A 115,343-nucleotide genomic window follows, 5' to 3' on the forward strand; every position below is an offset into this window, starting at 1 on the left:
GCGGGAGGCCGGTTGTGTGAGAGCCGGGTCACCCCTTCTATTATCGTAGAACTCTATATGAGAATTCAGTGTTCCATTATCGAACACAACTCGTCCCATGGAGTGAGGAGATTCCGTGCAGTTCCATCACCACGGCTACGTGTCCGGTGACCCGCGCATCCAGCCACCCGCCAGTTCTGGCATCGATCGCCCCGCCGGGCTCCCCGGCGAGGTGGACGTGCTCATCGTCGGCTCGGGCCCGGCGGGCATGATCGCCGCGGCCCAGCTGGCGCAGTTCCCGACTATCAACACCCGCATCGTCGAGCGCCGTGCCGGTCGGCTCGAGGTCGGGCAGGCCGACGGGATCCAGGCGCGCAGCGTGGAGACCTTTCAGGCGTTCGGCTTCGCCGAGCGCGTCATCGCGGAGGCCTACCGCATCACCGAGATGGCGTTCTGGAAACCCGATCCGCAGAATCCGCGCAACATCGTCCGCGCCGCGCGCACCCCCGACGACGCGACCGGGATCAGCGAGTTCCCGCACCTCATCGTCAACCAGGCGCGCGTGCTCGACTACTTTGCCGAGGTGGCGCGGAACGCGCCGACGCGCCTCGAGCCGGACTACGGCTACGAGTTCGTCACCCTCGACATCGCCGAGGAGGACGAGTACCCGGTCACTGTGACCCTGCGGCACACGGCGGGCAGCCAGGACGGCCAGGAGCGCACAGTCAAGGCCAAGTACGTGATCGGCTGCGACGGTGCGCGCAGCAAGGTGCGCGAGTCCATCGGGCGCCGGTTCATCGGCGGGCAGGCCAACCACGCGTGGGGTGTGATGGACGTGCTCGCCGAGACGGACTTCCCGGACATCCGCACCAAGTGCGCCATCCAGTCGCACGACGGCGGCAGCATCCTGCACATCCCGCGCGAGGGCAACTTCCTGTTCCGCATGTACGTGGACCTCGGCGAGGTGCCCGAGGACGACAACGGCAAAGTGCGCGAGACGTCGCAAGAGGAGGTCGAGGAGCGCGCGAACCGGATCATGCATCCCTACACGCTGCAGGTGAAGCACGTCGCGTGGCGCAGCGTGTACGAGGTCGGCCACCGCGTGACCGACAAGTTCGACGACGTGCACCCCGAGCAGTGCGGAACCCGCACCCCGCGGGTGTTCATTACCGGCGATGCCTGCCACACCCATTCCGCCAAGGCGGGACAGGGCATGAACGTGTCGATGCAGGACGGGTGGAACATCGCCTGGAAGCTGGCGCACGTGCTGGACGGCCGCGCCCCTGAGGCGATTCTCGACACCTACTCGGCCGAGCGTCAGGTCATCGCGCAGAACCTCATCGACTTCGACCGGCAATGGTCGACCCTGATGGCGGCGAAACCCGAAGAACTGGAGGATCCCACCCAGCTCGAGGAGTTCTACGTCAAGACCGCGGAGTTCCCCGCGGGCTTCATGACGCAGTACGCGCCGTCGATGCTCGTCGCCGCGGCCGCACACCAGGAGATCGCGACAGGGTTCCCGGTCGGCAAGCGCTTCAAGTCGAACGTCGTGACACGCGTGTGCGACGCGAACCCGAAGCACCTCGGCCACCATGCGACCGCCGATGGACGTTGGCGCCTCTATGTCTTCGCCGACGCGCCCGCCGCCGGCGAGCCGTCGAGGACGACCGAGCTGGCCGAATGGCTGCGCACCGCACCGGCGTCGCCCCTGCTTGCCCACACTCCCGAAGATGCCGACATCGACAGCTGGTTCGACGTGAAGGTGATCTACCAGCAGGACCACACCGGCGTCGATCTCGGCACCGTGCCCGCGGTGTTCCTGCCGAAGGTCGGCCCCTTCCAGGTCACTGACTACGAGAAGGTGTACGCCGCCGACCCTGCCGACGACATCTTCGTCGCGCGGGGCGTCTCCCGCGACGGTGCGGTGGTCGTGGTGCGCCCCGACCAGTACGTCGCCAACGTGCTGCCGCTCGACGCGATGGACGAACTCGCCGCCTTCTTCGGTGGGATCTTCGTGCGGCGGCTGAGCGCCGTCTGAACGGGTCGGCGCACAGCGGGACCTCACCCACGGCGGGCCGCTGTGCGCCGACCGCTCTAGCCGCCCAGCGTCCGGGCGACGGCTTCAGCCACCGCAGTGAGGCGCTCGGCGATCTCGGCCTCGGGCCGGGGGAGCGACACGTGGATGGCTGCGATCGACGCGGCGGGCTGACCGGGCACCACGAGTGGGACGGCCACCGAACGCAGCGACGGCACCACTTCGTCATGACTGACGGCGAACCCACGCGCCCGACTGCGGGTCAGCTCCTCGTGCAGCTCTTGCGGCCACTGTTGTTGCGGCAGTTCGAGCAGGATCGCCTTGCCGGGTCCGCCGCGGGTCAGCGGGTGCCGATGGCCGGGGCGGTAGGTGACGGCCACGCTGTGCTCCGGCGCCGCGCTGGTGAGAGTGACGGCCTCGTCTCGGTCGAGCCGCACCACTAGCAGACAGGTCATGCCCAGTTCGTCCGCGGCCGCGCGCAATTCCGGCAGCGCCGCCTGCTGCATGTCGCGCGAGACACCGGAGGCAAGCGCGGCCAGGCCCGCGCCGAGCGCGATGCGGCCCGACGGGTCACGAGCGATCAGGCCGTGATCCTCGAGCGTGCGCAGCAGCCGGTAGGCGACCGATCGGTGCACGCCGAGGGATTCGGCGAGCTCGTCGATCGTCATGCCGCGGCCTGCCGCGGCGAGGATCTCGAGCAGGCGGATGCCGCGGCTCAGGGTCTGCGAACCGGCGGAGCCTCTTGATTTCTCGAGCACGAGAGCCGCACCTTCCTTTTCGTTGCGCGTGCCCTCGCACGCACGGCCCTGCTCGATAATAGATTTCAGAATTCACTATGCGATCATCGCTGCAGCATTGATGTCGGTATTGTCTCGCACGATCCTGGTCCGGAGCCGACATCAGTGCCCCGAATGCTCTGGGGTGCTCCAGTCGGCCAACCGATAGAAGCCTGAATCGGCGTCGAGCATGAAACCGGCAGGGTCGGTGAACTCGGCCAGCTCTCGGTGCTCGGTGAGGTGCATGAAAATGCCTTCGAACTCGGCATCCACTGTCGTGTGGATCTGGTCGGTCTCGAGCATCTCGCCATGCGGAAGCGTGACGCTGAACGACTCGTCGGCTTCGGCAAGCACGAACCGTGCCATGGTGCCGACCTGACGAAGGACCTGGATACGTCCGTACTCGAACTCGAAGGTGCAGCCGCCGTCGTACAGCCATGCGTAGATCGGCTCACCGAGTTCGGTGGATTCGACCGCTATGCCTTCGATTTCGCGCCACGAAGGCACATTCGCAGGGATCCCTTCGACGGTCACGATCTCTTCGGCGCGAAAGCAATTGGCCGAATTCCGTCCCGGCGACCAGCCCCCGCCATGGCGGTTAACCGGGCCGGCATCATGTTCGAGTTCACTTCGCCGGTCGTCCGCTGCACGCGAGATGGCCCGGTCCGAATTGACTTCGCGCAGGACGTAACCGGATTCTCGCCAACCCCTTGACGGGATATCGAAACGTGACTATTCAGAGGTCGGCGTAGATCCCTTCGAGCATGCCGGTGGCTTGGCCGATTTCGATGAGATAGCCGTCCGGGTCACGCATGTAGCAGCGAATTTCGGCTTTGCGGTCGAGAGGCTCGGTGAGAAACTCGGCGCCCTTGCGGCGCGCGTCGGAATAGAAGGCAGCGATGTCAGCTACGCGAACGTTCAAAAACGCCGAAACGATATCGGTCGCCTCGGGCGGGCGCAGGACAACATCGGGTTTGTCCGGGGTGGGTCCGCCGCCGGGGTTCATGATGATCCAGCTGTTGGCGACCTTGACGATGCAAGGGTTTTCGTTGAGCACCACCCGGCCACCGAAGATGTCGGCGTAGAAGGTTCGGGAGCGGGCCACGTCGGACACAGTGAGAAAATGCGTCACCAGCAGTCCTTGTTCAGGGGCGGGCAAGTCGGCAGTGTTCGTCACCGCTGCCTCCTTTCGTGGTTGGTCGGTCAGATGCGGGGTGTCGGCGTCGAGGTGGTCTTCGACGGCGTCGCAATCCCGCCGAACGTTGTCAATGGCGGCCGCGAAGTCGGTCCGCACCTCGAGCATCGTGCTTTTCGGGTTCATCGGCGGTGCAGCCCGCCTTGTGAGGCAGGACGAGCTCACTGGGATGAGTGCTGTACACAACCGTCTTCGGTCGTACCGGATGCTCGCCAGAGCCGGGCGGGTCCAGGGCTGGAGTAGCGCTTGTCCTCGCCGCCACCAGGCCAGAGCCCCACCTGGCCATTCTCTGGTCTGAGCCGGCCCCATCACGAGGTGGTGGACGTCCCGACCGTCGGCCGACGATAGCGGGGTAGCGCGGTGAGGTGAGTTGTCAGGTCGTAGAACATCGGTGAGTCAGCGGCCGTCGCGGCGGCCCACAACCGTGTGCGGGCGGCGGCGCAGATCGGCAGGTTCTCCGCCCCGCCAGCATCGATCAGTACGTCGAAGTCGGCGGCGGAGGCGCGCACCGGTCTCGGATTGCCGCGGTCGAGTGCGCGGTTCACGACCGCGGCCATCGGACCGCGAGCCAGCAGGTCCAAAGCTGTTGTGTAGGTGCCACCGAGTAGGTCGGTGAGGTCCAGCGCTTCGCGTAACCCGGCTTCGGCAGCCATGACCACCACGTTGGTGATCAGTTTGTAGGCGACCCCTGAGCCGAGCGGTCCGACGCGGACTACCTCCCCGAACGACGACAGGATCGGCTCGCTGGCGGCGGCGGGCTCCTCGTCGCCGCCGAGCAGGACGGTCAGCGTGCCCTCGGCGGCGTAGCGGACTCCGCCGACAAGCGCGGCGTCCAGCAGATGGGTCCGCGGCGGCATCGCGGAGGCGATCGAGTTGAGAATCGCGGGTGTGGTGGTCGAGGTCACCGCCAGCACAGCGCCTGGCCGCAGTCCCGCCAGGATGCCGTCGGCGGCCAGATGTGCGGTGGGGATATCCGCCGACATGACCGAGCTGATCACAAGGTCGGCGTCTCGCGCCGCAGCTGCCGGGGTGGTGGCGGCCTCCGCACCAACGGCCACCATATCTGCGACGCGTTGGGGCGCGATATCAAATACGGTGACCTGGTGGCCCACGCTCAATAGTCGCGCCGCCATCCGTGATCCCATATCCCCGACGCCGATGAAACCGATTCGCGTCATGGTGGCTCAGTCTAACGACACCCGACCCGCTAGCTAATGTGTAGCGAACAGACTGTATCGAGTTCGAGACCTGCGTTCGGCCGGTTCTGGGCCGAGGGTGACGGCGGCTGTCGCAACCCAATGGTGAGCAGATCTGCGGCACTGTCGGCCAGGAGTTGGGAGTGGTCGGCGTTCTCGTCGGACATCCACCGCAACGGAGACAACTCAGGCGCCCGGATCGGCGACAACTTGTCGCGGCCGGCTCGCCCACATGCTGACTACAGTTTGCGGAAGTACTCGATAATGCCGCTTATCGAGCGGTTCTCTGCTGGCGAGTCGACAACCTAGTGAATCCGTCTGGTCGAGCCGATCCGGCTCAGCCGGGGCGATGCGGTGAATCGGCTGCATGGGCAACCGAGGTCGTGGTTCCGGTACACCCAGTCGTCGTCGATGCCGGTGCCGAATTTGCTGCGGCACCATCCGTCGGTCGAGTCGTGCACATAATTCGAGTGGCCGCATGTCGAGCATCGCGAGCGCGGTAGTCGTCTGGCCACAATGACCAGCCAGAGCAATACGGCTAATGCGGCAGCCATTGCAATCAGGGACACATCAGCCTGCTGCTCGACGTTGTCTGTGCTGTCCGTACGGAACCGCCTGTATCAATCGCACCTTCATGGTGGCTCCGTTCGGAACGCGGTAAGAGCGGGCTTCCCCTTGACGTGCACCTGCCAGGGCCTGCCCCAGCGGCGACTCGGGCGAATAGACCTCCAATTCATCCCCATCGAAACCGTCCGGCACTCCTAGTAGGAAGGTCTCGGTCCCGTCCTCGTGATCGAATCGGACAGTGAGCACCATGCCCGGCTCGGCTATTCCGTCGTCCGGCGGTGTTTCGCCGACCACGGCCCGGAGGAGCAGGTCCTCGAGTTCGCGTATGCGCGCCTGCCGCCACTGGATGTCCGGCGCCCCTTCGTCGTTGGGCCCCTCGCTCTTTTCGACCGATCGCCGTTCGTGCCCTGCCGCGCGCAACTCGCGTAGCTCTCCGTGCAGTCGGTTGTGAGCCTCTTGCGTCAACCAGACCAGTGCCGTTCCTGTCATCTCGTTCCCTCTGTTCCTACTGCGCCCCACCCGGTGCACCGTTCCACGACGACGCATCGGTCCCAACACCTCTCTCCGAAGCATGGCTCAGCCAGATGTCTCATGGTTTGTTCCAAGCCGACTAACTTGGAAGCCTGGATTGTAGAAATATGACAATGTCGTAGAGTGCAACCTTGTGTGTAGCAACCGAGGCAGGCAACGATGGTCAAGCTGGATCGGTTGATCAACATTCTCGGGCGGTACGGCACGCATCTGTACGGATGCACGTCCACCCGCGATCGCGAGTTGCACAGTGTGGCAGTACATGACCCGGTTCGCCCGCACGCGTCGCTCGGCGATGTTTTCCTCGCGGTAGGGGTGGCGAATCTGGAAGAAGGTGTCACGCTGGCCGCGGAGGCGCGAGCAATACTCGCGGTGGTTCGGACCACCGAGACGATGAGCCGAGCACTTGTCGATGCACTGCACAGTACCGACAGCGCGCTTCTACTGGTCGATCCGAGCGTTTCCTGGAGTCAGATCGCCTCGGTCGTCTACGGGTTGGTGCTCGAAGGACGAGAAACAGAGTCCGGCAGGGGCCCCAGTGACCTTTTCGCACTTGCGGACACGATCGCGGCAACGATCAGCGCCCCGGTCACCATCGAGGACCAGTTGTCCCGAGTAATGGCGTATTCGAGTGCCCATGACGATACCGACCCCGCTCGATTGAGCACGATCCTCGGGCGCCGAACCCCCGATCATGTCCGTGCGTTTTTCGACCAGCGGGAGGTCTTCACACACTTCGCCCGCTCCGATACGCCAATTTACGTTCCCCCCTCTGTCGACCATGGTCTGCGCGGGCGCACCGCAGCCGCTGTGCGAGCAGGGCGGGAATTACTCGGCTCCGTATGGGTCTCGGCTGAAGAGCCGTTGGACGAAGTGCGGGCGCAAATCCTGAAGGATGGCGCCCACACCGTCGGACTGCATCTGCTACGCTCCCGCGTCAGCGCAGACTTGGAACGTCAAGTCGAGTCGGAACTCGTCATTCAACTGATCGACGGCACCGCGAACGCCGAGGCGGTTGCCCACAAACTGGGAATCCCCTCGCACAACCTTCGAGTCATCGCACTCCAAGCAGATACCGCCGACGAACGGAACGCGGGTATCTTGCTCGCCTTCGAACGCGCCACAACAGGCTTCGGCTGGTCCCGCATCGGCCGCAGCACTCTCTTCGGAAATATCGTGTACACCGTCATTCCTGCCGGCGACGACCCTGGGCCTGCACTGCGCTGGATCGAATCCCTTGCCGCCGAACTACCCTCGCACATCAACGTAGTCGCAGGCATCGGAGGCACCGCCGATGCCCGAGACCTGCCCGCCAGCCGACAGGAGGCGGACGAGAGCATGGCGTTGCATGCCGGCGCCGGCGCCGCTACTCCGGTCTGCTACGACGATTCATGGGACCGGATTCTGATACAGCGGCTGAAAGCAGTCGCTGCCAACGGCAGGATCCCGGGGCGCGGGCCGGTAGCGCGATTGGCCGAGTACGACGCCCAGAACGCCACTCAACACATCCCCACACTGAAGGCTTGGCTGGCGGCACAAGGCGACCTGAACGCGACGGCGGAGACGCTGAAGGTTCACCCCAATACGGTGCGCTATCGGATCAGGAAAATGAGACAGATCACCGATTTGGATATGGATGACCCGGGTAAACGGATCGCGATGCTGATCGCATTGTCGATTCGATCGGAGTAGCGTGCCGTGCCCCGATGGCAGGTACAACCAATACGGCCACAACCGCTCACACACCGATACGACATATCTCAGGGCACTGCTCCGCAGTGGTATGGGTCTGGACGGCATTGCAGTCCAAAGGTTCAGCTTCGCGGGACATCAGGTCACGGTTCGCGTGAACGACCTTGAAATAACCTCTGCCCCTGCTTGATTCGCCCGAAGATGCCGATAAAACAGCGGTAACGCCATACTCCGACATCATTTGGCCGATCCGGATGGGGACTACGGTTTCGCTCAGCGCCTGTCGATGTGGACCTCACTCCAGGGCGGCGGGGCATCGAGTAGCGCTGAATGATTGCCAGCCAAGAATCGGTCGAAGAAGGCCACGGAGTACGCGGCGACGATCTCGTGGCCGAGCTTTCCACCAATCGGTCCTGAGATCGCGAGTATCTCCGCTATCGGCGTCCAGCTCGGGGCGTCAGTGAAGTTCACATGGAACATGCCGGGGATCTCGACGTAGTAACCGTATCCCGGAGGGCTTTCTGTAAACACTTTTCGCTGTGTCGTGAGGGTTTCGTCGATATCACGGTCCGGCCAGCCGCCGCTTCGGCTTCGTTCCAGCAGCATGGAATCGGCATCGCGGGTCAGCCACATGTTCGGCCGCTGCAGGCCATCGCGCACGACATCCGCGGGCATCGCAGCATCCATCATCAAGCATGCCCACAGCCGCGGGTCGGCGTGGCATGCCGCACCGACCACCATAGCTCCGAGTGAGACACCGAACGCGCCGACCTGATCCAGGTCCAGTCGATGGGTAAGCAACCCGTGCGGATCCGCGGTATTCACCCGGGCCAGTTGATCCAGGGCAAAGCTGACATCCTGTGCAAGGTAGGGGATTAGACCGTTCGGTAACTCGACATCGCCGAGTGGGGGTGCGGGTGTGATCGGTGTGATGCTCTGCTCGACAGCGGGATACACCCGGTCCTTGGTCCATCCCGCAACCGTGCGTCCGTCAGGAAAAACGGTCACAGCGGATGTGTATGGCTGATCGAGACCGACAACGACGAAGCCACGCGATACCAATTGCTCGACCTGAAACATGTTGGACTGACGGAAAGCATTCAATCCTGATGCGAAAACCAGCACTGGGTATTTGGGGCGAGTCGATGCCATCGGCGGCATCTGGAGAGCGTGGGTGGGAACCATGTCCCAGAAGTCGAAGGCGAATTCCGGGATATGAAGGAGCTGACCCGCCGCAGCCGACAGTGTCCTTGCGTCCGAGACGTAGGGCGCTGTAGGGGCTTTGGCCCCGGGCTCGGCTGGATACCAGACCTGTGCCATCAGCTCGCGGCGGGCAGCTGGATCAGTGCTGAAGATTTCTCGTCGATCGGCGTCGCGCCAATGGTAGGTCACTGTGCCGATCGAGTATGGCCCACCAGGTTGTGGAAACCGGAAAACCGGAACAACAACCGGCGCCGTCACGGAGACAACGAACACGACGATCCCGATACTCATCCCAACATAGCGAGTCCATCGCGACCGCCGCGCGGGGCGGGCGACCCGAAGCGACCACGACACGCCGACTGCCGCGCACAGCGCGTACGCCGGAATCATCTGCCAGCGGTATCCTTCGACGATCACCTGGGCAACCGCTGCAATTGGCGGGATCGCGGCGAGATGCCGAACCTGGCGCGCCCGACCGCGCAACGGGGCAGTCAGCGCAGCCAATCCCATCGCATTCGCAACACAAAACAAGAACTCCGCCAACCTCACCTATCCGATTCTGCCGGTCCGGGAAATCGACCGCAGTCTGAGCTTGTCTTTCAACCTCTGACGGCGGGCCGGTGTTGCGGCGTTGTCCGAGAATCTGAGCGTTGTTTCCGAGTGATGCTGCGGTAGTGCGGCTTTCGCGGGTTGGGGCGGCGTGTCGCCGTGAAACCGCGATCTCCTACCGAGGCATGCGGCTCCGCTGATGCGTTGATCCTCCCGGTTCCCTCCATCGGGGGAGGTCGAATTCCACCTCGCGGCCGACGTGGGCGGGCGCGACCATCCGTAGCGTCGAAGCCCCTGGGCAGGGCCAATCACCCCGTCCGACACACACATTCACCAGGAGGATCTGTGCTTTCCGCCTTCGTACCGGCTGTGCGGACCCCGGACTTGCGGCGGAAGATCCTGTTCACGCTGGGCCTGCTGGCGCTGTATCGCCTGGGCGCGGCGCTGCCGTCGCCCGGCGTCGACTACAAGTCGGTCCGCAGCTGTATCGGGCTCGTCTCCGGTGGTGAATCGGCCGGTATCTACCAGCTGATCGACCTCTTCTCCGGCGGCGCGATGCTGCAACTGTCGGTGTTCGCGATCGGCATAGTGCCTTTCATCACCGCCAGCATCATCACTCAGTTGCTGACCGTCGTGATCCCGCGATTCGAGGAGCTGCGCACCGAGGGGCAATCCGGCCAAGCCAGAATCACCCAGTACACCCGCTATGTCGCGATGGCGTTGGCAGTCCTGCAGGCAACGACATTGGTGGCACTGGCCGCACGGCGGCAACTGCTGCGCGGATGCCCCAAGAACATCCTGGCCGACACCTCCCTCTTCGGCATGCTCATCATCGTCCTGGTCATGACCGCGGGCGCGGCCCTGGTCATGTGGTTCGGCGAGCAGATCACCGAGCGCGGCGTCGGCAACGGGATGTCGCTGCTGATCTTCACCGGTATCGCCGTCCGAATCCCGAACCAGGGCAAGTCGATTGTCGACAGCAGGGGTGGGCTGACCTTCGCTGTCGTGTGCGGGACGATATTCCTGCTGATCGTCGCCGTCATCTTCATCGAGCAGGGCCAGCGCCGGATTCCGGTGCAGTACGCCAAGCGCGTGGTCGGCCGCAAGATGTACGGCGGGTCCTCGACCTATCTGCCGCTGAAGGTGAATCAGGCGAGTGTCATCCCGGTCATCTTCGCGTCCTCGTTGCTGTATCTGCCGAACCTGTTGGCGCAGTTGACCCAGAAGAGTTCCGGTAACCCCGCCAAGTGGCAGGGGCTGATCCAGAAGTACCTGGTCAACCCGAGTAGCCCGGTCTACGTGGGTATCTACTTCGCGCTGATCGTGTTCTTCACCTACTTCTATGTGGCGATCACCTTCAATCCGGAGCAGCGCGCGGACGAGATGAAGAAGTTCGGCGGTTTCATCCCTGGCTACCGTCCAGGCAAGCCGACCGCCGACTACTTGAACTTTGTCTCGAGCCGGATCACCCTCCCCGGCTCCATCTACCTCGGTGCTGTGGCTGTGCTGCCGAACCTGCTGCTGCACTTCAGCTCCGGCAGCCCGGCCCAGGACCTCGCGTTCGGCGGTACCTCGGTGCTGATCGTGGTAAGCGTCGGCATCGACACGATCAAACAACTCGAGAGCCAACTGATGAACAAGAACTACACGGGGTTCCTGCGCTGAAGCAGACTGTGCACATGGCCACGACCACCTCGACACACCCCCTGCTGCTGCGGCTGGTGTCCACGCTTGTGCTCGCGATCAGCGCCACCGTACTGTCGGCGGGCAGCGCGCACGCCGTCACCCCGATCGCCGGCCGCAGCACCACGATGGGCCTCGACCCGCGCGACGCGGATCCACCCGTCGACATCGTGACCGCGCCACGGGATTCGATGATATCGGTGTTGCTCGCAAACGATCAGATCGTATTCCGTTCGGGCCTTCGGGCAGTCATCGATAGCCAGCCGGACCTCCGATGCGTCGCGGAGGTCGGCGACGGCGCTGCCGCCATCCGGGAGATGCGACGGCTGCGACCCAATATCGCCATCCTCGATCTCGACATGCCCGGTCTCGGTGACCCGGCCGCCTTCGAGACGGTCGCGGCACTCGGCGGCACCAGCCGAATCCTCACCCTCGCCGCCGAGGACACCGACGAAAACCTCTACCGCGCACTACGTCTCGGCACCAGCGGGTTCCTCACCAAAACAATGCCGGCTCGCGACCTGGTCTCCGCCATCCGGACCGCGGCACAACGTGACGCACTGATCGATCCACGCCTGACCCGCCGCCTGATCACGCGCCTGACCCACGGCATCGAGCCGTTCCCCGCCGCACCGGAAGTCGCCGCACTGACTCCTCGCGAACATGAGGTCCTGCTCCTGATGGCTGAGGCCTACACCAATCCCGAGATCGCCGACGCCCTCGGCGTCGGTGAACAGACGGTCAAGACCCACGTGTCCAACGTGCTCGCAAAGCTCGGCGTCCGCGACCGCGTACACGCCGTCGTCTACGCCCACACACGCCGCATCGTTCCCGGCGGCCCGTACCCGCAGTCGCTATAGAACTGGGAGAGCCGGTCACATGGCGAAGGACAGCAGCGGTTTTCGCGAAGGGATCACAGAAGAGAGGTGACTGTAATGCCGAAAGACGCGCCACCGAATGGTGACGCCGTGTCCGAGCCAACCCTGGAATGCGCGGTCGGGCGAGTATCGAGTATGCAGGCCACTGCCGCAGTACTGTTCGATCCGACTACGCACCGGATGGCGGTCAGCGCCCCTTCGGAGCGAGAGTTGTTCGAGACCGAAGGGGCACCGCGAGTGCCGGATCTCAGGCCCTTCGTCCGTCAGGGTGTTCGGGTTGTGGAGCGTTAGGCCCAATCAAATTGCAGGTCGGTGCCGCTTTTCTTGTCGAGCAAGATCAGGAAGAGCGGCCGAACTTTTAAACCAAGTCCCAACTAATTGTTGCTGGCCGGGACGTTCGTGACGGCCTAGGGTCCGTGGTCGAGAATCAAGCGGGCGAGGGCGTCGTGGTCCTCGAGCATCGCGATATGCCCGACTCCGCGAAGGTACTCCAGCTTGGCGCCCGGCACCGCCTCGTACTGGTGCGCCGATGCCGGGTCCCAACGAGGGTCGGAGTCCCTGAAGATCACGAGGAGGGGCCTTCCGGTGGGCGTATGAGGACCGGAGTGAGCACCACTCGTCCCGCGAGGTCAGCCCGCGGTCCCGCCAGATCTGCTGGGATCACGACTCCCGTTGCGGGCCGGTCTGCTTCGTTCAGATTGCGCTTCGTGCCGACAACGCTCCAAGTACACACATGGCCTCCGCGGTCTCCCGCTGGGCTTCCGCCTGTGCGAGGACAGCATGTGCCTGCGCGATCACGTTTCGCCACTCCGCTTCGCTTCAGTTCGGCGTCGAGGTTCGGGCGCGGGTGCGAGTGGCGGTGGGGGATTCGCCGGTGTGGCGGCGGTAGATGCGGCGGAAGGCAGAGGGGTCGGCGTAGCCAGCGGCGGCAGCGATGGCATCTATGGGGTCGTCGGTAGTGGCCAGCAGGGCTGCGGCATGGCTGACGCGGAGGCGGTGGACGTATTCGGTGGGGGACATGCCCAGGTGGGTGTGAGTGCGGCGGGCGAGGGTGCGGGGAGAGACGGATGCGGCGCTAGCCAATTCGGCGAGGCTTAGCTGGCGGCTGAGATTGGTGGTGATGTGGTGTTCAAGGGCTCGCAGGGCGGGGTCGGTGGAGCGGAGGTGTTCGAGGATCATGTAACGGGATTGGGACATGCGGGAATCGAGGACGAGGTAGCGGGCTACGCGGTCGGCCAGCGCCGCACTGTGGAGGCGGGCAACGAGGGTAAGCATGAGGTCGGCGTGGGCAAAGGCGGCGCCGGCGGTGATGACCGGGCCGGTGTCGATGACCATGCGATCGACCAGGACGGTGATGTCGGGGAAGCGGCGGGTGAAAAGAGGGGCGAGCCACCAGGTTGTGGTGGCGGTGCGGCCGGAGAGCAGGCCGGAGGCGGCGAGGATGAAGGTTGCCGAGCAGCAAGCGGCAACGGTTGCGCCGTTGGCGGCGGCCTGTCGGATCAGCTCAATTGCCTGCGCAGTGTCGGGGCGAGACAGAAGTTCGTGAATTTGTCCTTCGGTCGCGGCAGACGGACCCGGAAGAACCAAGATATCGCTTGAACCGAATTTCACAGCGGCGGACGGGCTTTCGGTTGTTACCGGAATTGATCGTCCGCTTCCGGATCGCACTGGTTTGCCATCGACCGAGATGACGCGTTGGCGCAGCAGATGCTCGCGGTGCGTGGGTGTGCGGGCCTGGGCGAGTCCGGCAGCGGTGTCGACGATGTCGATGCCCATGCCAAGCGCTCCTTCGAGCACACCCTCGAGGATCAGATGAGTGATCATTGGCAAGATTGGACCGAAAAGTGGCGATTCAGTCAATGGTGATGCCAGCCTGCGACCGGCATGGTGTGAATGTGCAGCAACCCTCCTTTGATAATGTCCGCGATGATCGACTCGACGACTTCCACCGCCGGACGGTTACGTTCCACGACGCCACACGCGCGGTGTACGTGTCGGGAACCGGACCGGCGGTCATCGTGATGGCCGAAATGCCCGGTATCAGTCCCGATGTAGCCCGCTTCGCCCGCTGGGTCCGGGACGCCGGGCTCACGGTGTACATGCCGTCGCTGTTCGGCCGCGATGGCGCCTACCCGGAGGCCGAAGCGGGGCGCGCGGTGTTCAAACGTGCCTGTGTCAGTGCCGAATTCCGTGCATTCGGCGGCGGCGCTGAGAGTCCGGTCGCCGACTGGTTGCGTGCCCTGGCGGCCCTCGCCCACCGGGAATGCGGTGGCCCTGGAGTCGGCGCGGTGGGAATGTGTTTTACCGGGAACTTCGCGCTGACAATGATGCTGGAACCGTCGATGCTCGCCCCCGTGCTCTGCCAGCCTTCCCTGCCGCTGGATAATCCTGCTGGACTGGAGATTTCACCCGAGGACCTGGCGTCTGTGCGCGAAGTTCTGGATCGCGAGAACCTGGTCGTGCGCGCCTACCGCTTCGAGGGCGACCGCTTCTGCACCGCAGCGCGTTTCGCCGCCTATGCCGAGGCCCTCGGCCCTCGTTTCGAGCCTCGTGTCCTTTCCGCTGCCGCGGCGAATCCCGCCCCGCCGCCGTTCTTCGAGCAGTTCGTCGGCTGCGCTCACAGCGTTGTGACGGCTCATTTGATCGATGCCGAAGGCGAACCCACCGCAGCGGTCCGCGACGAGATCATCGCATTTCTGGTTGAGAGACTCGCCGATCAGGGCGCGGGCCATCAGGGTTCTGGCGGTACCGACAATAACTCGGCTGGACGTAGGTAAGCGGCACTTCGAGAAGGCCGGGACAGCGCCGCCGGTCGGCACTGCCAGCAATCCGGCTGGACGTATGCAACTGGCATTGAACTGCGGGAAATGTAGTACACCGCGAGATGGTTGGCAGGTAGGTTGCCCAACGTGGGCAAGCAGCCACCTTGGAGCCACCGCGCCGACGGCCTCGAGCCGCGATGCCTGTACCGCGTCCTCGGCGCCTCCTGAGTCACCGGTGCGCCGTTCAGTGATCAGTGGTCAGCGCCTGGTGCGGACGGATTGTGTTGTACAGAAAGCGGAACCGGTGGACCTCCATGTCCGAGGCGTCGCCATCGGGGATCAGACCGAGGAACAAATGCTCATACTTCAAAGTTCCGAGGAACCGCTCGATAACACCGTTTCAGCGCAGGTGTGTATTCAAGAAAGCCAACGCATCCGGCAGTGATGCCAGGAATGCGCCGCTATGGTCTTTATCGGGGTAACTATCGACCGTCACCTGTATGCCGGGATTCAACTCTTGGAGACTTTTCCCGTAACTCTCCGTGTTTGTGGGAGGAACATCGATGTCGGCGGTGCCATAGCCGATCATGACGTCACTGGTGAAGTGGTCTTCCGGGTAACCGGCGAGCGCGGTGATGTCCGCTTCGAATGTCGGCGTCGGTTCGTCCGGGTTGGCGACCAGCGCCGCGGGCCGCCGGCCCCCCGCGCGCGCAACCAGATCCGCAAGGCATTCCGAAGTTGCCTTCTCCACGAATTCCTTTCCGAAGTCGGAAAGGAATGGGGTCACACTGCCGGGGTTCAACTCCTCCAACGAGGCCAGGAAGTACCCTGCGTACCCGACTTGGTTCTCGGAGCCGGTCGAGGCTCGCTCGAACATCTTCGGCAGGCTCGCACTCGGGTTGGTGCGCAGGCCGGTGGCTATCACCCCGCTCAGCCCCGTCGCCGGACCGCCGCTGCGCTCGGCGTACAGGCTGGCCGCACTCATCGCGGCGTGCGCCCCTTCCGACTGGCCGATGACAACCCATTTGCTCGACAACGGAATGGGGGTGGTGCGAATCGCCGCGACCGCGTCCAGTATCGACAGTCCTTCGACATTCCTGTTGTAGTAACTGAACTGTCCCGCAGTGCCCAGCCCCTGGTAGTCGGGTGCCAGGACGGCATACCCGCTGTCCAGGATCTGGTTGAAGTAGGCGCTGTTTCGCTGCGTTTGCGGCCGATGCGATGGTGCGCAGGAATCTCCGATGCCCGCGGTGCCGTGCGCCCACACGACCAGCGGCCACCCGCCCAGCGGTGGCACACCGGACGGCAGATACAACGCACCCGACCCCTCGGCGGGCGCGTCATGCTGATCCTTCGTCGAGTAGACGACCTCGAACGATACCGCGGCCTTGGCGAACGACCATGCGGGATCGAGCAGTCCGATCCTGCTCAGCTCTCCGCTATCCGAAAGCTTCGCCGTCGCAGGCGGACTTGCGAGAGCAAGCGAGGCACACACGATCGCGGCTACCACCAGCGCCACTCGCCGAAAGGACACTACGGACATGCCACACAACCGTACCGGCACAATCCGCACATCCTCCCCACCGCTGGTGAGGTACACCCTCGAAGATGGCTGACTCAGTGGCCTGCACCATAATTCAACAGCGGCGATGGCGCCGACCGCGCCAGTTGGTCAACCGATCCGGCAGCCGGCGCCGGCCGTCCTCGACGCGGACCAGATCCCCGCATGCGACCTCCAGTTCGGCCAACCGGGTCCACGCGGCGTGCATTCTCAGACTCACTGAGCTGAGACTGACCCTGCCCAACAAGCCGACGACGTCGCTCAGGCACCCCTCATGTCCGAGCGTCAAGGTGGCGTAAGCCGCCCGTGCTCGCGCTCGCCGCTCTCCTCAATGGCGTCGGCAAAACCGTTCCGCGGCGGCAAAACCCGATCACTACCTGGAACTGACAGCTCCGAGGGGTCGGGATACCAATCCGGCCGTACAGTACTGAGTTCCCATCGCGTCGGTGCGTGACGCCTTCCCGCCGACACGCTGGTAGTCGGCGCCGATGACCGCAAGAATCAAATCCGGGTCGGGCAAGAGCACGTGCAACGCCGCTACCGCCAGCACCGACCACACACCGAAGCCGAGGAAGACCGACGATGAAAGTCTATGCGGGCCTTGATCCGCGCTTGCCGCTGTCCGATGTCCCGCGCGTGGCCGCATGCCTGGAGAAGCTGGGGTTCGACGGGATCCACATCCCCGAAACGATCCACGACTCGTTCGCCGTTGCCCTCCTGGCCGCCGAGCACACCACGACAATCGTCGTGCGCACTGCGATCACGCTGGCCTTCGTCCGAAGTCCCACGCTGTTGGCCTACAACGCGTGGGACCTCGCGAAGTTTTCGGGCGGACGGTTCGAACTCGGCCTCGGCACGCAGATCCGGCAGAACATCGAGCAACGCTTCGGGATGCCCTGGTCCGAACCGGTCGCCCGGATCGAGGACTATGTAGCGACGCTGAAGAAACTGTTCGCCGCGTTCACCTCGGGCGAGTCAATCCACCATGAGGGCCCCATGTATCGGCTGACCCGACTGCAACCGTACTTCAATCCCGGTCCCGACGACCCGATCGCCCCGCCACTGTTCCTCGGCGCGGTGAACGCCCGAATGTGCAGGCTCGCAGGAGGAATCGCCGACGGCGTGATCACCCACTCCACCAACTCCGATCCAGGCTATTTGCGCGATGTCGTCCTGCCCGCCATGCGGAAAGGCGCCGAGGAACACTCGCGGAACCCGCCGGAAGTCATCGCCGCCGCCGCGATCGCCACCGGCGGCGATGCGGTCGCCGTCGAACGCGAACGCGAACGGTTACGTCGCCTGCTCGCTTTTCTTTACTCCACGCCGTCCTACCGGCCCACGCTCGAGCGTCTCGGCCTGCCCGAGCTCGGGGACCGCCTGCGCCAACTGGTTAAGGCCGAACGCTGGGATCGCCTCGCCGACGTCATGACTGACAGCGTTCTCGACGTACTGCTGATCAGCGGACCCTACGATGCACTGCCGAACCTCATCCGCGCACGGTACGAGGGCCTGGCCGACGGCATCGTCATGCCCGCGCCCTCTGGCGATGTCGTGGATACCCGTTTGCAGCTCGCCCTCGAATCACTCCGCAGCCACGCCGCGGAGTGATTCCCGGGTACTCAGCGCTGCTCACGGAAATCGTCGCCATGGCGTTGCTGATGAATCCTCCGGCGGGCGAGTTCTGGCCGGGCAGATGTGCCGGCACGCCAGGGAGTAATAGCTGCCTGTCTTATCGATCGAGCGAGCACTCTGGTTGTGGCGGCCAGAGTGCTCGCGTTTGCGATGTGGGCGTTGCTGTCTATCCGCTGACAGGTCTTCTCTTTTCGGTCACTTCGCCGGTGTCGGCATCGGCGAGTTGATCGTGGTGAAGTACTGGACGGCCGCCATGATCGCGACCGGCGCGGTCACCAGGATCTGCCCGGCCAGGGTGCGCAGCGCACCGACGGCCACGATCTCGGGTTGCCCGGACTCGGTGGGGTTCCCCGAAAGAGTGGACGCGGTTAGCTTGCTTCGGGGGAACCCCAAGCTTCACCAAGATTCTCGCGATCGAACTGGGCAAGTTCGGTGTCACCGCCAACGCCATCGCGCCGGGCTTCATCGTCATCGACATGACCACCGCGACCGCGGCGCGGGTCAGAGTCGGCTTCGAGGACTTCCAGAAGGCCGCTGCCGCACAGATTCCCGTGCAGCGGGTCAGCCGCCCCAAAGACATCGCGCACACGGCCTCGTTACTCGTCAGCGAGGGCGCGGCTTCGTCTCCGGCCAGGTCCATTTACGTGCCCGGAGGGCCCACCAACTGATCCGTGCCCAGGGTGCGGCCGCCTCGGACGAATCCGGCGGCCGCCCCCGTCGTCCGGGATCGCCCTGTAATCTGCGGCACCTTCCGTGGGGACGTGCCGCACCGAAATCGGCTGCCCAGGTAGGTTCGCACAGCATGAAACGACGTGCACTTCGTCGTGCCCTGACCAGTTATGCACTGTTGCTCCCGAGCCTGGTGGGAGTCGGCTGTTTTCTGCTGCTTCCGATTGCGGTGGTGGCCTGGCTGAGCGTGTACAGCTGGAACCTGCTGGGGCCCATGCACTTCGTTGGCCTGCGGAACTGGCGCTCGGTGCTGACGGACCCGGTGTTCGGGCACGCGCTGCTGGTGACGCTGGTGCTGGCGGTGATCGTGGTCCCGGCCCAGACGGTGCTCGGTTTCGCGGTCGCCGCGCCGCTGGCCCGGCGCGGCGGCGGGACGGCGCTGCGGATGATCTACGCGCTGCCGTGGATGTGCGCGCCGGTCGCGGTGGGTGTGGTGTGGCAGTGGCTGTTCGCGCCAACCGGCGGCGCGATCAACGCCGTGCTCGGGCACCGCATCGAGTGGCTCGCCGATCCGGTGCTTGCGCTGCCTTCCGTTGCGGTGGTGAGTATCTGGTCGAACTTCGGGTATGTCGCGCTGTTCTTCGTCGCAGGTCTGCGGGCGATTCCGCAGGAGATCCTGGACGCAGGTGCGCTCGACGGGGCGAGCGGGTGGCGGCGCACGCGCTGGCTGCTGCTGCCGATGCTGCGCCCCACCATGTTCTTCGTGCTCGCCACCGGGATCATTACCGCGTTCCAGACCTTCGACACGGTGTACGCACTGACCAGGGGCGGGCCCGGCAATCGCACGGATGTCGTTGCGATGCGGATCTTTTCCGAGGCGTTCGTTGCGGCCAGGCCCGGCCGCGCGGCGGCGATGGCGATGACAATGTTCGCAGTGATGCTCGTGATAACGCTCGTGCAGCACCGCTACTTCCGGAACCGGACGGCCTATGAGTACTGATACCGCATACCGCGGCACCGCGGCGGATTTCGTACGGAGACCGCGACACGCCACCGCCCTGCTGCGCGGGGGCATCGTCTATCTGCTGCTCGTCGCAGGGGCGCTGCTGACCGTGGCACCGCTGGTGCTCAGCGCCCTGACCTCGATCAAGACACCCGAACAGTTCGCGAGCGGATCACCACTAGCGCTGCCGAATCCGGTGACGGGCCAGAACTTCGACACCGTGCTACACCAGGGCCTGGGCCGGGCGGTGCTGGTGACTGCGCTGATGACGGCGTTCATCACCGGCGGCCAGCTGATCACCTCCATCCTCGCCGCCTACGCGTTCGCCCGCACCGAATTCCCCGGTCGCGACGTGCTGTTCTGGATCTACCTGGGGACCATGATGGTGCCCTCGATGGTCACGCTGATACCGCTGTATCTGATGTTCGCGAAGCTGGGGTGGCTGAATACCTTCTGGGCGTTGATACTCCCGTTCGTGTTCGCCTCTCCGTACGCGATCTTCCTTCTGCGCCAGTACTTCCGGTCGATACCAAGCGAATTGCTCGGGGCGGCACGACTGGACGGCGCGAATACACTCGACATCCTGGTCCACGTGGTGGTGCCGATGAGTCGACCGATCCTGGCTACCCTGACGCTGATCACAGTCGTCACCCAGTGGAACAACTTCATGTGGCCGCTGGTGGCCAGCAGTGGCCGGACCTGGCAGGTACTGACCGTGTCGACCGCGACGCTACAGACCGAATACAATGCGCAGTGGACCCTGGTGATGGCCGCGACAACCTTGGCGATCGTGCCGCTAGTGCTGCTGTTCATCGTGTTCCAGCGTCAGGTGCTGCGGTCGATCGCCTGGACCGGTCTCAAATGAGGCCCGCGCAACGGCGTTTCCCCGCCCCGAATACTTCCACCTCGGTGATGCTGGCCATCGTGCTCAGCGTCGTGTTGCTGATCGCGGCGGCGCTGTGGCTTGGCCGCACTGGCGACGAATCGGGCCGCACCGTGCTGCATATGCGTATCTGGGACCAGAGTTTCGTCCCGGCCTATCGGGCCTCGCTCGACGCGTTCGAGCGGGCGAACCCCGATCTCGAAGTGCGGATCACGGTGGTGCCGTGGGCCTCCTACCAGCAGAAACTGCGGCTGGACGTGGCCGGCGGCACCGCGGACGACGTATTCTGGACAAACCTGTACGAGGACTACGCCGACACGGACCGGCTACTGGACATCGGCCGGCTCCTTGGATTCGACGCCGCGCGAGCCTGGGATCCCTCGGCGGTGTCGCAGTACACACGCCATGGGCATCTGTGGGCGGTACCGCAATTCGTCGACGGCGGTACGGCCGTGTACTACAACCGGGATCTACTCTCCGCCGCACACGTCGATCCGGCCGAGCTGTCCACGGCGCGGTGGGGACCGGGCGCGGATACCTTCGAACCACTGCTGCGCCGGCTCGCCGCGGTCTCGCCGTGGGCATTCAACGCCGGCAACGATTTCCAATCGATCGAGTTACCATTCCTCGGATCGGCCGGCGGGCGGCTGCAAGGCCCGGACGAACGGTTCGTCTTCGACAGCCCACAGGGCGCCGAGGCGTTCGGCTATCTCGTGCGCCTGATCACGGACCGGCTTGCTCCGTCGGCGGCAGATACCAACGGCAACACCGACTTCGCCCGAAACGCCTTCCTGCAGGGGAAGCTGGCGCTGTTTCAGTCGGGCACCTTCAACCTCGCCACGATCGCGCAGCAGGCGAAGTTTCGGTGGGGCGTGGCGATGATCCCGCAGGGCCCGGCGGGGCGGGTCAGCACCGACAACGCGATCGGTGTGGCCGCCAGCGCGGCCACCCGGCATCCGGACGCGGTGCGCCGACTGCTGGGCTGGCTCGGCAGCGCCGTGGGCAACCGCTACCTCGCGCAGGACGGCGCGAGCATTCCGGCTGTCGTTACCGAGCAGCAGGAATACCGGGACTTCTGGTCCCACAGAGGAATCGACGTCGCCGCGTTCTTCGATGTGCTGCGCGGACCCCGCATCGCCAGCGGCGGCGGGTCCGGATTCCCCGCGGCCCTCGACGCCATCAATCCCATACTGTCCGAGATGTACCTGGGCCGTACTCCGGTTCTCGCGGCCCTGTCCGGAGCGGTTGCCGCGGGTAACGCCGCCATGAGCACCCAGTAATGTCCGGACGCAGACCGTGACCGCTGAAGTTACTGCGGCACAGAATGATTCGGATACACATCCGCGGCAGGCGGCGCCGAAGGCAAGGACTATCTCGGCCGCTGATTCCGCTGTTCGCGGTCGGGGTGTTTCTAGCCTTCACCATGTCTCAGGCTGGGATGGTCGTGCACTGGTGGCGCAAGCGTGGCCCGCGATGGCGCCGCAGCCTGGCTTTCAACGCGGTCGGTGCGGCGCTGTCCGGCACGGTCTTCATCACGGCTGGTATCACCAAGTTCACCTCGGGCGCATGGGTTGCCGTGATCACGGTTGGGCTGTTCATCCTGCTCGCGCTCCTAGTCCGGCGCCACTACGATGTGGTCGGTCCTGCTACCAAGCTGGAGCTCCACACGATCGAGGTGCCGAAACAGTCGCTTGCCCAGCGGATCAGGGAACGCGGAGAGGAACTGTCCCGCGCCCCGGCCAGCGAGCAGGAGGCTGTAGGGGAGGTAGAGCAGATACCGGAGGAGGTCCATCATCTGGTGGTCGTCCCTGTCGCGGTCCTGGATGTGACCGCGATGCGGGCGCTCGCCTACGCTGCGTCGCTGGAGCAGCCCGTCCTCGCGCTGCACGTCAGCCCGACTGAGAAGGAAGCAGAGCGATTCCGTGACTACTGGCGACTGTGGGGTGCCCATCTGCCCCTGGAAGTCGTGGTCTCTCCCTATCGCGCGATCGTCGCGCCGCTGATCGACTACCTCGAGGCGCTCCACCGACAACGTCGAGATCTCACACTGACGGTGATCCTGCCTGAGATCGTGGTATGCCACTGGTGGTATGGCATTCTGCACAACCGTGTCGCTCCCCGCCTGCGCCGCGCACTGCGTCACCTGCCGAAGATCGTCATCACCACAATCCCGTTCCACGTGGCGGGTTGACATCGGTGCATGCAGCGCTCACCGCGTACCCGGCGCGCTGATTCACCCCGAGATGTCTGGGTATACGCCGTGTGTGAGATGACTGCATCGTGAGCGAGAACACAGTGAAATCGACGATGGGCCATCTGCCTGGTGCGTCGACCGTCAAGGGGGTGTACGACATTGTCCCGGACACGGTCGGCGCCGTTTTGTCACGCTCGCGCCGGACGGCGGTGTACGCCGGGGCCAGTCTGCTCGGCGCAGGGGGTGTGATCGACCGGCCGGCGGCCGCCGCGGAAGCCGCCATGGTCCGGCTGATCCAGTTGCGGCAGCGAGGCTCCGATGGAAGCGGAGCTTCGACGTCCGAGGCTGGTCAGGCCCAGCGTTCCACACCGCGAGCGTCGGTTGAGCGTCAAGCGACGATGAAGTCGCCTCAGGTTGTGGTGGTTGCTTGCAGAAGTCGGCGTCGCGAAGCCAGGCTGATTATGAGAGATGTTGCCGGGCAAGGATTTTGCGCGCGTTCCCGCGTGACTGCGGGGCGAGGGTGCCGTAGATCGAGGGTGTGAGCAATGATATCGACACCCTCGCCACTGCACTGTATGTCACTACCGACGACCTGTTGACCGCCCGCCCGGATCTGCGGCCGTGGCGACCGTCGACCGGGTTTGCCCCACGGTTGACCGACGCCGAGCTGGTGACCCTGGCGGTGATGCAGGCCCTACTCGGGTTCACCTCCGAAGCCCGCTGGCTACGTTGTGCCCGCACCCATCTGCGACACCTGTTCCGGTACCTGCCTCAGCAGCCCGGCTACAACAAGCGGCTCCGCAACGCCGCCGGGTCTCCGGGCGACGTGCTACCCGAGGGCCCGTTCGCGGAGTATCCCGGGTACCTGGTGTCGGATCCGGCACCGGCCCCAGTCGTCCGAGTCACCGCCATCACCTACCGCAACCGCGCGATTCTGCCGACGTGCAGCATGGGCATCCCGATGGACATAGTGTTCCCGCAGATCCAGATGGCGGCGAACTTCAAACGCGCTCTCGTGCAGGCCAGGCTGCCCTGGCCGACGTCCTCGTCAAGCTGGGACCCTGTATCTCGGCCAACGAGGACGACGAGACCTTCGATCTCGCGCCGGAGGCCGCGGCGCGCTTCTTCTTCAACGACTGCGACCCCACCGATATCGCGCTCGCGCTCCGGCTGCTGACCCCCGAACCGAATGCACCCGCGACGTGGGAGCGGGCCGTATCTGGTCGTTGACTAGTGCGGTGACGACGAACGTTCACGGTGTTCGTTGGAAGATAGGCTCGGCGTGATGGCCGAGGATGATTTGACGATTGAGCTGACGCGGGACCAGGCGTTGGTGTTGTCCGAGTGGCTTTCTCGCGTGATTGGTACAGCGGTCTTCGATGGTCTGGTGGAGCGGGACCGGGCGGTCTGGTCGCCGCTGTACATGATCGCTGGGACGTTGGAGACCTCGTTGGTGGAGGTCTTCGCGCCGGACTACGCCACCCGGGTGGAGGCGGCGCGGGAACGGCTGCTGGAAATGCTCTCCAGCGGCGCGCATTTCGAGAACAAGCCCGAGAAGTGATCGATGCCATCTGGCACAACGACACGATCGGCGCAACGATCCTTCGCAGCCTCACCAACTACGACCACTAACCTTGGAATCAGCCGTCTAGCGTGGCTTCGGATCAGGCGAGTTGCCGGTCGACCGCCGAGGGCTCCAGGATCTCCTGGATCACCATGACAGCGGCGCCGATGACGCCCGCCTGATCTCCGGTTTGCGAGTGGACGATTCGCAGATTCTCGGTAGCCAGGGGCAGTGATCGCCGGTAAATGGATTCGCGGATGCCCGCGAGCAGCAGCTCGCCCGCCTGCGCCAGGCTGCCGCTGATCACGATCAGTGCCGGATTGAACATGTTGACGCATGTCGCCAGCACGTCGCCGATAGTGCGGCCCGCCGCGCGCAGGATCTGGCCCGCAACGACATTGCCGCTGCGGACGATGTCGACGATTTCGGCGTTGGTTTCGACGGGGAACCCTTTTTCTCGGAGGAGGGCGGCGATCGCGCCGCCGCCGGCGATCGCTTCGAGACAGCCGGTATTGCCGCAGCGGCACGGGACGTCGGGGGAGTTGTGCCCAGGGATGTGGCCGATGTCGCCCGCCGCGCCGGCTGTGCCACGATGCAGCCGGTAGTTGCTGATCAGGCCCGCGCCGATGCCCGTGGCGATCTTGACCAGGATCAGATGGTCCACGCCAGGGTAGGCGGTGCTGTGCTCGCCGAGCGCCATGAGGTTGACCTCGTTGTCGACGAGCACAGGGACGTCGAAGTCGGCGCGCACGCGACCGGGCACGTCGAACCCGTTCCAGCCCGGCATTATCGGAGGATTGGTCGGGCGGCCGGTGGCATGTTCGACCGGACCGGGCAGCCCGATGCCGACGCCCGCGACCTGCGATACGGGGATCTCCAGCTCGGCGAGCAGAGCCTGCCACTGCTCGACCAGGCTGGCCAGGACGGTATCGGGGCCGTCGGAGATATTGAGCGTCAGCCTGTGCACGGCCAGCGGTGCGCCCGTGAGATCGTTGACGGCGACCACAGCGTGGGTCGCGCCGACCTCGGTGGTGAGCACCACGCGCGCGCGGGTGTTGAAGACGAACAGGTCGGCCGGTCGCCCACCCGTTGATATGCCGCTGTCCGCTTCGGCCACGAGGCCGGCATGCAGGAGCATGTCCAAGCGGGTGCGCACGGTGGAGCGGGACAACCCGGTCGCGGAGGACAGTTCGGCGCGTGTGCGCGGTCTCCCGTCCCGCAGGAGTTGCAGCAGGTGTCCCGGTGAGGCTGCGTTGGTAGCGAGTGCTTCGGCCACCTATCAAGTTAATCAGACCGTAAGAACTATGTGGGATTGGCGACCATCTTGTATCCAATCACTAGCCAATAGATCTGATCTGCCAACAATAATGGGCCGCCGGAAGACGCTTTTGCAAAAAAGAATCAGACTTCTGCGTTGACCCTGTCATAAGTGACCATCTACGGTCTGTGCATGTGGGACATAGGAATCAATACCTGGGTGTGGACCTCGCCGCTGACCGATCGTGACGTGGCCGAGTTGGCTCCGAGGATCCGCGATTGGGGCTTCGATGTCGTGGAGTTGCCCATGGAATCTCCCGGCGACTGGGACCCGCACCGGATGGCGGATCTTTTCGCGGAGATCGGTCTGAAGGCATCGCTGTGCCTGGTCATGCCGCCGGGCAGAGACCTTCTCGACCCCGACTTGGTCGAGGAGACGCAGGATTACCTGCGGCGGGTCGTGGACGCGGCGCACATCGTCGGCAGTCCGGTGGCGGCCGGCCCGGCATACAGCTCGGTCGGCCGCACCTGGTGGATCGCGGACAGGCCGTCGCTGTACGCGAAGTTGCGGGCCGGTCTCGCCCCCGTCGTCGAGTACGCGGCGTCGAAGGATGTCCGCATCGCGGTGGAGCCGCTGAACCGGTACGAGACCAGCGTGCTCAACACGGTCGAGCAGGCGCTGGAGGCGCTGGACGGGCTGCCCGAGCGGGGGTGGGGTCTCGCGCTGGACACCTATCACATGAATATCGAGCAATCCTCTTCTGCCGCAGCGGTTTCGGCTGCGGGCGCGCACATCGCCCATGTGCAGGTAGCCGGGAACGACCGGGGTGCGCCAGGCCGGGATGGTCAGGACTGGGCCGGGTTCCTGCGCGTGCTGGCCGACACGGGCTATCGAGGTCCGCTGTGTGTCGAATCGTTCACGCCGGAGATTCCCGCGATCGCCACCGCCGCCCGCGCGTGGCGACCGGTGGCAGCGTCGCAAGACGCTCTCGCCATCGACAGCCTGCGGTTTCTACGCTCTACCATCGCCCGGCTCGACGGCTGAGTGCCCGTTCCGCCGAGCCCAGGCACACGAATTGTCGCCGAGATTCATACTTTTGATTGACAGTCGACAAAACTGCCCATACCGTTCGCCATATGAATGTGACGCACAGAACAGTGGTAGCCGGCAGTGGCAGCGTCGGTTCCCCCACGGTGCGAGCGGCGGTGGTGGGCGCGGGATTCATGGGCCGGGTGCACGCCGAGTCCGTGCGGCGCGCGGGCGGTGCAGTCGTCGCGGTCGCATCGAGCAGCCCGTTCACCGTCGAAGCGGCTGCCGAGACACTGGGCGCCGACCAGGGCTACCCCAGCGTGGAGGCGCTGCTGTCCGCTGCGGAGATCGATGTGCTCCATGTCTGTGCGCCGAATGCCGTGCACGCCAGCGTGACTCGCGCCGCGCTGGCCGCCGGTGTGCACGTGATCTGCGAGAAGCCGCTCGCGACCGGAGAAGACGATGCGGCCGCTCTGGTCGCGGCAGCGGCCGGAAAGGTCGCCACCGTGCCCTTCGTCTACCGGTTCCATCCGATGATCCGCGAGATGCGGGAGCGGCTGGCCGCCGGCGAGGCGGGGTTCCTGTCAACGATCAGCGGCGGCTACCTGCAGGACTGGCTGTCCGAATCGACCGATGACGACTGGCGGGTCGACGCCGAATTGGGCGGCCCGTCACGGGCCTTCGCCGATATCGGCTCGCACTGGTGCGATCTGATGGAATTCGTCACCGGTGATCGCATCGCGCGGTTGTCTGCGCAGACCGTGGTGGTCCACGAGCGGCGCGCCACGACTACGGAAGACGTTGCGACGGTGCACTTCACGACCGTCTCCGGCGTAGTCGGCACCGTCCTCGTATCGCAGGTCGCCGCGGGCCGCAAGAATCGCCTGCACATCGAGGTGTCGGGCACGGAAACGAGTTTCGGCTTCGACCAGGAAGACCCGGAACGGCTGTGGGTGGGACGGCGGAAGGGCAATCTCGTGCTGCTGCGCGATCCGGACACGCTCTCCGCCCCGGCCGCCCGGTACTCGCGGCTGCCCGCCGGACACTCGCAGGGGTATCAGGACTGCTTCGACGCCTTCGTCGCCGACACCTATCGCGCGATCCGCGGAGAGGAGTGTGCGGACGGGCTGCCCACCTTCGCGGACGGGCTGCGCGCTGTCCGCATTACCGATGCCGTACTGCGATCGGCCGCCGACGGCGGCGAGTGGACCGAGGTGGTCCCATGAGCGAGGTGTTGGTCCGGTTGGAGGGAATCGCCAAGAGCTTCCTGGGCGTCCCGGTATTGCGCGGCGTGGACCTGGACCTGCGCGCGGGTGAGGTGCACGCGCTGATGGGGGAGAACGGCGCGGGCAAGTCGACACTGCTGAAAGTACTGGCGGGCGTGCACCGGCCGGACTCCGGCCGGATTCTGATGGGGGACAACGAAGTCGCCTTCTCCGCACCCCGCGACGCGCAGGCGGCCGGCATCGCGATCATCCATCAGGAACTGAACCTGCTGCCCCACCGGACCGTTGCGCAGAACGTCTTCCTGGGGCGCGAACCTGTGAAGCGCGGCAGGGTCGACAGGCGAGCGATGGAGGCCGAGGCTCGGCGGCTGCTCGAGTGGCTGGGGGAGGAAGACATCGAACCGGCAGCCGAGGTGGCCGGACTGTCCGTGGCGCAGCGGCAGGTCGTGGAGATCGTGAAGGCGCTGTCTACCGACGCGACGGTGCTCGCGATGGACGAGCCGACCGCGGCGCTGGCCGAGCAGGAGGTCAAGCTGCTGTACGACCTGGTGGCCCGGCTGCGGGAGCGCGGGATGGCGATCCTGTACGTGTCGCACCGGATGCGCGAGGTGTTCGACCTCAGCCAGCGCGTCACCGTGCTGAAAGACGGTGCGTTCGTGGCGTGTTCACCGACCGGCGAGCTGACCTCGGACCAGCTCGTTCGGCAGATGGTCGGCCGCCCACTCGCAACGCTCTATCCGGAGCGGGCGGCCGAACTGGGGCATGTCCGCATCGCCCTGTGCGGCGCGGGCAACAGGCGGGTTCGCGACCTGACCTTCGAGGTGCGTGCGGGGGAGATCGTCGGCCTGGCCGGGTTGCAGGGATCGGGGCGGTCGGCCATCGCGCGGGCGATCTGGGGTCTGGAGCCGTTCACGAGCGGCGTCCTCGAGGTGGACGGCAAGCCGACGCGAATCTCGAACCCGCGCAGCGCGGTTCGCAATGGAATCGGATTCGTCACCGAGGACCGCAAGGGCGACGGGCTGGCGTTGCGGCAGTCGGTGCGCGACAACGCGCTGCTCGTGCGCCGCGCTGCGCTGAGGGGGGCGGCGGCGCGGCGGACGTCGGACCTGACGGAGCTGCTGAGTTCGGTCGCGGTCGCGGCGCGCGGCCCGCATCAGGAGGTGCGATACCTGTCCGGTGGCAATCAGCAGAAGATCGTACTCGGCAAATGGCTCGCGGTGCGGCCGCACATCCTGATCGTGGATGAGCCGACGCGAGGTATCGATGTCGGCGCCAAACAGGCTGTCTACCAACTACTTCGCGACTTGGCGGGTGACGGTGTGGCTGTCCTGATGATCTCCTCCGAACTGCCCGAGCTGATCGGCATGAGTGATCGGATCCTCGTCATGCATGAAGGGGCCCTGGTGGGCGAGTTGCCCGCCGGTGCGTCCGAAGAGGCCGTCATGGGACTGGCCACCGGCCACGGGATCGGAGAGGTCGCATGAGCACGGTGGCGGAGAAGATCCCGGTCGTGCGCCGCGCCTTCGTGCCACGGCGAAGATTCGTGTTCACGCCGACGGTATCGGTGTATCTGGCGCTGGCGGCGCTGCTCGTGATCGGCAGCATCCTGGTGGGCATGCGGGGAGGGGTGCTGCTGGATGAGGGCGGCATCTTCAACATCCTCACGCGCAGTACGGTATTGGGCCTGGTCGCCGTCGGACAGACGATGGTCGTGATCACCGGATCACTGGACCTGTCGGTGGCCTACCTGATCGGACTGTGTTCGCTGGTGGCCGCGCAGACCATGGCGGGCCGGCCCTCGATGGTCGTGCCCGGCGTGGCGGCAGCCCTCGCGGTCGCGGCATCCGTTGGGCTGCTCAACGGATTGGTCATCACGGTGCTACGGGCGAACGCCTTCATCGCCACCCTGGGTGTCGCGCTGATTCTGCGCGGATATCTGCAGGAGAATTACACCGGCCCCGCGGGCAGCGTCCCACGCGCTTTCGAACACCTCGGATACGACCGGATCGGCCCCATCCCGCTCGCAGCATTGCTGATGCTGCTGAGCGCGGCCGGTGCGTGGTGGTACATGCGACGCACCCGGACCGGCTACCACATGTACGCCGTGGGTGGCGATATCGAGGTCGCCCGGATGTCCGGTGTTCGGGCGTTCCGCACCATCATCACCGCACATGTGTTGTGCGCGTTGATGGCCGGGCTGGCGGGGGTGTTCCTGGCCTCGCGCCTCGGCTCGGGTGCACCGTGGGTCGGCACCGACGCGGGCTACGACCTGGAGTCCATCGCCGCCACGGTGCTGGGTGGTGCGGCGCTGAGCGGCGGCCGCGGTGGTGTCATCGGCACTGTCGGCGGTGTGCTCATCCTCGCGACCCTGGACACCGTCTTCGATGACCTCGCCGTCGACCCCTTTTTCAAGAACGTTGTGCGCGGTGTCGTGCTGATCATGGCGGTGGCGCTGTACGCCCGCCGCATGCTTTCGAGGAAGGCATCATGAGCGTGAAGTGGCGCCCAAGACTCGCCGAAGGCACCGCGCCGGTGCTGACGATCCTCGTAATCCTGCTGGTGGCACTGGCATTCGCCGGCACCGCGTACACCGAAGCGGCCGGTTATCTGGCATTGCTGAAACGGGCTGCGCCCCTGGTGATTCTGGCGATCGGACAGTATTTCGTCGTCGTATCCGGCGGCTTCGATCTCTCGGTTGGGTCGCTGGTGACCGCCGAGGTCGTGATCGCGGCCCGGCTGATCAACGGCGACGACGGCAACACCGCCCGGGTGATCGTGTTGTTGCTCGGTTTCGGCGTCCTCGTCGGCCTGGTGAACGGGCTCATCATAACCAGGCTGCTCGTACCGTCGTTCATCGTGACTCTCGGAATGCTGCTGATCCTAGATGGCGCGGTATTCCTGTGGACCGGTGGCGCTCCGCGCGGTGACCTGTCGCCGTCGTTCCGGACACTTGGTCGTGGCAGCTTCGATTTCCCGCTGCTCGGGCAGGTGCCCTGGTCGGTGTTCATCCTGATCCTGGTGCTCGCCGGCGCGGTCGTGTTCATGCGCAGCGGCACCGGGCGAACGCTGGTGGCGGTGGGCGACAACGAGCAGACGGTCCGGCTCGCGGGTGGCCGAGTCGACCGCCTACGCCGGCTGGCGTTCGTACTGTCCGGATTGCTCGCCGCGCTGGCGGCGATCCTCCTGGGCGGATTCGCCGGAGTATCAGCGCAAATCGGGCGCGGTCTGGAGTTTCGGGCCATCACCGCCGTCGTGCTCGGCGGCGTGCTCCTCGGAGGAGGCCGCGGCTCGGTCGTCGCTGCTGCGGCGGGCGGGGTGTCGCTGGAAGCGATGTTCTCGCTGTTGCATCTGCTCGGTGTATCCGGCGGGCTCGAATCGGCCGTGCAAGGCGTGATCATCATCGCGGCCATCGCCTACGCCGCGCACGGCGCGAGCCTGCGACGCCTACTGCGATTCCGCAAACCGGAACCGGCCCTCACCTAGACCGATCTCACGCAGTATCAAGGAGAAACATCAATGAGAACCACTTGGGCCATCGTGGCAGCGGCCGCCGTACTCGCACTGGCCGGGTGCTCCAGCGACCTACCCGACAAAGGCACGGGGAACACCTCCGAATCCGCGGCGAAGTCCGAGTTCTTCGACCGTGGCGAGTTCGATCGCCAGCTGGCCTTCCGCACCGCCCAGCCGGTCGGACTGGACGGCGGCGACTCGCACGACAAGCCCTGGGAGCAGATGCTCGATCCCGCGATGGTCGACACCGCGAAATACGCCAAGCCGGGCGGCGATTACAACCTGTGCTTCTCCAATGCCTCGGTGAACAACCCCTGGCGGCAGGTGGGTTTCAAAACCATGCGTGAAGAAGCCAAGCTCCACCCCGAGATCGGGAAACTCACTGTGTTGGACGCGGGAGCCAAGGACGACAAACAGATCAGCGATATCCAGTCGTTCGCGACCCAGGGGTGCAGCGCGCTGATCATCTCACCCAATACCACCGCGACGCTGACCCCGGCCGTGGAGGCGGCGTGCAACACCGGCGTTCCGGTCATCGTCTTCGACCGCGGCGTGAAGACCAATTGCCCGGTGACGTTCATCCATCCCATCGGCGGCTACGCCTTCGGTGCGGACGGCGCGGAGTTCCTGAAGCAGAAGGTGCCTTCTGGCGGAAAGATCCTCGCGCTGCGGATCCTTCCGGGCGTGGACGTGCTGGAGCAGCGGTGGGCCGCAGCCGATCAGGTCTTCGCGGGCAGCGGGCTCGACATCGTCGGCGTGGAGTTCACCGACGGTGACGCGGCCAAGACCAAGAGCATCGTCTCCAGCTATCTGCAGCGCCAGGGCAAGATCGACGGCATCTGGATGGACGCGGGCCAAACCGCGGTCGCCGCCGTCGAGGCGTTCCAGGACGCGGGCGTCGCGCTGCCCGCGATCGTCGGCGAGGACCAGCAGGACTTCCTGCGCATGTGGAACAAGGAGAAGCTGACCGCCGTCGCCCCCACCTATCCGGCCTACCAGTGGCGCACGCCCGTGATCGCGGCGCTGCGGATTCTGGAGGGCAAACAGGTTCCGCGGGAATGGGTGCTGCCGCAATTGAAGATCACCAAGGACACGCTGCCCAACTACATCAAGGCGGATATGCCCCCGCTGCACTACGCCATGTGCGGTTGCGAGGCCATGCCGGGCTATCCGGCTCCGTGGAAGTGACACAGGTAATCCCGGAGGAGTTGGACCTATGAGCCGGCCAGTCACCTTGTTCACCGGGCAATGGGCGGATCTGCCGTTCGAGGAAGTGTGCCGCCTCGCTGCCGACTGGGGCTACGACGGACTGGAGATCGCATGCTCGGGCGACCATTTCGATGTCGGCCGGGCGATGACGGAGAGCGGATACATCAAAGAGAAGCTCGCTCAGCTGGAACGCTACGGGCTGAACGTGTACGCGATCTCCAATCACCTTGTGGGGCAGGCCGTCTGCGACGACCCGATCGACTTCCGGCACCGAGCGATTCTGCCGCACCGGATCTGGGGCGAGGGCGAACCCGAACGCGTCCGGCGACGCGCCGCGTCGGAAATGGCCGACACGGCGCGCGCCGCCGCGATGCTGGGGGTGGACACCGTTGTCGGATTCACGGGCTCGAAGATCTGGAAGTACGTGGCGATGTTTCCACCGGTCCCGGGGGAGGTGATCGATGACGGCTACACCGACTTCGCGCGGCGCTGGAACCCGATCCTCGACGCCTTCGACGACGTGGGCGTGCGCTTCGCCCACGAAGTGCACCCGTCCGAGATCGCCTACGACTACTGGACGACCACGCGCACCCTGGAGGCGGTCGACCACCGTCCCGCGTTCGGACTCAACTGGGATCCCTCGCATTTCGTCTGGCAGGACCTCGATCCCGTCGCCTTCATCCTGGACTTCGCCGACCGCATTTACCACGTCGACTGCAAGGACACGACGAAGCGATTCGACGGCCGCAACAGCCGCCTCGGCTCGCACCTGCCGTGGGCGCACCCCAGGCGCGGATGGGATTTCGTATCGACCGGCCACGGCGACGTGCCGTGGGAGCAATGCTTCCGGGCACTGAAGGCCATCGGATATTCCGGCCCCATCTCGGTGGAGTGGGAGGACGCCGGAATGGATCGCCTACGGGGCGCCCAAGAAGCCGTCGGGTTCGTGCGGAGTTTGCTGTTCGAGCCGCCGGAGTCGACGTTCGACGCAGCGTTCGCCCGTACCGACGGAGCTTGATGAGGGGCGGTCGAACAGTCCACCCATCAGACTGCACAGGTGGACTGTTCGATCGAAACCTATAGGGCCACTATGAGATTCATACTATGGCCCCATAGCTCATGCACACCGAACGTCGCCACGGAGCCTCCGCCGACCGAATTTCTGAACAGCTTGCTGTTGATGATCTGACTGACCGGTGCGTGCTCGCGAGCTGATCGAACTCCACATACGTCGGCCCCAGCCGTACGATGATCCGCCGCGCCACAAGGGAATACGGTCCGGCGAGCCCGTCGTGAACGGGCAACCAGGCGAAGTGCATTGGCGCGAGAGCCAGCAGACGTGCGGCTCCATCCATCGCGATCATATTGCCGCCGCCGAGGCGGCTCTTACCATGAAATCGCAAAGCTGGTCAATCCGATTCCGGCAGTGGTCATTAGTGTGTAACGCGCCGATGAGTGTGCCCATATTTGGGTGCTCGATGTCATCGAATCATCCTGTGCCATAGGTAATCTCGGCTTCATGGTGTCCTATTCGACGCGTCTCGATATGCAGCGGTATGCCAGTCTCCGTATGGCTCGCTACGCTCCGCGGACGTATTGCAGTTGGGCGGTCGCCAACTGGCGGTCTCGACTCGAACGGCAGTTCAGGCGCGGCCCCGTCGCCGAGGACACGCAATCGCCGGGGAGGGCGAATCTGTGCCCGGTGCTGCCGATCTCGGAGCGGGCAGTGACGCGGTTGGGTAACCACGGGGTGGACTACGAGGCCGTGGCCGCGTCCCTGGCCGAAGGCGATCCGCTGGTCGAGGAGATCGTCCGGGCGGTTGCCGACCGGGATGAGGCCGACGACCTGTATGCCGAGACCGCAGTGACCTTCCTGGCCGTGCACCTGCTCGTCCGCCGGACCCGACTGTCGGCCGATCGCACACCCGCGCAAGAGAATTCGCACGTGCGTGCGGCTGTCGCGATCATGCGTGAGCGGTTCGCCGATCCGCTCACCTTGGCCGACATCGCGGGCGAGGTGCACCTCAGCGTCTACCACCTGGTGCGGGTCTTCAAGGAGGCAACCGGGGAGACACCGCACCGATACCTCACCCGATTACGGATCGCTGAGGCGAAGCGACTCTTACATGACACGGATCTGACGATCGCCCAGATCGCGGCGCGGTGTGGTTTCGCCAGCCCCGGCGCGCTGTCGACCGCGTTCCTACGGCACACCGGGGCGCGTCCCTCCGCGTATCGCAATTCTTGACCGTTACACCGCAATCTCGAGCATTGGGTGACGGAGGTACTGATTGTACCGTTCATCCGAGGTAGAGATCGAACTCGGCGAATACCAGGTCAATTCGTGGAGCCATGAACATCGAACAGCTCCCCGAATCCGCGCTGGGAGGCGGTAGCGTTGAAACCAACGGTAATGCGTGGGAAATCCAGTACACCCCCGGGGTGGCGCCGAATCGGTTACAGTGCCGGTGATTTCGTGGTGCTGGCCATCGACTTCGAGCTGACCAGCCGAGTGGAGGCGGGGTTTCGCGATCTCATCGCACTGTTCCCCGAGCCGTTGACGGTGTGGCAGGCCGTCCAGCCTCCAGCCGGGTCGCCCACCGGCGATTACATCAGCTGGTGGAGTAATCGGCTCGATACTGCGAACGCCGATATCGTCGCCGTGATGGGATATTGCGCGGGCAGCATCTTCGCCTCGGCGATGGCCGATGAGATCGAGCGCCTGCGCGGGCGACGACCACGCACCGTGGTATTCAATCCCGGGCGGCCGAGCAGGGATTCGGTGGATCGCGATTTCCGCGCGGTCATCGGGTCGCTGTCGCCACTGTCGATCGCCGAGCGAGCGGAGGTGATCGACCAGGCTGAGGCCATTCTCACGGACTGGGATCGAGACGTGGGCGCCGCGCTCGACCGATTGCTCGCCCTCTATTGCGCGCAGGCCGGGATCGCCTTCGACCGAGCGGGCGTGGCAGCGGACGTCGGGCAGCAACTGGTCGACGTATTCCGGTCTTACACCGCCTATTTGCGTGCCGCGCACCTGATTACGCCACGTTCGTCCTGGTCCGCCGCGACGGCGGTCTGTTCGGTCGAAGGCGACGGGGAGCCGGGTTTCGCCGAGCGGACGATTCCGATCATGGAGCGCAGACAGGATCTGCTGCGTTCCGCGACGGCCGCACAGACGGTGTTCGAACTGCTCTCGGAGGTGTCGGAGTGGTGACCGGGACCGCACCCGCGGTACCGAACCACCTGACCGTCGCCGAGCTGTTCCAGCAGCGCGTGGCGCGGTCGCCCGAGGCGATTGCGGTCGTTCACAAGGGAATTCGCCTTACCTACGGTGCCCTCGACGAGCGCTCGATGCGGCTCGCGCATCGCCTGCGCGCGCACGGGGTGCGCCGCGGGGAGCTGGTGGCGGTACTGCTGGACAGTTCGATCGATCTGATCGTCGCGGCGCTGGCCGTCGTTCGATCCGGTGCGGGCTATATCCCGCTGAGCGTTCGTGATCCGCTGCCGCGGATCGAATCGATTCTCCGCGACGCGGGTGCCGGGTTCGTGCTCACCGATGATCAGGTGCCCGACGCCGGCCGGGCGCGCATCCTCCGTATCGGTGACGAGGCCGACAACCCCAGAGGGACACCGGGAGCGGCGTCGCCGCCGACACCGCACGACATCGCCTACGTTATCTTTACCTCCGGTTCGACGGGGCGCCCGAAGGGCGTCGTCATCGAACATGCCGCGCTCGCCACCTATCTGAGCCGGGCCATCGAGACGTATCCGGGCCTCGCGGGGCGGGTGCTGCTGCATACCTCACCCTCCTTCGATCTGGCGGTGACCAGCATGTTCGGGCCGCTCGTCACTGGCGGCACAATCGAGATCACGACATTGGACACTGCGGCTGGCGGGCCGGGCCCGTCGTTGCTGAAGGGCACGCCCGCCCATATGACGTTGCTGCGCACCGAATTTCCACACTGTTCGCCCACTGCGGACCTCGTCGTCGGCGGTGAAGCGCTACTGGCGTCGACGGTGGACGCCTGGCGCCGCGACAATCCCGGGGTCACGGTCTACAACGAATACGGCCCGACCGAGGCAACGGTCGGCTGCTGCCTGCACCGGATACCGCCGGACACCGTGCTGGAGCCGGGAGCGGTTCCGATCGGCCGCGCCTTCGACGGCACTGAGCTCCGGACGCTCGATCCCGAGCTGCGTCCGGTCACCGTCGGCGAGTTGTACATCGCCGGTGCTCAGCTAGCGCGCGGCTACCTCGACATGCCGGGCCGGACGGCACTGGCCTTCGTGGCCGATCCGTTCGGGCCATCCGGATCGCGGATGTATCGCACCGGCGACCGGGTGCGCCGCCGTGGCGACGATCTGCTCGAGTTCGTGGAACGCATCGATGATCAGGTCAAGATCAACGGAATTCGCGTCGAACCGGCGGAGGTCGCCGATGCGCTTGCCCGCGCCGACCAGGTGGCGGCGGTGGCGGTCACCGCGAGAGCGCAGGCCGGCGCGCGCCGACTCGTCGCCTATGTTGTTCCCGCCGCGGGCGCGGCCCTCGACACCACCGCGCTGCGCGGATATCTCCTGGAGCGGGTGCCGACGCATCTGGTGCCCGCATCGATCGTCGTCGTGGACACGCTGCCACTGAACACCAACGGCAAGGTCGATTTCCCGGCCCTGCCCGACCCCGGCGACCCGTACTCCGAATCCAACGCCGACGCACGGACCGCACCGGAAACGGTGCTGTGCCGATTGATCGCCGACCTCGTCGGCGTCGAGACCGTTGGCATCGATGACGACTTCTTCGCGCTCGGCGGTACCAGCCTGGATGCCGCGCGACTGGTCACCCGCGCACGCCGGGACGGGCTCGCGCTCACCCTCACCGATGTTCTCGACAAACGAACCGTGCGCCGGTTGGTCGAGCCGTAATCGGCCCGCCGGCGTCCAAGGAGGACTGGATGATTCCGATACCGCCGATCGACGTGACCGACCTCGATCCGATCTCCGGATACCTCGAGGACAACGGGTCGACCACCGCGATGATCTATCCGCTCGCCGACAGTGTCGCCGATCCGCTGTCCTGGCTGCGGCGGCACCGTGATCGCATCGAATCCGCACTGCATCGGTACGGCGCGGTGCTGCTGCGCGGTCTGCCCACCGACATGCGGCTGTTCGAGGAGACGGTCGCGCTGATCGGGGGCACCGCGCTGTCCTACACCGACCGCTCCACGCCGCGGACCCGGATCGGCACGAATATCTACACCTCCACCGAATATCCACCCGATCAACGCATTCTGATGCACAACGAGAACTCCTATGCCGACACCTGGCCGGGGCTGCTGTTCTTCCTGTGCGAGACACCGGCCGACGAGGGTGGTCATACGCCCATCGCGGACAGTCGAGCGGTGTTCCGGCGCCTTCCCCAGGATCTGCTGGACCGATTCGCCGATGGCGTGCGCTACACCCGGACCTACCGTGACGAGCTCGGCCTGGGTTGGCAGGAGGCCTTCCAGACCGATTCCCGCGCGCAGGTCGAACGCTACTGCTCCGACCACGATATCGACTACGACTGGGACGGGTCGTTGCTGCACACCAAAACAACGCGGCCCGCGTGGCGCGACGACCCATGGGACGGCGTCCCGGTTTGGTTCAATCAGGCCAACCTGTTTCACGTTTCCGCGCTGGAGGAGGAGATCCGCGAGGCGTTGCTGGCCGCCTTCCCGGAAAAGGAGCTGCCGCGCAATGCCTACCTCGGCGATGGCAGTCCGATCTCCGAGGCGGATCTGGCGCACATCGAGCAGGCCTACAGCGACTGTGTGCTGACCCTGCCGTGGCACCGCGGCGATCTGCTCATCGTCGCCAATATGATTGCGGCCCACGGTCGTACGGCCTATCGCGGTACGCGGCGCATCTGGGTGGCGATGGCATGATCGACGAACTGACCGGCAGCGCCGATAACAGCCCGCAGGACGAGCTGGAGCGGTCGATCGCCGAAATCTGGTCGCAACTGCTTGGCGAAGCCCCGGGGAACCACGACGGATTCTTCGACAGCGGCGGCGATTCACTGCTCGCCATCCGGCTGCTGAGCCGGGTCGAAGCACGTACCGGCCGTGCCGTCGAACTTCCGGAATTCCTTCGTCGACCGACCGTATCCGGTTTGGCCGCCGCACTGCGCGCGGCCGCGAACACCGATGTCCCCGCGATCGAGGCTCGCGGTCTGGCTTCAGCGCGAGTGTCGTTCGGTCAGTACCGGCTGTGGTTCATGCAGCAGCTGGAGCCGGACAGCACGACCTACAACGTACTGTGGGCGGCCCGGATCATCGGTGCGCTGGATCTGCCGAGATTACAAGCCGCCCTGGATATCGTGGTCAGCCGGCACGAAGCCCTGCGCACCTGTTTCGTCGATCGCGCAGGCGTGCCCGAGCAGATCGCGACGGCCGATTGCCGGGTCCGGATCGAGGTCGATGATGTCGCGCCGGAGGATATCTCGGAGCACATCGACCGATTCGCCGCGCAGCAGTTCGATCTGACGCGAGCGCCGCTGCTGCGCCTGGCCATCGCCCGGCTGGCCGCCACCCACCATCTGCTCGTGGTGAACATGCACCACGCGGTGACCGATGGCCGCTCGATGGAGATCTTCGCACGGGAATTGTCGCTGTGCTATAACGCGTTCGCCGTGGGCAGTACACCGAACCTGCCGGATCTGCCGGTGCGGTACGGCGACTACGCCGAATGGCAGCGCGACCAGATGGCCGCGGGTCGCTGGAACGATCACATCGCGTTCTGGCGCACCGAATTGGCCGACTGGCCACTGGTACTGGACCTGCCCGCCGACCGTCCGCATCCGGAGATCCGCAGATCACACGGTGCCACGATGCCTTTCGTGATTCCGAATGCCGCTGGAATCAGAGCCACCGCCCGCCGGCTCGGCGGCACCGCGCATATGATCTTGATGACTGCCTTCCAGGCGGCACTGGCCCGGATCAGCGGTCGGGAACGATTCGTCGTCGGGACCGCGGTCGCCGGTCGGCCGGTCGTCGCTGTCGAGAATGTGATCGGCTTCTTCGTCAATACCATTCCGGTCAAAGCCGATTGCTCCGGAACGCCATCGCTGCCGGAATTATTCGACCGCGTGCGTCACCAGCTGCTGCGCGCGTACGAGCATCAGGATCTGCCGCTGGATCAGATCGTCGACGCCGTTCGGCCGCCTCGCGATCCGGCCCGCACACCGCTGTTCCAGACCGTTCTCACCTACGTTCCCGATGCCATCGCCCACCTGCGCCTCGGCTCCGCCGAGGCCACGACCCACGTGGTGCTCCCTCGGGTATCTCGCGTGGATCTGCTGATCGAAGTCATCGACACCACAGGCACTTTCGACGCGGTGCTCGAATACAACACCGATCTGTTCGACCGCAGCACGGTCGAGAAGTATCTCGCCACGTTTCTCGAGGAGCTCGACGCATGGACTCGCTAGCAGGTAACGACACCAAGGCCCTGGTCGACCGGGTCGCGCGCGTGTGGTGCGAGGTGCTCGACATCCCGGAGGTCGACATCTGCGACAACTTCTTCGATCTCGGCGGTACCTCGTTCCAACTGCTGCTGTTGAAGGCCCGGTTGGACATCGAATTGGCCACCGCCAGCGAATTGGTCGACTTCTTCCGCCACCCGACGGTGGCGGAGCTGGCCGAACATGTCTACCGAAAGGCACACTGATGCGCGGCGACGATATCGCGATCGTCGGTATGGCGGGCCGGTTCCCCGGCGCCGCCGATATCGCCGAATTCTGGCGGAATCTCGTGGACGAGCGAGAGTCCATCGTCATGTCGAGCGACGGGTCGGGTGCCTACGGTGTGCTGGCCGATATCGATATGTTCGATGCCGAGTTCTTCGGATTTCCGCCCGCCGAGGCCGAACTGCTCGATCCGCAGCACCGGCTGTTTCTCGAATGCGCCTGGCATGCACTGGAGAACGCGGGCTGCCCGCCCGACCGTTTCGGCACCGAGACCGGCGTCTTCGCCTCGGCGAGTCCGAGCACCTATCTCCTGCACACGCTGTTATCGCGATACCGCGATGCCGGGCCCACCGAGCAGCATCGCATCCTGCTGGCCACCGATAAGGACTATCTGGCGACGCGTACATCGTACAAATTGGATCTGCAGGGGCCCAGTATCGGTGTACAGACCGCGTGTTCGTCGTCGCTGGTCGCCGTGCATCTAGCCTGCCAGAGCCTGCTGGCGGGCGACTGCGGGGTGGCCCTGGTCGGTGCGTCGGCGATCGATCTGCCGCAGGCCGCCGTCGGGGAGCATGTCGACGGCGCCATCGTGTCCGCCGACGGCCGGTGCCGTCCGTTCGACGCGGCCGCCTCGGGCACGGTCCGCGGGAACGGGGTGGCCGCGGTGGTCCTGCGTCGAGTGAGTGACGCTGTGCGCGACGGTAATCGGATTCGCGCGGTGATCCTGGGCTCGGCGGTCGTCAACGACGGTCGGCGCAAGATCGGATATGCCGCGCCCGGATGGGACGGGCAGGTGCGTGCGGTATCGCAGGCCCTCGCCCGAGCCGGCTTGGCCAGCACCGAGATCGGATTCGTCGAGGCACACGGGACCGGAACGCCGATCGGCGATCCCATCGAGCTGTCGGCTCTCGCCGAGGCCTTCCGCCTGCGTCGCGACGGCGACGCCGTCGGGTCGTCCCTGCTGGGGTCGGTGAAATCGAATATCGGGCACCTGGACGCCGCGGCCGGTATCACCGGACTGATCAAATCGGTTCTGGCGGTCGAGACCGGAACGGTGCCCGCCACCCTGCATTTCACCGAGCCGAACCCCGAGTTCGATTGGGAAACAGCACCGTTCACCGTGAATCCGAAGACCGTCGAATGGCTCGCGAACCGGGCCGAGCGCCGGTGCGGCGTCAGTAGTCTCGGCATTGGCGGTACCAATGCGCATGTGGTGCTGGGGGGTTGGGATGAGCCGCCACGCCGATCGGCGCATCGGAGTTCCCATGTGGTGACCCTCTCGGCGCAGTCGGCCGCGGCCCTCGACACCGGTCTGCGTGACCTGCACCGCCACCTCGACCAGCATCGCGACCTGAATCCGGCGGATGTCGCCTACACCACGCAGATGGGCCGCAGCGCGCTGCGCCACCGGGCCTTCGCCCTCGTCGACCCCGCGTCGAATCCGGCTGACGTCGTGGGCGCTTCGACCCCGGTCGACCGCGGCGGACCGATCGGGCTGGCACCGAAGATCTCATTCCTGTTCCCGGGCCAGGGGGCCCAGTACCAGGGGCTGGGGCGGGAGCTGTGGCCCGATTTCGAGATCTTCCGCGAGGAACACGACCGGTGCTTGGATCTGCTGGCCCTCGCGACCGGAATCCCGTTGCGGGAACAGCTTTTCGGTTCGGAGCCGGCCGAGTTCGGCAATACGGTGCTGACCCAGTCCGCCGTGTTCGCCGCCGAATTCGCGCTGGCCCGGACCTGGCAGCGGCTGGGCGTCGGCCCGGACACCATGATCGGGCACAGTCTCGGCGAGATCGTAGCCGCGACGATCGCCGGGGTGCTGTCGGTCGAGGACGCCGTCGTCCTGGTTGCCACCCGGGCCGAGCTGATGCACCACATGCCGGCCGGGGCGATGCTCGCGGTCGGGCTGTCCGAGGCGGCCGTCGCGCCGCTGTGCGCCATGGGAGCCGATCTCGCCGCGGTGAATTCGGCGGAATCCTGCGTGCTGTCCGGGCCGATCGAAGTGCTTGCCGCCGTCGAGAAGGCAGTGATGAATGGGGGTTCGGCCTATCGCAGGCTCGATGTCGCTCGCGCCTTCCACAGCCGGATGACCGACGAGTGCCTCGAGGATCTGCATGCGGCCCTGTCCCGCATCGAATTACGCCCGCCCACAATACCGTTCGTCTCGAATGTGACGGGTGACTGGATCACCGACGAACAGGCGACCAGCCCGGACTACTGGGTCGAGCAGACCAGGCGAACGGTCCGGTTCGCGGACGGGTTGGCCACAGTATTCGCCTCGGCGCCGGATGTGGTCGCCGAAATCGGTCCTGGCCGGGTGCTGAGCAAACTCGCACTGCGGCATCCGAACCGGCCGTCCGGGCTGCCGGTGATCGCTACTCTCCCGAACGCCCAGGGCGACGAATCCGAGGCCGTGTGCCTGCAGCGGGCGTTGGCCCGGGTCTGGACCCTCGGTGGTGACGTCGACTGGGCGGTGCTGTGGAACGGGGATGCGCAGCTGGTCGACCTGCCCGGCTATCCCTTCCAACGCAACAGATATTGGCCGAGCGAGGAGCCACTGGTGAGCGATACGACCCGGGTGATCGCGCCCGCCGCGCAGCAGTCGGCGATGTCGAACGGGTATGCGCCCGACGAGCTGCGGGCACAGGTGCGGGCCGCCTATACCAAGTCGCTCGGCACGGAACTCGACGATACGACGAATTTTTTCGATATCGGTGATTCACTGGTCGCGGTGCAAATCGTGCTGGATCTGCGCGCCACGACGGGCAGGGAACTGTCGCTGCGGGAGTTCGTGAATCACCCGACGGTCGAAGAGCTCGCGACCCTGTTGTCCATCCGCACAACCGAATCGGCATCCGACAGTGCCTCGGCCGCGGTCTGCGAGCGGGTGTCGCCGACGGTCGCGCCGCCGGTGACGGTCGGCCGGCGGGATTCATCGGATCCCCAGTTCAGCATCTTCTTCTTCTCGGCCGCCTCGACCGAAGGCAACCGGTACGGACTCGTCCAGGCCTGCGCCCGGCGGGCCGACGAGCTCGGGTACACCGCCATCTGGACGCCGGAGCGGCATTTCCACCAATTCGGGGATCTGTTCCCGAATTCGGCCGTGCTGTCCGCCGGGCTGGCGACCATTACCGAGCGCATCCATTTGCGTGCGGGCAGCGTCGTCGCACCGCTGCATCATCCGGCGCGGGTGGCCGAGGAATGGGCGATCGTCGACAATCTCTCCGGCGGCCGGGTCGGCCTGGGCTTCGCACCCGGCTTCCTGCCACTGGATTTCGTCTTCGGTCAGGCGAGTTATCAACGTAAGCAACAGGTCACCCTGGATCGGATCGAGCAGATCAGGACGCTGTGGCGCGGCGACACGATCGAGGATGTAAACGGTCTTGGCGAACGAGTGCGGTTGCAGACCTTCCCGCGCCCGGTACAGCCGGAGTTGCCGGTCTGGCTGACGGTCTCCGCCAATCCCGAAACATTCGCCACCGCAGGACGTTCCGGATTCAACGTACTGACCGCGTTGATCAACCTCGACCCGGCCGACCTCGAATCACGCATCGCGGCCTATCGGAAGGGCCGGGCCGAGGCGGGCCTCGATCCGGCCGCGGGGACGGTCACGCTGATGGTGCACGCCTTTCTCGGCGAAGGCGACGACGACGCCGTGCGCGCGGTGGTCGAGGGGCCGTTCCGCGAGTATCTCTGGGCCAATTCCGAGATCCTGAAATCGGCGGCCAAGGCCTTGCTCGACAACCTCGATTTCGACAAACTCACCGCCGATGATCGGGAAACGTTGAAGGACTTCGCCTTCCGCCGATACTGGGAGTCGAGCGCGCTACTCGGCGGTGCGTCGACCTTCGCGGCCCGGGCCCGGCACCTCGCCGATCTGGGCGTGGATGAGATCGCCTGCCTGATCGACTTCGGTTTCGACGAACAGACCGTGCTCGGCGGTCTGGAGCGTATCGCCGAGACGATGGCATTACGGAGCAGGACGGGGGCGTGATCCAGCTCGCACCCGTGCGACCGTGGCCGCCGCTGATCTGGGTCTTTCTCGGCGGCCAGTCGGTCTCACTACTGGGTGATGCGCTGTCGTTGTTCGCGATTCCGCTGCTCACACTGGAACTGACCCGCAGCCCCCTGGTTTCTGGACTGTCGGCGGCCTCGGTCACCATCGGTTACATCTGTGTCGGGCTGCCGGCCGGGGTGATCGTCGACCGCAGTGATCCCTGGCGGGTAATGGTCGCGATGGATGCGGTGCGCGCCGCGGTGTTCACCGCCTTGGTCGTCCTGTCGGCCTGCGGCGCGCTGACGGTATGGCTGCTGATCACGCTGGCGCTGCTGGCGGGTTCGGCGCAGGTTTTCTTCGCGACCGCGTTCATGGTGGCGGTCCGCGACATGTTCGCCGACGCCGACCTCATGCGGGCCAACACGATGACCGAAGCCGCGAATCAGCTGGCATTGGTACTCGGTCCGGTCACTGTCGGTGCGCTTGCAGCCACCGTCGGCCTGCGCGGGGCGCTGCTGGTCGATGCCGCCACGTTCGTGATCTCGTTGGCAACGCTGCTCTCGGCCCGGCGTTGCATCCGTGGTCCCGAGTTGTCGCGGTCCGCGCCGTGGCCGTTGGCGATGTTCGGCGAATTTCGCGACGGACTGCGCTATCTCCTGTCGGTCCGGGTGCTCGTCGTGTTGACCGCCACTCAGATGGCGGTGAATTTCGCTCTGGCGGTGGAGAATCTGCTCATCTTCTTCGCGAAGGATACCCTCGCACTGACCACTACCTCGGTCGCTGTGGTGATGGCCGGCGGCGGGGTCGGCGGGGTGCTCGGTGCGCTGTGCGCGCCGTGGGCCGCCCGGCGCTTCGGGCATATGCGGGTAATGGTGGGCGGTCTCGTACTTGCGGGAATCGCCATCGGTTCGATGTGTGTGACCGATTCGCTCGCGACGCTGTTGATCGCCAACGCGACGTACCTGTGGGCGGTGGTGTTGGCGAGTCTGGTGAACCGCACCGAGCGTCAGCGGATCGTGCGCCGCGACATGCTCGGGCGGGTGACCGGCACGGTGAAATTCATGTTCCTGGCGGTGGGGCCGCTGGGTGTGGTGGTGATGGGCAGCGCGACAACGGCACTCGGCAACGATCCGCGGCCGGTGTTCCTCGGCGCCGGGCTGCTCGCCGCGAGTGCGGCGGTGGTGGCGTGGTTCGCCGGTCTGCGTGCAGTGCGTATCTAGTTGATTCGACTCTCCGACAGTGAGGACCTCATGGCTGCCCAACTATTCTCCTACGGGCTGATCCAGCACCGCTTCGCCGAGTGGGCCGACCGTCAACCCGACGCGGTCGCACTGGAATTCGGTGACCGGCGCCTGACCTATGCCGAGCTGGCAGTCGAGGCGAACCGTATCGCGGCGGTCCTGCGCGAGAGAGGCATCGGTCCCAACGATCCGGTGGGCGTATATCTGCCCCGTAGCGACCGATTCGTCATCGCCATCCTCGGGGTACTCGCGGCCGACGGCGCCTACGTCCCCCTGGATCCCACGCAGCCGGACCGATGGATCGCCGATCAACTACGGATCGCTGCCGTCCGGGTCGTCCTCACCTCCGCCGCGCTACAGCATGAATTGCCCGGCGGAACACCGATTGTCGTTCTGGAGGACGCAGCAAAGGTACGGGAGACTGCACTGGTCGCGGCGCGCGCCGACGCGGACAATCTCGCTTACATCATGTTCACCTCGGGCTCGACAGGGCGGCCCAAGGCCGTCGCGATTCCGCACCGGGGAGTGCTGAATCTGACCGTCGACCCCGACTGGCTGGCGGTGGGACCAGGACACTGTCACCTGTTCAACTCGCCACACACTTTCGACCAGTCCGTCTTCGACATCTGGGGCGCACTACTCAACGGGGGCCGACTCGTGATCGCCCCGCACGGCCCGGCCGCCGCCAGCACTCTGGCCCGTCTGATCCGTGACAAAGGCGTGACGACAGCAGGTTTGACGACATCGCTGTTCCAGGTGATCCTGGAGGAACAGCCGCAGGCGTTGCGCCCGCTGCGACAGCTGGTCGTCGGCGGTGAGACCGTATATCCGGCCTCGATGGCACGAGCCGCCCAGGACCTGCCAGATACCACCTTGATCATCGGCTACGGCCCGACGGAAGTGACCGTCTACGGCATTACTCACACCCGGCGCGCGGTCGATCCGGTGCCGGCCGTGCCGGTGATCGGCCGGGCCGTCGGCGGAGCCCGAGCCCATGTTCTCGACGAGCGACTGAACCCGGTGTCGCCGGGCGCATCCGGCGAACTGTGTATGGGCGGGGCCGGCCTGGCGTGGGGCTACCTCGACGCACCCGACCAGACCGCCGAACGGTTCGTGCCCGATCCCTACGGGCCGCCCGGTGATCGCCTGTACCGCACCGGCGATCGGGTGCGCGAGATCGAGCCGGGCGTCTTCGAGTTCATCGGGCGTATCGACGGCCAGCTCAAGGTGCGCGGTCACCGCATCGAACCGAGCGAAGTCGAACTGGCACTGCTTGCGCATCCGAAGGTCACCACGGCGCGGGTGGCGGTGGAACAGAATCCCCAGCGCGGCAAATATCTGGCGGCCTACGTGATCTCCGATGCGCAGCCACCCGTCGTGGCGGCCGAATTGCGCACGCACATGGCCGCATTCGTCCCGGATCATCTGCGGCCGGATGTGTACGAGATCGACTCGACCGCGGTGTTGACCGCAAACGGCAAGCTCGATCGGCGTCGTCCTCTCGCCGGCGACCACACACCCGACGACCACACACCCGATGACGCCGACCGGGACGAGCTGCCGTTCATTGTCGTCGTCAATGCGCGCGGGCAATACGCGCTGTGGCCCGCGGAGCACGAGACGCCTGCGGGCTGGGTGCCGCGTGGCGCGGTCGGTTCCGCCGACGACTGCAAGGCGCGGGTCCGCGCGGTCTGGCGTGATATCCGGCCCGCCGCGGCACCGCTGAACACGTCCGGTGCCAACGGAGTTCGGTGAGAGGCGCGACATGAACGAACCAGCCACGCTGGTGAGCCTGTTCGAAGCGCAAGTGGCCCGGACGCCGGAGGCGATCGCACTGGTCCAGGCCGAGACCGCGCTGACCTACCGGGAACTCGACAGCCGGGCCGCTGTGCTCGCCGACGAACTGATCCGTCGGGGAGCCGGGCCCGAGGAGGTCGTGGCGGTGGCGGTGCCGCGGTCGCCCGAACTGGTGGTGGCGCTGCTGGGCGTGCTGAAAACCGGGGCCGCCTACCTACCGATCGACCCGTCCTATCCCCCGGAGCGGCTGGCTTTCATGCTCACCGATGCCGTGCCGGTGGTCGTCGTGACCAACCGCATCACCGCGGCCATGCTCCCGGAGACGATCGCACCACTGCTGCCGATCGACGATCCGGCACTCGAAACCCGAACCGGCACAGGGAATCCAGCCGCTACCGATCGGCGTACCGCGCTCCGCCCCGACCATCCGGCCTATCTCATCTACACCTCCGGCTCGACCGGGAGGCCCAAGGGAGTCGCAGTCACCCACCGGGCGATCGTCAACCGGTTGGTGTGGATGCAGTCCACCTACGGCATCGATGCCGCCGATGCGGTGCTGCAGAAGACCTCGTCGTCCTTCGACGTATCGGTGTGGGAGTTCTTCTGGCCCTTACAGACCGGCGCGCGGCTCGTCCTCGCCGATCCCCAGGGGCACGGCGATCCGGCCCATCTGTCCGATCTGATCGAAGCGCAGGCGATCACGGTCGTCCATTTCGTGCCATCGATGCTGGCGGCCTTCCTGGGCCAGATCGACCGCGCTCGGCTGACCTCGCTGCGATACGTATTCACTTCCGGAGAGGGGTTACCGGCGGACAGTGCCCGGCGTCTTCGAGCGTCGACCGCTGCCGCAATTCACAATCTGTACGGACCGACCGAAGCGGCCGTGGACGTCACCTTCCACGAAATTGGCGACGATCTGCCGGAGCAGGGCCTGGTGCCGATCGGGTTGCCGGTGGCCAACACTCGGGTGTACGTGCTGGACGAACGGTTGCGGCCGGTGCCCGTGGGGGTGGTGGGCGAACTGTATCTGGCCGGAGTGCAATTGGCGCGCGGGTATCGGGGGCGGCCAGGATTGACCGCGTCGCGGTTCGTGGTCGACCCGTTCGATACGGGCGGGCGGTTGTATCGGACCGGAGATCTGGTGCGGTCGAGGCCGACGGGTGTGCTCGAGTTCGTCGCCCGCTCCGACGATCAGGTGAAGATTCGCGGGTTCCGGGTCGAGCCGGGCGAAATCGAGGCTGTCCTGGCGGCGTACTCCACGGTCGCGGGAGCTGTGGTGATCGCCCGTGAGTCGGCCACCGGGGTCGGCAAGCAGTTGATCGGCTACGTGACCGGCGATCGGGTGGACGCGGATGCGCTACGGCGCTTCGCTGGTACCCGATTGCCCGAGTACATGGTGCCGGCGGCGATCGTCGTGCTCGACGAATTTCCGCTGTCGCTCAACGGGAAATTGGATCGACGGGCACTACCCGAACCCCGGTTCGCCCCCGCGGGGGACTATCAGACGCCACGTACCGAACGGGAACAGATCTTCGCGGCACTGTTCGCGGATGTACTCCGCCTACCGCGGGTGGGTGCCGACGACAGCTTCTTCGCTCTGGGCGGGGACAGTATCTCGGCGATCCAGGTGGTGAGCCGGGCCCGGCGGGCCAGGCTGCTGATCACCCCGCAGGATGTGCTGATCCACCGGACACCCGTAGCCTTGGCGGCGGTCGCCGGGGACATTGTCGAGGCGACCAGGGCACGCGACCTCGACGATGTCGGCGTCGGTCCGGTAGCGGCCACGCCGATCGTCGAATGGCTGCGCGAACGTGGCGGCGGCACCGAGGGTTTCTGTCAGGTGATGATGGTCTCGACCCCGCCCGGACTGCGGTTGGCGGAGGCGAACAGCTTGTTGCGGGCACTGATCGACCATCACGACGTACTGCGAATGCGGATCGTCGGCGACACCGAAGGCTGGTCACTGGCCGTGAGGTCGGTCGAGTCGGTGCCCGTCGCCGGCATCGAGCGAATCGACTGCTCCGACAAGTCTGTCGACCAGACCGAGCAACTGATCGCCGATAGGTACGCGTCGGCCGGACACGGGCTCGGACCCGCATCGGATTCGATGGTGCGGGCGGTGTGGTTCGATGCCGGGCCGGAGCGGGCGGGGACGGTGGTGCTGGCAATCCATCACCTGGCGGTCGACGGTGTCTCGTGGCGCATTCTGTTGTCGGACTTGGCAATCGGGTGGAACGCCATCCGTGCTGGTGCCCCGATCGAGCTACCGGTACCGGGCACGTCGTTCCGCCGGTGGTCGACAGTGCTTGCTGCGGAGGCAGTTTCGCCGTCGCGAGTGGCAGAGTTGCCGGTGTGGAGGGGCATTGTGGCCGATACCGAATCGGTGCTCGGTCGCGGGGAGTTCGATCCGAGCCGGGATACCTACGGCCGCGCCGGTCACCTGACACTGACCTTGCCGGTGGCGCAGACCGCCCCGCTATTGGGTGCGGTCCCGGCGGCCTTCCATGCCGGGGTGCAGGACATCCTGTTGGCCGCCTTCGCGATCGCGATGATCGAGTGGGCCGCTCGCCGTGGTCGCGGCCGTGTCCCGGTCGTCGTCGACGTCGAGGGACATGGGCGGGACGAGACGATCGCCGACGGTATCGATCTGTCCCGCACGGTGGGCTGGTTCACCAGCATGTACCCGGTTCGCCTCGACCCGGGGCCGATCGATTGGACCGATGTGCTCGTCGGTGACGCGGTGCTGGCCGCTCGGGTCAAAGGCGTCAAGGAACAGTTGCGCGCGATTCCCGGTGGCGGCCTCGGGTTCGGCTTGCTGCGGTATCTCAACCGCGAGACCCGAGCGGAACTGAGCGGCGGGAGGCGATCGGAGGTCGGATTCAACTATCTCGGACGGATCTCTTCGGCGCGCCACGGCGCGCCGTGGGGTCCGGCCGGGGGATACGGAACGCTGCTCGACAGTGCCGCGGCCACAATGCCTTTGCCACATGCACTGGAGTTGAATGCGGTCACCCATGACGATGCGGGCGGGCCGCGACTGGTCGCGACCTGGACGTGGGCCGAGGCTCTGCTGACCGAGGACGAGATCGGTGAGTTGGGGCGGTTGTGGTTCGCGGCACTGGGCGCGATGGTCACGTGCGCCGAGCGGACCGGCGGCGGCCGCACTCCCTCCGACCTGGCACTGGTATCGCTGACCCAGCAGCAGATCGACCGCCTCGAGGCCGAGTATCCGGGCCTCGAGGACGTGCTGCCGATAACCCCTGTCCAGGAGGGGATGTTGTACCACGCCCTCTACGCCGAACGGGTGCACGATCCCTATGTGGTGCAGGTCCTGGTGGATCTGCAGGGCTCGGTCGACACCGCACGGTTGCGCGCATCGCTGGAGGCGATGATCGACCGGCATCCGGGGTTGCGAGCCAGATTCGTGCACAGTCGTCTGGATCAGCCGGTGCAGGTCATCACACGTCAGGCCGGGCTGTCCTGGGGGCAGCTCGATCTGACCGGTGCGGACGAGGTGGCCGGCGACGAGGCGCTGGCGGCGGACCGCTTGCGTGGGTTTGCCCTCGCCACCGAGCCTTTGTTCCGGGCGACGCTGATACGCCTGTCCCCCAACAGGATTCGACTGTCGCTGACCCACCACCACATCGTCTGCGACGGCTGGTCGATCCCGGTGCTCCTGCGCGAGCTGTTCGACATCTATCTCGCGGGCGGAAAGGCCGACAGACTGCCGCCGGTGACCCCGTACCGCGCCTTCTTCGAGTGGCGCAGCACTCGGGATCGTACCGCGGCAGAGGCGGTGTGGCGTGACGTCCTGGCCGGAGTGACCGGCCCCACGCTTCTGGCGCCGATGGCGACAGGAGCGAAGACCGCTGTCGAGCGCGATGTCGTGGAATGCGCAGTGCCACAGGCTCTCACGTCGGCGGTGATCGGGACGGCACGCCGCCATGGGACAACGCTCGGCATCGTGCTGCAGGTGGCGTGGGGAATTCTCCTGGCCCGGACCACCGGCCGCGACGATGTGATTTTCGGGACACCGGTGTCGGGCCGTCCGGCGGAACTGCCGGGCATCGAATCCATGGTCGGCCCGTTCATCAACACCGTGCCCGTCCGGATGCGCCTTCGCCCCGCGATGCCGATGTCGGAACTGCTGAACCGAGTGCAGCGGGACCAGATCCGTCTGCTCGACCACCAGCACGTCGGACTGAGTGATATTCACCGATGGACCCGGCATCCCGAACTCTTCGACACGCTGTTCGTCGTGCAGAACTACCCGGAGGACCCGCGAGATGTCAACTGCCCCGCCGACGATATCTCGGTTACCGGCGTCCAGATGAACGACACCACGCACTATCCGCTCGAAATAAGCGTCCTGCCCGGACCCTCCCTCACGTTGCGCACGGGTTTCCAGACCGATGTATTCGACCGAGAGACCGTCGACTCACTGATCTCTCAGTGGCAGCGAGTGCTGGAGGTGATGGCCGCCGACATCTTCGACAGCCAGAATCTTGCCGCGCCGGAACAAGTAGAAACAGACCGACTGGATGACCTCCGGTAAACACCGCGGCTGGGTTCTGGAGTCCCGCGGGCAAGGGCGCGAATGGGTCCGTCCGATCCGCGACGAGATCAAGACGCGCGTCGAAGCCCTGGTCGCCGAATCAATGCCGATTGGCACGCATACCGCCTCCCAGGTCAGGTTCCGGACCGGGAAACAGTCGGCGGCTTGCGGCAGTGGCGGGTGACGCGTCACCTGTTCGTGCCCGCACCACACATCTCGCTGGGTGAGTACCGGGGGATGAGCCCGCGTCAGCGGCAGTTGCACGACCTCTACCGGGCGGCCACGCACGCGAACCTGCCCTTGCAGGACACCCCGATGAGCATCGAACTGGCGAAGGTGATGGGGGCGCGGTTACAGAACAACGCCCTCAAACGGCGGCCGACCACCCGGGCCGGGCTGATGCTCACCGGCGGCGGTTACCAGGGCAAAACCGAAACCGCCTGCGAGATCGCGGCCGCGTTCGAGGACTCCTGGCTCGACCTTCGCTTCCGCACTGGTCTGGGGCAACGTCACATCCGGGGAGCGCAGATACTCGCCAGCCATGATGGACAAGCTCAACTCCGAGTGGCGTCGCGGCCGATACTCACAGCCACCGACCTGGACAAACCGACACTCGCCAGCCCCTCACCATGGCCGCCTACGCCAAGCCCTGGCGGCACTTGCCGACGAACTCACCGAACAGACCGATGCTGAGCGCCCTCTCGCCCCGCTACTGCTGATGCGACCCCCAGCCATAGATGGCGGCTGAGGGGAGGTTGAGCTTGTAAGTCTCGACGATCCCAACTTTCCGTTGGCGGGGCAGCCCCGGGTTTACTTGGCGGATTCGTACACGATCACGTGCCGTGAACTCGATAGGAGATGTGTTGCTCTCGGACTATCAGCAACAGTTGCGCGACCGCTTTCTGGCCGCTCCCGTTCTACCGACCCCGGCGCCCTGGCAACAAGTGCTGGACAGCAGAACGCCTATCGGCGGGCTGCTGGGCATCGGCTTCGCCGTCCATCCCGACAACGGACACGACCTGGTCATGGTCGTGTCCCACAACGGCCATGGACTCTTCGACGCAGTCACCGGAGAGAAGATCGCTCGGGACCGCGAGCCCGATCCCGATACCAGCACACCCGAGGACTCCCCGGATCTGACCTGCCCCGGGCTCGGGCCGATCATCGGCACCCGAGTGCACATCGCCAGCCTCTTCGGCGGCGGCCTCCACCACACCACCACCGACGGCTGGGCCCTGGATATCGTCGCTCCTGAATGGCCCAACGACCGCGTCCTGCTCTCAGCACACGGCGACATCTACAAGGACCCACCAGGCCGGGGCTGGTGGCACATCTTCCATGCCAACTACTCCACCTTCCGCGCCGCCGGATTCTCCCCCTCCGGACTCACCCTCGCAATCGCCACCAGCAGCGACCTCACCCTCTGGAACCGACCAAACCTCGACATCCACACGTGACCTTGCAGCTCGGACCGAGGGCCGATAGCCCTTGCCACCAAGCTCCGCCATCAACAGCTGGGAACCGCCATCCATAGCTGGGAGTCGCATGCTGCGACCAAAGCATCTTGATCATGGTGACAGATAGCTCGAACAAGTGACAGATATGGTGAACAGCCACAGTCAGTAGCTGACCTGCGGATTCGTCATCCGATGTCAGCAGGTGTCGTCACCGCGATGTCAGTGGTCCCAGCTGGGGTTCGTCGCTGGTGGCGCCGGGGCCCGCGCCGCCGCCCCGGAACGCCTAGTTGAATCGGCCGATTTTCGTCGCCGAACAGGGGGTTGAGGAACAACTGGCTTTCCCGGTGAATCTCGGCGTGGTTTCCCGCGCGGGTGAGGCCGCTCGGGCGGATCTGTTCCCCGACCTCCGAGCCGATGAACCTCTGTGGTGCACCATCACCACCGACGGCCAGAACTTGAACTCTGACAGGGAATTGGGGTCCCGGACTGGTGAGATCTCGTATTCAACTGTCGCATGTTGGCCCGTCCAGCTCTGGAATTGCTACTGATTGTGATGTCTGGCAAGGGCGCGGCTGTTGTCAGAGGGATCCGGTTGGATGAGCCCGTGACTGTCTATGACGTAGCCCGCCAGCTTCCGACCATCGTCGGCCTGCGGGACCTGTGCCGCTCGCTTGCGATGCTCGACGCGATCCTGAGCCCGGACTGGGAAAGCCGGTATTACTCCTTCGATGCCGCTTGGGCTGAAGGCGAGGAGGTGGCCTCGATGCGCAACGGGTCGGGAGACGAGTACTCCATCGTGTTCTCGGTGGCCGGGGTCTATGTCCGCGGCTTCAGCCACGAATCGCCGATGAGCCCGTATGGCCATGACTGCGAGCCCTGGCCGGGAGTGATCGACGATGTTCCCGATGTCTTCAAACCGTTCGTCGAGGAGCCGGCGTTCACCGACGAAGACGGCGTGCCCGTGGTGACAGCCTGCTTGTGGCGGGAGGCGACGGATGATCAGTGGCACCACGGCACGGTCGAGTTCCCGTCGGACCGTTCCGACCCTGATGGGGCGACAGGTCTGTTCCAACTACTGGTCGACCGCTCACCCGAAGCGTTCCAGCGCTTCGCCGAGGACTATTACGAGGTCTCTGTGGACCTAGCAGCGGTGAGTGACGTGTATGCGTTGCGGCCGCTGGACCAGGAACTCGTGTCGTCGTTGAACGCGGAGGTTACCCTGGCGGACCTGGCCCAAGACATCTCCGAAATCGGCTATCCGCAGGCCCGCTGAGAGCCGACCGGTCTGTCCACCAGCACGTTTTCACTGGTGGGCTCGCGTAATCAACTGTCGGGTTGTTGACGGTTTCCAACCGGCGGGTGACCGGAACCTGGGGGCGGTGATGTAGCGGCTCCAGGTGGTCGCTGCTTCGGTGGCGAGCTTGGTCGTGGTGACAGGGTGGTAGCCGAGGGCGTCGGCGACGACCGGGGCCGGCATCTGCTGAACGTGCTGGCGCATGGCGGAGGTTCGGGCCGGTGTCAAGGCCGAGTTGAACCGGCACGCCTTCGAAACTGTGCTCGACGCCGCGCGGAACAAGGCGCTGGATCTGGCCTTGGAGTTGGAGGGTGTGGCCCCGGACGTCGGTGAGGCGGGGGTGCCGGACGAGGTGAATATGGCGGCGCGGCAGGTTACGTACAACATCTTCTTGGGCACGTCCCTGGCGGGGGCGAACAACACCTTCGGCGGCACCGACGTCATGCAGACGATCACCGCCATCGACGGCGGGTCGGGCGAGTAGGCGGATCCCCGGCCGGGCACGATCAGCCCGGCCGAATGGTGATCCGCCTCGACGAGATCGCGGAAGACCTCCTGCTCCGGCGCCAGCGCGCCGAAACCGCAGGCTGGCAAGGCGAAATCGAAGGACTCGATCTGAGCCTGACATTACTTCGCGACAAACGCGAACAAGCCCGCAAGCTCGGTCGGATCGCTCCGGTCAGTCTCGGCATGCCCAGCCCGGGAGGACGACCAGAATGAATTCCTCAGCCCGCCGCACGCCATTCGTCGGTGACACAGCCTTCCTCGTAATGCCACCGACCATCCTCCGCGCCTTCAATCACCAACTGCTTCACCGCCTGCATGTCAGCACTGGCCGGCACATGCAGGGCGACCAAGTTGAACCGGGCGAGACCCTCTCCTTCAACCCCCAACGGCGCGAACGCATCCAACACCGCCTGTCTCGCCGCAACCTCACCGCCGCCATCGATCGGAACGATGCGGATCACGCAGTTGTCGGAGCACTCCACGGCCTCCTTGACCCACAACACGCCCTCCTCGTCGGCGGCGACCCGGACAACATCCCCGGATGCGAACCCGCGAACGAAGAACGGAATGTTGTTCAGCTCAACGCAGTCACCGTTGCGTCGAATCGCCCACATGCTCTCGGTCCTGGCGGGAGGCCACCCGTCCCCGTCTTGCGGCAGCTCGAAAACCACCTTCACCGAATCAACCTCACCGGACACCGACGCCTCCTGACCTGCCATCACCCCGACAGCATGCCAGGGGTCCTCCACAAACTTCACCGATGCATCGCCTGATTGACAAGTGCAGAGAAGCGATCGACACGACCAGGCCAACCACCCGACGACTGAGCACCGGTTGGCGAATCTGTCGGAGACCAATTTCCGGTTCTTCCCGCGCACGAACATCGCGTGGATCTCCCCGAGCTGCGTGTGGCATGCCCGAAAGTTCCAGTAGCTCGCACCGCGCGCTCGTAATCCGCCCACTCTTGATATTGTCAAGAGTTGAGGATATCAATAGTGGGGTGAACGATCCGGCGCACGAAGAGGAGTTCTTCCGCGCGCTCGCCACAGCCTCCGGGGAGTTGCGGCAGGCCTTCGCCGCGCAGATCGGGATGAGCCCGCAGCGGCTGCACCTGTTGATGCGCCTGCTGTGGCGCGGCGAGAGCACCCACAGCGATCTGCGGCAGACGCTGGGCATCGATGCCGCGACCGTCACCCGCATGGTCAAGGAATTCGAGGCCGAGGGACTACTCACCCGCCGTGTCGATCCCGCCAACAACCGCTACACCCTGACGACGCTGACCCCGACTGGTAAACGGCTGGCCCGCCGGCTCGAACGCGACCACCACGCCTATCAGCACCGCCTGCTCGACGGCATCACTGCCGAACAGACCCGGACCGTCCTCGACGTGCTCGGGCACATCCGCGCCAATATCACCACCGCGAAAGCACGGCCATGACCGACGATCCCCGCGCCACCGCGCACTGTATGTACGACGCATTCAACACGCGCGACTACCCCGCAGCACACGACATCTTCGCCCCCGACTTCTACAGCCACCCGCTACAGGCCACCGGCCCGCAGAGCGTCATCGACGCATGGCAGCGACTCCACCGAGCCTTTCCCGACGCTCACGTCGTCATCGAGCGCATGATCGCCGAAACAGACTGCATCGCAGTGCATTCCACCGTGCACTGCATACCTGGCCAGCAACCACCCACCATGCTGGAGATGTTCACCGTCCGCAATGGCCGCATCACCGAACTGTGGGGCCTGTCCAACCTCCGCCGCCACACCTGAGCCACGGGCAACACACGCACATCGGCTGCTTACAGGGTGTTTGCAAACGGTGTTGCCGCTGTAGAGGTTTCGACGCCGAACGCAGCCGCTCCAGCAAACCCGCCGGAGATGACCCGTGTAGCCAGTGTCGTAGAGGTTGGCGGTCGGCTGGGCCAGTGCTGTGTCGTCCCGGGTGCTTGGCTGCTGGCAAGGGTTGATCGGCAGCGTGGAGGTTGGGGTTCATGGCGATCCGGGTGTTCCTACCCGGAAAGCTCGACCCGGCGCACGTGCTCGCCGATCTCCGCTGGCGTTACCCCCCGCCGAAAGTTCGGCGTCTATTACTACGCCGGATTCGACCACGACATCAACGACCGACTCGGAATTCGCTACACCGGCAACGACCCCCACGACGCGATCCGGCGGTGGTGTTTCAAACGCCAGGACCTCGCCCGATCACAACCCCGCCGAAAACGACATTGCTAACAACCGTCGGAAACCGTGTCCAGCAAGGCCCGAAGTTTCATGGTGGTATTCCAACTGCGGATCGTCATGGACCTGTATTCCGATGTTCCCACGATCTGGCCGAGTCGGCTCTTCGTGCGCTGCGAGCTGAGTCGCTGTGAATAGATCACCCCGTCGCCCGGCCAGACTTTGTCAACGCCGTCACGCGGACTGAATACGGACATCGCCCGGGCAGAGTCGATGCCCATCAGGAAGATCGCGTCGTTATGGTATGTCTCCGGATGCTCGCCGAAACCTGTCGGCTTGTTGTCGACCACGGCGTGGAATTGGTCGCGGCTCAACACCCTGACCTTGATGAGGGCATCCTCGAAGCTGAAGCTCTCGGGCAAGCCATCTTCGATCCGAGCCGCGATCTCGTCGGGGTGAAGGTCGGCCCTCAAAACGACGTTGCCGCTGGCGATCAGCGTCGAGACGTCGGTAAATCCGAGCGTTTCCAGGCATCTGCGCAGATCCGCCATCGGCACCCTGTTCTTGCCGCCCACATTGATGCCGCGCAGCAATACCGCGTAGGTATTCACAGCACTGCGGTAGCTTCGATGCTGAGCAGCGCCTCCGAACCAGGGAAGCCCGGCACAGACACAACCGTGTTCAGCGGTGGCTCGGTCCTGCCAGCGAGCCACCGCATCGCTTCCTCGACTGCGGGCATGATGTCGTGTCCGGGCACGACATAGATTGTCCAGTGGATCACATGTTCTATACCTGCGCCACACGCTTCCAGCACTGCCTTCAGGTTCGCCAGCACCTGAACCGTCTGCGCCCGCATGTCACCCTTCCCGACGAGCGCTCCGGTGCTGTCCTGCGGCATCTGCGCACCGACATAGATCGTCTTCGTCGGATTGCTCACCACCACCGCTTGACTGAAGGCTCTACTCACGAGCATGCCCTCGGGGTTCACGTATTCAACGCCCATGCCGACCACCGTAGCGGTCGCCTCTGACATCGCCCGCTCTCTGATCGCGGCGGCAATCGACGAATGCGGGATATTCGATGATCTGCCTCAGATCGGCAAGACAACGACCTGGCCGATACCGTCTCACGAACATGAGGCACCGCAGATCACAGAAATGCGCTACCTCAACTTCAATGAGACGGGACAACGAGGCAACCCCTCGGCTCCGCCCACTCTGCCCGTTCTACCTGGGAAGTTATACGCCCGTTGGGCAATCGGAGCACTCGCTCCCGGCGTCGCAGATCGATCGTCACCCCAGTGTCGGTTCAATCGCTGTACTGCGCTTACCGCCGTCGCCGGGCGGCGGGGTCGGTCTGGGCCTGCCAGGCCAGCAGCGCGTCCTTGCCCGGCCGCTCGTACTTCGCCAGCGACCGCACCGAGGTATGCCCGGACAGCGTCATCAGCATCGGCGTGGACGCGCCGTCCTTCGCAGCATGGGTCAACCGGCTGTGTCGCAGCTGATGCAGCGTGAACGGGCCACCGGTGAACTCGGTGGTTTTCTGCTCGAACGGCTCCGCTGCACGCCGGTACGACAACCGGGCCCGCCCGCTGTCCGGATCGGTATCGGACACCGCCACATGCGGTTTCGCTCGGCGGTCGGTCAGGAACGTGGGCCGGTGCGGCGGCCGGCGAGCATGCGCGGTAACAGCCGGGCGGTGCCGGTCTGCCACGCCATCACGTCCACTGTGCCGCTTTTGCGGGTCACCCGGGCGCACCGGTTCGCGGTGTCCAGATCCGGGACGTCCAGCTCCAGCAATTCCTCTGCGCGAGCGGCGGTCTCGTACAGCATCGTCCACAGCACCCGCTCCCGCAGGCCGACGTCGAGCCCGAGGATCGCGGTCACCTCCACCCTGGTGATCGCCCGGGACCGGTCCGCCGGCACCGGCCGGGGCCGCAACCGCTGCAGCGGATCGCCGACCAGCCAGCCCTGCTCAGCCCAATAAGTGCGCGCGGCCCGCAACGACGCGAGCCGGACGTTGAACGTCTGCGCCCCACCGGAACCGAAACCAGCCGTCGACCCGGTCCGGATCGAGCGACCCGACATCGGAGTCCGCGCCGAACCCGAAGAACATGCGGGCATGGCCACTAAGTCGGGTCGTGCCGGTTCAGGCACTCCCCGAGTGCCCGAGCGTTCGAGCATGTGGGCCGACCGGGCTCGCCGAGAGAGCTGCGGGCGTCAGCGCGAACCGGATGGCCAAAAGACCGAAGGGCGTCTATGCCCGGAATGTGGTGTTACAGTCCGTGCACGACAAGGGCGATCGAGGCGTGGTGGGCGGCCGAGGCGTGGTGGCGGTCGCGGTGCGCTGAAGCGCACCGGAGACGACTGAAGGGTGGCATTCGGCCGGAATCGGCCGGGTGCCACCCTTTTTCGTCCGCCTGTTATGCAGGCAGATTCTTATTGCCCAACTTTGCCGCGAACTCCTGCACGGCGGCGCAGGGCTCGAGCGTCGGCGACTGGCCGTTATGCTTGCGCGTCGTGAACAAGACGGATCCTGTCGAGGTCTGGACGCCCATCAGGCAACCGATGTGATTGCTGTCCTGGACCGAGTTGAAGACGACCACTTGACGGCCGTAGTATTCGGTTCGCCTGAGATCCTGGTAAGCACCAGGCTTGAGCAACTGGTCGACTGTCTCGTTGAGGGATTCGATGAGCAGCTCGTACTTCCCATCGGAGGCCAGCCACTGGCATCCCCGTACGTCGGGGTGTTGGAGGTCTTTCCGCTCCCTCGTGCCCGAGTCCAACCCCGCGGCGGCGAGGTCGGCAGAGGGAATTCCGCAGGGATCCCAAGGACCGTCCGAGACTGGCGCGGCCATCTTGGTGGTGGTGGGTGTGTCGCCACCGGAGTCGGTGCGCGTGGTCTCCGGGGCGGATCCGCTGTCAGCTTTTGCCGTGGTGGGCGCGTTCGCCGCGGCGCTCGTCGAACCGGCCGAGCCTGCAGTCCCCTTTGTGGGTGTGACATCCTCGCTGCACGCGCTGAGCAAAAGCGCCGCGCCGCAGATCACCGCGGTGATCAAGTGCCTGGATGCGCTGATCTTCATTTATCGGATTCCCTTACCTGTCAGGTTTTTTCACAACAGATGGACGAACCTTGCGGCTCGGGTGCTCGACGAGGTCGGGTCAGAACCCATGTCCGGTCAGCAGTTGGAACGGCATACTGAGGAACATCATGGCCACATACAGGGATAGCGGATCGGGTCGCCACTGAGGTAGCCCTCAGACAGCCAGTTCATCAAGTCAGTGGAACCCATGACACGTCTCCCTCGGTTGTGAACATTTCTGTCCGGAAGCGAACGTTTCTGCCGGACATGTCGATCGCGTGGGTCCGGTTGTTACGGATGAATTTTCGTCGGCAACCCGACAGCACTTGATCACCGTAATCGGATGCGAACGTTGGCATGTTCCCGCCGACGGTGAGTTGGCCTCGGTGCGGGCCCGCACTCTGTGTTAGCCACGATCCGTGGACGTGCTCGATATGGGGAGGGTGTGCTGAAATTAGGAAAGTGCCTTCCGAGCTGGGATGATTGATGTTCTTGACGCAACAATCAGCAGCGGATCGGGAAGACACTTTCAGTGCGATCGTTCCACACCTTCGCCGGGGACTCGGCGCGGTTCGATGACGACCACCTCGTTTCGGTGGCCGGGCTGGTCCCGGTGATGAGATTGGCCGAGCAAACCGGCCTGACCAGCATGTTGGCCAACAAGGTCGCGATCGCGTCGCCGCGGATCAAGGCCGGGTCGGCCAACCCGGCGCCGAAGCTGGCGACACTGATCGCGGGCATGTGCGCCGGCGGGGACAGTATCGACGACATCGACCTGCTGCGCAGTGGTGGAATGAAGAATCTGTTCGACGGCGTGTACGCGCCGTCGACGGTAGGGATCTTATTGCGGGAGTTCACCTTCGGACACGCAAAGCAGCTGGAGTCGGTGATGCGCGAGCATCTGCTCGAGCTGGCCGCGCGAGCGGATCTGCTGCCCGGCGCGGCGACGCGCCGCTTCGTGGACATCGACTCGTTGTTGCGCCCGGTCTACGGCCATGCCAAGCAGGGCGCCTCCTACGGGCACACCAAGATCGCCGGGAAACAGGTTCTCCGCAAAGGGCTTTCACCGTTGGCCGCGACGCTGTCCACCGATCTGGCCACGCCGGTGATCGCGGGGATGCGGTTGCGGGCCGGGAAGACCGGGTCCGGCAAGGGCGCCGCGTCGATGGTCACCGCCGCGATCGGCACCGCACGGGCGGCCGGAGCGACCGGTGAGATCCTGGTGCGCGGCGATTCGGCCTACGGCACCCGCAAGGTCGTGCGCGCCGCACTGCGTGCCGGTGCCCGGTTCTCGCTGGTACTGACCCGCAACACCGCCGTCGCCAAGGCCATCGCCGTGATCGGCGAGGATGCATGGACCCCGGTGAAATACCCTGGCGCGGTGCGTGATCCCGACACCGGGGAATGGATCTCCGACGCCGAGGTCGCCGAAATCGGTTACACCACTTTCGCTTCCACCAAAGACCGCACCACCGCCCGGCTGATCGTGCGCCGCGTCAAAGACGCCCGCTACCCCAACGCGTTGTTCCCGGTCTGGCGATACCACCCGTTCTTCACCAACTCCACCGAGTCCACCGCCGACGCCGACGCCGACATCACCCACCGCAAACACGCCGTCATCGAGACCGTGTTCGCAGACCTCATCGACGGCCCCCTCGCTCACATGCCTTCCGGGCGCTTCGGCGCCGATTCCGCCTGGGTCTTGTGCGCCGCGATCGCCCACAACCTGCTACGGGCCGCCGGAACCCTCGCCGGTGGGCCACACGCCCGCGCTCGCGGCGCCACTCTCCGCCGCAAGATCGTCAACATTCCCGCCCGCCTCGCCCGTCCCGGCCGCCGCCCCGTCCTGCACCTGCCCACCCACTGGCCCTGGTCCCAACCCTGGCTCACGTTGTGGCACAACACGATCGGCTACACCTCATCACAAACCATGGGCTCGAGCCGACACCCACGTGGAAAAGCTGGGCAGACCAGCGACTACCCCCTACCCATCATCCGGTGGTCCCCGCGCCACAGGCGCGCGGACCACCAACAACCCCCGTCCACGGATCGAGGCTAAGTGAGCGTCCGGGAACTTCGGTCATGTTCGGGTGAGTCGGCGTGACATTGTCATGATGGTGGCTATGTAGACCATGGCTTCGTGGTGGTCGGGGCGGGTTTCGTAGTCGCGGACGCAGCGGCGGTGTTTGCTGATCCAGGCCAGTGTTCGTTCTACGACCCAGCGGCGCGGTAGCACGACGAAGCCGGGGTCGGTGCGTTTGACGATCGTCACGGCCAGGTTCAGGACCTGCTGCGCCCATACCACCAGCCTGCCCGTGTAGCCGGAATCGGCCCAGGTCAGCGTGATGGTAGAGAACCGTTCCCGCAGCCTGGCCAGCAGCGGTACCGCGCCGTCGCGGTCCTGGGTGCTGGCGGCGGTGATCGCGACCGCCAGTAGCAGGCCCATGGTGTCAACGGCGATGTGGCGTTTGCGGCCGCCGACTTTCTTGCCGTTGTCCCAGCCGCGTGATCCGGCGGGCACGGTGTCGGCACCCCGCACCGACTGAGAGTCGATGATCGCCGCCGTCGGGTTGGGCTCACGACCGGAGCGGACTCGGATCCGGTCGCGCAGTACATCGGTAATCCGTTGCCACACACCGGCTTTGGTCCATCGACAGAAGATGTCGTAGACCGTCGCGGGGGGCGGGAAATCGGTGGGCAGCGCCCGCCAGGCGACCCCGCCACGTACCAGGTAGAAGATCGCGTCCAGCACCAGGCGGCGGGGATGTTTCTCACCGCGCCCACCCTTGCCTGCGGTGTTGCCCGGCGCGGGCAGCAATGGTTCGAGCAGCTCCCACTGCTCGTCGCTGCACAAGGACGGATACCCCGGGCACGGCGTCGGCGACTCGCCGTGGGCCGGGCATGACGAACACAGACAACTCAGCGATACTGGCAAACGAACTCCTGGCAGAACATGGTCTCGACAACCGCTGATCTACCAGGAGTTCTTCATGTTCCGGCCACACCACGCCAGACCGAACATCATTCGCCTGCAACCACATCCACCGAACCGGCACCACCGAACCCAACGCGGCCGAACTCGCCGACAACTCACCGCAGCCGAAGCCCCGAATTTCGCTACCTATCCCAAAGACGATGCGGGGAATGTTCGCAAATATCACCTGGTTCGGCTGGAACACGGCTGTCATGATGAGGCGGTGACCAGAATCGACACGGCCGCCGCGCTGGAGCAGTGGCTGGAACAGCGAGGGTGGTTCGAGGACTCACCCGCCCCGCTGATCGATACGACCGAACTCCGGTCCCTCGGCCGCATCACCCTGCGATTGGAGGAGCACTTCAGGTCCGGCTGGACGCCTGGCTCCGCAGAGGTCGTGGAGCCATACCTGGTGATCGCTCGGAATGTGATGCGGTACAACTCGATCCCGGCGTGGTCGCCGGACCACATCGTTGAAAGGGTCGATGGGGGCGGAACCAACGAAGGGCTATTCCTCGAAATCGACTTCCCCGGTCTCGCGCGAATCGAGTGCACCGAGATCGACGTGGAGCGACTTCCCGCCGAACATCGCATGGTTCCACCGTGGACGAGCGGCGTGGATTTCACCCTCACCACGACGGAAGGGAAACTGCCGCCTGCCGAATTTTGGAGCGACCAAGCGGAAGAACGAATCGGCAACTCGGTCGTCTGGCGAACACTGGGTGGCCCCGCGGGTTCGCCCCGGGACTACGTGGGCTGGTTCCTGGAACTGAGCGAACTCGTGGCGGACACCGAGCATGGCGTCTTCTGCTTCCACGCCAGCGCCGAAGCGCAGGGCTGGCGAGTTCATTTCCATCGGACCACAGCGGACGACGCGCTGTGGCAAGCGGTTCAAGCGACCGCCGCGATTTTCACCGGCACAGTCAAGTCCGGAAACTGCACCTTCACCACCCCCGAGTGGGAACGCTATCTCCGCACCGGTGAATTCCCACAACCGTGACCACACGCCGCTCAACCGCGCGGTCCCGGATGGCTGGCTCTGTTCGAGAGATGAACTCGCCGCCAACTCACCACCAGTCACAGATGACGAGAGTTCCCGGACGCTCACTAAGGTTGTTCGCCGGGAACGGCGTCGGTCAGATCGGTACCTTTCGCGCGCAGCTCTTGACGAACGGCACCATGATCGCCAGACCACCGACCAGGCTGATCGCTGCGAACCAACGGCTCAGCAGCCCGTCGCGGAGCAAAACGAAGTACGTCACCAGCCCGTAGGCGAAGACGAAGGCGAACGCGGTGAACCGCGTTAGGCAGCTACGGAAACTAAGGGAACAGAGATCGGCCAGCGCTATGAACTGCGGCAGGAGTCAACCCTCGAGATCCCAAGGGACGATGCATATGTGATCGCGCATGCCGTCGAAGGAAGAGTGATGGCAGGGTGCGCGACCCCGACTTTCCGAGACGAGGCCGCGACTTGGAACGCCGTTACGGCGTGCAGCTTCGCTGACTATGGACCAGATCGATCGATGATCGGTGGAAGTCGGATCGCCACACGTCGATCACCTCACCGTGGTCATTGGTGACGAGGTATTCGGGCCAACGGTCGAATGCCGAACACGGATGCGAGATTCCGAACTCGACCACATCGGTCACGTCGAGATTCGACGCGTCGGACAGGACGGTGTGGTGGTCGTACAACGTGCGCACGCGTCCGCGGACGTCGCGCTCGACCTGCCCGTCCGCGGTGCGTGCGGACAGCAGGATCGGCACGTCGGCGTCGTAGGGCAGGTCCCGCTTCCCGGCTCCGATGACGACGGTGCCCTCGTCGGGGGCGGACACTACGACCGCGCGCACCGCCAGGGCGGCGACGAGCCCGGGAATCGGGCTCACGCGGGCGTAGGTGCCGTGATCGTGCGTGACATAGCAGCCCGATCGCAACAATCGAATGGTGCCCGCAACGTCGTCGTCGGTGGGAAGGAACTCGACAACCCGGTCGGGAAAGGCTGATCCGCCCATCGAATACACCGGATAGTCGGTCTCGAAGAGATCGGCGACATCGAGGTAGACGTCGCGGACACGCCGGCAGTGGTCGTCCACCGCGTCGATCGTCTCGCCGCTCCGGACGTTGGGGACGACGCCTTCGTACCCGGCGACTCCAACCAGGCGTAACCCGGGAGCGGCTCGGATCAGCTCCCCGACGTGGCGGGCGAGTCGGGGATCACGAATTCCGGTGCGGCCGCCCGGCGTGCCGATGTCCAGGAGCACCTCGAGCGCGGGCCCGTCCGCGCCGAACACGTGACCCGCTGCGGCAACCCCTGCCGCGGAGTCGACGAAGCACCGAATCTGCCGCTCGGGGTTGGCGGCGAGCCAGCCCCGCAGCCGGGCCAGCCCGGCGGGGTCGACGACCTGGTTCGCGATGAGAACGGTGTCGTGGCCCCAGCCCAGTACCGTCGCGGCCTGGTCAACCGTCGCGACTGTGACACCGGCGGCGCCCGCGGCGATCTGGCGCTCGATGATGGGAGCGGACATCGTCGTCTTGACGTGGGGGGCAAGCTGGATGGCACGCGCTTCGCACCAGTCGGCCATGACTCGGATGTTGTGCTCGAGGGCATTGACGTCGAGACGCAGATGGGGGTATGCGGGTATCACGACTTCTCCCTACGGAATGTGCGGTTCGGAGCTCACGGCGTGCCGACCGACGGTGCTGAGTCGGTCGTCGCAGATGCTACGCAGTTTTCGGGAACGGCAAAGGGCAGGTCATTGGGGGTCTCCGGAACCTTCCGGAACAACGCGACCGCTCCGAGCAAACTGATCGAGCAGAGCGCGATCAGATACCACGTGACTCCGGACGAGGATCCCGTCGAGTTGAGCAGCGCGGTCGAGACCGTCGGCGCCAGGCCGCCGCCGAAAATCGCGCCCAGTTGCAGGATCAGCGAAGTGCCCGAGTAACGCACGTGAGCGGGAAAAGTGTCCGCGATAATGCCGCCCTGAACGCAGTGCGTTATCGGCACGGCCAGTCCCATGCCGACGAAGGCCAGTACTGCGAGTGTCCTGTTACCGGTGTTCAGCAGCGGCAGAAACACCGCGCACCATGCCAGTAGCGCCACCGATCCGCCGATGAACATATTTCGCCGGCCGTATCGATCGGCGACGGCGGTCCAGAACGGAATCATCGCGAACCACAGTGCGGCCGCCACCATCACGCACACAATCAGGAACTGCTTGTCGTAGTCCAGTTTCTGGGTGCCGTAGGACAGTGTGAAAACCATGAACACGTAGGCGACGGCGGAATTCGCAACTACCGCGCACAATGTCAGCGCCAGCCGTACGGTCCCCACCCGCAGCGACTCCACCAGCGGAAACCGAGCAACCTCGCCACGCACGACGACGTCGGTGAACGAAGGCGATTCGGTGATCCCCAGTCGGACGATCAGCCCGATGGCGACCAGCACGATGCTGAGCAGGAACGGAATTCGCCATCCCCATGCCGTGAATGCCGCGTCCGGCAATACCGCGCTTGTCGTGAGGAATATGGTGTTCGCGAGTATCAGCCCCGCCGGCGTGCCCATCTGCGGAAAGCCCGCGTAGAGGTTGCGCTTCCCGTCCGGTGCGTGCTCCATCGACAGCAGGGTGGCCCCGGCGCCTTCACCGCCGAGCCCGATGCCCTGGATAATGCGCATCACGATCAGCAGTACCGGTGCCCAGATGCCGATCGCGGCGTAGTTCGGGATCAATCCGATCAGCGTTGAGCCGAGGCCCATCAGTACCAGTGAGACCACCAGGGTCGCTTTGCGGCCGATGCGGTCACCGAAGTGCCCGAACACCAACCCGCCCAGCGGGCGCGCGATGAATCCGACCGCGAAGGTGCCGAATGCCGCGAGCGTGCCCGCCGAGGGGCTCAGCGAAGGGAAGAACTGCTTGTTGAAGATCAGCGCCGCGGCAGTGCCATAGAGGAAGAAGTCATACCACTCGAGAGTGGTGCCGGCGAGTGTGGCGAGGGCGATTCTGCGGCGGGCTGTTGCGTTGTGCTCGGAGCGAATCGAGCTGTCTGTCATGGCGGTCCCATCGGATCGGTGCGGAGTCGTGGTGTGACCCGGTGGGGTCTGCGGTCCAACAACCTTCGCGCTGATGCGCTGCCGTGAAGTCTGGCGCTGTGTGCCATAACACACCAATGCTGAATCGGGGCAGAGCTATAGCTGATCTGCAATATCGCAAGCCATGCCCTGCGCGTATGCCGCAGCCCTGGAATGAGCATTGGCCCTGACCGTCCTACTACGGCACTGTGAACGGCAGACATCGATCGAGGAGGTTCCCGTGTCCGACGAGACGATCGCCCAGCCCCCGCAGGGGCCGATCGCCGGATGCCGTAGCGCGGACGGGCTGCTGCGATTTCGCGGAATCTCCTACGCGAGCGCGCGCCGGTTCGCCCGTCCGATCCCTGTCTCGCCGCACCGCGATGTCCTGCCCGCCATGGCGCCCGGGCCCATCTGCCCGCAACTACCGTCCCGCCTCGAGGCCGTCATGGGTCCGCCGCCGGACGAACCAGCGCATAGCGAGGACTGCCTCAACCTGACCATCACCACCCCAGGCCGCACCGGGCGCCGCCCGGTCATGGTCTGGTTCCACGGCGGCGGTTACACCAGCGGTGGCGGGTCTCTCGAGTGGTACGACGGTGGTCGCTTGGCTTTGGCCGGTGACGTGGTCGTGGTGAGCGTCAACTACCGCCTGGGAGCGTTCGGCTGGCTCGTGCTCGACGGCGTCAGCGAGGGCAATCTCGGGGCAGCGGACCAGCGGGTGGCGCTGGAATGGGTACAGGCCAATATTGCCGCGTTCGGCGGGGACCCGGAGAATGTCACTGCCTTCGGTCAATCCGCGGGCGCTCAGTCGATCGTCAACTTGCTCGGTCGCAAGGATTCCCGTCATTTGGCCCGGCGCGCGATCCTGCAGAGTACGCCCGGCGCGGCATTGAACTACACCCACGCCCAGGCCCTCCGCCACGGCGAGCTGTTCGCGACGTTCCTGCGCGACGATCCGATCTCCGCCCCAGCGGACCGGATTCTCGCGGCCCATCGGGCGACGGCCCACGCCGTGGCCGCGGCCACCGGTAACCCGGTCCTGCCGCCGTTCGCGCCGGTGGTGGGTGTTCCTCCGCTGGACGGGCCACCCGCGGACGGGTATCCCGATCTGCTCGTCGGCCATACCCGGGACGAGGCGACCGCATTCATCCCCCGTGACAACCCGGCGCGCCCCACGACCGAGGAGAGCGACCTGACCGACTCGCTGTTCGCCGCCACCAGCCGCGGGCTCGCCGCCGCGGCCGCCGAGTCCGGCAGTGCCGTCTTCACCTACCGCTTCGACTGGGCCCCTCCGGATTCCCGATTCGGCGCGGCGCATTGCGTCGAGCTTCCCTTCCTCCTCGGAACCCCGGCTTCCTGGCGTAATAGCCCGATGCTCGGTGCCGCGACGTGGGCCGAGATCGAGTCGCTCGGCGCGACGATGCGCCGCGCCTGGACAGGCTTCGCGGCAACCGGGCACCCCGGCAAGGATTGGCCCGCATATTCCCCCGAGCACGGGATCGGGATGGTGTTTCGTCGTTAACCGCAGCGCTGCGAGCTGATTCCGGTCCGGGCCGTCCTAGACTCGGCCCGTGAAGGCGCCCCGATTGCTAGACGGCCGACTGAAGTTGCGGCATCTTGTCCTCATCGATGCCCTATCGCGGCAGGGCAGCGTGGTCGGGGCCGCCGCCGAATTGCACGTCACCCAGCCGGTGGCCACCCGTGGACTGCAGGAACTCGAAGACATCCTGGGCGTGCCACTGTTCGATCGTGGCCCTCGGGGCATCACCGCGACAGTCTTCGGCGAGGCATTCACCACGCACGCCCGCTCCGTGCTCGCCCAGCTCACCCAGGCCGGGCGACACGTCGTCGAGCTCGCCGACGCCGACCGCGGTTCCGTCGTCGTCGGCACCCACTTGGCCGGCTCGAATGTCCTGTTGCCCCGGGCGATCGCCGCGCTCAAGACCGAGCATCCACTATTGACCGTGATCGTCCGCGAGGGGTCACCCGATGCGCTGCTGCTCGATCTCGAGGCCGGCCGCATCGACATGATCGTCGGGCGCCTCACCGCGCCCTCGACCGCGACGCTACAGCGGCGCAAGCTCTACGAGGAGTCGATCGATCTGGTGGTCAGCACGACGCATCCGCTCGCCCATGCCAGCGATGTCGATCGGGTTGCGCTGTCGCGATTTCCGTGGATCCTGCCCGGCGCGGAAACCGCACTCCGCCGTGAGCTCGAGGAGTTTTTCGCCCGGAACGGCATTGCACTGCCGGGCAATCGCATCGAGGCAACGTCGTTTCTCACCGTGCGCCAGTTACTGCTGGAGACCGATGTCATCGCTGCTCTGCCGAGCCTGATCGCCCGGGACGACGCCCGGCTCACCACGCTGCCGATCTCGCTCGAGCCAATCGGACACAGCGTCGGGATCACGCTGTCCGCCGAACGGACGATGAGCCCGTCGGCGGACGCGTTGGTCCGTTTCTTGTCCGAAACCGCAGCGCGGATGGTGCCCTGAGGGATCGAGGGCCTGATATTCCGGCCGTGGGCCGCATCGGGTCGTGGGACGCGGCGCTATGTGGTTCTGACATAGCATTCGCCGGTTTTCGCATTTGTTCGGCATGATGCTGCCTGCCACGGTGAATGCATGACCGAAGAGAGTCTTCGATGGATCCGCAATTTCGTGGATGGCCAGTTCGTCGAACCCGAGGAGGCCCATAGCTTCGCCACAATCGATCCCGCGACCGGTGCCGCGTTCGCGTCGGTGCACGAGGCAGACCGGACGCTGGTCGATCGGGCGGTGGTCGCGGCGCGCCGGGCGCTTGATGCCGGCTGGGCGCGGACACCGGTGCGGGAACGGACGGCGCTGCTGCGCCGCGCGGCGGACCGGATCGAGGAGCGGTTCGAGGAGTTCGTCGCCGCGGAGATCGCCGACACCGGAAAGCCGGTGCGCCAGGCTCGCGAGCTGGATGTGGCGCGCGCGCTGGCGAACTTTCGCACCTTCGCCGACGTGGTGGCCGCGGCGGGGCAGGAATCGTTCCTGACCGAACTCCCCGGCGGTCGGCGGGCACTGAACTATGCGGTCCGCAAGCCGCTGGGCGTGGTCGCGGTGATCGTCCCGTGGAACCTGCCGCTGCTGCTGCTGACCTGGAAGGTCGCGCCGGCCCTAGCGTGCGGCAATGCGGTGGTGGTCAAGCCCAGCGAGGAGACCCCCGCCACCGCCACGCTGTTGGCGGAGGTGTTCGCGGAAGTGGGCCTGCCCGCCGGCGTGTACAACGTGGTCCACGGATTCGGCGCGGATTCGGCGGGGGAGTTCTTGACCACCCACCCGGGCATCGACGGGGTGACGTTCACCGGTTCCTCGGCGACCGGCTCGCACGTGATGAAAACCGTTGCGCCGCGGGTGCGTCCGGTGTCGTTCGAGCTGGGCGGCAAGAACGCGGCGGTGGTGTTCGACGACGTCGACCTGGACGAGGCGTTGGATGGCCTGAGCCGGTCGGTATTCACCAATACCGGCCAGGTGTGCCTGTGTACCGAACGGGTGTATGTGCAGCGTGGCATCTTCGACGAGATCGCCGACGGCTTGGTGGCGCGTGCACAGAACCTGAGGCTGGGCAGTCCGATGGACGAGGCGACCACAACCGGCCCGCTGATCTCGCAAGCGCATCGAAGAAAGGTGCTCGGCTACTTCGAGTCGGTCGCCGAATCCGGTGGCGAGGTCCTGACCGGCGGCGGCATCCCCGAACTGGGCGCGGACCTGGATGGCGGGTCGTGGATCGAGCCGACGCTGTGGACCGGACTGACCAACGCGGACCGGGCCGTGCGGGAGGAGATCTTCGGGCCGGTGGCCGCGCTGATCCCCTTCGACACCGAGAACGAGGCGATCGCGCTCGCGAACGATACCGAGTACGGCCTGGCCGCGTCGGTGTGGACCAACGATCTGCGCCGAGGGCATCGGGTGGCGCACGCGATGAATGTCGGGATGTCGTGGGTGAATACCTGGTTCCTGCGGGATCTGCGCTCCCCGTTCGGCGGCATGGGGCTGTCGGGCATCGGCCGCGAGGGCGGCGAGTCGTCGCTGCACTTCTACACCGAGCCGACGAATGTGTGCGTGCAGCTATGACCGGCGTGATCGATGAGACCGCGGCGAAGCGGTTGCTGCGGCTCGATGGGCTCGACGATGTCGAGACGGTAATTGTGAAGGAGGGTTGATGACCATGGATGCAATGATTTCGACTACCGAGATCGACGACATCGCGGCCCGGCTCGATGCCGCGCAGACCGGGGTGGCCGATATCCCGAGCCTTGCCGACAATCAGGTGATCCCCATCGACGCCGCCTACGCGATCCAATCCGCGCTCATCGCACGGCGCGAAGCGCGCGGCGAGCGGGTGACCGGGGTCAAGCTCGGGTTCACCAGTAAGGCCAAGATGGCGCAGATGGGCGTTTCCGACGTCATCGTCGGAAGGCTCACCGATGCCATGCGCATCTCGGACGGGGGCGAGGTGGCCCTGACCCGCTTCATCCACCCGAAGGTCGAGCCGGAGGTCGCCTACCGGTTGAGCCGGGACGTCGACCTCGACGACCCGACTGTCGACATCGAATCGTGCGTGGATGCCGTGGCCCCCGCGCTGGAGATCATCGACTCGCGCTACCGCGACTTCCGGTTCACCTACACCGATGTGGTCGCCGACAACACTTCCGCGGCCGGGTTCGTCGTCGGACCGTGGCGTCCGCTGCGGGACGTGGGGAATCGAGCGGTACGGCTGCGGGTGGGTGGGAACGAGGTGGTCGGCTCGACCGCGGCGATCCTCGGCGATCCGGTCCGCGCGCTGCACGCCCTGCTGGATATGTGCCGACGCCACCGGATCTCGTTGGGTGCCGGGCAGATCGTGCTCGCCGGGGCCGCGACCGCCGCCGTGCCGCTGGTGTCGGGCGTCGCCGAATGCGAAGTGGCGGAGCTGGGAACGGTTTCGGTGACGGGAGTTCGCGAATGACCAACGGCAGCAAGCTCATCGGGGGCCTGGCCGTGCCGCGCGGGCGGTTCCCGCACGTGCGGGTCGTCGGTGACCTGATCTTCGTGTCTGGTACCAGTTCTCGTCGGCCGGACAATACGTTCGTCGGAGTCGACGTCGACGAGATGGGCACCACCAACCTCGACATCCGGGCCCAAACCCGCGCGGTGATCGAGAACATCCGCGAAATCCTGCGAGAGGTGGGCGCGGATCTGTCCGACATCGCCCAGATCACCGCGTATCTGGTGTCCATGAACGATTTCGGCGGCTACAACGAGGTCTATGGCGAGTACTTCGACGAGACCGGCCCGACTCGTACGACGGTCGCTGTACACCAATTGCCGCACCCGCACCTACTCATCGAGATTCAGGCCATTGCCCATCGGCCGAATACAACGACATTTCAGACGTTGGAGGCACAGTCATGACGGTCATTCCGGAGCCCATCGATTTCCAGGGCTGGATCGACGAACACGCGCATCTACTCCGGCCGCCGGTGAACAACCGCACCATGGCGCTCGGCGAGGACTTCATCGTGCAGATCATCGGTGGCCCGAACCAGCGCACCGATTACCATCACGATCCCTATGAAGAGTGGTTCTACCAGGTCAAAGGGGATATTCAGGTCAAGTTGATGACTGACGACGGGCCCCGGACGGTGCATATCGGGGAGGGCCAGGCATGGTTGCTGCCCCGCGACATTCCGCACTCGCCGCAACGACCGGACCCGGATTCGATCGGGCTCGTCATCGAGCGGGTGCGTGCGGAGGGCACGCTAGAGACATTCCAGTGGTACTGCCTGGACTGCGACACCCTGATCCACGCGATCGAGCTACAGGTCCGTGACATCGTCGCCGACCTGCCGCCGGTGTTCAACTCGTTCTACGCGGACGAGGCCGCGCGCACATGCGGTAACTGCGGCGCTCTGCACCCGGGGAAGGGGTGAGCATGAGCGGAATCATCGACGTCCACACCCACTACGTGCCGAAGGGCTGGCCGGACGTCAGTGCGGACGCCGGATCTCAGGCGCCCTGGTTGCGTATCGAATCCGAGACCGACGCGATGATCATGATGGGAACCCGGGAGTTCCGCAGGATCCAGGCGGATTGCTGGGACGCCGAGGTACGCCTGCGGGATATGGACACCGACGGTGTGCGCAAACAGGTAATTTCACCGACCCCGGGGTTCTTCAACTATGGGCGCACCGGCGAACAGGCTGCGAAGATCGCCCGGATCTTCAACGACCTGGCGCTGGAAATTGTTGCCCCAGAACCTGATCGACTGATCCCGTTTTGTCAGGTGCCGCTCCAGGACGCCGACCTGGCGTGCCGGGAGCTCGATCGGTGCTTGGCGAACGGGCACCGCGGTGTCGAGATCGGAAACCATGTAGGCGATCACGACCTCGACAGCGAGGGAGTGGTGACCTTTCTCCAACACTGCGCCGACCGGGGTGTCCCGGTATTCGTGCACCCGTGGGACATGGCCAGCTCGCCGCGGCTGGATCGGTGGATGGCGCAGTGGCTGACCGCGATGCCGGCCGAGACGCACCTGTCGATCCTCGCGCTGATCCTCGGCGGAGTGTTCGACCGGATCGACAAGCGACTGAAGATCGGGTTCGCGCACGGCGGAGGCTCGTTCGCGTTCTGGCTCGGCCGGATGGAAAACGCTTGGCACCGCCGCAACGATGTCATCGGCACCTCCGAGTATCCGCCGTCGCACTACCTCGGCCGGTTCTACGTGGACTCGGTGGTCTTCGACGACCGCGCGCTCCGCTTGTTGGTGGACACCCTCGGTGCGGACCGGGTGATGGTGGGCAGTGACTACCCCTATCCGTTGGGCGAGCGCCCGGTGGGGGAAGTGGTGCGCAAGAGCGAATTCCTCGACGACGCGACGCGGGAACTGATCAGGCACGGAAACGCCGAACGGTTCCTGGGATTGTCATAGTCGGTTACGACGGCATCCCCGTTTGCGGCCGTCAGCGCCTTGGACAACTCCGAATCGTGCGTGATCTTTATTGTGGTGGAAGGCTTCTCGCGCTTCGCAGAGGTGTCCACTGGGCGGTGACATGATCTGATGGATCAGCGTCCAACAAGGCCACATGAACCAGTTGCCGATGCTGTCCACTGTCCAGATCACCGCGGAGCGGGTCCTGCTGCGCAAGGCGCGCGCCGCTGATCGGGAAGGGCTCATCGAGCTACAGACCGACCCGGAGGTCTGGGCCTACATCGGAGTCCCGCGGCTGCGCGAGGACGTCGAGCAGCGCCTCAACGCGATCGGTGGCACAGCCAACGCGACCGCCACTCCCGGCCACTTCATCATCGCAGACAAGGCCACCGACAACCTGATCGGAAGATTCGAGCTCAAACGGCGCGCCGCCAACGAGCCCGGCCATGTCACCGACGACGGCGAGGAACTGGAACTGGGCTACCTGATGCGGCGCGAGGCCTGGGGCGCAGGACTGGCGTTCGAGGCCGCCAGCGCGGCGTTACGCGCAGCCGCAGACGAGCTCCCAGACCAGCCGGTCCTCATTGCGACCCAGACGGCCAACAAACGCTCGCTCAGACTCGCGGCCCGCCTAGGATTCCAGCCGGTCAGCACGTTCGAATGGTTCGACGCCGGGCAGACCCTGTGCCTGGCCAGCCTGCACTCGTTCAAAGCCTGAATGGCAGGTGACGCCACCAAGCCCCGTTCTGCGACACGCCGTGCAGGTGACGTCACTTTCCGCCGACACAACGCGAGCCCGAAGCCGCTCAATGACACCAGAATTCACCGACAAACAACGTCGACGACATTCACCGCCCTAACCGCGCATTCCAACCTTCCACCCGCACAAGCAGATTCGTGCCCTTTGCCAGTTGATCTGACGTATTGCCAGCGTTCTGGCGCAAATGCAGGTGTTCTGCCACCGATCTCCCACTGGGCTTCCCGCCCAGCGGGTTGACGGGCGTCTGGCTGTGGGACGTTCGCCGCCTGGTCTGACTCGAGAGCACTGTGCCGCTGCTCAATCGGGCGGTGTGTCCTCGTTCTCAGTGCTGGGGAAGAGGTGGTCGAAGCCGATGGCAAAGAGTTATCGGCGGGGCCGACCATCAAGTTGAAGGTATGACCGACGGTCATGCCCGAATGATGTTCCAGGCGCCACAGGTTCCGACTTGTAACAGCTGCCATTATCGGTGAGTACTCGTTTAACAGTTATTCCGTTGGTAGTGAAGAACTTTCGAGCGCGCATCCAGAACGCGACGGCGGTCTCCTTCTTCTCGTCGGCGAGGATTTCGCTGTAGGCGAGGCGGGAATGGTCATCGACGGCGTTATGCAGGTAGCTGTAGCCGACGTGGCTGTTGCCGTTGCGGTCCAACGTTTTACCCGGCGTGCGGGTGCGGTGGCGTTGGCCGGCTAAGCCGCCCGAGGACCCGATGCCCACCGCCGTCGGGGATATTGCCCAGTTTCTAGATGTCGACGTGTACCAGATCACCCGGAGCGTCGTGTTCGTAGCGTCGGATCACCCGTCCGGTGGCCCGGTCCAGATGCGTCAGCCGTGCCAGCTTGTAGCGGCGCAGTACCCGGTGCACCGTCGAGGGATTCAACCCCAGCAGGTACGCGATCCTCGCCGCTCCCCATCGGCGCAGCACACGAACCTTGATGATGCGGCGTTCGGTCCGGGGCGGTGTCCGGTCCGGGCTGCGGTGCGGGCGTGAGGACCGATCCGCCATCCCCGCCGGCCCGAGCGACCGGTAGCGGCGGGCCCACCGCGACGCGGTGGTGGCCGAGACCTGAAATCGTTCGGCGGCTCGTCGCAACGGCCACTTGTCATCGACGACATAACGAGCAAGACGCAAACGACCCAACTCCGTCAGCGGGGCATTACGGTGGGACACGAAGACCTCCGATCGGTGAGTGCGTTCCTGGACAGCTCGCATCTCACTCGGAGGTCTTCGTCATTTCAGCTCGCCACGCCGTCACCAACGTCCGTGGTCAGTACACCTAGCCTTCGGTGGAGAGGAATTAATATGCGCGCCATCCAGATGGAACAGTTCGGCGACCCCGCGCAGGTGCTCCGCGTCGTCGACATCGAGGAGCCGCCGCCACCGGGTCCGCATGAGGTTCTGTTGAGCGTTGAGGTCTCGCCGTTGAACAAACACGACCTACTGGTTGTCACCGGCATGCTGGCGCGACCACCCCTGCCCCACATACCAGGCGCAGAGGGGGTCGCGCGCGTGCTTGCCGCTGGCGCCGAGGTCGATGGACTTCAAGTCGGCGATCTGGTCGTGCTACCGCTGTATGCCGGTGCGTGGCGTGAGCGGCTCGTCGTGCCCGCCGACGGCCTGTTCGCACTCCCCGCCGGCGGCAACATCGAGCAGTACTCGATGTTGGGCAGCAACCCCCCGGCGGCAGGTTTGATGCTCAGTGAATGCACCACCCTGCAGCCCGGTGACTGGGTGGTTCAGAACGCCGCGAACTCCGGTGTGGGACGGTCATTGATCGCGCTGGCCAAACTTCGGGGACTGAAGACGATCAACCTGGCCCGTGACGATTCAACGTTCGCCGAGCTCACAGCAGCCGGGGCCGACGTGGTCCACGTCGACGACCCCGATGCGGTCGGCGATGTTCGAGCAGTGATCGGCGACGCGCGAGTGGCGCTGGCAGTGGAAGCCGTCGGTGGTCCGGGGGTGGCGCGGCTGCTCGAATTGCTGTCCGACGGTGGATGGTTGGTCAGCTATTCCTGGGCCAGGGACGAACCCATGTGGGTCGACACCTCGACACTGGTCGGCAAGCACCTCACCGTCCGCGGATTCTTTGTCGGCGACTTCGACTACCGCGATAAGGTGCTGCCTGTCATTCGTGAAGCGGCACCGCTGGTGGCCGACGGAGCCCTTGTTGTCCCCGTGGCGGGCGTGTACCCCCTCGAGCATATCCAGGACGCGGTGCAACATCTCCTCCGTGGCGGCAAGATCCTCCTGAAAGTGGCGTAACACTCCAGGCTGTCTGGGGCTCTGTGTGTCCTGCTGCTGGTCTCAGCTTGTCTTTTAACCCCCATCAGCTGTGCGTGGTGGGGTTAAAAGACGAGCTAAGTCGTGTGGTCGATGGCGTGTTCGAGCCAGTCCAGCAACGCGATGGTGGCGTCGCCGTTGGCGTGGACCCCGGTGGCGACGCTCGGCACCTTGGCCGTTGCGCTGAACCTCATCTGAGACTCGGCTCCGTCGCCAGCAGGAGCCGCACGCCATCTCGGCGATCGTGAACCGGCAACCACCTCGCCGTCGGCGGCGACTGGACCAGTGGGCCGACCACCAAGGCACCGTTACGGTTGGCTGGATCCTACTCTTCGGGTGCACCGTAACCCTGCCCTTGGTACTCATCTCCGCAGCGGCACAGGACAACCCGGTGCCGAGGGTCTGACCTCGTAAAAGTCGCTGAGCCGCAACAACTTCGCGTCAAACGGGCCGCAGCCGAGAGCAACGGCCGACCATCACCGGCACTTATTCCGTATCGTCGCGCTACTCTTCGGCGAGTTCGGCCAGAAGGGTGGACGAGCCGAATGCACTTGGAGGACTTCTCATCTCGGTCCGACGCGATTGGTGGCCCGGCGAATGATCGGTGGTCGGCAATGCGGGGCGGTTGGCCGCAAGGAATTCATCAAGGAATTCATCGGTAGACCGGAGTGGCGGTAAAGGCCTCGTATGGAGCGAGATGTGGGCGCAGACCTGTTCATAGCATGCTGAGATGGTCTGTTCTCAGGGATATTTCGGCCGCGGATGGGCATGTGCGCACGAGTGTCGGCGATGCCCGCCGGCTTCCGTCATCGACTCCGCGTGGCGGCTGCAATGACTCAGCCGACACCCTGGCAGTTGCGCGAATCTCCGCGTGCCGCGCAAGTCGCAGCGCCCGGGGTGACACCCTGGGCGCAGATGCAGCGGGCGTTACGGAGTGGATGGACAGCGTCCTTGCGGGGAAACGCGGGTTATCTGGTGGCCGCAGTCGCCAACCTGGTCACGCTGGTCATGTTGTTCCGGCCTTGGATTACCGTCACCGGACCTGATGGGATGGCGCGGGCCGACGCTTTCGGCCGGATCGAGGCCACTACCAGCTACCTGATGGCTTGGTCGGGTTCCGGTCCGAGCACCGCTGACATCAGCGGCACCTGGGCCATCTTCACCACGGCCACGATCATCGTGCTGGTGACCGTGGTGGTGATCAATCTGCGAATCGGTAAGGCGGCGCTGTATCGAATAGCGGTGGCTTCCGGAATTGCGGTGGCGATTTTCGTGCTACTGACCATGCGCAACCTCAATAGCCGAGCATCGGATTTGATGGCTATGACGGCTCGAAGTTGGGACGCGGGTGGTCAAGTGGGTTCCTGGATACAGTGGGCCTTTTCCGGCGGTGACCTGATGTTGCCGGGTGTGCGTTCCTCCGGATATTCCACCACCAGTTTCACCGGTGCCGCCTTGATCGCCTGCGGTGCATCGATGGTCGCGGCGGTCGCGGCCATCACCCAGTGGATGATCCAGCGCTCGAAGCGATGACACCGGTGCTGTGGACAACAGTTGAGTGGCGCTTGATGAAGTCTGAATCCACAGCGCTGCAATGGATTTCGCGATGACCCACCGAAGCGAAATTGTGGGCGCTGGAGCAGGCATCGCGCGGCGACACCTCGGCTATGGGGCGCGCCAACGCATACGGGCCCCTCGGTTTCGGTGCCCGTGATCTCGAATCCGTCGCCCGCGACCCCGCGGCACGCATGATGCAGTCGATCGCCGACGCCGACGCCAGAAATCTGGCCGGTGCGGTCGACACCCTCGTGCACGGCGACCTGCGCGACCTCGACCTGCATCGCGAGGTCCGACACTTCGTCGCCCGTTCGATCAATACCGATACTGGTCGACCGGCACCGCACGCAGCGCCTTCGCCTCGGCCCCACCGAACCGCCCGTAATCAGTCGTTCACCCACGTCGCCGGCACCAGCGCCCGAGTCGCCGATCTGGGGGTGTCGATGGCGGCCGTGCTGTGCAGTCAGGCCATGAACGTCGGCCTGGTCCCGGAGACCACGCCCGGCTCCGACGCGCTGACCCGTGGTGTTCGGACCGGTGCCGCCGCGATGCGCACAACGCAGGCAAGGCCGCCCGCGCCGGCGCCGTCGGGATGCAGGTGATCCGTCAGACGAAGACCGTCGAGAAACCCGGAAGAAGCCGGGCGGCATGTCCGGTTCGGTCCCGGCCAGGCGCGGTCGAGGATCCAGCAGCGGGGCAGCCATCTGTGAGTACTGCCAACGACGGACTGTGACGAATCGGCCCCTGTGCGCCGTTGCTGTTGTCAGGTCGGGATTTTCGGGGCGTGAGCTTAGAGCCTAGCCGGGGAACAGTGCGTCCGCGGTGAACATGCCGATTGCGTAGCCTCCGGCGGCTCGGATGCTCGTTCGTATGCTGGCGGCATGAGCGATATGGCGTATTTTCTTGCGGCGGCTGAGCGGGGGTTTCTGCTCGATGTGGACGATGGGGTGGCTTCCTTGATCCAGGAGGGGGTTCTCTTGCCAGTCGACTGGTCTGGTGAGGGGTGGCCCGGACAGATATCGCAGTTCGTGGTGGGTCGGGTGGCGGCCTTTGGGAAGGACCGCGCGGTTGTCGCTGCCGTCGAGTCCGCAGCTAGGGAAGCGGCCGGGGCTGACCTGGAGCGCGGTGAACACGTTCCGGCGATTCTGCGCGCAGTGGATGATGCCCTGGCCCCCGTGGGGTTGGCGCTTGGCGAACTGCGGTCCGGCGACGATACGTATCGTGTCGGCGTCATGCGTCGCACGACGGCGTCGAGTCGGGCGTGGGGTCTGGATCGGCCTTCTCCCGAGTTGCTTTACATCATTGACTGTCCGTGCGGTGGCATGAACGTGTGGCAGCTACCCAGGACGGAAGCGAAGCCTGATGAAGGCGAGTGCAACTCGTGTGGTCAGGACTTGTTCGATCCTGCCGGTACCTCGATCGTGCCTATGCTCGTGGAGCCCGCCTGCTGAGGTGCTGCATGAGTCGGCCCCCACACCCTTCTCGGCGGATTTCACGGGTCGTCGCAACACTCGTGTCAATGCGGCTGAGCCGAGGAGCTTAGCGAGACGCTCGGCTGGGGTTTCCCAATCGAGCGTCTTGCGGGGTCTGGTGTTGAGCGCGTGCGCGACGCGTTCGAGTTCAATCAAGCCGTGGATGGATAGGTCTGTGCCTTTCGGAAAGTACTGGCGTATTAGCCCATTGGTGTGAGCAGGACCAGGTGCAAGGCCATCTCCTCGCCGGTACGGGTGGGCAGCGGCTAGTGGCCGGCGTCGATGTCACCTGCGAGATCGTCGAACGCCCGAGCCGCCTGCCGGCGCAACTGGGCGCCCTCGCGCCATGTCGCCGGCGGGAAGGACACGAACACCGACCAGTCAGCGCCGTGACCGATCGGGGCGTCGCCATACTTCGCGATGTCGTCGTACGCGCCGTCCGCAAGTGTGCACGCTGCGAGGTGGGCAACCCACATCTGCCGAGGCGTCATCTCGAACTCGCCGTCGTCATCGTGCTGCAAGGGGTCGGGAACGAGGTGCATGTCCGCCTTCTCGAAATGTCTTGCAGCAGTTCGATGTCGGGCACACTAGGCGGCGGACATGGACCTGCAGCAGCACCGCCCGACTGTCGAGCGGAACGTCGACCACGGTCCGACGGTGGTCGCGTGTGTGGCGACCTCGATCGCAGTTGCTGGGTGCAGCGGTCGGCTATCCGACGGCCACGAAGTCGCCGAGCCCCAGTTCGTGTCGTGCCGTGGCGACGACTCGAGCGACACTGTCTTGGGGTCCGGCCGCGAGGCGGTTGTGGGTCACGGCGAGCGCGAGTCCGTGCTCGGGGTCAGCGTAGGCGATGCTGCCGCCGGAACCGTTGTGGCCGAAGATGGTCGGGTTGGTTCCCGTAGGGGATCCGGGGCCGCCGAGGAAGAAGCCGTGGGCCTTGCGGATGGGTCCGCCCAGCACGCGGTCGATGGCATCGGTGCGCAGGGTGGTGGCCTCGTGCAGGGTAGCGGGGCTCAGGAGCTCGCCGGAGATCGCGGCGGCGTAGAGGCGGGCCGCACCGCGAGCGGTGATGGTCGCTGCTGCGGGAACGGCCAGACGGCGGATCTCGGGGCGGTTGGCGAAGTCGGCGGTGGGAGCCACGGCGGCCGGGGCGACCCGGTGGAAGGCCGGGGGCATGTAATCCAGGATGGTGGACCAGTTTCCGTCGTAGAGGGTGGCGGCGCGGGCCCCGTCGGGCAGAGCGAAATACAGCTGGTCCGCGATGCCGAGCGGGTTGGCGATGTCGTCGAGGACGGCGTCGATGGCCCGGTCGGTGGCGCGGCGCACGATCTCGGCGACCAGGTGTCCATAGGTCCAGCCGTGGTAGCCGGTGGCGGTGCCGGGTTTCCATTCGGGACGTTGCTCGGCCAGCCAGTTCGTGACCGCCGCGGCGTCGCTGAACTGCTCGACACTGAGATCAGCGGGCAGAGATGCCAGGCCCGCCCGATGGGTGAGCACCTGGCCGACGGTGATGGATTCCTTGCCGTGCGTACCGAACTCGGGCCAGTACTCGACAACCGGGGCGGCGTAGTCGAGTACGCCGCGGTCGACCAACACGGCGACCACGAGGGCGGCGATCCCCTTTCCCGTCGAATACGACGGGAACAACGTGGTTTGGTCCACCATCCAGCCTGTGGCGGTGTCCGCCGAGCCGGCGTGGGCTTCGAGCGCGAGCCGCCCATGGACATAGGCCGCGACCTGGATGCCGATCTCCCGGCCGGAATCCACGAGATCGTCGAGCAGGTTCTGAATCATTTTTCCTCACTTGGTATTTCGTTCGTTCACGCTATGGAACTGGTGTGCTGTTGTCCCAGTCTGCGCGACCAGGCTCACGTGTGGCTTGCGCCGGCCTGTCGGCGTTTGCACAGCTGTTGTCCGCTGGTCGGACCGGTTCAGGCGTGGACGGGGGTGCCGAACCAGCGGGTCAGGGCGGTCTCCAGCCCGGCGAGGTCGCCATGGTCAGCAGCCCAGGCGACGTATCCGTCGGGTCGAACCAGCAGTGCCGAAAGATCCTGTGGATGGACGGATTTGGCCGTCACAATGTGCAGGCGCTCGCCCCAGGCCGCGGCCCGGTCGCGCAGTTCGGGCGAGCCGGCGAGATCGAACACCACGGCCTTGCCGGGGCCGAAGTGCTCGGCCACGCGGGTGCCGTCGGACAACCCGAGGTCAGGCACGGTTGCGCCGGTGCGGGGATGCGTGCCGCCGAGATCGTAGCGGTGCAGGACTCCGGAGGTCTTCTTGAAGACGGTGGTGGTTCCGTCACGGGTGGCGAGGAGTTCGGCGGTGACAGCGCGCATGGCGCGACTGCGGGGGTCGGTGCGCATGATCGCGATCTGGGCGCGGGTCCATTCCAGCGCCCACTCGCCGATAGGGTGGCGTTCGGCGGTGTAGGTGTCCAGCAAATCGGCTGACGCCCAGCCGGTCACCACGCCAGCGAGTTTCCAGCCGAGGTTGACAGCGTCACCGATGCCGAGGTTGAGGCCCTGGCCGCCGAAAGGCGAGTGCACGTGGGCGGCGTCGCCGGCCAACAACACTCGGCCCTTGCGGTACTCGGTGGCCTGGCGTGTGTTGTCAGTGAAGCGGGTGGCCGAAATGACCTTCGTGATAGTGACATCCGCGCCGGATACGCGGCGCAGGCTGGCTTCCAGTTCATCGGCGGTGACGGGGGTGGCGCGGTCGGCGGGCGGGCCGTCGAGCTCGACGGTGAGGAAACGGCCCGGCATGGGACCGAAGGTGTAGATGCCGGTAGGTGTGGTGTGCCAGCCGGGGGAGAGATCGGCGGTGCCCGTCATCTCCACCAGTGCTTGGCGGCCGGTGATCTCGGGATCTATTCCGGGGAAATCGAATTCGGCAAGTTTGCGGACCAGGCTACGGCCCCCGTCGCAGCCGACCAACCATCCGGTGCGCACGATGCGATTACCGCAGTCCACGGTGACGCCGATACCGTCGTCGGTGAAGCCGGTCACTTCGACACCATGTCTGATCTGCACGCCCAGCTCGAGGGCGCGTCGGGTGAGGATGGCCTCTACGGCCTGCTGGGAAACCAGGAACGCTTCCCCTGCAGGGCCGACCTCAGCGAAGGCGGGGTCCTCGAAACCGACCTGGTTCGGGTCGATCATGATGCCGGCGAAATGCCCGGCAGCGGCCCGCCGGTCCGCACCGGCATGGACTTGCCTGTGCCATCCAGGAATTGACGGAACCGCGCCCGAGCGTCCTCCTGGGCGGAGAGCAGCTCGGGCAGCAGGCCGCGCCGGTCGAGCGCCTGGGCGGTGGGCATGTTGATCGCGCCCGCCTTAACGGTCTCATCGGGTTCGGTGAGCCGCTCGACCACCAGCACGTCGACGCCTGCCAGACGCAGCTCGCACGCCAGCATCAATCGCGGCCGGCATCCACTGGCTGCTGTCGGATCAGTCCTCGTTCGTTTCCGGCGCCATTCCACGTCACACCGGTGCCGCCGTCAAGGTCATCGACGGTATTGCGGGCGTCGATTCCCTTGGCGTAAGCGAGAATTGCGGCCCGGTTACGGTATTTGACGGCCAGGGGATGGGCTTGCGACTTGTCGGGGAGATTGCCGCCGACACCCCAATTCCCTGCTGTTCGTCGGCGACGGTCAACAGCAGGTATATCTCGGTGGCCGGCGGTTCGATCTCATCGGACACATCCGTTAAACACGCGGATCTACCTGCGGAAATACGCGTAGCCGGGGGATGGCCTTCGCTTCGCGGGTTCGATTCCCCGGCCGCCGCCGTGAGGAACAGCGCCTTGCTACTCGACAGGCCGAGGGCGGGCATGTGGTGTGCGGCATGCGATCACACCTCCGGCCGCTCCGAGAGCAGGCCTAGGAGAGACACATTCAGCATGCGGCTCAGTGTCGGGCTGAATTCCATTGCCAGTGACGCCAATTCCGGATCGTGTTCGTAGGCCGTCTTCATTGCGGCTGACGGCTCTTCCGCCGACCGGTGATCACGACGTGCACGCCGTCGGCCACCAGCAACCGCGCGGTCTCCTTCCCGATACCGGTTGCGCCACCGGTGATCACAGCAACCTTCGCGTCGGCGACCTTGTTGTCCGTGCTCATGGTTCCCGTCTCCTTGCCTGTGGTGTTCCCGCGCTGTGAGGCTCGCCACCTCGACGCGTGCTCGTAGACACACTGCGCCCGGTGTTCGCGGGCACGCCCCGCCCGCCCATAACCGTCACCGAATCTGAGGCAACGCACAGGTTGATACGGGTCATTCGGTGCTGGGCGCACGAGCGACAGAACCTAGCACTCTGGGCCAGTACGACGAGGAGACCATCCGGGACATGCACCCGATGGGCCGGATGGGACAGCCCGCGGATGTCGGGGAGGCGGCGGTACGGGAGCTGACCGCCGAAGGCGGGAGCGCCTCGTTCGTGGTCGCGGACGTGGACTCGCAGGAGAGCATCACCGACCTGTTCGACTCGGTCATGCGCGAATTCGGGCGACTGGATTATGCCGTGAACAACGCCGGCCTGGCCCATGAGACCAAGACGATCGTCGAGGCGGACCCGGTGAAGTTCCAGGAGATGCTGTCGACCAACGTCATGGGCCTGTTCCTGTGCATGCAGCGCGAGATCAAGGAGATGCTCGACAGCGGGCGTGGCGGCGCGATCGTGAACCTGGCCTCGATCGTCGGGCTCAACGGCATCCCGTTCAGCGGCCCGTACGCCGCGACCAAGCATGCGGTGGTCGGCCTCACCAAGACCGCGGGGATCGAATACTCCGGTCAGGGCGTGCGGGTCAACGCGGTCGCGCCCGGCGCGATCAAGACCGACATCATCGCCCGCGCGATGGCGGCGATAACAGCAGTCGCATGTGGGTCGCTCCACGTTCGTTCCATTTCTTCGGCGACGGATTCGGTCAGTCTGTAGACGTGCACCGGCTTCGAAGCGTGAGATCGGCAGTGGCACAGTCGTTGTGGCCGCCGGCATCGGCTGCCGATCATGGATCGCCGCATGATCGACGGAGGCCGAGACTGCCCGGCTATCGTGTCGTGCCAGGTTGGTGCCGGAGCATGCGATCGGTGACGGTCCACGCCGATCCGTCGGCACCGACGCCGGTCAGCCCTTCCAGGTAGGCGGTACCGACCAGCGCGAGTGCGGGTCATGTCCACAACTGGCCACCCCGGTTACTTGGCTTGGAATCCGCCGTCGATGTTGAGTCCAGGCGGCCGTAGATCGGCCCACGGGGTCCAGCGACGAGAAAAGTCGCGTTAAGGGGGTTGAGGAACATTGGAACGAAACCGGCGCTAAGTCATTCGCGAGCCCGGGAGCGCTTTGACCAAGGCTTTGGTGGGGCGGAGCCTTCGGCAGTCGTGTTGATCACTGGCTGTCTGGAGGTCCGGAGTGCCCGGTCGAATTTCTGACGGAGCGGGCCGCAAAGTATGCGATGTACGACAGGGCTCCTGTGCGCCCCGAGCTGGAGTGGCATTACCGAGCACGTGCGGTTGGGCACTCCCGTGCTGTTCTATCGGCCTGCGTGGGGGAGGTGTCCACGGTAATTGGGGTGTCTGGAAGCTCGATCGTGGCTAGAGTCGCGGGAATGCACTTCCAGCAGATCTACGGCTGACGGGGCCGGGGCAGCGCCCCGGCTTCCCTTCCCACACGTCCACGCGCGCCCTCTACGACCGAGCCCCTTCTCGAAGAGGTCGGTGCGCGGGTTTGTTGTGTCCTGTTCGCCGTAGAGCTGAAATGAGTGAGCTTCCGTGTCTTCCGTATCCCATCGCCGCACCCACATCGCGATGGTCGGCATCCCCGCCGTCAGCCACGTCCTGCCAAGCCTCGAGATCATCCGCGAGCTGGTGGCCCGCGGCCACCGCGTGACCTACGCCAACGACCCGGCGGTAGCCGACCTCATCGCGGCCACCGGCGCCGAACTCGTCCCCTGCACGTCCGAACTGCCGGTCGCCGACAACGACTGGCCCGACGACCCCATCGCCGCGATGGGTCTGTTTCTCAGCGACGCCATCCAGGCACTTCCCCAGTTGCGCGCCGCATACGACCACGACCCGGCGGACCTGTACCTCTACGACATCGGCGCCTACGCTGCGCGCGCCCTTGCCGAATCGCAGAACCGGCCCGTTCTGCAACTGTCTCCGACGTTCGTAGCTTGGGACAGCTACGACCAGGACGTTGCGGCACACCTGTGGCAGCTACCGGGCGCCGACGCCTACCGGACGAAGTTCGCGCAGTGGCTGGCCGGCTGCGGAGCGGCCACCACTGACGTGGGCGCCTTCTCCGGTCGTCCCTCGCGGGCCGTGGCGCTGATCACCCGGGCGATGCAGCCGCACGCCGACCAGATCGACACCGGCACGGTGACCTTCGTCGGGCCATGTTTCAACGTGCATAAGGGCGCGGACAGCTGGAGCCGCCCGGCGGATGCGGACAACGTGCTGCTGATCTCCCTGGGCTCGGCATACACCCGTCAATCGGAGCTCTACCGCAGGTGCCTGGCAGCCTACGGCGACCTGCCCGGCTGGCACGTCGTCCTCCAGATCGGCAAGTACACCGATCCACAGGAACTCGGCGATATCCCGCCCAACGTCGAGGTGCACTCCTGGGTCGCGCAGCGTGAGATCCTCGAACACGCGGATGCCTTTCTCACTCACGCCGGCATGGGCGGCTGCGGCGAAGGACTGCTCGCAGGCGTGCCGATGATCGCCGTGCCGCAGGCCGCCGAACAGTTCATGAACGCCGACCGGCTCGTGGAACTGGGCGTTGCCCGCCGCATCGACACCCCGCAAGCCACCGCTGAGACCTTACGGGCGGCCCTGCACGACCTGGTCACCGACGCGGAGGTGGCCCGCCGCTCGGCACGACTGCGCGCCGACGCACAGGCCGAGGGCGGCACCCCGCGCGCTGCCGACCTCATCGAGAACATGCTGACCTGAGATTGCCCACCACCACAGCCAGGTCGTGGCGAAGCAGCATTCGCTGTTCACCATCCCCTCTTGTTCTCCCTGCCCTCGTCATCTATGGCTTGTGCCAGGAGCAAGGAGACTGGTGAGTCTGGCCTCGCTTCCGCCTCGCACACCCGGCTGTCTCCGGGAACCGGGTGTGCGAAACGGCTTTTCGCGGGCCCTAACCAAATCCGCGAAAAGTCGCGCTAAGGATTTACCGCAGATAATGACACAACTGGCCATACCCCGGCGCCGCACTCTCATACCGCACAGCCGCTCATGAAACCATCAGCGCCGCAACAATGCTCACCAAACCACCCGAATCAGTCGATCCGGCTCCCCCGAAACGCTTAGCGCGACTTTTCGCGCCACTGGACCCCACATGCCAGATCTTGCTGCGGCGGTGCCCGCCCCACTGCCCGGCAGCCGCGGACCGGTAGGGCTGCCCCTGGGCATCGAGCAGCAGGTAGGTACGGGCCGCCGGATCAGGCGGCATCGTGGAATACCAGCGCGAGCGTGCGGCGGTGGCCGGACCGGATCGTGGACACACCGTGGCGGACCGGGGCTGCCGACCAGCCCCGCGCGGTCCGCACCGGCCGGTCCCGGGTCGTGAACACGAAGCCGTCGCCCTGCTCGAGTTGAGTCACGGTTCCGCGTGATTGGGCGCGGGCGCGCTGCTCGACGAGCAGCAACTCCCCACCGGTGTGGTCGACGCCCGGCCGGTCGAGGCCGATCACGACCTGGAGCGGAAACACCAACTCCCCGTACAGGTCTCGATGCAGTGCGTTCCAGTCACCCGGGCCGTAGCGCAGCAGGATCGCCGTCGAGTTGGCCTGGCCGGCTTTGTGGCACACAGCAAGCCATTCGTCGAGGGTGTCCGGCCACGGCGCGGGGCGGCCCAACCGCGCCCACCAGTCGCGGGCGATCGGCAGCAGTCGCGGGTAGAGCGCCTGCTTCAACTCCTCGACCGGTTCAGGGTAGGGGGCGGCGAAATACCGGTACTCGCCGGAGCCGAACCGATACCGGTTCATGTCCACGGTGCTGCGGAACAGCTTCGGCCGGGCATAGAGGTCCGCGATCGTGGCGGCCTCTTCTGCGGTGAGCAGGCCGGGCAGGGGTGCGCCGCCGTATTCGTCGATGCCGGTGGTGACCGCTGCCCAGTCCACCCGGCCGACCCGCTCGGCCCATCGATTCGAGCGCGCGGCCGTGGCGGCATTCATGCGGCGGCCTCGAGGTCCAACAGCAGGTGCTTGGCGTCCGCGCCGCCGACGTATCCGCCCAGGCTGCCGTCGGTGCGCAGCACGCGGTGACACGGCACGATCACCGGCAGCGGGTTGGTCGCGCACGCCGTGCCGACCGCTCGCACCGCCTTCGGGTTGCCGACGAGCTGAGCGACCTGTGCGTAACTGCGGGTCTGCCCGTAGCCGATCTCGGGCAGATGTTTCTGCACGGTCTGCCGGAAGCCGTGTGACAGTGACAGATCCAGCGACAGGTCGAAGGACGTGCGGCGGTGCGCGAAGTACTCGTCGAGTTCGCGCATCACCTCGTCCAGACGGGCCGGCGCGCGAAGGATCCGTGGGCTGATCTTGTGGGCGAGGGTTTCGAGGACCTTGTCGTGGTCCTCGCGGGCGTAGGCCACGCGGACCAGGCCCCTTGGTGTGGCGGCCAGCAGGAGCTGCCCGACCGGGGTATCCATGGTGGTGTAGGCGACGTCGAGCAGTTCGGCCTGTTCGGCCTCGCGTTCCAATAGTTGGTGCAGTCGAGACAGGGTGGTCTCGTCCACGGGCGCCGACAGAGCGGCGGCCAGATCGTCGTCGCGGTGCATCTCGTTCATCGTGTTTCTCCTTTCGGTGTCGCGCCCGGGTAGGTCTTGCGCAGATTCTTCACACCGTCGGCGGCGGCGCGGCGTGCGGCGTCGGTGGTGCCGCCGAGGATCTGCGCGATCTCGGCGTAGGGCAGCCCGGCCACGTAGTGGTAGGCGACGGCTTGGCGTTGTTTGTCGGGCAGCTCGCTGACTGCTGCCCAGATTCCCGTGTCGTCGGTGCCGGCCACACCGTTGCCGGTCGGCTCCTCGGGCATCTGATGCATGGGCAGCGGGTTGCGTTTGGCCGCGCGGATCACGTCGATCGCTTTGCGGTGGGCGATGGTCACCAGCCACGCCTCCACATTCGCTGTCTCGGGCAGGTCGGGGTAGACGCGCATCGCGGCCAGGAACGTCTCCGACCAGGCGTCCTCGGCGTCGTGCGCGCCGAGCACCACCCGGCAGACCCGCAGCACGGTAGGCCCATGCTCGGTCACGACCGATTCGAACGGTGGTTTCACGGTCAGAACAGCCTTCCCGCGCTGATCGCAGCCGGCTCCTCAAGCTCGAGTAGTGCACATTTGCGCTGCAGTCCGCCCGCGTACCCGGTCAGCGATCCGTTCGCGCCGATCACCCGGTGACACGGGATGAAGATACAGAGCGGGTTCGCGCCCACCGCTTGGCCGACACGGTAAGCCTGAGACCGGTCACCCAAGCGTTCAGCGATCTGCCCGTAGGTGGTGGTCTCCCCGAACGGTATGGCACTGACCTGTTCCCACACCTGCTGCTGGAATTCGTCACCGGCCGGGTTCAACGGCAAATCGAAACTACGACGCTGACCCAGCAAATACTCCAGCAACTGCCCGACGGATTCCCCCAGAACCGTGTCGTCGACGAACGACACCGGCGGCCCGAACAGCTCCTGCGCCGGCCGCCGAATGTGATGCCGGAAATACACCCCGGTCACCGCCGCATCGCTCGCCACGATCGTGACCGGTCCGAGCGCCGCGGTGTCGATCACCGTGTGCCGAATACTCATCCGCTTCCCTCTCTCTCGTTCTCACCAGGCAGACGCTCACCGGGCACCGAACGTGAGAAACGGGTCCCAATTCGCGAGTCTTCGCACAACTGACCGGCGGCTGGGGATGGCCCTGACGTCGGCCGCCACAGTTCTGCACAGCGGCAGGCCCTGCGGGCGGGGATTCCAACGGCGCCAGCGGCTACGACACCGACGCGGCGATCCTGCAGCAACACAGGATCGCCGCGTCAGCGGCCAATCGTGGCGCCATGCTCGGTCACAGCCATGGGCCGCATCCGCCATCGTGCCCGGTTCAGTGGGTCGTGTTCCACGCCTTGTGGACGAACTCCAGGCGGTTGCCATCGACATCGCGGACGTTGGCGGCGTAATAGCCAGGTGCGAAGTAGGTTCGGTCGGCCGGTTCGCCTTCGTCGATGCCGCCGGCCCGGATGGCAGCGGCATACACGGCGTCGACCATCTCATTGCTGTCACAGACGATGCCGACATAGAGGCCGGTCTCGCCGGACACGCGTCGGCGCAACCAGATACTCGAGCCGACCCTCGCGCCGGAGATGTAGTCGGCGTCACCGATACCGAAGAGGTCCGGCACGCCGTCCGGTCCGTCGGCGGCGCGGTAGTTCCCGAACGCGCGCCAGCCGGCGGGGGCGAGGGCTTCGAGGTAGAAGGCCAGCGCTCGGTCGATATCGGTGACGGAGATGTAGACGTGGTCGATCACTGTGCGCTCTCTTTCCACGCGGTGGCGTTCGCCTGGGCGAACTGGTCGAAAGTTCGTGCGGGGCGGCCGAGGATCTGCTCGACGGTGTCGTCGGGCCGGGCACCGTTGCCCGCCGCGATGGTCTCCGTCAACTGGCGCAGAACGGCACCGTACTCGGCGGGGATACCGGTTGCCAGTACGCTGGCGACCCATGTCTCACGGTCCAGGTCCCGGTGCACGATCGGCCGGCCTGTGGCACGGCTGATGACGGTGGCGGCGTCGGCGACGGTCAGGGCTTGCGGCCCGGTCAGGCTGTAGGCATGTCCGCTGTGTGCGGCCGGATCGGCGAGTGTGTTCGCTGCCACGGCCGCAATGTCTTCCACGTCGATGAACGCTTCGGCGCCGTCGCCGGTGGGTACGGTGATCGCGCCGCACACCGGCCGCAGGAACGTCTCACTGAAGTTCTGCATGAACCACGCGGGCCGCAGAATCGTGTGGCCGAGCCGGTGGCGCGCGATCAGGTCGAGTTCGACTGCGCGCGTGGCGATCTCGTCCGGTGCGTGGTCCATCCCGTACGCGCTGAGGAATGTCACATGCTCGACCCCCGCCCGCTCGGCGGCGTCGAGGAACGTCGAGACATCGGATGCGAAGTCGGTGCGCAGGACCGGCGCCATGAGGTAGACGCGATCGACGGATTCCACTGCCGGGCCGTAGCTTTCGCGGTTGCTCCAGTCGAACACGATGTCGGTACCGGACCTCGCGATGGCGCGGACGGAGGCTGCGCGGCCTCTGAGGTCGGCGACTACGCGGGAGCCGGTCTTTCCCGTTGCTCCGAGGACGAGGATGTTAGGGCGGTTTTCATTCATATCCCCAGCCTGAGTCACAGTAGTGCGCGTATCAATGTTTAGAACTCTCCAATGGCAACGCGATACGCTCGTCGTGTGGATGTTCTGCAGGACTACCTGGTGCGGGCTCGGGCATCGGGTGCGGTCTTCGCGCGCTCGGTGACCCGGCCACCCTGGGGTCTGACCCTGCCCGGTTCCATTCAGCTCTCGCTCCACACCGTGCTTCGCGGCCATGCATGGCTCTGGCTCGGCGACGCCACCGAGGCCCATCGACTGTTACCGGGCGACCTCGCGATCGCGGTCGGGGGACGGGACCACCACATCGCCGACGAGCCGAACCCGGCCATCTGTGTCTCGCACGAGGAGTTCTGGGCGCGGACACCGGATGTCGACGCCGCCGATCCCGAGGCAGTGGTCTTCCTGTGCGGTGCCTATCGTCTGGCCGGTGACGTCGGTCGAAGCCTGCTCGAGGCTCTTCCGCCTGTCCTGGTCATCCGACCGTCCGCGCACGATCAGGTGCACGACGTCGTCTCCCTGATCTCGCGGGAACTCCAGCATTCGGCGCCCGGTAGCCAGACGGTTCTCGACCGGCTCCTCGACGTTCTGCTCGTGCTGGTCCTGCGCGTGTCCTTCGACCAGAGCTCCAGCGCCCCACGCTGGTATCACGCCGCCGAAGATCCCCGGCTCGGCCGGGCGCTGCAGGCCATGCACGAGAAACCCGACCACAGCTGGACCGTCCCCGAGCTCGCCCGACTCACCGCCATGTCTCGGCCGTCTTTCGCCCGCAATTTCGAACGCGCGCTGGGCCAAACCCCGATGCAGTACTTGACGGATTGGCGTCTGACCCTCGCCCGCGACTATCTTCGGGCCGGTGAGCTCACCCTCGACCAGATCGCACGCAGGACGGGCTACACCTCACCCAACGCCTTCGCCGCGACCTTCCGGCGACACCACGGCCTGCCACCTGGTCGCTGGCGCGAGGCGAACATGGCCGTCTAGCACAGACATTCAGTCGGGTGATGACGAGTTGACTTGGGCAGTGCTGCCGAAATTCAAGCTCATGCGCGGGCCCGCAGGAGTTTGCTGTTTCGGCGCGCAGTGCCGCCGATCCCGCTGGCATCGGCCGCGCATGATCAAGGCGTCGCCACCGGCGGGGATGAACGTGGTGCTGCGGCCTACGCTGCTGGGCGGGATCAAGAACCTGCGCGTTGCCCCTAAGCTGACCACCGGGACAGTGGCGGTGGGTGGAACGTTCGCCGGCCGGTCGGCGTGCCAGCCCGCGCTGTCGCGGTGGTCGCGATACCAATTCATCCAGATGTTGTCGTAGGCGACCTCGCAGTAGTTGCTGAGTTCGGCTGTCAGCTCGACGAGGAAGGCGGCAGCGGCGTCGCGGAATTCGCACGTCAGTCGAGGCTCGTCGATGTAGCGGTTGAACATCCACCGTTGCCGTTGTTCCCAGCCGGCCAGCGTGCTCAGCTATCGCAGCAGCTCGTCGTGGCCGAGGACCAATCCGGGGATGTGCACGATGGACGACTCTGCGTCGAGGTGATGTATGGCCGTGTTGGCGAATGCGTCGAAATTGATGGCCGGCTGCTGCAGATCGCGGTCGTCGAAGAGAGTGGGCCGGCCCTCGTTGATCGAGTGCGTTTTTCACGGTCACCTCAGAAGTTGTTCGATGTGGTTGATGGGACCCGCTGACGGGGTGGGCGGCCGTGTGCGCGGGCGCCCACCCCGGCCGGCTACGGTGTCGTAGTAGTCGCGGAGCAGCGGATCGCCGGCGGCCCACGCGGGCCGGGCGAGCCCGTCGTCCCCGACGACGATGCCATTGTCGTTGTGGTCGTTGGTCATTCGGCTATCCCCTGAGTCCGGTCATGCGCATGGTGATGTTGATGCGGCCGTGGTCGAGACCGTATCCTTCGGGCGCGCTGTGCGGATGGATCTTCGTGACGCCGTTAGGCCAGCCTGCTGGGGCCACCGAAGACGAACAGGTCGCCCGAGGCGAGCAGCAGGTCGGTGTAGGGCTTGCCGCGGGTCTCGGTGTTCCCGAATCGGAAGGTGCAACTGGCGCCGACCGACAGTGACACCACCGGCGCGAGGCAGGATTCGTCCCTATCCTGGTGCATGCCCAGCCGGGCTGTGGCGTCGTAGACCTGCATGGGCGCTCTACGAGGCCAGCTGGCACCCGACATCCACCGGGAGCTGCACCGCTTTCATGTCCTGAGCGACAACCTCGTCGCCGTCGAACTGTCCATCCAGGGCACCTTCATCGGCCCGTTCCAGACGCCCGCCGGTGTCATCGAGCCGACCGGCGCCAAGCTCGACATCCCCACCGCCGACTTCTGGTACCTCGAGAACGGCAAGATCAAGGAATTCAACTGCTACGTCGGGGTCAGCGTCATGCTCGCGCAGCTCGGCGTGCAGCCCGACTTCGCTTCCGCCGTAGCCGCATCGGCCGCCGCCTGACGGTCCGGGATCATCTTGTCGGTTCAGCTGCCGGAGGCGTCGTTTCTCCACTTATTCGTCGCCCGCGGTTCGGTCGACCTCGAAGGAGCGGGTGCCCTCGCGGCGGGTGATGCGGTGCGCCTCACCGCATCCGGCGGCCAGCGGCTGACGGCAGTGAAGGCGGCGTTGAAGGAGATCGCCAAGGGAAACTTCTAGACCCGGAACGTCGGCGGGCGGCCGTGGCGCATCTGATGCGCGTGCTCGAGGTGAGCGAGCGGTTCGCCTGCCGGGTCACCGGGCAACACCGAAGTACCCAGCATCGCCCTCCGTCGGCGCAGACTCCGTCGGATCCCGATGCGGCACTACGTGATTGGCTGCGAACGTGGGCGCGAAGCCATCCCCGGCAGGGGTTCCGCCGCGCTTACCACGACGCCCGCGCCCAGGGCTGGACAGTCAACCATAAGTAGATCCAGCGTCTGTGGCGCGCCGAGGGACTGCGGGTGCCGCAACGGCGCCGGCGCAAGCGTCTGGGTGTCTCCACCGCCACCACGGCCCTCGCGGATGCACCGAATCGAATGTGGGCGGTGGATTTCCAGTTCGACGCTACCGACGACGGCCGCCCGGTCAAGATCGTCTCGATCGTCGACGAACACACCCGCGAATGCCTCGGCGGCCTGGTGCAGCGTTCGATTACCGCCGACCGGCTCATCGACGAACTCGACCGCATCGCCGTCGAGCGTGGCTATCCGGTGGTGCTTCGCTGCGACAACGACCCCGAATTCGCGGCCGCGGTCATGGCCGACTGGGCAGATGAGCGGGTAGGTCTGGCGTTCATTCCGCCTGGTCAACCCTGGCGCAATGGCTACATCGAATCGTTCAACGGTCGCCTACGCGACGAATGCCTCAACATCAACAGCTTCTGGTCGCTGACCCAAGCAAGAGTCGTGATCAGCGACTGGAAGGACGAATATAACCACCACCGAAGACATTCCGCACTGGGCTACCAGACCCCGGCCGGATACGCTGCAACCTGCATCCATCGATAAGCGGCTCTCACACCCGCTGGACCGAATCACGGGGTCCCGTCACGCCCGCAACAGATTTCCGAGTTCGGTGGCGAGGCTTCGAACATGCGACTCATCGCCTCGCCGCCGATGCCGCCGTCGCGGCGGCATTTCTCTCGCACCTCGGCAGGATGGTGATCGAATGCGAATCGCACTTGGCAAGTGAAAATATTGTGTCGCAGTGCAATTCAATCGCGACGGTCTAGTACCCGATCTGAATATCGCGATACCGACGCCGATTACGCAGCCGGGCGATCTAGAGCAGCGATTGTTCGGGCCGGGTGGGCATCACGTGGGCCTGGGGTTGCGCCCCGGCACTGGCCTACGCGCAGCAAATCCAGCAGCTGATAGTAATCGTCGGGCAGCAGTCGATAACCCACAAGCGAATCTCCCGCTGCCAGGTCCGCGCGAAGCGCGGCCGGGCTCGACTCCGCTCGAGATGCATCGAATACGATGGCCGATACCCAAAAGCGTGAGAAGGCTCTTGGGTATCGGGTGGGTTGGGTCAGGCCGAGATGCGTGCCGCGTCCGCGTCGCGGAACCGTTTGATGATCTCGTACGCGGTCACCAGTACCACTCCGATCGCGACCGCGTTGTACAGCAGGTCGACATTGGAGCCGCTCTTGATCGCGGTGAGGAACTCGTCGCTGAAGAACCGGTGCTGCGACAGGATCCACAGCGTCGGCGCCGCGAACAGCAGCTGCGCGGCGGCGTGCCAGCAGGCCAGCTGCATCGTCCAGCGCCCCTTGGCGATGCGGGCGATCTCGATCAGGATGATCGCGGCCAGACCCGCCACGATGGGCCACAGCCAGAAGGTCCACAGCGATTGGTCCAGGACGTGGACGCGGTCGCCGCCGTCGGGCACCCAGCTGAAGTTCCACAGCAGCGCCACGATCAGGAAGGCGTTGTAGGCGATCGCGGGAATGGCGTCGCCGAAGCCGTTGCGCTTCTCGAGGTTGCGGTCGGGCAGGTTGTCGACGGTCCAGGTCTTGGCGTCCGCCAGCACCCGATCCCGATCGCGGGAGCGGTCGATCAGTGCGAAGATCACCGTCGGCCACGCGATCATCTGGCCGCCGACGGTCAGTATCGAGCCGATTCCGGCCCCGATGGCCTTGCCGATGTCTTCGGTCTCGATCGCCTCGGTGACTATCAAGACCGCGACCACGATCGGCAGCACGATAGTCAGCAGCATCGTGATCAGCCGGATGTAGACGGGGTAGAGATCGGGGCCGATCAGGGACAGCGGCCGGTCGGCGTATCGGGCCGCGAGCCGGATCGGATCGCCCATCTCGTTGATCACCTCGCGTTCGACGGCGTCGGGGTCGGCGTCTTCGCGGGCCTCGACGGTGTCGGTGATGGTGGCGCGCAGTTCGTCGGCGACGTCGGTGCGCTGGTCGGCTGGGATGCGGCGGACCACCTCGTGGACGTAGCGCTCGGTCAAAGACGGGGTACTCATGGCGTTTCCTTAGTCAGTTCGGACATCGACGTGACGAGGGCCTGCCATTCGCGCACCAGTCCGGCGCACACCGTCAGTCCTTCGAGGCTGGTCTTGTAGAACTTGCGGGGGCGGGATTCGTCGGTGTTCCACTCACTGGCCAACAGGCCCTGCTTCTCCAGGCGTCGCAGCAGTGGGTACAGCGTGTTGCCGTCCACCGGGACCCCGGCGTCGTTGAGGGTTTCTAGCAGCGCGTAGCCGTACTGCGGTTGCTTGAGCAGGGTCAGGCAGGCGAGCACCACCGTGCCGCGGCGCAGTTCTTGTGCCTGGCTCAGCACCAGTTCGTCCGGCTCCATACATCACACGATACTGTGTATCACACACTACTGTCAATGGGACACTATCGCGTCCTGAACAGTCGAAGTTCGGGCCGGGGAGGCCAGGATGGTGCTGGACACGGCCGAGTTGACCCCCACCGCCCGGGCCTCCCCGGCCGACGGCGAGGTGCGCTACACCAACGGCCTGTTCACCAAGGAGGTCGTGGGCGGCTACACCGCCATCCAGGTCAAGGACAAGGCTGAGGCGATGGAGTGGCGCTGAGGGTGTGCATGACCCCGCGTGGACTCTCAACTCCGTCGTGCTCCACGACGGTGAGGTGATCGGTGCGCAGTCATTCTGCGCGAAGGACTTCAGGGTCTGCGCCGAAGTGAACACCGGGTCCTGACTGGGCTTACGCCCCGCAGGCCTTGTCATTGAATTCGATTGTCGCGGTGCAAGTCTCATGGAGAGTCGCAGGTTCCGGTGCTCGGCGGGGCGCACCGAACATGGGAACGGTGGTGAGCAGACGTTTCACGCGGTCAGCTAGTGATCGAAGCGGAATTCGACTTGTGACGGCCCGACCGTGTCGGTGCCCGCGCATCCTCGGTCGGGCGGGGGTGCCGATCAGTCGCTGGTCCGCCGTCTAGTGGAGCGATATGCGTTGCCTCGCACTGTGTTCGGGGGTGTTGCTCGCGGAAATGGCCGAACATGTTGTCCCGCAGTTCGATTCACTCAAGGGGTGAATGTGGCGGCGACGAAGCGGGTGATCACTGTGGATGCTTCGTCGGGGGTGATGTCGTGACGTGCCAGTTGGAGCAGGAGGCCCTCGACCAGGGCGAGAAGTGCTCGTGCATCGTGTTGCGCCTGGTCGAGGGGATGGTGGGTACTCAGTCGGATGGCGGCGGTGAGTGCTCGGGCGAGGCGGGTGGAACCGGCGGACAGGCGTGCGGACATTTCCGGATTCCGGGCAGCTCTGCCGACGACGGCCAGCCAGGCCATGACCTGTATCCGCCACGCGTCGTCCGGCGTCGGTGTGGCCGACGGTGCCGAGTGGGCGGCAGCGCCGGGGATCATGCTCTGAAGTGTCCGGCGCACAGTCGATTCGGCATGTTGCGGATCGGCGAGGGCGGTCAGTTGATCGACGCGATACCGCCCGCACCTGTGGGCTGGACACGAGCGCGATTCGGGACTATCGAACCGCGAATCCCGGCATCGCCGACGACGACCTGCACGCGATGTTCTTCTCCGATGCGCTGTTCCGGATAGCCGCCCTATGGTGCGCTGAGGCCAGCGCCGGGGCGGGGAGGGACACCTACCTGTACGAGTTCGCCTGGCCGAGCCCGGCGCGCGACGGTGCGCTGCGGGCCTGCCACGGCCTCGATGTCCCCTTCACGTTCGACACTCCGCACAGTCCGCTCGCTGCGGATCTGATCGGCCCGGAGGTTCCTGCGGACTTTGTCCCGCTGTCGGCCGCAATGCGCAGCGCCTTCGCCGCATTCGCTACGACCGGCGCCCCGGGTTGGCCCCGGTTCGACAGCATCGAACGAATCCACCGGATCTGGAAGACTCCGCCCGCACTGGGCAGAGACCCGTTGTCGGCGTCTCGCCGGATCTGGCAGGGGAGCGGGGTTCCCGGGGCCGCGATCATGTGAACCGCCCCGGGTTTCGTGGCAATGCCATTAACTTACGGCGTTTGCGCAGGTCGGCAGTCGTGAAGGCGGGCCGACGGGCCGTGGCGTGAGAGTTGCTGTGTAGCAAATGGTTTCGGGGTAGGGTGCTGGTTCGTGGTGGAGGCGGGCCGGTTGACCGACCGGATCGGGTTGGGTGCTGACTCGGGTAGTGCATCTGGATCTGGTCGACGAGGTGCTGGTACAGACCGGTCGCTATGAGAAGCGGCGGCGGTTGTTGCCGGCGCGTGTGGTGTTGTATTTCGTGTTGGCGATGACGTTGTTCTTCGACGACGCCTGCGAGGGAGTGGTGCGCAAGCTCGTCGACGGCCTGCGGTTTCTGCGGTCGTGGAGCGAGGACTGGCAGGTGCCGACCTCCCCGGCGTTGTGCAAGGACCGGGCCCGCCTCGGTGAGGAACCGGTACGAGAGTTGCATCGGCGGGTCGCGGTCCCACTGGCCGGTGCGGGAACCCCGGGCGGCTGGCTTGCCGGGCGGACCAGTGCTCACACCAAACATGCTGGCGGGCACGACATCCCAAAAGCTGTTTCGCTCCCGACCACCGGCAGGGGCACGGTCTGACGCCAGAACTCGAGGTTCAGGCAAAGTAAGTACTCACCTGCCGGGGCTACCGGTACCGAGTCTGTCCTACTGACTCGGTACCGGTAGCTCCCATAAGGCCGATTGGCTGTGAACCGGTGGACTCAACTCAGCCTGACACGCAGGGAGCCGCCCGCTGCGGTGGCATCCGGCAGCGATGCGTCGCCGTCCAGGCCGGAGTTGTTCTCGAGCGTGCTGGACTGGAGGCTCGTATCAAGATGAGGGGCGGGCCGGCCGAAGGGGTGTTCAGGATCAGGCCCCGACCGCGGAGATCCGCTCGGCGCCTGGGTGGATACTGAACCGCCGCCGGTCGAAGTCCCAGAATCGGTAGATCGGCCACTGCAGGGTGTGGGTCGCCCAGGCGCCCACGATGATGGCCTGGTGCACCGGCTGCACCCGAACCCCGTGGTCCCTGAGGGTGCGCAGCCCCATCAGGTGGAACTGCCACTGGCGGCGCGGGCTGGTACGCCGCCGTCGGGAGGAGGTCTGAGCGCGCATATTCGTCAACTGGTCGATCCGAAATCCTCGCTGGGACAGGCACAACGCCAGGTCCAGATCCTCGGCGACATCGATGCGCACCTGGGTGTCCTCCCGGGCCAGCAGCCACGCGTCCCGGCGGATGGCCATATTCGGCCCGTACATATTGCCTACCGGGCCGCCGAGTCTGCCGCAGCGAAGTAGCACCCACTGGCCGAATTTCAGGAAGAAGCCGATCGGCGAATCGTGGTAGGTGCAGAGCCCGGTCACCGCGGCGGTCTCGGGGTGCGCGGTCAAGAATTCGTGAATGGTCGCGCCCCAGTTGGTGGCGACGAGGGTGTCTGCATCGGTGCGCGCGATGAATTCACCACGCGCCTTGTCGAATCCGGCGTTGCGCGCGGCCGGGATGCCGCGGGTGGGTTCGTAGATGAGTTCGACCTTCGGGTGAGCGGCGGCGAACTCGCCAACGATGTCGGGGGTGCCGTCGTCGCTGCCGTTGTCGACCACGATCACCTCGTCGATGGCCTCCTGCATGACCAACCGCTTCAAGGTGCGCTCGATCAGCTTGGCTTCGTTGAGGACTGGAACGACAACCGACAGTATCGTCGGAGAATTTGCGTCTGACATAGGGCCATTTCTGTTTTGACGTACGAAGATCGGATTCATCGTTCATCTGTGACTGAACAGAACCGAAGAGTACCGCCGGTCCGGTCGTCCATTTTTCAATCTTGGGAACATACAAAACCGGCTGCCAGGCGGAACCACCGCGCGGGAACGGCAGGCGACCAACAGCTCGAGCATGCGGAGATCGGTGTGCCAGTCGATGCGGCGATCCAAGCCCACGATCCCGAAAACCGCGCCGTCGGTGGGTGTCTCGCCGTGGGGGTAGGTCGAGCCGAAGGTGTCGGTTAGGTAGAGCACCGGCGCCACACCCTCGATTCCCGACGTCGCCCTCAACGAGGGAAACACCATCCCGCAGCTCGGCTTCGGCGTATTCCGAGTCCCCGACGAAGAAGCGACCCCGGCCGTCGCTGCCGCGCTCGAGGCCGGTTACCGGGTGATCGACACCGCCGCCTACTACAAGAACGAACCCAGCACCGGCGCAGGCATCGCCGCATCCGGGATCTCGCGCGACCAACTCCACATCACCACGAAGGTGTGGCACACCGACCTCGACTACGACACCACCCTCGCCGCGATCGACAAGAGCCTCACCAACCTCAAACTCGACTACCTCGACCTCTACCTGATCCATCGGCCGGCGCGCTTGTACGTCGACACCTGGCGCGCGCTAGAGAAGATCAAGAGCGACGGCCTCGCTCGGTCGATCGGGGTGTCGAACTTCCCCGCCGCCCAGATCGAACGGCTGATCATCGAAACCGACACCGCGCCCGCCGTCAACCAGATCGAACTGCACCCACGGCTCGCGCAAACCGAACTCCGCGACTTCGACACCCGCCACGGCATCGCCACCCAGGCATGGAGCCCACTGGGCCACGGCCAGCTGATCTCCGACCCGACGGTCAATGCCATCGCCGAACGACATGGCAAGACCGCGGCACAGATCTTGCTGCGATGGAACCTCGAGCCCGGCAACATCGTGATCTCGAGATCTGTTACCCCCGATCGGATTCAGTCGAACATGGAGATCTCCGACTTCGAGTTGACCCTCGAAGACCACGAGCTGCTCGCGATACTCGACACTGACAGCCGCACCGGCCCAGATCCGACTGTCTACGGCGCATCGTAGATAGCGAACGCCACGGCGCCCGGCAGCATGCCGAGCACCGTGGCGTTGTCTACCGGGAATCGCCGGAAGGCTTGCCCGCCAGCGGGATCGCGGTGGACCAAGGTCAACTGGCCTCTCGCTTTGTTGATGCTGACCTCCACCGATCGATGCTGGGAATGTGTCGAATTCTGCTGAGGCGATGTCTCTCGCTGGGGCCGAAGTGACGAATTGGCTTGTGTCCCTTACCTTTGGGCCGATAGATCACCTGATTTGTGGCGTAGATCACATCTTCTGCCGATGTTGGGCGGGGTGCGCGTGCACAGAAGTGATCGAGATCATCGGCGCGGCCGCTAGTCTCGGTGGTTGTGCAGTCGTATGTATCCCAACTCGGGACCGAACCATGGCCCGAGGGGTCACACTCTTGCAGTTCTACGCACCTGTGGATCTGAGCCTGTCGCCGTAGCTGCTTTGATGAGGCGCAGTAGAGCGCGAGCGGCGGGCAGCGTGAGGTTCGGGGGATCCGCTGGAACAATGACCTCGATTCCTGCCGACTTCACGCTGTCACGCGATGGGGATGGGTCCGACGACCGGCCTGAAGCGTCGAGCGGGTCAATATTCTGCATGAGACCACCTTCCGATCGGATGTAGCGAGAGGTGTGCATCCCGGGGTAGCGCCTCAACGACATCCCGCAGAGCTGGAAAGACATTCGCGATATGACGGTTCGCGTTCCACTGGACCGACCTGTCGGATTCTCAGGGTTCTCTAAGCTGAACCCGTATTGAACCTCTACAGGCCACTACCTGGGATTCTGTGTTGATTAGGCTCAAAAAAGTCACCCGCCATCCTGTATAACCGCAGGTAGAGCGGGTGATGGGTCGTACTGGTTGTGTCCGGAGGGGGTATCGACCAGTACGCCAACCTCTTACAACACCGAAAACTGCTGGTCATCGGCAAATAGCGGTGGCGTGACGGTTCTGGTCCGGTTGCCGCGGGTTCGTGCCCCCGGCGGGGCACACCGAACACGGGAACGCAGACGACCTGCGGTTTCGGGCGGGCGACTGGTGATCGAAGCCGATTACCATCTATAGGCGGACCCAGCGGTGATCATGAGACAACTCGAACTCATGAGTGGGGTCAGGGGTTCGAGTCCCCTCAGCTCCACAAAATCCCACCAAACCGACATCTTGAAGGTGACGGATTGGGACTCGAACCTGTGGTCTGTGATGGGATCTTGTTACAAACCATTTGGTTGGAAATGTTGTGCTCGGAGGCGCAGGTTTCGCTGGCGACTCGGTGCTCGCCACCATTGACGCCCGGCTCGACCGTCACGTGGAACTGCACCCGCCGCCGACCTCGAAATGTTGATCACAATGGCGACGCCATTACCATGCCCGACGAGGTCCGCCATCCGGCCAGATAAGCTCGGCGGCAGCGGGTGAAAGGACGTGACTGTCGGCCGAGTTCGCGATGAGTTGGGCAGTTGCGTGGTGCGATGGCGACCTACTTGACCGCACGGAGGCGCAGAGCTCTATAGCGGCAGGGTGCCCGGTTCGTATGAGTACAGGATTGGCGAATCTCGCGCGGTAGTGCGTGATGACCGCTTGCTCGCGTGCTCTTCCAATCAGCTGTGATCCGCGGATCAGAAAGGAGGCGCCGAGGCCCATCAGATGCATCCCGTGGGCAATCGTGGTAGGGAACCCGGCTGCTTGCGCACTGTGCTCACACAGGTGAATCGGATTCGAATCGCCGGATATGTGAGCGAAATTCGATACGTCTTCACGTGAGATAGATACCGTTTCGGTCCACTGTAGGCGCGGATACTCGGACGATTCCGCGCCGTTCGGAAGGCCCAGTGAGAGTTCCCACCAGAATGTCAGCGTGCTGAACTGCGGTTTTCCCACCGGCGTCAGTGGGTTTCCCCACCAAATGTCAGCAGTCGGTTTCTGTGCCTCGGTGGCATGAACTGGGCTAACTGCACGTCGGTACTCGTCCTGGGAAGTTCCTCGTCAGACCTTCTGCGGTGCCGCGTCTGGCGCCGGCGCGGTGGCGGCCTTCACTTCGGCGTGGACGACGGCTAGGCTGACGCCGACGCCACGGGAGATTTCGCGTAGGGACTGGCCTTCGGCATGCCGGGCGAGGATGGCGCGGCGCTTGTCGTCGTCGACCACTCGGGGTCGGCCGCCTTTGCGGCCGTGGCGGGCGGCGGATTCCAGTCCGTTACGGGTCTTTCGGGCGATGTCGCGGCGTCGGTCTTCGGCCAGTGCGAGGGCGAGGTCCAGGATCAGGCTGCGCTCGGTGTGCTCGCCGGCGGCGATGCCGTGCAGGATCTTGACTGCGACGCCTTGCTGGAAGAGGTCGTTGAGCACGATCAGACCTTCGAGGAGGTTGCGGCCGAGGCGGTCTGCTTCCTGGACGGTGAGCATGTCGCCGGGGCGCATGTAGTCCAGGGCGGCTTGGAGGCCTGGCCGGTCGGCGACCTTGAGTGTGCCGCTGGTCTTCTCATCGAACACCCGTACGCAGACCAGGTCGAGGTCGTCGTGCTGTCGCTGGGTCTCCTGTTTGCTCGTGCTGACCCGCACGAGTCCGACGAGCGCCATCTCAGGACCTCCGAGTGTTCTGTAAACGTGTTCGACAACCGGGTTGGAGGGTACCGAAAAACGAACGGGTTTCCGAACGTTGGGTCCTGAGGAAACGCATTCGGCGTAGGGGGGCGGGACAGGCGTTCGGAAGACGGTCGATTTCCGAACACAGTTCGTGGGTCGAAACATGAAGAGGGTCCCGGAAAACTCCGGGACCCTGGCAGTTTCCCTCAGTAGGTTCGGGTGGTGTTGGCGGGATGGGCCGGGTGCAGGACGTAGCCGGCGTATCGGTAGTCACCTCCGTGTTCGCGGCGCAACGTGATCTCTTCCCGCTGAGCGGAGATGGCCTCGGCCATGCCCGGTCGGGTCGGGTCGGCGGCATCGAGACGTTCGCTCAGCGGTGTGTAGTACTCGTCCCACCAGTCGCTTTCGGGTAGCGGATGATGGGCGCTCACCCGATACCCGGCGGACCGTGCCGCGGTCGTGTTCTCCTCGGTGGTTCGCAGCGGATAGGAGTCGGCCCAGAAGGCTCGTGGAGGTGGTGCCGGAGTGTCGGTGGACCACTCGATCTCGGTGACGACGAGAACACCGTCGGGGGTCAGCAGCCGGCGCCATGCTCGCAGGGCAGTGTCGAAACCGATGTTGTAGACCGAGCCCTCGGCCCAGATCATGTCGAAACTGTGGTCGGGGAACGGGAGCTGGTCCATCGAGCAGTTGACCGTCGAGATTCGTTCGCTCAGGTCCTGCTGTGCTGCGGTGTCTGCGAGCTCGTCAAGGAACGGTTGATGCAGGTCCACGGCGACGACGTGCGCATCGGCTTCGGCGGCGAGTAGCAGCGCGGCCCGTCCTGGCCCGCAACCCACGTCGAGCACCCGCGGACGGGACCGACCGGGCCCGGCCAGGCGAAGCAGGTGGCGGGTGGTCTCGTCGGATCCGGGACCTTGCCGGGGCAGGTTGTGGTGCAGAGCGAAGAAGGCGTCGGTGACGGGGTTGGAGAGGGGTTGTGTCATGCGGGATCCTTCGGCGGCAGGGATATCGGCGCGTCCTGGGCTGGCTGCCCGTATGCATGCAGCCAGCCCAGGACGACGAGATAGGGCGGAGCGGAGTGTTTCGGCTCGGCTAGATACCGAAGGGTGCTGCGTAGCGGACGGTGCCGCTGGGCAGTTGTTCGGAGTCGAGGCTCAGTGCCATCAATGCCTCGTCGGGGACATCGATACTGAGCCGGATGTCGTACTCCGACGCGCGGGTGAACCCGAACCTCGGGTAGTAGGTCGGATGTCCGAGAACGATCACGAAGTGCTCGCCCGCCTGTTCAGCGGCCTCGAGAGCGGCCCGGATGGCAGCGGATCCGGCCCCGGTCCTCTGATACTCGGGCCGCACCGCGCACGGCCCCAGACATAGCGCCGGGGTGTCGTCCACGTGACAGCGAGTCAGCAATGCGTAACCGACGGGCTTACCGTCCGGTCCTGCGCTGAGGATGGACAAGCTGTCTATCCACGCCGGATCGGCGCGCAGAGCGTCGACGAGGTCGGCCTCCTCGGCCGTGTCGAACGCGTCGAGGTTGATCTTGCGGATCGCGGGGATGTCGCCGTCGGTCTCGGCGCGGGTGATCCAGTTGGTGTGAGTGCTCAAAACAGTTTTCTCCATTTGCGATGGTGAGTTGAACGATGAGGACGTCCTCGGGTCTGCGGGCTGAAGTGCCTGCCGCAGGCAGATGGGCGCAGCGGGAGGTCCCCGGATGCGTGGTGCCACGATCGGCGCTAGTGCTGGCGGTCCCGGAATCGGTAGGTCGCGCGCAGATCCCGCGTGATCGCCTTCTTGGTTTTGCTGCGTTTGGCCGAATCCCGGGCGTTTCCCCGTGCCGCTGCCCGCTCGCTTTCGCGCAACAGCTTGCGGTACCGGTCGAGCCTGCTCACATCCAACATGCCGGCGACCACGGCTTCCTGTACCGCGCAGCCTGGTTCACTGCGATGTTCACAATCACGGAAGGCGCAGTCTCGGGCGTAGGCCTCGATCTCGGCGAAGACCCGCTCGACCCCGTCCGCGGCATCTTGCAAGCCGATACCTCGCAAGCCCGGAGTGTCGATGAGCACCCCGCCGCCGGGCAGCGGCAGCAACTCGCGGTGCACGGTGGTGTGCCGGCCTTTGCCGTCACCGGCCCGAACTTCGTTGGTATCCATATGCTCTCGACCGAGCAGGGCGTTGGCGAGGGTGGACTTTCCCGCACCCGACGGGCCGAGCAGAACCGTGGTCCCGGTAACCACCTCCGACAGAAGGTCTAGACCCGCACCTGTGGTGGCGCTGGTGGTGACGATGTCCACTCCGGGCGCCAGGGCGGTGATGACGGCCAGGGCCGTACCGGGGTCGGCGGCGACGTCTGCTTTGGTGAGTACGACGACCGGTCTCGCACCGCTGTCCCAGGCCAGCGCCAGTAGCCGCTCTATCCGGCCCGCGTTCAGCGGTGCTGTGAGCGGGACAACGATGGCGACGGTGTCGACGTTCGCCGCCAGGACCTGCTGGTGGGAGGTTCGATCCGACGAGGCCCGGGTGATCGCGCTGCGTCGTGGCAGCAGCGCCACCAGCTCCGGCTCCGGCTGCGGGCGCAGCGCTGCCCAGTCGCCTGTGCACACAGTTTGGGCGGGGTCGAGGGAGGCCACGGCCGCGCTGGCCGCGCGGACGGGACCCGATGCGGTCAACGTGTCACAGCGGCCGCGGTCGACCCGCACGACGCGAGCCGGAACCAGACCATCGGCCGCATGCACTGCGAACAACGCTGCGAACGAGTCGTCCCAACCGAGTGCGGACAAATCGAATGAGGATGGAGAAGATGAATACATAGTGAGACCCTTGGAAAAAGGGGCCCCGGCTCGAACGCCGAATCCGCCGCGGCTACGAGCTGACACAGCTCGCGCCGCTATCGGCGATGGGAATCAGTCAGACCGGAGCCCGGGACGTGAGGATGGTCCGGGCGCTGCGCAGGGCAGCGGTCTTCACCGCGTTCATCAACTCACCTCCCAATCTCTCGTACTATGTCGAACTCGGACGCATGACCTTAACAGCCGGCCGACACTACCCGCAATCGTTATGTGGCCGGTCTTCTCCAGCCGTCCAAGCGAGCGGCCAGAGTACTCGGGATCTTGCCGGATCCGTCTGTCACGTTGCGTCCTGGACACCGGGATCCTGAGGCGGTCGCCGCCGTACTCACGGGCCACTGCCCACCGTCGACGATTTCGCCACGGCCATCATCGCCGCGATCGAGGCCCCCGCTGTCCGCAAATGGGGCATAGCTCTTCCGAACGATGTAGTGGCGATCCAGCACGGGCTCATTGTCGGGGAAATGGCGCTCTCTCCTCGATCGTTACCTCTCTCGCGTCCCAAATCCGCCGCTGGAATGTGGGTTCGTTTCGGCGGAACCGGTGTTTGCGTTTCGGCGGGATGGGCCGCCGCCCGCACCAGAGCGTTCCGGTCTGCCAGAGCCAGCCGTAATGCCAGGCATGGCGTGCGGGAGTGAGCAGTCCGGCCGTGGTGAGCGTCTCATGCAGGATCTGACCGAGCGCTCCTATCCCGCCGGTGAGGAGCTTGTTGGGTTCGGGCCGGGTTGTCTGGAAGAGCAGGGCCGCTTCCAACAGCGGCCGCGACGCGGGCGGGACCGGCCACACGCACAGCGGAGCCGGATCAGCGACACCGATCGGGCTGGCATAGATCAGGGCATCGATGGCGAAGGCCACGCAGGGAATCGTTTTGAGTTCCTTGAGCGTGGTGCCGGTGAACAGCTGGACCGCAGCCGCGGCGGCGTGGGCCGGATTGGCAGTGTGGGCACGAATGCGGTCGACGACCTGCTGATTCACTGGTGTGGTGGTCAGTCCCGGGCCCACGGAGTAGGCCAGATTCGGCGGCAATTCCAGGTTGATGCCGTGGAGTCCGAGTGCGGCCTGGAGACCGCGTAGCCGGGTGACGGTGGTGTTGGGCCCCGGGCTGTCGGCGATACGCGCCGTGAGTAACCGGTACAGGGCCAAGGTTTCAACCCAATTCGCGATCCCGAGATCCGGCCGCTGCTCGTAGAGCTTGCGCAGAGAAGTATGCCGGTCATGTAGGGCTTCGAGCACCCGTTCGGCCACGACGGCGTCTCCGGCGCCGAACCACATCCCATCGCCGCCTCCCACATGGGTGTGCTCGCAGCCGCGACCGGTGCGTTCGGCGATCCACGCGCACGTGGCCTCGACCGATTGGGTGTACACGGCATCGACCCGCGCGAACTCCTCGGGCGTCAGGCGAGCGGCCGCATCGTCGCGGAAAGTCCCGACGTCGGTATCAGGCACCTGCGGCAGATCACCACCGCTCGCTGCTGAGGCCGGAGCCGCTGCGGTGGTCGCGGGGCCCAGGATCTCGCCGAGTATCGCGCCCATTTCTTCGGTGAGGTGGTGAGGCACCGCATTCAACTCGACCGCACCCCAACAGACGCGCTGTGGTGAGTGCCAGACCAGGACCAGATGCAGACTCCCGGATCGGCGCAACCGCAGCAGCCAGGCGAGCTGGTCGGCAGTGAGGGTATGCGCACGCAGTATCACCAAGTGCCGGATGCGGTAGGCGTAAAGCCAGGCAAGCACCGCTCGCGACGCCGGCTCCAACGCCGCTACTTTCTCCGGCACAGTCCGCGCCGTCGAACAACCCAGCGCGGCCAGGGTATCGGCGGCCAAGGCGAGCCCGGAGATCGTGGCCGGCGTCGGATGCACTGTGATCACCCCGCTTGACAGGTCGTGCGCATCCAGCAGAGCGCGGGTCACGGCGGCATCATCGCCGACGTCGCGCAGGACGGTGATCGGCGGATGCCCGGGGGTTTCGGCGGCCACCTCCTCGGCGAGCCGGGCGTGCCAGCGGTACTGGTTCATCCCGACAGACCCGACAGTTTGGAGAACACCCAGCCCATCACCTCCTGGTCGACCTGCTCGCGCTGCATGCGGTCCAGGGCGCGCACGGTGTGGGAGGTGATCTTGGCCCAGGCCCGGAAGTTGCCGTGCCCGGCATGCGCGTCGGCGAAGGCGATGATCTCCGCTTCGGCGTTCTCCCACACTGGGTGAAAGGCAGGAATGACGCTCAGCACCTGCTCCGGTGTCATCCGCCGGAACTCCTGCCACACATACACCCGCGAGGACAGCATCGGCTCGCGACGCAGCACCTGGTAGCAGTCCCCGCCCCCGACGAACACGATCGCGATATCGGTACGCCGGTCATCCCAGAGATGGCGCCAGTATTCGAAGCACTCTCGCGACATCCACTGCGCCTCATCGCACACCAGCACCCGGAAACGCTCCGAGAGCACGTCCTTGAGGACCCGGTCGAACTCGATCGGCTTGCGCGGCGGCGCACCACCGATCGCGAGCGCGTCGAACAGCGTGTGCCGGATATCGCGCGGGGTCGGGCGAGCCCGGAACTGCACCCGGCACACCGTGTCCGGCGCGAGCTCACGCAGCGTGGCGTTGACCGACAATGTCTTACCAACCCCCGCGTCCCCGTGGACGCACATCATGGCCTTTGCCTCGATCACATCGGCGAGGTTGTCCTTCATCAGCAGCAGCGCGTCGGTGGCCACGATGTGCGCGCCGACCAGGCCGAGGAAATGATCGGTCGCGGCGCCGACGTTCGTCCCCGGATTCGGAGGGCTGGTCACGATGGTTTCCTGCTTCCTCCGCTGCGGCGGGGATTGTCATCGGATCGGATCGGCAGCACCCAGCCCGGCGCCGGCGGCGGCAACGCGATCAGATCCGGCCGCGCCCACCGCGCCAGGTCCACGTCCTGCTCCTCGACCCGCTCCCGGCTCGCCTCCGCCGCTGTCATCGCGTCCAGCCGCTGGGCCGGGACCGGTGTCGTTGAGGCGGCATACCGCGTGCGACGTGCGCGTTCAGCTCTCGACAGATCCGAGCGCAGCCGCGCGGCCTTGCGGGCCCGGGTGCGGCGCACCGCGGCCTTCGTTGCTTCCGACGCCTGATCAGCGAGTTCCGCGCGCCCCAGGTGGGCCCCAGAATCGGAGTCGAACACCTCGACCTCGTGATCGTGGTGTGGCATATACCGCAGCCGAACGGCCGCCCCGACTCGCCCGACCATCCACTCCGCGACGTAGTAGCGGCCGCGCCCGAACCCGACGCCCTTGGTCGTGATCTTGCGTCGGCGCCGGTCGTCTTCCAGCGTGAACATCCACAGCTTGTCCTCATCGACTTCGTCGAGCGGGGTCGGATCGGCAAGCCATGCCGCCAACGGAGTGCGGTCGCCCAGTTCCTCGATGACGTGCTCGCTGTTCCACCACCGGACCCACGCCAGCACCTCGGCGACGAACGCCGAGAAGGTCAACGCGGGCTGATCCGGATCCACCAGAGCACCGCTGGCCTCGGTCTGGCGATGCATGTAGCGCGGCAGACCCGCGAACAGCATCCGGTCGACCGCGCCGTTGACCGTTTCCACGCTGCCCTTCAAATGCGGCGTATAGGCAGGCAGATCATCCACGGCCACCGCGAACGCGCCCGTCGCCTCGGCCACCGTCCGCGACAAGAAATCCTTGCCCCGGTCCACACGCACCATCGCAGGCAGCCCACCCGCCGGCCCATACGGGTCCCGCCGTGAGATCGCCGCACGCAGCGCGGCCAGAATGCTCTCCCGGCTCGGCACCTGCGCCGTCACCGCAACCCCGAGGATCACATCGTGGGCCGCGTCGACGAACCACGTCACCCACGGCTTCACCAACCGGCCGTCGACCTCGACCTCCACCGCGGCCTCGACATGATCGGCCTCCCACACCGCGTTACGGAACGACGGCGGCCGCTTCAAGAACACATCATGCTTGCGCCGGGCACGCTCACCCGAACGAAGACCAGCGCGATCACCGGCACTGACATCCGCGGCCACAGCCCGATACAGGGCAGACTTGCTCGGCGCTGCGGAACCGCCGAGCCGTTCCATCTCGACCAGTTCTCGGTGCAACGCCATCACATTGCCCCGCCAGTATGCGAGCCGCACCCGCAACTCGTCATCAACCAGGAAACGTCGCCGTGCCGCAGGGGCCATCCCCGCCCGGCGCGCCTTCAGCCACCTCCACACCGTCCGCTCGGCGACCCCCAACGTCTCCGCACTCAACCGGACATGAGCACTGGTCAGAACCCCACGCTGATCCAAGGACACCAGCCGGTCTGCAGCGGTCTGCCGCAGCGCGCGAGCGGATACGTCAGCCATTCGCCGACCTCCCGCCACTCTTGCCGACCGGAACAAGGGCATTGCATCACGAACCAGCAGGCATAGCAGGAAAATTCAGCCCAAATGGCCGATCTACGCCACTGACATCGAAGTGGGAATCAGCAACTGACATTCTGGTGGGAACTCACAGTGACCGCGCGAAGAATCTCGATGGACTGCTCGACGTGCACCGCCTGATCCGCAGTCGCAGGACCGAGTATGTGGATAAGAAGAGCTCGCTGTATGCGTATGCCGATGCTCGACAGCAGCGTCGGCAGTGTCGCGACATCCACGCGTTCGGCCTGGTTGCCGTGCAGAACGCGACCGAATGCGACGACTTCTGCCTCTGTGACCTCGAAGTGACCGGTTGAGCCCCGCCCATCCGCGGAGAACGAAAGTTCCATATCTATCAAGGCTGTTCGGTCTCACCCTGATCCGGAGTTTGCGATGGCGACTCGCATCGCGTACTGGTACGCATCCTCATGGAAGGTCGCGTGATCGAAAATCGCGTTCACCACCCCCCAATCGGCCAGGGTCGTCGCGCGGTAGAGATCACCGGTCATCACCAGTTCTTTGGCTCGTGCTGGTCCGGCCCGTTCGGCTAGGCGTTGTGTGCCGCCCATGGCGGGGGTGAATCCAATTCTGTTCTCCACCAAGCCGAACCGGGCCGAGCTGGCGGCGACGATGAGGTCGCAGGCCAACGCTAGTTCGAATGCGGCGGTCAGCGTCAGTGAATGTGCGGCGAATACGGTCGGGCACGGCATGCCCGCCAGCATCGTGGTGATGCCGAGCTGTCGTGACCAAAATTCTGCCGCCGCTTCGGGACGTGTTTCGGCGAATACCTCGACGTCCATACCGGAGCTGACAATTCGCCCTTCGGCCCGCACGAGGATGCCTCGCGGCGGGCGTTCGTTCAGTAGCTCCAGCGTGTCGCTCCAGGCGGCGAGCATACCTCGATCGAAGAGGTTGTACGGCGGATGGTCCATCGTGATGATCGTCAGCCCACCTACCGCGGTCGCCCGCAGCGGTGTGCGTTTCCGATCCGTCGTAGCTGTCATGCGGGACGGCCGAGCACAGCGATGGCGTTGTTTCCGCCGAATCCGAATGCGTTGCTTTGGACATAACGAAGCCCGGGTTTGGCCAGTCCGGCGCCGGTGATCAGATTCAGTGCGAGCTCTGTCCGGTCCGGATCGACGGGCGTGGGTGGCACGAATTCGTCGGCAAGGGCGAGGCATGCAGCGACGGTGCCTGCGGCACCCGCGCCACCCATGAGGTGGCCGACGGTACCTTTGATGGCAGTTATTGGTGTGCCGGGATAGCGCTCGGCGAAGATCTCACCCTCCACCATGTCGTTGACGCGGCTTCCCGTTCCGTGCGCGAATACCGCGCCGATGTCGGATGGATCGAGCCCGGCTCGATCGAGTGCCAACTGATGGCACGCGGCAATTCCGACTTTGTCGGTGGCTGTGGGGTGGCTGGCATCGTTGTTGACCGCGACGGCGAGCACCTCGGCAAGGGGTTGCTGCCGCTCGGTGACACTGCGTTCGGTTTGCAGCACCAGTACCCCGGCACCTTCGGCCGGTGTAACGAATCGGCGGTCCTGGCTGAACGGCAGGCACCGGGACGGTCCGATGGCCTGCAATGAGCTGAAGCCGATGATGTTCTTCGCCGAAAAGGTGTCACAACCTCCCGCGATCGCGATGTCAGCGAACCCGTCGCGCAGTAGATCGACGGCGTAGGCGAGCGCGACATTCGCTGAGGCGCAGGTACTGTGCGCCGTTAGTGCGAGTCCGGCCGCGCCGACGACCCGGGCCAGATCTTCGGCGATCGTATAGCTGTTGAACCGGCCCGCTGTCGATCCGCTGTGTCGTCGACCGTCGACTACGGCCTCGAGTATTTCCGCCTGTCCGTCGCTGGAGCCGAGGCAAACTACCGCGTTGCGCACCGTATTGTCACCGGGGCGCAGTCCGGCATTCGTGAGCGCCTCCAGCGCGCATGCGGTGCTGAAGATCGATGCCGTGGGCAATTCGGTCCGATCTCGCGTACGCAGCAGTGATACTGCCGCTTCCTTGGCAGTCGCGGGAACGAACGCACCGAGCGTACCTGGTTTCATGCCGGCGTAGAGGGATGGCATTTCTTGGAACCGGCGGCGCCCCGCCCGCAGGTCGTCCCAGAAAGCTGCGGCACCGAAGCCCGCGGGTGAGATCATGCCGATGCCGGTGACGAACACCCGCACATTGCTCGTGGTCATCGGAGCGCGCGTCCCTTCGTCACGACGACCTCGGCTCGTTGTCCGGTGGACTGAAAGCATTCGAAGACGACGGTTTCACCTGCGCTGAGAGTCTGTGCCCGCGAAAGAAAGTCCATGGTCGCGAACGCGCCGTTGCGCTCGGTGTACTCCCGCGCCGGTTGACCGCCGTCGTATCCGATCCGGAAGCCGCCGCCACTCGCTGTGCCTTTCACGGAGAAATCGAAGCGTGCCCTGAGATTGCCTGTCGCACAGAGTTTTCCGTACGCCACCCCATCGCGATGCTGGGCCGCCCGGTCGTCCAGACTTGCTTCGGGTGCGTAGATATCGCCGATAAGCAGATGGCTCGTCGTCGACTGGGCGCTCGCCAGCGCCAGCAGTGCCCGCCATAACGCGACGGCGGGGGTGAGCCGGGCAGCATTGAGCGTGGTGTTCGGTCCGGTCGCGCCGACGTTAATCGCGAGGAAGGCAGCGGCCGAACTCGATGTGGCATTGGGAAAATGCTGAGCGGAGAGCAGACGACCCTGATCGGCCGCTGCGCGCTGTAATTGCGCGAGCGCCGCGGTATTGCCGTATTCGGTCCCGATGACGATGGTGTCACCTCGGCCGGTCGTCGCTGCGGGATGGCGCACCAGGTAGAGGCAGGCTCGGGTGAACGGATCGCGGTACTTGTCGCCCGACGGTCCTATGACGTCCAGCAGGTCCGGTGGTAGATCGCCGAGTCGGCCGTCCTTGGTGCCATAGTCATACAAACTTGTGTGCTCGATGCCGAAGGTAAACATGTGTTATTGCTGCAGCGCCTGCTTGCTGATGTAGGCGCCGAGCTGCGCCACGGTCTCGACACCGGTCTCGAAGCCGTCGCCGAGATCGATCTGCATATCCTGTTCGAGCCGCACCATGACATCGATGAGCTTGAGCGAATCGATATCGAGGTCGGCACGTAGCCGGTGCTCGGCTTTTATCTCGAATTCCCCTGGCAGTTCTGCAACTTGGCGGAGGACATCCGCGACTCTGAAATCAACGGAGTTGGACACTGCTGCTCCTGACATGTCAAATCATCGAATTACTTCAACTCGATTCGGGTGTGGTCATCCAGCTCGCGGCGGACGTGCGAGACCTTCGGACGACGAAGTTCTCAGCTCCTGCCACAGGTGATCCGTCTCATCTGCGACCTGAGTGAATCGAGTTGTCATCCTGGACCGGACCGACGGCGATGATGTCGCCTCGAATTTGAGTGCCAAAACGCCCAATGCTCGCCACAGCTCGATGAGACCGGCACACGTCTCGATCGCGGCGCCACCGCTGCCTGCGGCGATCAGCGATTGCTTCAGCAGGGTCAGACTCGGCACGACATAGAGGACGTTGACGTGGTTGAATCGCCCCGGTTTTCGTGCACACCCGGTTATCTGTCTCCAGCCGGTTGCTCGGAGCAGGTCGAATAGTAGTCGGCTTCGTACTCGACCGGTGGTCGGCGGCCGAGCCGGTGCATCAGCCGGGAGTTGTTGAACCAGCTGACCCATTCGTGGGTGAGTAGCTCGACATCAGCCAG

General features: G+C 65.4%; 109 protein-coding genes and 11 pseudogenes (1 of these 120 only partly in view). 64 read left to right on the top strand and 56 right to left on the bottom strand.

The window, feature by feature from the left end; translation table 11 throughout:
- Nucleotides 1-115 precede the first annotated feature (115 nt).
- Nucleotides 116-2,017: an FAD-binding monooxygenase gene (locus tag AB0L63_RS24080; RefSeq protein WP_364504864.1), complete on the top strand. Its 1,902-nt coding sequence runs from the start codon at nt 116-118 to the stop codon at nt 2,015-2,017.
- Nucleotides 2,018-2,073: 56 nt separating this feature from the next.
- Here AB0L63_RS24080 and AB0L63_RS24085 read toward each other — a convergent pair whose 3' ends face one another.
- From AB0L63_RS24085 to AB0L63_RS24105, 5 genes are all read right to left on the bottom strand, one after another.
- Nucleotides 2,074-2,772, bottom strand: coding sequence for a helix-turn-helix domain-containing protein (locus tag AB0L63_RS24085; protein WP_364504866.1), 699 nt, complete (start codon nt 2,770-2,772; stop codon nt 2,074-2,076).
- A gap of 141 nt (nt 2,773-2,913) precedes the next feature.
- Nucleotides 2,914-3,324: a hypothetical protein gene (locus AB0L63_RS24090; RefSeq protein ID WP_364504868.1), complete on the bottom strand. Its 411-nt coding sequence runs from the start codon at nt 3,322-3,324 to the stop codon at nt 2,914-2,916.
- Nucleotides 3,325-3,526: 202 nt separating this feature from the next.
- The gene (locus tag AB0L63_RS24095; RefSeq protein ID WP_364504870.1) at nt 3,527-4,084 is read right to left on the bottom strand and encodes a VOC family protein; all 558 of its coding nucleotides are present in this window, start codon (nt 4,082-4,084) and stop codon (nt 3,527-3,529) included.
- A gap of 209 nt (nt 4,085-4,293) precedes the next feature.
- Nucleotides 4,294-5,163 carry an NAD(P)-binding domain-containing protein gene (locus AB0L63_RS24100; protein WP_364504872.1) on the bottom strand — a complete coding sequence of 290 codons (870 nt, stop codon included), beginning with the start codon at nt 5,161-5,163 and terminating at the stop codon, nt 4,294-4,296.
- Between the two features lie 588 nt (nt 5,164-5,751).
- Nucleotides 5,752-6,237, bottom strand: coding sequence for a GreA/GreB family elongation factor (locus tag AB0L63_RS24105; RefSeq protein ID WP_364504874.1), 486 nt, complete (start codon nt 6,235-6,237; stop codon nt 5,752-5,754).
- A gap of 201 nt (nt 6,238-6,438) precedes the next feature.
- Here AB0L63_RS24105 and AB0L63_RS24110 point away from each other — a divergent pair, with 201 nt between their 5' ends.
- Nucleotides 6,439-7,971, top strand: a complete 1,533-nt coding sequence (locus tag AB0L63_RS24110; RefSeq protein ID WP_364504876.1) for a helix-turn-helix domain-containing protein — start codon at nt 6,439-6,441, stop codon at nt 7,969-7,971.
- A 273-nt stretch (nt 7,972-8,244) separates the two neighbouring features.
- Here the strand turns inward: AB0L63_RS24110 and AB0L63_RS24115 are convergent, their stop codons facing one another.
- Nucleotides 8,245-9,684: a carboxylic ester hydrolase gene (locus AB0L63_RS24115; RefSeq protein ID WP_364505072.1), complete on the bottom strand. Its 1,440-nt coding sequence runs from the start codon at nt 9,682-9,684 to the stop codon at nt 8,245-8,247.
- A 384-nt stretch (nt 9,685-10,068) separates the two neighbouring features.
- Here AB0L63_RS24115 and secY point away from each other — a divergent pair, with 384 nt between their 5' ends.
- Nucleotides 10,069-11,388 (top strand): preprotein translocase subunit SecY, encoded by a 1,320-nt coding sequence (gene secY / locus AB0L63_RS24120; RefSeq protein WP_364504878.1) that lies wholly within the window; start codon nt 10,069-10,071, stop codon nt 11,386-11,388.
- 14 nt (nt 11,389-11,402) lie between these two features.
- Nucleotides 11,403-12,266, top strand: coding sequence for a response regulator transcription factor (locus AB0L63_RS24125; RefSeq protein ID WP_364504880.1), 864 nt, complete (start codon nt 11,403-11,405; stop codon nt 12,264-12,266).
- A gap of 425 nt (nt 12,267-12,691) precedes the next feature.
- On the opposite strand, the gene AB0L63_RS24130 is transcribed toward AB0L63_RS24125, so the two are convergent.
- The gene (locus tag AB0L63_RS24130; RefSeq protein ID WP_364504882.1) at nt 12,692-12,853 is read right to left on the bottom strand and encodes a hypothetical protein; all 162 of its coding nucleotides are present in this window, start codon (nt 12,851-12,853) and stop codon (nt 12,692-12,694) included.
- Nucleotides 12,854-13,103: 250 nt separating this feature from the next.
- A complete protein-coding gene (locus AB0L63_RS24135) occupies nt 13,104-14,108 on the bottom strand; it encodes a helix-turn-helix domain-containing protein (protein ID WP_364504884.1) in 1,005 nt (334 codons plus the stop codon).
- 65 nt (nt 14,109-14,173) lie between these two features.
- Here AB0L63_RS24135 and AB0L63_RS24140 point away from each other — a divergent pair, with 65 nt between their 5' ends.
- Complete coding sequence (locus AB0L63_RS24140) at nt 14,174-15,061, top strand: dienelactone hydrolase family protein (RefSeq protein WP_364504886.1); 888 nt, start codon at nt 14,174-14,176, stop codon at nt 15,059-15,061.
- Between the two features lie 229 nt (nt 15,062-15,290).
- On the opposite strand, the gene AB0L63_RS24145 is transcribed toward AB0L63_RS24140, so the two are convergent.
- Complete coding sequence (locus AB0L63_RS24145) at nt 15,291-15,437, bottom strand: integrase core domain-containing protein (protein WP_364505074.1); 147 nt, start codon at nt 15,435-15,437, stop codon at nt 15,291-15,293.
- A 9-nt stretch (nt 15,438-15,446) separates the two neighbouring features.
- Entirely contained in the window at nt 15,447-16,589 is a 1,143-nt protein-coding gene (locus AB0L63_RS24150) for a lipase family protein (protein ID WP_364504888.1), read from the bottom strand.
- Nucleotides 16,590-17,189: 600 nt separating this feature from the next.
- Here AB0L63_RS24150 and AB0L63_RS24155 point away from each other — a divergent pair.
- On the top strand, nt 17,190-18,215 hold the full coding sequence (locus tag AB0L63_RS24155) for a TIGR03617 family F420-dependent LLM class oxidoreductase (RefSeq protein ID WP_364504890.1): 1,026 nt from the start codon (nt 17,190-17,192) through the stop codon (nt 18,213-18,215).
- Nucleotides 18,216-18,434: 219 nt separating this feature from the next.
- Here the strand turns inward: AB0L63_RS24155 and AB0L63_RS24160 are convergent, their stop codons facing one another.
- Nucleotides 18,435-18,632, bottom strand: a complete 198-nt coding sequence (locus tag AB0L63_RS24160) for a hypothetical protein (protein ID WP_364505084.1) — start codon at nt 18,630-18,632, stop codon at nt 18,435-18,437.
- A gap of 2 nt (nt 18,633-18,634) precedes the next feature.
- Between AB0L63_RS24160 and AB0L63_RS24165 the strand changes: the two are divergent.
- The 8 genes and pseudogenes from AB0L63_RS24165 to AB0L63_RS24200 all read left to right on the top strand — a co-directional run.
- Nucleotides 18,635-18,907: pseudogene (locus AB0L63_RS24165) on the top strand (SDR family oxidoreductase); the annotation flags it as partial.
- A 134-nt stretch (nt 18,908-19,041) separates the two neighbouring features.
- Entirely contained in the window at nt 19,042-19,908 is an 867-nt protein-coding gene (locus AB0L63_RS24170; protein ID WP_364504892.1) for a sugar ABC transporter permease, read from the top strand.
- Complete coding sequence (locus AB0L63_RS24175) at nt 19,898-20,776, top strand: carbohydrate ABC transporter permease (protein WP_364504894.1); 879 nt, start codon at nt 19,898-19,900, stop codon at nt 20,774-20,776. The genes AB0L63_RS24170 and AB0L63_RS24175 overlap by 11 nt, the downstream gene beginning before the upstream one ends.
- Before the next feature lie 47 nt (nt 20,777-20,823).
- Nucleotides 20,824-22,074, top strand: coding sequence for a sugar ABC transporter substrate-binding protein (locus tag AB0L63_RS24180; RefSeq protein WP_364505076.1), 1,251 nt, complete (start codon nt 20,824-20,826; stop codon nt 22,072-22,074).
- A 164-nt stretch (nt 22,075-22,238) separates the two neighbouring features.
- Nucleotides 22,239-22,985 carry a hypothetical protein gene (locus tag AB0L63_RS24185; RefSeq protein ID WP_364504896.1) on the top strand — a complete coding sequence of 249 codons (747 nt, stop codon included), beginning with the start codon at nt 22,239-22,241 and terminating at the stop codon, nt 22,983-22,985.
- A 688-nt stretch (nt 22,986-23,673) separates the two neighbouring features.
- Nucleotides 23,674-23,886 (top strand): annotated as a pseudogene (locus tag AB0L63_RS24190) (hypothetical protein); the annotation flags it as partial.
- A 44-nt stretch (nt 23,887-23,930) separates the two neighbouring features.
- The gene (locus tag AB0L63_RS24195; RefSeq protein ID WP_364505086.1) at nt 23,931-24,218 is read left to right on the top strand and encodes a hypothetical protein; all 288 of its coding nucleotides are present in this window, start codon (nt 23,931-23,933) and stop codon (nt 24,216-24,218) included.
- A gap of 55 nt (nt 24,219-24,273) precedes the next feature.
- Nucleotides 24,274-24,549: a hypothetical protein gene (locus tag AB0L63_RS24200; RefSeq protein WP_364504898.1), complete on the top strand. Its 276-nt coding sequence runs from the start codon at nt 24,274-24,276 to the stop codon at nt 24,547-24,549.
- A gap of 103 nt (nt 24,550-24,652) precedes the next feature.
- On the opposite strand, the gene AB0L63_RS24205 is transcribed toward AB0L63_RS24200, so the two are convergent.
- Nucleotides 24,653-25,828 carry an ROK family transcriptional regulator gene (locus AB0L63_RS24205; RefSeq protein ID WP_364504900.1) on the bottom strand — a complete coding sequence of 392 codons (1,176 nt, stop codon included), beginning with the start codon at nt 25,826-25,828 and terminating at the stop codon, nt 24,653-24,655.
- A 153-nt stretch (nt 25,829-25,981) separates the two neighbouring features.
- On the opposite strand from AB0L63_RS24205, the gene AB0L63_RS24210 reads away from it, so the two are divergent.
- From AB0L63_RS24210 to AB0L63_RS24320, 23 genes and pseudogenes are all read left to right on the top strand, one after another.
- Nucleotides 25,982-26,854: a sugar phosphate isomerase/epimerase family protein gene (locus tag AB0L63_RS24210; RefSeq protein WP_364504902.1), complete on the top strand. Its 873-nt coding sequence runs from the start codon at nt 25,982-25,984 to the stop codon at nt 26,852-26,854.
- A 92-nt stretch (nt 26,855-26,946) separates the two neighbouring features.
- Nucleotides 26,947-28,065: a Gfo/Idh/MocA family oxidoreductase gene (locus AB0L63_RS24215; RefSeq protein ID WP_364504904.1), complete on the top strand. Its 1,119-nt coding sequence runs from the start codon at nt 26,947-26,949 to the stop codon at nt 28,063-28,065.
- Complete coding sequence (locus AB0L63_RS24220; protein WP_364504906.1) at nt 28,062-29,549, top strand: sugar ABC transporter ATP-binding protein; 1,488 nt, start codon at nt 28,062-28,064, stop codon at nt 29,547-29,549. The genes AB0L63_RS24215 and AB0L63_RS24220 overlap by 4 nt, the downstream gene beginning before the upstream one ends.
- Entirely contained in the window at nt 29,546-30,556 is a 1,011-nt protein-coding gene (locus AB0L63_RS24225; protein WP_364504908.1) for an ABC transporter permease, read from the top strand. The genes AB0L63_RS24220 and AB0L63_RS24225 overlap by 4 nt, the downstream gene beginning before the upstream one ends.
- Entirely contained in the window at nt 30,553-31,548 is a 996-nt protein-coding gene (locus tag AB0L63_RS24230; RefSeq protein WP_364504910.1) for an ABC transporter permease, read from the top strand. Before AB0L63_RS24225 ends, AB0L63_RS24230 begins: the two co-directional genes overlap by 4 nt.
- A gap of 33 nt (nt 31,549-31,581) precedes the next feature.
- Entirely contained in the window at nt 31,582-32,763 is a 1,182-nt protein-coding gene (locus AB0L63_RS24235) for a substrate-binding domain-containing protein (protein ID WP_364504912.1), read from the top strand.
- 28 nt (nt 32,764-32,791) lie between these two features.
- The gene (locus AB0L63_RS24240) at nt 32,792-33,802 is read left to right on the top strand and encodes a sugar phosphate isomerase/epimerase family protein (protein ID WP_364504914.1); all 1,011 of its coding nucleotides are present in this window, start codon (nt 32,792-32,794) and stop codon (nt 33,800-33,802) included.
- A gap of 708 nt (nt 33,803-34,510) precedes the next feature.
- Complete coding sequence (locus AB0L63_RS24245; protein WP_364504916.1) at nt 34,511-35,032, top strand: helix-turn-helix transcriptional regulator; 522 nt, start codon at nt 34,511-34,513, stop codon at nt 35,030-35,032.
- A gap of 150 nt (nt 35,033-35,182) precedes the next feature.
- Nucleotides 35,183-36,001 (top strand): hypothetical protein, encoded by an 819-nt coding sequence (locus AB0L63_RS24250; protein ID WP_364504918.1) that lies wholly within the window; start codon nt 35,183-35,185, stop codon nt 35,999-36,001.
- On the top strand, nt 35,998-37,707 hold the full coding sequence (locus AB0L63_RS24255; RefSeq protein ID WP_364504920.1) for a non-ribosomal peptide synthetase: 1,710 nt from the start codon (nt 35,998-36,000) through the stop codon (nt 37,705-37,707). The genes AB0L63_RS24250 and AB0L63_RS24255 overlap by 4 nt, the downstream gene beginning before the upstream one ends.
- Before the next feature lie 29 nt (nt 37,708-37,736).
- Nucleotides 37,737-38,708: a TauD/TfdA family dioxygenase gene (locus tag AB0L63_RS24260; RefSeq protein WP_364504922.1), complete on the top strand. Its 972-nt coding sequence runs from the start codon at nt 37,737-37,739 to the stop codon at nt 38,706-38,708.
- Nucleotides 38,705-40,252 carry a condensation domain-containing protein gene (locus AB0L63_RS24265; RefSeq protein ID WP_364504924.1) on the top strand — a complete coding sequence of 516 codons (1,548 nt, stop codon included), beginning with the start codon at nt 38,705-38,707 and terminating at the stop codon, nt 40,250-40,252. Before AB0L63_RS24260 ends, AB0L63_RS24265 begins: the two co-directional genes overlap by 4 nt.
- Nucleotides 40,240-40,491: a phosphopantetheine-binding protein gene (locus tag AB0L63_RS24270; RefSeq protein WP_364504926.1), complete on the top strand. Its 252-nt coding sequence runs from the start codon at nt 40,240-40,242 to the stop codon at nt 40,489-40,491. The genes AB0L63_RS24265 and AB0L63_RS24270 overlap by 13 nt, the downstream gene beginning before the upstream one ends.
- Complete coding sequence (locus AB0L63_RS24275; protein WP_364504928.1) at nt 40,491-44,504, top strand: MupA/Atu3671 family FMN-dependent luciferase-like monooxygenase; 4,014 nt, start codon at nt 40,491-40,493, stop codon at nt 44,502-44,504. The genes AB0L63_RS24270 and AB0L63_RS24275 overlap by 1 nt, the downstream gene beginning before the upstream one ends.
- The gene (locus AB0L63_RS24280; RefSeq protein ID WP_364504930.1) at nt 44,501-45,727 is read left to right on the top strand and encodes an MFS transporter; all 1,227 of its coding nucleotides are present in this window, start codon (nt 44,501-44,503) and stop codon (nt 45,725-45,727) included. The genes AB0L63_RS24275 and AB0L63_RS24280 overlap by 4 nt, the downstream gene beginning before the upstream one ends.
- 30 nt (nt 45,728-45,757) lie before the next feature.
- Nucleotides 45,758-47,503, top strand: coding sequence for an amino acid adenylation domain-containing protein (locus AB0L63_RS24285; RefSeq protein WP_364504932.1), 1,746 nt, complete (start codon nt 45,758-45,760; stop codon nt 47,501-47,503).
- 10 nt (nt 47,504-47,513) lie between these two features.
- Nucleotides 47,514-52,100: an amino acid adenylation domain-containing protein gene (locus tag AB0L63_RS24290; RefSeq protein ID WP_364504934.1), complete on the top strand. Its 4,587-nt coding sequence runs from the start codon at nt 47,514-47,516 to the stop codon at nt 52,098-52,100.
- A gap of 1 nt (nt 52,101) precedes the next feature.
- A pseudogene (locus AB0L63_RS24295) lies at nt 52,102-52,284 on the top strand (hypothetical protein); the annotation flags it as partial.
- Nucleotides 52,266-52,793: a hypothetical protein gene (locus AB0L63_RS24300; protein ID WP_364504936.1), complete on the top strand. Its 528-nt coding sequence runs from the start codon at nt 52,266-52,268 to the stop codon at nt 52,791-52,793. The pseudogene AB0L63_RS24295 and the gene AB0L63_RS24300, both read left to right, overlap by 19 nt.
- 149 nt (nt 52,794-52,942) lie before the next feature.
- Nucleotides 52,943-53,557, top strand: a complete 615-nt coding sequence (locus tag AB0L63_RS24305) for a hypothetical protein (protein WP_364504938.1) — start codon at nt 52,943-52,945, stop codon at nt 53,555-53,557.
- A 604-nt stretch (nt 53,558-54,161) separates the two neighbouring features.
- On the top strand, nt 54,162-54,830 hold the full coding sequence (locus AB0L63_RS24310; protein WP_364504940.1) for a hypothetical protein: 669 nt from the start codon (nt 54,162-54,164) through the stop codon (nt 54,828-54,830).
- Nucleotides 54,831-55,053: 223 nt separating this feature from the next.
- Complete coding sequence (locus AB0L63_RS24315; protein ID WP_364504942.1) at nt 55,054-55,335, top strand: hypothetical protein; 282 nt, start codon at nt 55,054-55,056, stop codon at nt 55,333-55,335.
- Nucleotides 55,336-55,370: 35 nt separating this feature from the next.
- Complete coding sequence (locus AB0L63_RS24320) at nt 55,371-55,571, top strand: hypothetical protein (RefSeq protein WP_364504944.1); 201 nt, start codon at nt 55,371-55,373, stop codon at nt 55,569-55,571.
- A 5-nt stretch (nt 55,572-55,576) separates the two neighbouring features.
- Here AB0L63_RS24320 and AB0L63_RS24325 read toward each other — a convergent pair whose 3' ends face one another.
- Nucleotides 55,577-56,056, bottom strand: coding sequence for a DUF4265 domain-containing protein (locus AB0L63_RS24325; protein WP_364504946.1), 480 nt, complete (start codon nt 56,054-56,056; stop codon nt 55,577-55,579).
- Between the two features lie 302 nt (nt 56,057-56,358).
- Between AB0L63_RS24325 and AB0L63_RS24330 the strand changes: the two genes are divergently transcribed.
- On the top strand, nt 56,359-56,796 hold the full coding sequence (locus tag AB0L63_RS24330) for a MarR family winged helix-turn-helix transcriptional regulator (protein WP_364504948.1): 438 nt from the start codon (nt 56,359-56,361) through the stop codon (nt 56,794-56,796).
- Nucleotides 56,793-57,137: a nuclear transport factor 2 family protein gene (locus tag AB0L63_RS24335; protein WP_364504950.1), complete on the top strand. Its 345-nt coding sequence runs from the start codon at nt 56,793-56,795 to the stop codon at nt 57,135-57,137. The genes AB0L63_RS24330 and AB0L63_RS24335 overlap by 4 nt, the downstream gene beginning before the upstream one ends.
- Before the next feature lie 458 nt (nt 57,138-57,595).
- On the opposite strand, the gene AB0L63_RS24340 is transcribed toward AB0L63_RS24335, so the two are convergent.
- The 5 genes from AB0L63_RS24340 to AB0L63_RS24360 form a co-directional block, all read right to left on the bottom strand.
- Complete coding sequence (locus AB0L63_RS24340) at nt 57,596-58,156, bottom strand: DUF1697 domain-containing protein (protein WP_364504952.1); 561 nt, start codon at nt 58,154-58,156, stop codon at nt 57,596-57,598.
- Nucleotides 58,153-58,578, bottom strand: a complete 426-nt coding sequence (locus AB0L63_RS24345) for a RidA family protein (protein WP_364504954.1) — start codon at nt 58,576-58,578, stop codon at nt 58,153-58,155. Before AB0L63_RS24345 ends, AB0L63_RS24340 begins: the two co-directional genes overlap by 4 nt.
- Before the next feature lie 293 nt (nt 58,579-58,871).
- Nucleotides 58,872-59,165 carry a tyrosine-type recombinase/integrase gene (locus tag AB0L63_RS24350; RefSeq protein ID WP_364504956.1) on the bottom strand — a complete coding sequence of 98 codons (294 nt, stop codon included), beginning with the start codon at nt 59,163-59,165 and terminating at the stop codon, nt 58,872-58,874.
- Nucleotides 59,166-59,188: 23 nt separating this feature from the next.
- Nucleotides 59,189-59,632 (bottom strand): tyrosine-type recombinase/integrase, encoded by a 444-nt coding sequence (locus AB0L63_RS24355; RefSeq protein WP_364504958.1) that lies wholly within the window; start codon nt 59,630-59,632, stop codon nt 59,189-59,191.
- A gap of 335 nt (nt 59,633-59,967) precedes the next feature.
- Nucleotides 59,968-60,627 (bottom strand): DUF3558 family protein, encoded by a 660-nt coding sequence (locus AB0L63_RS24360; protein WP_364504960.1) that lies wholly within the window; start codon nt 60,625-60,627, stop codon nt 59,968-59,970.
- A gap of 532 nt (nt 60,628-61,159) precedes the next feature.
- Here AB0L63_RS24360 and AB0L63_RS24365 point away from each other — a divergent pair.
- Nucleotides 61,160-62,545, top strand: a pseudogene (locus tag AB0L63_RS24365) (IS1380 family transposase); the annotation flags it as partial.
- 162 nt (nt 62,546-62,707) lie between these two features.
- Here the strand turns inward: AB0L63_RS24365 and AB0L63_RS24370 are convergent.
- Nucleotides 62,708-63,541: an IS5 family transposase gene (locus tag AB0L63_RS24370; protein ID WP_364505078.1), complete on the bottom strand. Its 834-nt coding sequence runs from the start codon at nt 63,539-63,541 to the stop codon at nt 62,708-62,710.
- A gap of 283 nt (nt 63,542-63,824) precedes the next feature.
- Between AB0L63_RS24370 and AB0L63_RS24375 the strand changes: the two genes are divergently transcribed.
- Nucleotides 63,825-64,601: a hypothetical protein gene (locus AB0L63_RS24375; RefSeq protein WP_364504962.1), complete on the top strand. Its 777-nt coding sequence runs from the start codon at nt 63,825-63,827 to the stop codon at nt 64,599-64,601.
- A 482-nt stretch (nt 64,602-65,083) separates the two neighbouring features.
- On the opposite strand, the gene AB0L63_RS24380 is transcribed toward AB0L63_RS24375, so the two are convergent.
- Complete coding sequence (locus AB0L63_RS24380; RefSeq protein ID WP_364504964.1) at nt 65,084-66,247, bottom strand: alanine racemase; 1,164 nt, start codon at nt 66,245-66,247, stop codon at nt 65,084-65,086.
- Nucleotides 66,248-66,279: 32 nt separating this feature from the next.
- The gene (locus AB0L63_RS24385; protein ID WP_364504966.1) at nt 66,280-67,653 is read right to left on the bottom strand and encodes an MFS transporter; all 1,374 of its coding nucleotides are present in this window, start codon (nt 67,651-67,653) and stop codon (nt 66,280-66,282) included.
- A 259-nt stretch (nt 67,654-67,912) separates the two neighbouring features.
- Between AB0L63_RS24385 and AB0L63_RS24390 the strand changes: the two genes are divergently transcribed.
- The 8 genes from AB0L63_RS24390 (at nt 67,913) to AB0L63_RS24425 (ending at nt 75,328) form a co-directional block, all read left to right on the top strand.
- Nucleotides 67,913-69,196, top strand: coding sequence for a carboxylesterase family protein (locus AB0L63_RS24390; RefSeq protein WP_364504968.1), 1,284 nt, complete (start codon nt 67,913-67,915; stop codon nt 69,194-69,196).
- Between the two features lie 49 nt (nt 69,197-69,245).
- Nucleotides 69,246-70,169: a LysR substrate-binding domain-containing protein gene (locus tag AB0L63_RS24395; protein ID WP_364504970.1), complete on the top strand. Its 924-nt coding sequence runs from the start codon at nt 69,246-69,248 to the stop codon at nt 70,167-70,169.
- Between the two features lie 129 nt (nt 70,170-70,298).
- Nucleotides 70,299-71,774, top strand: coding sequence for a 2-hydroxymuconic semialdehyde dehydrogenase (locus tag AB0L63_RS24400; protein ID WP_364504972.1), 1,476 nt, complete (start codon nt 70,299-70,301; stop codon nt 71,772-71,774).
- 88 nt (nt 71,775-71,862) lie between these two features.
- Complete coding sequence (locus AB0L63_RS24405; RefSeq protein ID WP_364504974.1) at nt 71,863-72,648, top strand: 4-oxalocrotonate decarboxylase; 786 nt, start codon at nt 71,863-71,865, stop codon at nt 72,646-72,648.
- Nucleotides 72,645-73,094 carry a RidA family protein gene (locus tag AB0L63_RS24410; RefSeq protein ID WP_364504976.1) on the top strand — a complete coding sequence of 150 codons (450 nt, stop codon included), beginning with the start codon at nt 72,645-72,647 and terminating at the stop codon, nt 73,092-73,094. Before AB0L63_RS24405 ends, AB0L63_RS24410 begins: the two co-directional genes overlap by 4 nt.
- Complete coding sequence (locus AB0L63_RS24415) at nt 73,091-73,612, top strand: 3-hydroxyanthranilate 3,4-dioxygenase (protein WP_364504978.1); 522 nt, start codon at nt 73,091-73,093, stop codon at nt 73,610-73,612. The genes AB0L63_RS24410 and AB0L63_RS24415 overlap by 4 nt, the downstream gene beginning before the upstream one ends.
- 2 nt (nt 73,613-73,614) lie before the next feature.
- The gene (locus AB0L63_RS24420; protein WP_364504980.1) at nt 73,615-74,610 is read left to right on the top strand and encodes an amidohydrolase family protein; all 996 of its coding nucleotides are present in this window, start codon (nt 73,615-73,617) and stop codon (nt 74,608-74,610) included.
- A 154-nt stretch (nt 74,611-74,764) separates the two neighbouring features.
- Nucleotides 74,765-75,328: a GNAT family N-acetyltransferase gene (locus tag AB0L63_RS24425; protein ID WP_364504982.1), complete on the top strand. Its 564-nt coding sequence runs from the start codon at nt 74,765-74,767 to the stop codon at nt 75,326-75,328.
- Nucleotides 75,329-75,811: 483 nt separating this feature from the next.
- On the opposite strand, the pseudogene AB0L63_RS24430 reads toward AB0L63_RS24425, so the two are convergent.
- Nucleotides 75,812-76,538: pseudogene (locus AB0L63_RS24430) on the bottom strand (IS481 family transposase); the annotation flags it as partial.
- A 132-nt stretch (nt 76,539-76,670) separates the two neighbouring features.
- Here AB0L63_RS24430 and AB0L63_RS24435 point away from each other — a divergent pair.
- From AB0L63_RS24435 to AB0L63_RS24450, 4 genes are all read left to right on the top strand, one after another.
- Nucleotides 76,671-77,633 (top strand): zinc-dependent alcohol dehydrogenase family protein, encoded by a 963-nt coding sequence (locus AB0L63_RS24435; protein ID WP_364504984.1) that lies wholly within the window; start codon nt 76,671-76,673, stop codon nt 77,631-77,633.
- A gap of 849 nt (nt 77,634-78,482) precedes the next feature.
- Nucleotides 78,483-79,184, top strand: a complete 702-nt coding sequence (locus AB0L63_RS24440) for a hypothetical protein (protein WP_364504986.1) — start codon at nt 78,483-78,485, stop codon at nt 79,182-79,184.
- A gap of 134 nt (nt 79,185-79,318) precedes the next feature.
- Nucleotides 79,319-79,810 carry a hypothetical protein gene (locus tag AB0L63_RS24445; RefSeq protein ID WP_364504988.1) on the top strand — a complete coding sequence of 164 codons (492 nt, stop codon included), beginning with the start codon at nt 79,319-79,321 and terminating at the stop codon, nt 79,808-79,810.
- A gap of 279 nt (nt 79,811-80,089) precedes the next feature.
- Entirely contained in the window at nt 80,090-80,659 is a 570-nt protein-coding gene (locus tag AB0L63_RS24450; RefSeq protein ID WP_364504990.1) for a hypothetical protein, read from the top strand.
- Nucleotides 80,660-80,740: 81 nt separating this feature from the next.
- On the opposite strand, the pseudogene AB0L63_RS24455 reads toward AB0L63_RS24450, so the two are convergent.
- From AB0L63_RS24455 to AB0L63_RS24480, 6 genes and pseudogenes are all read right to left on the bottom strand, one after another.
- A pseudogene (locus AB0L63_RS24455) lies at nt 80,741-80,896 on the bottom strand (IS30 family transposase); the annotation flags it as partial.
- Nucleotides 80,897-80,946: 50 nt separating this feature from the next.
- Nucleotides 80,947-81,222, bottom strand: a complete 276-nt coding sequence (locus AB0L63_RS24460) for a hypothetical protein (protein ID WP_364504992.1) — start codon at nt 81,220-81,222, stop codon at nt 80,947-80,949.
- Between the two features lie 166 nt (nt 81,223-81,388).
- Nucleotides 81,389-82,474, bottom strand: a complete 1,086-nt coding sequence (locus tag AB0L63_RS24465) for a serine hydrolase domain-containing protein (RefSeq protein WP_364504994.1) — start codon at nt 82,472-82,474, stop codon at nt 81,389-81,391.
- Between the two features lie 137 nt (nt 82,475-82,611).
- A complete protein-coding gene (locus AB0L63_RS24470) occupies nt 82,612-83,838 on the bottom strand; it encodes an FAD-dependent monooxygenase (RefSeq protein ID WP_364504996.1) in 1,227 nt (408 codons plus the stop codon).
- A complete protein-coding gene (locus tag AB0L63_RS24475; protein WP_364504998.1) occupies nt 83,835-84,092 on the bottom strand; it encodes an FAD-dependent monooxygenase in 258 nt (85 codons plus the stop codon). The genes AB0L63_RS24470 and AB0L63_RS24475 overlap by 4 nt, the downstream gene beginning before the upstream one ends.
- A 555-nt stretch (nt 84,093-84,647) precedes the next feature.
- Nucleotides 84,648-84,797 (bottom strand): SDR family NAD(P)-dependent oxidoreductase, encoded by a 150-nt coding sequence (locus AB0L63_RS24480; protein WP_364505000.1) that lies wholly within the window; start codon nt 84,795-84,797, stop codon nt 84,648-84,650.
- Nucleotides 84,798-84,955: 158 nt separating this feature from the next.
- On the opposite strand from AB0L63_RS24480, the gene AB0L63_RS24485 reads away from it, so the two are divergent.
- The gene (locus AB0L63_RS24485) at nt 84,956-85,609 is read left to right on the top strand and encodes an SDR family oxidoreductase (protein ID WP_364505002.1); all 654 of its coding nucleotides are present in this window, start codon (nt 84,956-84,958) and stop codon (nt 85,607-85,609) included.
- 869 nt (nt 85,610-86,478) lie between these two features.
- Nucleotides 86,479-87,627: a macrolide family glycosyltransferase gene (locus tag AB0L63_RS24490; protein ID WP_364505004.1), complete on the top strand. Its 1,149-nt coding sequence runs from the start codon at nt 86,479-86,481 to the stop codon at nt 87,625-87,627.
- Nucleotides 87,628-87,913: 286 nt separating this feature from the next.
- On the opposite strand, the gene AB0L63_RS24495 is transcribed toward AB0L63_RS24490, so the two are convergent.
- The 7 genes from AB0L63_RS24495 to AB0L63_RS24525 form a co-directional block, all read right to left on the bottom strand.
- Complete coding sequence (locus AB0L63_RS24495) at nt 87,914-88,132, bottom strand: hypothetical protein (RefSeq protein ID WP_364505006.1); 219 nt, start codon at nt 88,130-88,132, stop codon at nt 87,914-87,916.
- Entirely contained in the window at nt 88,122-88,856 is a 735-nt protein-coding gene (locus tag AB0L63_RS24500; protein ID WP_364505008.1) for a 2OG-Fe(II) oxygenase, read from the bottom strand. The genes AB0L63_RS24495 and AB0L63_RS24500 overlap by 11 nt, the downstream gene beginning before the upstream one ends.
- Nucleotides 88,853-89,470, bottom strand: coding sequence for a methylated-DNA--[protein]-cysteine S-methyltransferase (locus AB0L63_RS24505; RefSeq protein WP_364505010.1), 618 nt, complete (start codon nt 89,468-89,470; stop codon nt 88,853-88,855). The genes AB0L63_RS24500 and AB0L63_RS24505 overlap by 4 nt, the downstream gene beginning before the upstream one ends.
- Nucleotides 89,467-89,964, bottom strand: coding sequence for an RNA polymerase sigma factor (locus tag AB0L63_RS24510; RefSeq protein WP_364505080.1), 498 nt, complete (start codon nt 89,962-89,964; stop codon nt 89,467-89,469). Before AB0L63_RS24510 ends, AB0L63_RS24505 begins: the two co-directional genes overlap by 4 nt.
- Nucleotides 89,961-90,458, bottom strand: coding sequence for a methylated-DNA--[protein]-cysteine S-methyltransferase (locus AB0L63_RS24515; protein WP_364505012.1), 498 nt, complete (start codon nt 90,456-90,458; stop codon nt 89,961-89,963). Before AB0L63_RS24515 ends, AB0L63_RS24510 begins: the two co-directional genes overlap by 4 nt.
- Nucleotides 90,459-90,768: 310 nt before the next feature.
- Nucleotides 90,769-91,191: a VOC family protein gene (locus AB0L63_RS24520; protein ID WP_364505014.1), complete on the bottom strand. Its 423-nt coding sequence runs from the start codon at nt 91,189-91,191 to the stop codon at nt 90,769-90,771.
- Nucleotides 91,188-92,036, bottom strand: coding sequence for an NmrA family NAD(P)-binding protein (locus AB0L63_RS24525; protein WP_364505016.1), 849 nt, complete (start codon nt 92,034-92,036; stop codon nt 91,188-91,190). Before AB0L63_RS24525 ends, AB0L63_RS24520 begins: the two co-directional genes overlap by 4 nt.
- A 75-nt stretch (nt 92,037-92,111) precedes the next feature.
- On the opposite strand from AB0L63_RS24525, the gene AB0L63_RS24530 reads away from it, so the two are divergent.
- Entirely contained in the window at nt 92,112-93,014 is a 903-nt protein-coding gene (locus AB0L63_RS24530; RefSeq protein ID WP_364505018.1) for an AraC family transcriptional regulator, read from the top strand.
- Nucleotides 93,015-93,023: 9 nt separating this feature from the next.
- Here AB0L63_RS24530 and AB0L63_RS24535 read toward each other — a convergent pair whose 3' ends face one another.
- The 3 genes and pseudogenes from AB0L63_RS24535 to AB0L63_RS24545 form a co-directional block, all read right to left on the bottom strand.
- Entirely contained in the window at nt 93,024-93,452 is a 429-nt protein-coding gene (locus tag AB0L63_RS24535; RefSeq protein ID WP_364505020.1) for an alpha-ketoglutarate-dependent dioxygenase AlkB, read from the bottom strand.
- A gap of 306 nt (nt 93,453-93,758) precedes the next feature.
- A pseudogene (locus tag AB0L63_RS24540) lies at nt 93,759-93,863 on the bottom strand (DNA-3-methyladenine glycosylase I); the annotation flags it as partial.
- A gap of 4 nt (nt 93,864-93,867) precedes the next feature.
- Nucleotides 93,868-94,162: pseudogene (locus tag AB0L63_RS24545) on the bottom strand (alpha-ketoglutarate-dependent dioxygenase AlkB); the annotation flags it as partial.
- A 7-nt stretch (nt 94,163-94,169) separates the two neighbouring features.
- Between AB0L63_RS24545 and AB0L63_RS24550 the strand changes: the two are divergent.
- The 3 genes and pseudogenes from AB0L63_RS24550 to AB0L63_RS24560 form a co-directional block, all read left to right on the top strand.
- The gene (locus AB0L63_RS24550; protein WP_364505022.1) at nt 94,170-94,478 is read left to right on the top strand and encodes a hypothetical protein; all 309 of its coding nucleotides are present in this window, start codon (nt 94,170-94,172) and stop codon (nt 94,476-94,478) included.
- 18 nt (nt 94,479-94,496) lie between these two features.
- A pseudogene (locus AB0L63_RS24555) lies at nt 94,497-94,631 on the top strand (pirin family protein); the annotation flags it as partial.
- Between the two features lie 3 nt (nt 94,632-94,634).
- Nucleotides 94,635-95,503: pseudogene (locus AB0L63_RS24560) on the top strand (IS3 family transposase); the annotation flags it as partial.
- Between the two features lie 523 nt (nt 95,504-96,026).
- Here AB0L63_RS24560 and AB0L63_RS24565 read toward each other — a convergent pair.
- A complete protein-coding gene (locus tag AB0L63_RS24565) occupies nt 96,027-96,977 on the bottom strand; it encodes a hypothetical protein (protein WP_364505024.1) in 951 nt (316 codons plus the stop codon).
- Complete coding sequence (locus tag AB0L63_RS24570) at nt 96,974-97,312, bottom strand: PadR family transcriptional regulator (protein WP_364505026.1); 339 nt, start codon at nt 97,310-97,312, stop codon at nt 96,974-96,976. The genes AB0L63_RS24565 and AB0L63_RS24570 overlap by 4 nt, the downstream gene beginning before the upstream one ends.
- 88 nt (nt 97,313-97,400) lie before the next feature.
- Here AB0L63_RS24570 and AB0L63_RS24575 point away from each other — a divergent pair, with 88 nt between their 5' ends.
- Complete coding sequence (locus tag AB0L63_RS24575) at nt 97,401-97,556, top strand: hypothetical protein (protein ID WP_364505028.1); 156 nt, start codon at nt 97,401-97,403, stop codon at nt 97,554-97,556.
- A gap of 450 nt (nt 97,557-98,006) precedes the next feature.
- On the opposite strand, the gene AB0L63_RS24580 is transcribed toward AB0L63_RS24575, so the two are convergent.
- Nucleotides 98,007-98,348, bottom strand: coding sequence for a TetR family transcriptional regulator C-terminal domain-containing protein (locus tag AB0L63_RS24580; protein WP_364505030.1), 342 nt, complete (start codon nt 98,346-98,348; stop codon nt 98,007-98,009).
- An 8-nt stretch (nt 98,349-98,356) separates the two neighbouring features.
- On the opposite strand from AB0L63_RS24580, the gene AB0L63_RS24585 reads away from it, so the two are divergent.
- Entirely contained in the window at nt 98,357-98,926 is a 570-nt protein-coding gene (locus AB0L63_RS24585; RefSeq protein ID WP_364505032.1) for a carboxylesterase family protein, read from the top strand.
- A 172-nt stretch (nt 98,927-99,098) separates the two neighbouring features.
- Nucleotides 99,099-99,521 carry a transposase domain-containing protein gene (locus AB0L63_RS24590; protein ID WP_364505034.1) on the top strand — a complete coding sequence of 141 codons (423 nt, stop codon included), beginning with the start codon at nt 99,099-99,101 and terminating at the stop codon, nt 99,519-99,521.
- A 270-nt stretch (nt 99,522-99,791) separates the two neighbouring features.
- Here AB0L63_RS24590 and AB0L63_RS24595 read toward each other — a convergent pair whose 3' ends face one another.
- Nucleotides 99,792-100,643, bottom strand: coding sequence for a glycosyltransferase family A protein (locus AB0L63_RS24595; RefSeq protein WP_364505036.1), 852 nt, complete (start codon nt 100,641-100,643; stop codon nt 99,792-99,794).
- A gap of 343 nt (nt 100,644-100,986) precedes the next feature.
- On the opposite strand from AB0L63_RS24595, the gene AB0L63_RS24600 reads away from it, so the two are divergent.
- A complete protein-coding gene (locus AB0L63_RS24600; protein WP_364505082.1) occupies nt 100,987-101,766 on the top strand; it encodes an aldo/keto reductase in 780 nt (259 codons plus the stop codon).
- Here the strand turns inward: AB0L63_RS24600 and AB0L63_RS24605 are convergent.
- The 9 genes from AB0L63_RS24605 to AB0L63_RS24645 all read right to left on the bottom strand — a co-directional run bounded on the left by AB0L63_RS24605 (nt 101,751) and on the right by AB0L63_RS24645 (nt 111,546).
- Nucleotides 101,751-101,906 (bottom strand): hypothetical protein, encoded by a 156-nt coding sequence (locus AB0L63_RS24605; RefSeq protein ID WP_364505038.1) that lies wholly within the window; start codon nt 101,904-101,906, stop codon nt 101,751-101,753. The two genes, AB0L63_RS24600 and AB0L63_RS24605, sit on opposite strands and share 16 nt — an antisense overlap.
- 1,222 nt (nt 101,907-103,128) lie before the next feature.
- Complete coding sequence (locus tag AB0L63_RS24610; protein ID WP_364505040.1) at nt 103,129-103,647, bottom strand: MaoC/PaaZ C-terminal domain-containing protein; 519 nt, start codon at nt 103,645-103,647, stop codon at nt 103,129-103,131.
- 105 nt (nt 103,648-103,752) lie between these two features.
- Nucleotides 103,753-104,343, bottom strand: coding sequence for a recombinase family protein (locus AB0L63_RS24615; protein WP_364505042.1), 591 nt, complete (start codon nt 104,341-104,343; stop codon nt 103,753-103,755).
- Nucleotides 104,344-104,555: 212 nt separating this feature from the next.
- A complete protein-coding gene (locus AB0L63_RS24620; RefSeq protein ID WP_364505044.1) occupies nt 104,556-105,335 on the bottom strand; it encodes a class I SAM-dependent methyltransferase in 780 nt (259 codons plus the stop codon).
- A 109-nt stretch (nt 105,336-105,444) separates the two neighbouring features.
- Complete coding sequence (locus AB0L63_RS24625) at nt 105,445-105,972, bottom strand: N-acetyltransferase (RefSeq protein WP_364505046.1); 528 nt, start codon at nt 105,970-105,972, stop codon at nt 105,445-105,447.
- A gap of 113 nt (nt 105,973-106,085) precedes the next feature.
- On the bottom strand, nt 106,086-107,162 hold the full coding sequence (gene rsgA / locus AB0L63_RS24630; protein ID WP_364505048.1) for a ribosome small subunit-dependent GTPase A: 1,077 nt from the start codon (nt 107,160-107,162) through the stop codon (nt 106,086-106,088).
- Between the two features lie 486 nt (nt 107,163-107,648).
- Nucleotides 107,649-109,214 (bottom strand): hypothetical protein, encoded by a 1,566-nt coding sequence (locus AB0L63_RS24635; RefSeq protein WP_364505050.1) that lies wholly within the window; start codon nt 109,212-109,214, stop codon nt 107,649-107,651.
- Nucleotides 109,211-109,993 (bottom strand): ATP-binding protein, encoded by a 783-nt coding sequence (locus AB0L63_RS24640; protein WP_364505052.1) that lies wholly within the window; start codon nt 109,991-109,993, stop codon nt 109,211-109,213. The genes AB0L63_RS24635 and AB0L63_RS24640 overlap by 4 nt, the downstream gene beginning before the upstream one ends.
- Nucleotides 109,990-111,546, bottom strand: a complete 1,557-nt coding sequence (locus AB0L63_RS24645) for a transposase family protein (protein ID WP_364505054.1) — start codon at nt 111,544-111,546, stop codon at nt 109,990-109,992. The genes AB0L63_RS24640 and AB0L63_RS24645 overlap by 4 nt, the downstream gene beginning before the upstream one ends.
- 137 nt (nt 111,547-111,683) lie before the next feature.
- Here AB0L63_RS24645 and AB0L63_RS24650 point away from each other — a divergent pair, with 137 nt between their 5' ends.
- The gene (locus tag AB0L63_RS24650; RefSeq protein WP_364505056.1) at nt 111,684-111,917 is read left to right on the top strand and encodes a hypothetical protein; all 234 of its coding nucleotides are present in this window, start codon (nt 111,684-111,686) and stop codon (nt 111,915-111,917) included.
- A gap of 54 nt (nt 111,918-111,971) precedes the next feature.
- On the opposite strand, the gene AB0L63_RS24655 is transcribed toward AB0L63_RS24650, so the two are convergent.
- The 5 genes and pseudogenes from AB0L63_RS24655 to AB0L63_RS24675 form a co-directional block, all read right to left on the bottom strand.
- Nucleotides 111,972-112,604: an enoyl-CoA hydratase/isomerase family protein gene (locus AB0L63_RS24655; RefSeq protein ID WP_364505058.1), complete on the bottom strand. Its 633-nt coding sequence runs from the start codon at nt 112,602-112,604 to the stop codon at nt 111,972-111,974.
- A complete protein-coding gene (locus AB0L63_RS24660) occupies nt 112,601-113,797 on the bottom strand; it encodes a beta-ketoacyl synthase N-terminal-like domain-containing protein (RefSeq protein WP_364505060.1) in 1,197 nt (398 codons plus the stop codon). Before AB0L63_RS24660 ends, AB0L63_RS24655 begins: the two co-directional genes overlap by 4 nt.
- Nucleotides 113,794-114,576 carry a hypothetical protein gene (locus AB0L63_RS24665; RefSeq protein WP_364505062.1) on the bottom strand — a complete coding sequence of 261 codons (783 nt, stop codon included), beginning with the start codon at nt 114,574-114,576 and terminating at the stop codon, nt 113,794-113,796. Before AB0L63_RS24665 ends, AB0L63_RS24660 begins: the two co-directional genes overlap by 4 nt.
- 3 nt (nt 114,577-114,579) lie before the next feature.
- On the bottom strand, nt 114,580-114,843 hold the full coding sequence (locus AB0L63_RS24670) for an acyl carrier protein (RefSeq protein WP_364505064.1): 264 nt from the start codon (nt 114,841-114,843) through the stop codon (nt 114,580-114,582).
- A gap of 353 nt (nt 114,844-115,196) precedes the next feature.
- Nucleotides 115,197-115,343, bottom strand: a pseudogene (locus AB0L63_RS24675) (integrase core domain-containing protein); its annotated part runs 171 nt beyond the window's last position; the annotation flags it as partial.

This window comes from Nocardia sp. NPDC051990, from assembly GCF_040680755.1.
GTDB lineage: Bacteria > Actinomycetota > Actinomycetes > Mycobacteriales > Mycobacteriaceae > Nocardia.

Coding starts and splice junctions, on each gene's coding strand:
- AB0L63_RS24435 (WP_364504984.1), top strand. CDS start 76,671: ATGCGCGCCATCCAGATGGAACAGTTCGGCGACCCCGCGCAGGTGCTC.
- AB0L63_RS24660 (WP_364505060.1), bottom strand. CDS start 113,797: ATGACCACGAGCAATGTGCGGGTGTTCGTCACCGGCATCGGCATGATC.
- AB0L63_RS24635 (WP_364505050.1), bottom strand. CDS start 109,214: ATGAACCAGTACCGCTGGCACGCCCGGCTCGCCGAGGAGGTGGCCGCC.
- AB0L63_RS24110 (WP_364504876.1), top strand. CDS start 6,439: ATGGTCAAGCTGGATCGGTTGATCAACATTCTCGGGCGGTACGGCACG.
- AB0L63_RS24225 (WP_364504908.1), top strand. CDS start 29,546: ATGAGCACGGTGGCGGAGAAGATCCCGGTCGTGCGCCGCGCCTTCGTG.
- AB0L63_RS24220 (WP_364504906.1), top strand. CDS start 28,062: ATGAGCGAGGTGTTGGTCCGGTTGGAGGGAATCGCCAAGAGCTTCCTG.
- AB0L63_RS24550 (WP_364505022.1), top strand. CDS start 94,170: ATGGGCGCTCTACGAGGCCAGCTGGCACCCGACATCCACCGGGAGCTG.
- AB0L63_RS24200 (WP_364504898.1), top strand. CDS start 24,274: ATGGCCGAGGATGATTTGACGATTGAGCTGACGCGGGACCAGGCGTTG.
- AB0L63_RS24115 (WP_364505072.1), bottom strand. CDS start 9,684: ATGGGATTGGCTGCGCTGACTGCCCCGTTGCGCGGTCGGGCGCGCCAG.
- AB0L63_RS24445 (WP_364504988.1), top strand. CDS start 79,319: ATGGGGCGCGCCAACGCATACGGGCCCCTCGGTTTCGGTGCCCGTGAT.
- AB0L63_RS24275 (WP_364504928.1), top strand. CDS start 40,491: ATGCGCGGCGACGATATCGCGATCGTCGGTATGGCGGGCCGGTTCCCC.
- AB0L63_RS24320 (WP_364504944.1), top strand. CDS start 55,371: ATGGTGATCCGCCTCGACGAGATCGCGGAAGACCTCCTGCTCCGGCGC.
- AB0L63_RS24175 (WP_364504894.1), top strand. CDS start 19,898: ATGAGTACTGATACCGCATACCGCGGCACCGCGGCGGATTTCGTACGG.
- AB0L63_RS24645 (WP_364505054.1), bottom strand. CDS start 111,546: ATGGCTGACGTATCCGCTCGCGCGCTGCGGCAGACCGCTGCAGACCGG.
- AB0L63_RS24360 (WP_364504960.1), bottom strand. CDS start 60,627: ATGAAGATCAGCGCATCCAGGCACTTGATCACCGCGGTGATCTGCGGC.
- AB0L63_RS24525 (WP_364505016.1), bottom strand. CDS start 92,036: ATGAATGAAAACCGCCCTAACATCCTCGTCCTCGGAGCAACGGGAAAG.
- AB0L63_RS24125 (WP_364504880.1), top strand. CDS start 11,403: ATGGCCACGACCACCTCGACACACCCCCTGCTGCTGCGGCTGGTGTCC.
- AB0L63_RS24415 (WP_364504978.1), top strand. CDS start 73,091: ATGACGGTCATTCCGGAGCCCATCGATTTCCAGGGCTGGATCGACGAA.
- AB0L63_RS24465 (WP_364504994.1), bottom strand. CDS start 82,474: ATGATTCAGAACCTGCTCGACGATCTCGTGGATTCCGGCCGGGAGATC.
- AB0L63_RS24260 (WP_364504922.1), top strand. CDS start 37,737: ATGATTCCGATACCGCCGATCGACGTGACCGACCTCGATCCGATCTCC.
- AB0L63_RS24535 (WP_364505020.1), bottom strand. CDS start 93,452: ATGTTCAACCGCTACATCGACGAGCCTCGACTGACGTGCGAATTCCGC.
- AB0L63_RS24460 (WP_364504992.1), bottom strand. CDS start 81,222: ATGCACCTCGTTCCCGACCCCTTGCAGCACGATGACGACGGCGAGTTC.
- AB0L63_RS24505 (WP_364505010.1), bottom strand. CDS start 89,470: ATGAACGAGATGCACCGCGACGACGATCTGGCCGCCGCTCTGTCGGCG.
- AB0L63_RS24235 (WP_364504912.1), top strand. CDS start 31,582: ATGAGAACCACTTGGGCCATCGTGGCAGCGGCCGCCGTACTCGCACTG.
- AB0L63_RS24670 (WP_364505064.1), bottom strand. CDS start 114,843: ATGTCAGGAGCAGCAGTGTCCAACTCCGTTGATTTCAGAGTCGCGGAT.
- AB0L63_RS24400 (WP_364504972.1), top strand. CDS start 70,299: ATGACCGAAGAGAGTCTTCGATGGATCCGCAATTTCGTGGATGGCCAG.
- AB0L63_RS24100 (WP_364504872.1), bottom strand. CDS start 5,163: ATGACGCGAATCGGTTTCATCGGCGTCGGGGATATGGGATCACGGATG.
- AB0L63_RS24345 (WP_364504954.1), bottom strand. CDS start 58,578: ATGTCAGAGGCGACCGCTACGGTGGTCGGCATGGGCGTTGAATACGTG.
- AB0L63_RS24170 (WP_364504892.1), top strand. CDS start 19,042: ATGAAACGACGTGCACTTCGTCGTGCCCTGACCAGTTATGCACTGTTG.
- AB0L63_RS24665 (WP_364505062.1), bottom strand. CDS start 114,576: ATGTTTACCTTCGGCATCGAGCACACAAGTTTGTATGACTATGGCACC.
- AB0L63_RS24105 (WP_364504874.1), bottom strand. CDS start 6,237: ATGACAGGAACGGCACTGGTCTGGTTGACGCAAGAGGCTCACAACCGA.
- AB0L63_RS24495 (WP_364505006.1), bottom strand. CDS start 88,132: ATGCCGCCTGATCCGGCGGCCCGTACCTACCTGCTGCTCGATGCCCAG.
- AB0L63_RS24180 (WP_364505076.1), top strand. CDS start 20,824: ATGCTGGCCATCGTGCTCAGCGTCGTGTTGCTGATCGCGGCGGCGCTG.
- AB0L63_RS24490 (WP_364505004.1), top strand. CDS start 86,479: ATGGTCGGCATCCCCGCCGTCAGCCACGTCCTGCCAAGCCTCGAGATC.
- AB0L63_RS24420 (WP_364504980.1), top strand. CDS start 73,615: ATGAGCGGAATCATCGACGTCCACACCCACTACGTGCCGAAGGGCTGG.
- AB0L63_RS24240 (WP_364504914.1), top strand. CDS start 32,792: ATGAGCCGGCCAGTCACCTTGTTCACCGGGCAATGGGCGGATCTGCCG.
- AB0L63_RS24580 (WP_364505030.1), bottom strand. CDS start 98,348: ATGATCCCCGGCGCTGCCGCCCACTCGGCACCGTCGGCCACACCGACG.
- AB0L63_RS24405 (WP_364504974.1), top strand. CDS start 71,863: ATGACCATGGATGCAATGATTTCGACTACCGAGATCGACGACATCGCG.
- AB0L63_RS24475 (WP_364504998.1), bottom strand. CDS start 84,092: ATGCTGGCGTGCGAGCTGCGTCTGGCAGGCGTCGACGTGCTGGTGGTC.
- AB0L63_RS24500 (WP_364505008.1), bottom strand. CDS start 88,856: ATGAATGCCGCCACGGCCGCGCGCTCGAATCGATGGGCCGAGCGGGTC.
- AB0L63_RS24565 (WP_364505024.1), bottom strand. CDS start 96,977: ATGAGTACCCCGTCTTTGACCGAGCGCTACGTCCACGAGGTGGTCCGC.
- AB0L63_RS24385 (WP_364504966.1), bottom strand. CDS start 67,653: ATGACAGACAGCTCGATTCGCTCCGAGCACAACGCAACAGCCCGCCGC.
- rsgA (WP_364505048.1), bottom strand. CDS start 107,162: ATGTATTCATCTTCTCCATCCTCATTCGATTTGTCCGCACTCGGTTGG.
- AB0L63_RS24620 (WP_364505044.1), bottom strand. CDS start 105,335: ATGACACAACCCCTCTCCAACCCCGTCACCGACGCCTTCTTCGCTCTG.
- AB0L63_RS24575 (WP_364505028.1), top strand. CDS start 97,401: ATGGTGCTGGACACGGCCGAGTTGACCCCCACCGCCCGGGCCTCCCCG.
- AB0L63_RS24480 (WP_364505000.1), bottom strand. CDS start 84,797: ATGAGCACGGACAACAAGGTCGCCGACGCGAAGGTTGCTGTGATCACC.
- AB0L63_RS24150 (WP_364504888.1), bottom strand. CDS start 16,589: ATGTCCGTAGTGTCCTTTCGGCGAGTGGCGCTGGTGGTAGCCGCGATC.
- AB0L63_RS24655 (WP_364505058.1), bottom strand. CDS start 112,604: ATGACAGCTACGACGGATCGGAAACGCACACCGCTGCGGGCGACCGCG.
- AB0L63_RS24615 (WP_364505042.1), bottom strand. CDS start 104,343: ATGGCGCTCGTCGGACTCGTGCGGGTCAGCACGAGCAAACAGGAGACC.
- AB0L63_RS24595 (WP_364505036.1), bottom strand. CDS start 100,643: ATGTCAGACGCAAATTCTCCGACGATACTGTCGGTTGTCGTTCCAGTC.
- AB0L63_RS24470 (WP_364504996.1), bottom strand. CDS start 83,838: ATGATCGACCCGAACCAGGTCGGTTTCGAGGACCCCGCCTTCGCTGAG.
- AB0L63_RS24135 (WP_364504884.1), bottom strand. CDS start 14,108: ATGATCACTCATCTGATCCTCGAGGGTGTGCTCGAAGGAGCGCTTGGC.
- AB0L63_RS24425 (WP_364504982.1), top strand. CDS start 74,765: ATGAACCAGTTGCCGATGCTGTCCACTGTCCAGATCACCGCGGAGCGG.
- AB0L63_RS24335 (WP_364504950.1), top strand. CDS start 56,793: ATGACCGACGATCCCCGCGCCACCGCGCACTGTATGTACGACGCATTC.
- AB0L63_RS24440 (WP_364504986.1), top strand. CDS start 78,483: ATGACTCAGCCGACACCCTGGCAGTTGCGCGAATCTCCGCGTGCCGCG.
- AB0L63_RS24570 (WP_364505026.1), bottom strand. CDS start 97,312: ATGGAGCCGGACGAACTGGTGCTGAGCCAGGCACAAGAACTGCGCCGC.
- AB0L63_RS24290 (WP_364504934.1), top strand. CDS start 47,514: ATGAACGAACCAGCCACGCTGGTGAGCCTGTTCGAAGCGCAAGTGGCC.
- AB0L63_RS24315 (WP_364504942.1), top strand. CDS start 55,054: ATGGCGGAGGTTCGGGCCGGTGTCAAGGCCGAGTTGAACCGGCACGCC.
- AB0L63_RS24355 (WP_364504958.1), bottom strand. CDS start 59,632: ATGTCGGGTCGCTCGATCCGGACCGGGTCGACGGCTGGTTTCGGTTCC.
- AB0L63_RS24215 (WP_364504904.1), top strand. CDS start 26,947: ATGAATGTGACGCACAGAACAGTGGTAGCCGGCAGTGGCAGCGTCGGT.
- AB0L63_RS24230 (WP_364504910.1), top strand. CDS start 30,553: ATGAGCGTGAAGTGGCGCCCAAGACTCGCCGAAGGCACCGCGCCGGTG.
- AB0L63_RS24285 (WP_364504932.1), top strand. CDS start 45,758: ATGGCTGCCCAACTATTCTCCTACGGGCTGATCCAGCACCGCTTCGCC.
- AB0L63_RS24625 (WP_364505046.1), bottom strand. CDS start 105,972: ATGGAGAAAACTGTTTTGAGCACTCACACCAACTGGATCACCCGCGCC.
- AB0L63_RS24450 (WP_364504990.1), top strand. CDS start 80,090: ATGAGCGATATGGCGTATTTTCTTGCGGCGGCTGAGCGGGGGTTTCTG.
- AB0L63_RS24410 (WP_364504976.1), top strand. CDS start 72,645: ATGACCAACGGCAGCAAGCTCATCGGGGGCCTGGCCGTGCCGCGCGGG.
- AB0L63_RS24155 (WP_364504890.1), top strand. CDS start 17,190: ATGAAAGTCTATGCGGGCCTTGATCCGCGCTTGCCGCTGTCCGATGTC.
- AB0L63_RS24270 (WP_364504926.1), top strand. CDS start 40,240: ATGGACTCGCTAGCAGGTAACGACACCAAGGCCCTGGTCGACCGGGTC.
- AB0L63_RS24265 (WP_364504924.1), top strand. CDS start 38,705: ATGATCGACGAACTGACCGGCAGCGCCGATAACAGCCCGCAGGACGAG.